Source organism: Serratia fonticola (genome assembly GCF_001006005.1).
Taxonomy (GTDB): Bacteria; Pseudomonadota; Gammaproteobacteria; order Enterobacterales; family Enterobacteriaceae; genus Chania; species Chania fonticola.
The window spans coordinates 1,093,586-1,208,928 of sequence record NZ_CP011254.1 but is presented as its reverse complement, the minus strand read 5'-3'; the positions used below and the strand labels follow the sequence as shown (position 1 = coordinate 1,208,928).

112 protein-coding genes and 2 pseudogenes (2 of these 114 running past the window's edge) are annotated in these 115,343 nt (G+C 54.2%); 56 read left to right on the top strand and 58 right to left on the bottom strand.

What is annotated here, in order from left to right; all coding sequences use genetic code 11:
* Positions 1-839, bottom strand: partial view of a LysR family transcriptional regulator gene (locus WN53_RS05300; protein ID WP_024483958.1) — the 5' portion only. 46 nt of this gene lie to the left of the window's left edge; 839 of the gene's 885 nt are visible here — the first part of the coding sequence; the start codon lies at positions 837-839; its stop codon lies off the left edge, out of view.
* A 134-nt stretch (positions 840-973) separates the two neighbouring features.
* On the opposite strand from WN53_RS05300, the gene WN53_RS05295 reads away from it, so the two are divergent.
* A complete protein-coding gene (locus WN53_RS05295) occupies positions 974-1,396 on the top strand; it encodes a CidA/LrgA family protein (RefSeq protein WP_024483957.1) in 423 nt (140 codons plus the stop codon).
* Positions 1,389-2,078, top strand: a complete 690-nt coding sequence (locus WN53_RS05290) for an LrgB family protein (RefSeq protein ID WP_024483956.1) — start codon at positions 1,389-1,391, stop codon at positions 2,076-2,078. The genes WN53_RS05295 and WN53_RS05290 overlap by 8 nt, the downstream gene beginning before the upstream one ends.
* 31 nt (positions 2,079-2,109) lie before the next feature.
* Here WN53_RS05290 and WN53_RS05285 read toward each other — a convergent pair whose 3' ends face one another.
* Positions 2,110-2,799 carry a CTP synthase C-terminal region-related (seleno)protein gene (locus WN53_RS05285; RefSeq protein ID WP_024483955.1) on the bottom strand — a complete coding sequence of 230 codons (690 nt, stop codon included), beginning with the start codon at positions 2,797-2,799 and terminating at the stop codon, positions 2,110-2,112.
* 228 nt (positions 2,800-3,027) lie between these two features.
* Positions 3,028-3,948, bottom strand: a complete 921-nt coding sequence (lpxP, locus tag WN53_RS05280; RefSeq protein ID WP_024483954.1) for a kdo(2)-lipid IV(A) palmitoleoyltransferase — start codon at positions 3,946-3,948, stop codon at positions 3,028-3,030.
* A gap of 355 nt (positions 3,949-4,303) precedes the next feature.
* Between lpxP and WN53_RS05275 the strand changes: the two genes are divergently transcribed.
* Complete coding sequence (locus WN53_RS05275) at positions 4,304-7,621, top strand: autotransporter outer membrane beta-barrel domain-containing protein (RefSeq protein WP_037411681.1); 3,318 nt, start codon at positions 4,304-4,306, stop codon at positions 7,619-7,621.
* A gap of 79 nt (positions 7,622-7,700) precedes the next feature.
* Here the strand turns inward: WN53_RS05275 and fis are convergent, their stop codons facing one another.
* The 3 genes from fis to WN53_RS05260 all read right to left on the bottom strand — a co-directional run bounded on the left by fis (position 7,701) and on the right by WN53_RS05260 (position 10,074).
* A complete protein-coding gene (gene fis, locus WN53_RS05270; RefSeq protein ID WP_000462905.1) occupies positions 7,701-7,997 on the bottom strand; it encodes a DNA-binding transcriptional regulator Fis in 297 nt (98 codons plus the stop codon).
* 21 nt (positions 7,998-8,018) lie between these two features.
* Positions 8,019-8,984 carry a tRNA dihydrouridine synthase DusB gene (gene dusB, locus WN53_RS05265; RefSeq protein WP_037411678.1) on the bottom strand — a complete coding sequence of 322 codons (966 nt, stop codon included), beginning with the start codon at positions 8,982-8,984 and terminating at the stop codon, positions 8,019-8,021.
* Between the two features lie 355 nt (positions 8,985-9,339).
* Positions 9,340-10,074 carry a carbonic anhydrase gene (locus tag WN53_RS05260; protein WP_024483951.1) on the bottom strand — a complete coding sequence of 245 codons (735 nt, stop codon included), beginning with the start codon at positions 10,072-10,074 and terminating at the stop codon, positions 9,340-9,342.
* A gap of 107 nt (positions 10,075-10,181) precedes the next feature.
* On the opposite strand from WN53_RS05260, the gene WN53_RS05255 reads away from it, so the two are divergent.
* Complete coding sequence (locus WN53_RS05255) at positions 10,182-11,312, top strand: RNA-guided endonuclease InsQ/TnpB family protein (RefSeq protein WP_046808430.1); 1,131 nt, start codon at positions 10,182-10,184, stop codon at positions 11,310-11,312.
* Positions 11,313-11,555: 243 nt separating this feature from the next.
* Here WN53_RS05255 and prmA read toward each other — a convergent pair whose 3' ends face one another.
* From prmA to WN53_RS05230, 5 genes are all read right to left on the bottom strand, one after another.
* A complete protein-coding gene (gene prmA, locus WN53_RS05250) occupies positions 11,556-12,437 on the bottom strand; it encodes a 50S ribosomal protein L11 methyltransferase (protein ID WP_021180783.1) in 882 nt (293 codons plus the stop codon).
* A gap of 10 nt (positions 12,438-12,447) precedes the next feature.
* The gene (panF, locus tag WN53_RS05245) at positions 12,448-13,893 is read right to left on the bottom strand and encodes a sodium/pantothenate symporter (RefSeq protein ID WP_024486309.1); all 1,446 of its coding nucleotides are present in this window, start codon (positions 13,891-13,893) and stop codon (positions 12,448-12,450) included.
* Positions 13,883-14,125 carry a YhdT family protein gene (locus WN53_RS05240; RefSeq protein ID WP_024486310.1) on the bottom strand — a complete coding sequence of 81 codons (243 nt, stop codon included), beginning with the start codon at positions 14,123-14,125 and terminating at the stop codon, positions 13,883-13,885. The genes panF and WN53_RS05240 overlap by 11 nt, the downstream gene beginning before the upstream one ends.
* Before the next feature lie 131 nt (positions 14,126-14,256).
* Positions 14,257-15,216, bottom strand: a complete 960-nt coding sequence (locus WN53_RS05235) for a sugar kinase (RefSeq protein ID WP_024486311.1) — start codon at positions 15,214-15,216, stop codon at positions 14,257-14,259.
* 10 nt (positions 15,217-15,226) lie between these two features.
* The gene (locus WN53_RS05230) at positions 15,227-16,057 is read right to left on the bottom strand and encodes a DeoR/GlpR family DNA-binding transcription regulator (protein ID WP_024486312.1); all 831 of its coding nucleotides are present in this window, start codon (positions 16,055-16,057) and stop codon (positions 15,227-15,229) included.
* Between the two features lie 402 nt (positions 16,058-16,459).
* Between WN53_RS05230 and WN53_RS05225 the strand changes: the two genes are divergently transcribed.
* From WN53_RS05225 to gatZ, 6 genes are all read left to right on the top strand, one after another.
* Positions 16,460-17,314: a tagatose bisphosphate family class II aldolase gene (locus tag WN53_RS05225; RefSeq protein ID WP_024486313.1), complete on the top strand. Its 855-nt coding sequence runs from the start codon at positions 16,460-16,462 to the stop codon at positions 17,312-17,314.
* A gap of 68 nt (positions 17,315-17,382) precedes the next feature.
* Positions 17,383-18,273 (top strand): substrate-binding domain-containing protein, encoded by an 891-nt coding sequence (locus WN53_RS05220; protein ID WP_024486314.1) that lies wholly within the window; start codon positions 17,383-17,385, stop codon positions 18,271-18,273.
* Between the two features lie 221 nt (positions 18,274-18,494).
* Positions 18,495-19,988, top strand: coding sequence for a sugar ABC transporter ATP-binding protein (locus WN53_RS05215; RefSeq protein WP_024486315.1), 1,494 nt, complete (start codon positions 18,495-18,497; stop codon positions 19,986-19,988).
* On the top strand, positions 19,988-20,977 hold the full coding sequence (locus WN53_RS05210; RefSeq protein WP_024486316.1) for an ABC transporter permease: 990 nt from the start codon (positions 19,988-19,990) through the stop codon (positions 20,975-20,977). Before WN53_RS05215 ends, WN53_RS05210 begins: the two co-directional genes overlap by 1 nt.
* A 34-nt stretch (positions 20,978-21,011) precedes the next feature.
* Entirely contained in the window at positions 21,012-21,971 is a 960-nt protein-coding gene (locus tag WN53_RS05205; protein WP_024486317.1) for a tagatose kinase, read from the top strand.
* 86 nt (positions 21,972-22,057) lie between these two features.
* On the top strand, positions 22,058-23,383 hold the full coding sequence (gene gatZ / locus WN53_RS05200; protein WP_046808025.1) for a tagatose-bisphosphate aldolase subunit GatZ: 1,326 nt from the start codon (positions 22,058-22,060) through the stop codon (positions 23,381-23,383).
* A 304-nt stretch (positions 23,384-23,687) separates the two neighbouring features.
* Here the strand turns inward: gatZ and accC are convergent, their stop codons facing one another.
* The 6 genes from accC to acuI all read right to left on the bottom strand — a co-directional run bounded on the left by accC (position 23,688) and on the right by acuI (position 29,001).
* A complete protein-coding gene (accC, locus tag WN53_RS05195) occupies positions 23,688-25,037 on the bottom strand; it encodes an acetyl-CoA carboxylase biotin carboxylase subunit (protein ID WP_024483779.1) in 1,350 nt (449 codons plus the stop codon).
* A gap of 11 nt (positions 25,038-25,048) precedes the next feature.
* Positions 25,049-25,513 carry an acetyl-CoA carboxylase biotin carboxyl carrier protein gene (gene accB / locus WN53_RS05190; protein ID WP_024483778.1) on the bottom strand — a complete coding sequence of 155 codons (465 nt, stop codon included), beginning with the start codon at positions 25,511-25,513 and terminating at the stop codon, positions 25,049-25,051.
* 32 nt (positions 25,514-25,545) lie between these two features.
* Complete coding sequence (aroQ, locus tag WN53_RS05185) at positions 25,546-25,998, bottom strand: type II 3-dehydroquinate dehydratase (protein WP_024483777.1); 453 nt, start codon at positions 25,996-25,998, stop codon at positions 25,546-25,548.
* 276 nt (positions 25,999-26,274) lie between these two features.
* Positions 26,275-26,883 carry a protein-methionine-sulfoxide reductase heme-binding subunit MsrQ gene (msrQ, locus tag WN53_RS05180; RefSeq protein WP_024483776.1) on the bottom strand — a complete coding sequence of 203 codons (609 nt, stop codon included), beginning with the start codon at positions 26,881-26,883 and terminating at the stop codon, positions 26,275-26,277.
* Positions 26,884-27,885: a protein-methionine-sulfoxide reductase catalytic subunit MsrP gene (gene msrP / locus WN53_RS05175; RefSeq protein ID WP_021180768.1), complete on the bottom strand. Its 1,002-nt coding sequence runs from the start codon at positions 27,883-27,885 to the stop codon at positions 26,884-26,886. It abuts the gene before it with no gap.
* A 135-nt stretch (positions 27,886-28,020) separates the two neighbouring features.
* Positions 28,021-29,001, bottom strand: a complete 981-nt coding sequence (gene acuI, locus WN53_RS05170; RefSeq protein ID WP_024483775.1) for an acrylyl-CoA reductase (NADPH) — start codon at positions 28,999-29,001, stop codon at positions 28,021-28,023.
* 295 nt (positions 29,002-29,296) lie between these two features.
* On the opposite strand from acuI, the gene csrD reads away from it, so the two are divergent.
* The 9 genes from csrD to tldD all read left to right on the top strand — a co-directional run bounded on the left by csrD (position 29,297) and on the right by tldD (position 42,651).
* Positions 29,297-31,228: an RNase E specificity factor CsrD gene (gene csrD / locus WN53_RS05165; protein ID WP_024483774.1), complete on the top strand. Its 1,932-nt coding sequence runs from the start codon at positions 29,297-29,299 to the stop codon at positions 31,226-31,228.
* Positions 31,229-31,550: 322 nt separating this feature from the next.
* The gene (gene mreB, locus WN53_RS05160) at positions 31,551-32,594 is read left to right on the top strand and encodes a rod shape-determining protein MreB (protein ID WP_021180765.1); all 1,044 of its coding nucleotides are present in this window, start codon (positions 31,551-31,553) and stop codon (positions 32,592-32,594) included.
* A 96-nt stretch (positions 32,595-32,690) separates the two neighbouring features.
* Positions 32,691-33,683: a rod shape-determining protein MreC gene (gene mreC / locus WN53_RS05155; RefSeq protein WP_024483773.1), complete on the top strand. Its 993-nt coding sequence runs from the start codon at positions 32,691-32,693 to the stop codon at positions 33,681-33,683.
* Positions 33,680-34,168, top strand: coding sequence for a rod shape-determining protein MreD (gene mreD, locus WN53_RS05150; protein WP_024483772.1), 489 nt, complete (start codon positions 33,680-33,682; stop codon positions 34,166-34,168). Before mreC ends, mreD begins: the two co-directional genes overlap by 4 nt.
* A 10-nt stretch (positions 34,169-34,178) precedes the next feature.
* Entirely contained in the window at positions 34,179-34,763 is a 585-nt protein-coding gene (locus tag WN53_RS05145; protein ID WP_024483771.1) for a Maf family protein, read from the top strand.
* Positions 34,764-34,848: 85 nt separating this feature from the next.
* Positions 34,849-36,318 carry a ribonuclease G gene (rng, locus tag WN53_RS05140; RefSeq protein ID WP_021180761.1) on the top strand — a complete coding sequence of 490 codons (1,470 nt, stop codon included), beginning with the start codon at positions 34,849-34,851 and terminating at the stop codon, positions 36,316-36,318.
* A 213-nt stretch (positions 36,319-36,531) separates the two neighbouring features.
* Positions 36,532-40,344 (top strand): AsmA2 domain-containing protein YhdP, encoded by a 3,813-nt coding sequence (gene yhdP / locus WN53_RS05135; RefSeq protein ID WP_024483770.1) that lies wholly within the window; start codon positions 36,532-36,534, stop codon positions 40,342-40,344.
* The gene (nit1, locus tag WN53_RS05130; protein WP_024483769.1) at positions 40,341-41,198 is read left to right on the top strand and encodes a deaminated glutathione amidase; all 858 of its coding nucleotides are present in this window, start codon (positions 40,341-40,343) and stop codon (positions 41,196-41,198) included. Before yhdP ends, nit1 begins: the two co-directional genes overlap by 4 nt.
* Positions 41,199-41,205: 7 nt before the next feature.
* On the top strand, positions 41,206-42,651 hold the full coding sequence (gene tldD, locus WN53_RS05125) for a metalloprotease TldD (protein WP_024483768.1): 1,446 nt from the start codon (positions 41,206-41,208) through the stop codon (positions 42,649-42,651).
* Between the two features lie 514 nt (positions 42,652-43,165).
* Here tldD and WN53_RS05120 read toward each other — a convergent pair.
* The 3 genes and pseudogenes from WN53_RS05120 to WN53_RS05110 all read right to left on the bottom strand — a co-directional run.
* Positions 43,166-43,561 (bottom strand): hypothetical protein, encoded by a 396-nt coding sequence (locus WN53_RS05120; protein WP_024483767.1) that lies wholly within the window; start codon positions 43,559-43,561, stop codon positions 43,166-43,168.
* A gap of 84 nt (positions 43,562-43,645) precedes the next feature.
* Positions 43,646-44,557, bottom strand: a complete 912-nt coding sequence (locus WN53_RS05115; protein ID WP_024483766.1) for a toll/interleukin-1 receptor domain-containing protein — start codon at positions 44,555-44,557, stop codon at positions 43,646-43,648.
* Between the two features lie 650 nt (positions 44,558-45,207).
* Positions 45,208-45,689: pseudogene (locus tag WN53_RS05110) on the bottom strand (nucleoside hydrolase); the annotation flags it as partial.
* Positions 45,690-45,731: 42 nt separating this feature from the next.
* Between WN53_RS05110 and WN53_RS05105 the strand changes: the two are divergent.
* Positions 45,732-46,253: pseudogene (locus WN53_RS05105) on the top strand (metallopeptidase TldD-related protein); the annotation flags it as partial.
* Positions 46,254-46,337: 84 nt separating this feature from the next.
* Here the strand turns inward: WN53_RS05105 and WN53_RS05100 are convergent.
* From WN53_RS05100 to WN53_RS05060, 8 genes are all read right to left on the bottom strand, one after another.
* A complete protein-coding gene (locus tag WN53_RS05100) occupies positions 46,338-46,796 on the bottom strand; it encodes a GNAT family N-acetyltransferase (protein ID WP_024483763.1) in 459 nt (152 codons plus the stop codon).
* A gap of 233 nt (positions 46,797-47,029) precedes the next feature.
* Positions 47,030-48,190: a CdaR family transcriptional regulator gene (locus WN53_RS05095; protein WP_024483762.1), complete on the bottom strand. Its 1,161-nt coding sequence runs from the start codon at positions 48,188-48,190 to the stop codon at positions 47,030-47,032.
* Between the two features lie 208 nt (positions 48,191-48,398).
* Complete coding sequence (locus WN53_RS05090) at positions 48,399-49,583, bottom strand: thiolase family protein (protein WP_024483761.1); 1,185 nt, start codon at positions 49,581-49,583, stop codon at positions 48,399-48,401.
* 10 nt (positions 49,584-49,593) lie between these two features.
* On the bottom strand, positions 49,594-50,331 hold the full coding sequence (gene fabG, locus WN53_RS05085; protein WP_024483760.1) for a 3-oxoacyl-ACP reductase FabG: 738 nt from the start codon (positions 50,329-50,331) through the stop codon (positions 49,594-49,596).
* A 77-nt stretch (positions 50,332-50,408) separates the two neighbouring features.
* Positions 50,409-51,986: an acyl CoA:acetate/3-ketoacid CoA transferase gene (locus tag WN53_RS05080; RefSeq protein ID WP_046808024.1), complete on the bottom strand. Its 1,578-nt coding sequence runs from the start codon at positions 51,984-51,986 to the stop codon at positions 50,409-50,411.
* A 52-nt stretch (positions 51,987-52,038) separates the two neighbouring features.
* A complete protein-coding gene (locus tag WN53_RS05075; RefSeq protein WP_024483759.1) occupies positions 52,039-53,394 on the bottom strand; it encodes an MFS transporter in 1,356 nt (451 codons plus the stop codon).
* 142 nt (positions 53,395-53,536) lie between these two features.
* Positions 53,537-55,078, bottom strand: a complete 1,542-nt coding sequence (locus tag WN53_RS05070) for a class I adenylate-forming enzyme family protein (RefSeq protein ID WP_024483758.1) — start codon at positions 55,076-55,078, stop codon at positions 53,537-53,539.
* A gap of 627 nt (positions 55,079-55,705) precedes the next feature.
* The gene (locus WN53_RS05060; protein WP_024483756.1) at positions 55,706-56,080 is read right to left on the bottom strand and encodes a winged helix-turn-helix transcriptional regulator; all 375 of its coding nucleotides are present in this window, start codon (positions 56,078-56,080) and stop codon (positions 55,706-55,708) included.
* Positions 56,081-56,209: 129 nt separating this feature from the next.
* Here WN53_RS05060 and WN53_RS05055 point away from each other — a divergent pair, with 129 nt between their 5' ends.
* Positions 56,210-57,199 carry an NADPH:quinone reductase gene (locus WN53_RS05055; RefSeq protein ID WP_024483755.1) on the top strand — a complete coding sequence of 330 codons (990 nt, stop codon included), beginning with the start codon at positions 56,210-56,212 and terminating at the stop codon, positions 57,197-57,199.
* A 154-nt stretch (positions 57,200-57,353) separates the two neighbouring features.
* On the opposite strand, the gene WN53_RS05050 is transcribed toward WN53_RS05055, so the two are convergent.
* The 14 genes from WN53_RS05050 to WN53_RS04985 all read right to left on the bottom strand — a co-directional run bounded on the left by WN53_RS05050 (position 57,354) and on the right by WN53_RS04985 (position 69,044).
* A complete protein-coding gene (locus tag WN53_RS05050) occupies positions 57,354-58,313 on the bottom strand; it encodes a YbgA family protein (protein WP_024483754.1) in 960 nt (319 codons plus the stop codon).
* Positions 58,314-58,325: 12 nt separating this feature from the next.
* Positions 58,326-58,856, bottom strand: a complete 531-nt coding sequence (locus WN53_RS05045; protein WP_024483753.1) for a DUF3833 domain-containing protein — start codon at positions 58,854-58,856, stop codon at positions 58,326-58,328.
* A complete protein-coding gene (locus WN53_RS05040) occupies positions 58,853-59,380 on the bottom strand; it encodes a hypothetical protein (RefSeq protein ID WP_024483752.1) in 528 nt (175 codons plus the stop codon). Before WN53_RS05040 ends, WN53_RS05045 begins: the two co-directional genes overlap by 4 nt.
* Entirely contained in the window at positions 59,377-59,862 is a 486-nt protein-coding gene (locus WN53_RS05035) for a DUF2878 domain-containing protein (RefSeq protein ID WP_024483751.1), read from the bottom strand. Before WN53_RS05035 ends, WN53_RS05040 begins: the two co-directional genes overlap by 4 nt.
* On the bottom strand, positions 59,859-61,079 hold the full coding sequence (locus WN53_RS05030) for an SAM-dependent methyltransferase (RefSeq protein ID WP_024483750.1): 1,221 nt from the start codon (positions 61,077-61,079) through the stop codon (positions 59,859-59,861). Before WN53_RS05030 ends, WN53_RS05035 begins: the two co-directional genes overlap by 4 nt.
* 5 nt (positions 61,080-61,084) lie before the next feature.
* Entirely contained in the window at positions 61,085-61,798 is a 714-nt protein-coding gene (locus WN53_RS05025; RefSeq protein ID WP_037411561.1) for a DUF1365 domain-containing protein, read from the bottom strand.
* A 1-nt stretch (position 61,799) separates the two neighbouring features.
* On the bottom strand, positions 61,800-63,059 hold the full coding sequence (locus WN53_RS05020) for an NAD(P)/FAD-dependent oxidoreductase (protein WP_024483749.1): 1,260 nt from the start codon (positions 63,057-63,059) through the stop codon (positions 61,800-61,802).
* Complete coding sequence (locus WN53_RS05015; protein WP_024483748.1) at positions 63,056-63,775, bottom strand: SDR family NAD(P)-dependent oxidoreductase; 720 nt, start codon at positions 63,773-63,775, stop codon at positions 63,056-63,058. Before WN53_RS05015 ends, WN53_RS05020 begins: the two co-directional genes overlap by 4 nt.
* Positions 63,772-64,206 (bottom strand): nuclear transport factor 2 family protein, encoded by a 435-nt coding sequence (locus tag WN53_RS05010; protein ID WP_024483747.1) that lies wholly within the window; start codon positions 64,204-64,206, stop codon positions 63,772-63,774. Before WN53_RS05010 ends, WN53_RS05015 begins: the two co-directional genes overlap by 4 nt.
* 168 nt (positions 64,207-64,374) lie before the next feature.
* The gene (gene uraH / locus WN53_RS05005; protein ID WP_024483746.1) at positions 64,375-64,785 is read right to left on the bottom strand and encodes a hydroxyisourate hydrolase; all 411 of its coding nucleotides are present in this window, start codon (positions 64,783-64,785) and stop codon (positions 64,375-64,377) included.
* Positions 64,786-64,881: 96 nt separating this feature from the next.
* The gene (locus WN53_RS05000; RefSeq protein WP_024483745.1) at positions 64,882-65,610 is read right to left on the bottom strand and encodes a MerR family transcriptional regulator; all 729 of its coding nucleotides are present in this window, start codon (positions 65,608-65,610) and stop codon (positions 64,882-64,884) included.
* A gap of 102 nt (positions 65,611-65,712) precedes the next feature.
* On the bottom strand, positions 65,713-66,657 hold the full coding sequence (gene uriH / locus WN53_RS04995; protein WP_024483744.1) for a uridine-preferring nucleoside hydrolase UriH: 945 nt from the start codon (positions 66,655-66,657) through the stop codon (positions 65,713-65,715).
* 130 nt (positions 66,658-66,787) lie between these two features.
* Complete coding sequence (locus WN53_RS04990; protein ID WP_024483743.1) at positions 66,788-68,131, bottom strand: APC family permease; 1,344 nt, start codon at positions 68,129-68,131, stop codon at positions 66,788-66,790.
* A 10-nt stretch (positions 68,132-68,141) separates the two neighbouring features.
* Complete coding sequence (locus WN53_RS04985; protein ID WP_024483742.1) at positions 68,142-69,044, bottom strand: acetamidase/formamidase family protein; 903 nt, start codon at positions 69,042-69,044, stop codon at positions 68,142-68,144.
* Between the two features lie 13 nt (positions 69,045-69,057).
* Between WN53_RS04985 and WN53_RS04980 the strand changes: the two genes are divergently transcribed.
* The gene (locus WN53_RS04980; RefSeq protein ID WP_152526577.1) at positions 69,058-69,318 is read left to right on the top strand and encodes a hypothetical protein; all 261 of its coding nucleotides are present in this window, start codon (positions 69,058-69,060) and stop codon (positions 69,316-69,318) included.
* A 134-nt stretch (positions 69,319-69,452) separates the two neighbouring features.
* Here WN53_RS04980 and aaeR read toward each other — a convergent pair whose 3' ends face one another.
* Positions 69,453-70,364, bottom strand: coding sequence for an HTH-type transcriptional activator AaeR (aaeR, locus tag WN53_RS04975; protein ID WP_024483740.1), 912 nt, complete (start codon positions 70,362-70,364; stop codon positions 69,453-69,455).
* A gap of 326 nt (positions 70,365-70,690) precedes the next feature.
* On the opposite strand from aaeR, the gene aaeX reads away from it, so the two are divergent.
* The 5 genes from aaeX to WN53_RS04950 all read left to right on the top strand — a co-directional run bounded on the left by aaeX (position 70,691) and on the right by WN53_RS04950 (position 74,773).
* The gene (gene aaeX / locus WN53_RS04970) at positions 70,691-70,894 is read left to right on the top strand and encodes a p-hydroxybenzoic acid efflux pump operon protein AaeX (protein ID WP_021180732.1); all 204 of its coding nucleotides are present in this window, start codon (positions 70,691-70,693) and stop codon (positions 70,892-70,894) included.
* Positions 70,895-70,901: 7 nt separating this feature from the next.
* Positions 70,902-71,837 (top strand): p-hydroxybenzoic acid efflux pump subunit AaeA, encoded by a 936-nt coding sequence (gene aaeA, locus WN53_RS04965; RefSeq protein ID WP_024483739.1) that lies wholly within the window; start codon positions 70,902-70,904, stop codon positions 71,835-71,837.
* The gene (aaeB, locus tag WN53_RS04960; RefSeq protein ID WP_024483738.1) at positions 71,837-73,813 is read left to right on the top strand and encodes a p-hydroxybenzoic acid efflux pump subunit AaeB; all 1,977 of its coding nucleotides are present in this window, start codon (positions 71,837-71,839) and stop codon (positions 73,811-73,813) included. Before aaeA ends, aaeB begins: the two co-directional genes overlap by 1 nt.
* Positions 73,814-74,019: 206 nt before the next feature.
* Positions 74,020-74,469: a ribonuclease gene (locus tag WN53_RS04955; protein ID WP_024483737.1), complete on the top strand. Its 450-nt coding sequence runs from the start codon at positions 74,020-74,022 to the stop codon at positions 74,467-74,469.
* A 4-nt stretch (positions 74,470-74,473) separates the two neighbouring features.
* Positions 74,474-74,773, top strand: coding sequence for a barstar family protein (locus tag WN53_RS04950; RefSeq protein WP_021180728.1), 300 nt, complete (start codon positions 74,474-74,476; stop codon positions 74,771-74,773).
* Positions 74,774-74,806: 33 nt separating this feature from the next.
* Here WN53_RS04950 and yjgA read toward each other — a convergent pair whose 3' ends face one another.
* On the bottom strand, positions 74,807-75,355 hold the full coding sequence (yjgA, locus tag WN53_RS04945) for a ribosome biogenesis factor YjgA (RefSeq protein ID WP_021180727.1): 549 nt from the start codon (positions 75,353-75,355) through the stop codon (positions 74,807-74,809).
* A gap of 201 nt (positions 75,356-75,556) precedes the next feature.
* Here yjgA and pmbA point away from each other — a divergent pair, with 201 nt between their 5' ends.
* Together pmbA and cybC are read left to right on the top strand one after the other, a co-directional pair.
* A complete protein-coding gene (gene pmbA / locus WN53_RS04940; protein ID WP_024483736.1) occupies positions 75,557-76,897 on the top strand; it encodes a metalloprotease PmbA in 1,341 nt (446 codons plus the stop codon).
* Positions 76,898-77,185: 288 nt separating this feature from the next.
* Positions 77,186-77,572: a cytochrome b562 gene (gene cybC, locus WN53_RS04935; protein WP_024483735.1), complete on the top strand. Its 387-nt coding sequence runs from the start codon at positions 77,186-77,188 to the stop codon at positions 77,570-77,572.
* Positions 77,573-77,615: 43 nt separating this feature from the next.
* Here cybC and WN53_RS04930 read toward each other — a convergent pair whose 3' ends face one another.
* On the bottom strand, positions 77,616-78,380 hold the full coding sequence (locus tag WN53_RS04930; RefSeq protein ID WP_024483734.1) for an AraC family transcriptional regulator: 765 nt from the start codon (positions 78,378-78,380) through the stop codon (positions 77,616-77,618).
* A gap of 117 nt (positions 78,381-78,497) precedes the next feature.
* Between WN53_RS04930 and WN53_RS04925 the strand changes: the two genes are divergently transcribed.
* A complete protein-coding gene (locus WN53_RS04925; RefSeq protein WP_024483733.1) occupies positions 78,498-79,286 on the top strand; it encodes a sulfite exporter TauE/SafE family protein in 789 nt (262 codons plus the stop codon).
* A gap of 42 nt (positions 79,287-79,328) precedes the next feature.
* On the opposite strand, the gene rnk is transcribed toward WN53_RS04925, so the two are convergent.
* Positions 79,329-79,739: a nucleoside diphosphate kinase regulator gene (gene rnk, locus WN53_RS04920; RefSeq protein WP_021180723.1), complete on the bottom strand. Its 411-nt coding sequence runs from the start codon at positions 79,737-79,739 to the stop codon at positions 79,329-79,331.
* A gap of 421 nt (positions 79,740-80,160) precedes the next feature.
* Between rnk and WN53_RS04915 the strand changes: the two genes are divergently transcribed.
* The 10 genes from WN53_RS04915 (at position 80,161) to WN53_RS04870 (ending at position 89,204) form a co-directional block, all read left to right on the top strand.
* On the top strand, positions 80,161-80,508 hold the full coding sequence (locus tag WN53_RS04915) for a glycine dehydrogenase (RefSeq protein ID WP_024483732.1): 348 nt from the start codon (positions 80,161-80,163) through the stop codon (positions 80,506-80,508).
* 37 nt (positions 80,509-80,545) lie between these two features.
* On the top strand, positions 80,546-80,911 hold the full coding sequence (locus WN53_RS04910) for a glycine-rich SFCGS family protein (RefSeq protein ID WP_021180720.1): 366 nt from the start codon (positions 80,546-80,548) through the stop codon (positions 80,909-80,911).
* Complete coding sequence (locus tag WN53_RS04905; RefSeq protein WP_024483731.1) at positions 80,911-81,207, top strand: DUF4312 family protein; 297 nt, start codon at positions 80,911-80,913, stop codon at positions 81,205-81,207. Before WN53_RS04910 ends, WN53_RS04905 begins: the two co-directional genes overlap by 1 nt.
* An 86-nt stretch (positions 81,208-81,293) precedes the next feature.
* Positions 81,294-82,070 (top strand): DUF4311 domain-containing protein, encoded by a 777-nt coding sequence (locus WN53_RS04900; protein WP_021180718.1) that lies wholly within the window; start codon positions 81,294-81,296, stop codon positions 82,068-82,070.
* Positions 82,071-82,081: 11 nt separating this feature from the next.
* A complete protein-coding gene (locus tag WN53_RS04895; protein WP_024483730.1) occupies positions 82,082-82,732 on the top strand; it encodes a DUF4310 family protein in 651 nt (216 codons plus the stop codon).
* 54 nt (positions 82,733-82,786) lie between these two features.
* Entirely contained in the window at positions 82,787-83,926 is a 1,140-nt protein-coding gene (locus WN53_RS04890) for an amidohydrolase/deacetylase family metallohydrolase (protein ID WP_024483729.1), read from the top strand.
* Positions 83,910-85,028 (top strand): DgaE family pyridoxal phosphate-dependent ammonia lyase, encoded by a 1,119-nt coding sequence (locus WN53_RS04885; RefSeq protein ID WP_024483728.1) that lies wholly within the window; start codon positions 83,910-83,912, stop codon positions 85,026-85,028. The genes WN53_RS04890 and WN53_RS04885 overlap by 17 nt, the downstream gene beginning before the upstream one ends.
* Positions 85,025-85,765: a 2-dehydro-3-deoxy-phosphogluconate aldolase gene (dagF, locus tag WN53_RS04880; protein ID WP_024483727.1), complete on the top strand. Its 741-nt coding sequence runs from the start codon at positions 85,025-85,027 to the stop codon at positions 85,763-85,765. Before WN53_RS04885 ends, dagF begins: the two co-directional genes overlap by 4 nt.
* 240 nt (positions 85,766-86,005) lie before the next feature.
* Complete coding sequence (locus WN53_RS04875) at positions 86,006-87,235, top strand: lactonase family protein (RefSeq protein ID WP_024483726.1); 1,230 nt, start codon at positions 86,006-86,008, stop codon at positions 87,233-87,235.
* A gap of 52 nt (positions 87,236-87,287) precedes the next feature.
* The gene (locus WN53_RS04870) at positions 87,288-89,204 is read left to right on the top strand and encodes a BglG family transcription antiterminator (protein ID WP_037411558.1); all 1,917 of its coding nucleotides are present in this window, start codon (positions 87,288-87,290) and stop codon (positions 89,202-89,204) included.
* A 280-nt stretch (positions 89,205-89,484) separates the two neighbouring features.
* Here the strand turns inward: WN53_RS04870 and WN53_RS04865 are convergent, their stop codons facing one another.
* The gene (locus WN53_RS04865) at positions 89,485-90,618 is read right to left on the bottom strand and encodes an iron-containing alcohol dehydrogenase (RefSeq protein WP_024483724.1); all 1,134 of its coding nucleotides are present in this window, start codon (positions 90,616-90,618) and stop codon (positions 89,485-89,487) included.
* A 285-nt stretch (positions 90,619-90,903) separates the two neighbouring features.
* On the opposite strand from WN53_RS04865, the gene WN53_RS04860 reads away from it, so the two are divergent.
* From WN53_RS04860 to WN53_RS04845, 4 genes are all read left to right on the top strand, one after another.
* Positions 90,904-91,671: a helix-turn-helix transcriptional regulator gene (locus WN53_RS04860; RefSeq protein WP_024483723.1), complete on the top strand. Its 768-nt coding sequence runs from the start codon at positions 90,904-90,906 to the stop codon at positions 91,669-91,671.
* 99 nt (positions 91,672-91,770) lie between these two features.
* Complete coding sequence (locus WN53_RS04855; protein WP_021806964.1) at positions 91,771-93,072, top strand: NAD(P)/FAD-dependent oxidoreductase; 1,302 nt, start codon at positions 91,771-91,773, stop codon at positions 93,070-93,072.
* Positions 93,073-93,101: 29 nt separating this feature from the next.
* Positions 93,102-93,467, top strand: a complete 366-nt coding sequence (locus WN53_RS04850; protein WP_021806963.1) for a cupin domain-containing protein — start codon at positions 93,102-93,104, stop codon at positions 93,465-93,467.
* Between the two features lie 20 nt (positions 93,468-93,487).
* A complete protein-coding gene (locus WN53_RS04845) occupies positions 93,488-94,981 on the top strand; it encodes an aldehyde dehydrogenase family protein (protein WP_024483722.1) in 1,494 nt (497 codons plus the stop codon).
* 145 nt (positions 94,982-95,126) lie between these two features.
* Here WN53_RS04845 and npr read toward each other — a convergent pair whose 3' ends face one another.
* The 11 genes from npr to WN53_RS04790 all read right to left on the bottom strand — a co-directional run bounded on the left by npr (position 95,127) and on the right by WN53_RS04790 (position 103,227).
* Complete coding sequence (npr, locus tag WN53_RS04840; RefSeq protein WP_024483721.1) at positions 95,127-95,399, bottom strand: PTS phosphocarrier protein NPr; 273 nt, start codon at positions 95,397-95,399, stop codon at positions 95,127-95,129.
* A complete protein-coding gene (gene rapZ, locus WN53_RS04835; protein WP_021180704.1) occupies positions 95,396-96,253 on the bottom strand; it encodes an RNase adapter RapZ in 858 nt (285 codons plus the stop codon). Before rapZ ends, npr begins: the two co-directional genes overlap by 4 nt.
* Before the next feature lie 129 nt (positions 96,254-96,382).
* Positions 96,383-96,844: a PTS IIA-like nitrogen regulatory protein PtsN gene (ptsN, locus tag WN53_RS04830; RefSeq protein WP_024483720.1), complete on the bottom strand. Its 462-nt coding sequence runs from the start codon at positions 96,842-96,844 to the stop codon at positions 96,383-96,385.
* Between the two features lie 218 nt (positions 96,845-97,062).
* Positions 97,063-97,350, bottom strand: a complete 288-nt coding sequence (gene hpf, locus WN53_RS04825; RefSeq protein ID WP_024483719.1) for a ribosome hibernation promoting factor — start codon at positions 97,348-97,350, stop codon at positions 97,063-97,065.
* A gap of 23 nt (positions 97,351-97,373) precedes the next feature.
* The gene (rpoN, locus tag WN53_RS04820; protein ID WP_024483718.1) at positions 97,374-98,810 is read right to left on the bottom strand and encodes an RNA polymerase factor sigma-54; all 1,437 of its coding nucleotides are present in this window, start codon (positions 98,808-98,810) and stop codon (positions 97,374-97,376) included.
* Positions 98,811-98,860: 50 nt separating this feature from the next.
* Positions 98,861-99,586 carry an LPS export ABC transporter ATP-binding protein gene (gene lptB, locus WN53_RS04815; protein ID WP_021806959.1) on the bottom strand — a complete coding sequence of 242 codons (726 nt, stop codon included), beginning with the start codon at positions 99,584-99,586 and terminating at the stop codon, positions 98,861-98,863.
* Between the two features lie 6 nt (positions 99,587-99,592).
* Entirely contained in the window at positions 99,593-100,132 is a 540-nt protein-coding gene (gene lptA / locus WN53_RS04810; protein ID WP_024483715.1) for a lipopolysaccharide ABC transporter substrate-binding protein LptA, read from the bottom strand.
* Positions 100,101-100,679 (bottom strand): LPS export ABC transporter periplasmic protein LptC, encoded by a 579-nt coding sequence (gene lptC, locus WN53_RS04805; protein WP_024483714.1) that lies wholly within the window; start codon positions 100,677-100,679, stop codon positions 100,101-100,103. The genes lptA and lptC overlap by 32 nt, the downstream gene beginning before the upstream one ends.
* Positions 100,676-101,230, bottom strand: a complete 555-nt coding sequence (gene kdsC / locus WN53_RS04800) for a 3-deoxy-manno-octulosonate-8-phosphatase KdsC (protein WP_024483713.1) — start codon at positions 101,228-101,230, stop codon at positions 100,676-100,678. The genes lptC and kdsC overlap by 4 nt, the downstream gene beginning before the upstream one ends.
* 17 nt (positions 101,231-101,247) lie before the next feature.
* Entirely contained in the window at positions 101,248-102,234 is a 987-nt protein-coding gene (kdsD, locus tag WN53_RS04795; RefSeq protein WP_024483712.1) for an arabinose-5-phosphate isomerase KdsD, read from the bottom strand.
* A 15-nt stretch (positions 102,235-102,249) separates the two neighbouring features.
* Positions 102,250-103,227, bottom strand: a complete 978-nt coding sequence (locus WN53_RS04790; RefSeq protein ID WP_021806956.1) for a calcium/sodium antiporter — start codon at positions 103,225-103,227, stop codon at positions 102,250-102,252.
* A 375-nt stretch (positions 103,228-103,602) separates the two neighbouring features.
* Here WN53_RS04790 and mlaF point away from each other — a divergent pair, with 375 nt between their 5' ends.
* The 12 genes from mlaF to WN53_RS26765 form a co-directional block, all read left to right on the top strand.
* Positions 103,603-104,418, top strand: a complete 816-nt coding sequence (gene mlaF, locus WN53_RS04785; protein WP_024483711.1) for a phospholipid ABC transporter ATP-binding protein MlaF — start codon at positions 103,603-103,605, stop codon at positions 104,416-104,418.
* Positions 104,419-104,422: 4 nt separating this feature from the next.
* Positions 104,423-105,205, top strand: coding sequence for a lipid asymmetry maintenance ABC transporter permease subunit MlaE (mlaE, locus tag WN53_RS04780; RefSeq protein WP_021180693.1), 783 nt, complete (start codon positions 104,423-104,425; stop codon positions 105,203-105,205).
* 4 nt (positions 105,206-105,209) lie between these two features.
* Positions 105,210-105,758, top strand: coding sequence for an outer membrane lipid asymmetry maintenance protein MlaD (mlaD, locus tag WN53_RS04775; RefSeq protein ID WP_024483710.1), 549 nt, complete (start codon positions 105,210-105,212; stop codon positions 105,756-105,758).
* 14 nt (positions 105,759-105,772) lie between these two features.
* A complete protein-coding gene (mlaC, locus tag WN53_RS04770) occupies positions 105,773-106,402 on the top strand; it encodes a phospholipid-binding protein MlaC (protein WP_046808023.1) in 630 nt (209 codons plus the stop codon).
* Entirely contained in the window at positions 106,402-106,704 is a 303-nt protein-coding gene (mlaB, locus tag WN53_RS04765) for a lipid asymmetry maintenance protein MlaB (protein WP_024483708.1), read from the top strand. Before mlaC ends, mlaB begins: the two co-directional genes overlap by 1 nt.
* Before the next feature lie 155 nt (positions 106,705-106,859).
* Positions 106,860-107,114, top strand: a complete 255-nt coding sequence (gene ibaG, locus WN53_RS04760; protein ID WP_024483707.1) for a BolA family iron metabolism protein IbaG — start codon at positions 106,860-106,862, stop codon at positions 107,112-107,114.
* Between the two features lie 53 nt (positions 107,115-107,167).
* Positions 107,168-108,427: a UDP-N-acetylglucosamine 1-carboxyvinyltransferase gene (gene murA / locus WN53_RS04755; protein WP_021180688.1), complete on the top strand. Its 1,260-nt coding sequence runs from the start codon at positions 107,168-107,170 to the stop codon at positions 108,425-108,427.
* Between the two features lie 345 nt (positions 108,428-108,772).
* The gene (locus WN53_RS04750) at positions 108,773-109,489 is read left to right on the top strand and encodes a DUF4123 domain-containing protein (RefSeq protein ID WP_024483706.1); all 717 of its coding nucleotides are present in this window, start codon (positions 108,773-108,775) and stop codon (positions 109,487-109,489) included.
* A gap of 21 nt (positions 109,490-109,510) precedes the next feature.
* Positions 109,511-110,608 carry a hypothetical protein gene (locus WN53_RS04745; RefSeq protein WP_024483705.1) on the top strand — a complete coding sequence of 366 codons (1,098 nt, stop codon included), beginning with the start codon at positions 109,511-109,513 and terminating at the stop codon, positions 110,606-110,608.
* A gap of 12 nt (positions 110,609-110,620) precedes the next feature.
* Entirely contained in the window at positions 110,621-114,691 is a 4,071-nt protein-coding gene (locus WN53_RS04740) for an RHS repeat-associated core domain-containing protein (RefSeq protein WP_024483704.1), read from the top strand.
* Positions 114,692-114,694: 3 nt separating this feature from the next.
* Positions 114,695-115,039 carry a hypothetical protein gene (locus WN53_RS04735; protein WP_024483703.1) on the top strand — a complete coding sequence of 115 codons (345 nt, stop codon included), beginning with the start codon at positions 114,695-114,697 and terminating at the stop codon, positions 115,037-115,039.
* A gap of 62 nt (positions 115,040-115,101) precedes the next feature.
* A protein-coding gene (locus WN53_RS26765; protein WP_024483702.1) for a tetratricopeptide repeat protein crosses the window boundary here: on the top strand, positions 115,102-115,343 show its beginning. It continues 982 nt past the right edge of the window; 242 of the gene's 1,224 nt are visible here — the first part of the coding sequence; the start codon lies at positions 115,102-115,104; its stop codon lies beyond the right edge, outside the window.

The following is a 115,343-nucleotide window of genomic DNA, read 5'->3' as shown; positions in this document are numbered from 1 at the left end:
GCGCTGTGGGAAAGGTAACTGCCCTGGCGCCAGATCAGCCCCACTTGCCACTCCATTCGTGGCTCCAGCGGCAGCCAGATCAGGTTTTCTTTATCCAGCCATTGGCAGACTGGCTCCGGTAAGGTGGCAATTCCCACACCGGCCTGCACCATCGCCGCCAGAAAATCCCACTGGCCGCTGCGTACGGCAATCTTGGGTTCGAAGCCCGCCTGCTGAAAAGCGGCCATCAGCATTTTATACAGCGTGAAGTCTTCGTTATAAATCAGGATTGGCCACTCGGCCAACTCATTGATCGCGATGCTGGTGCGGTTGAGCCAGTGTGCCGTCTTTGGCACAACTACGCACATCGGGTGGCTTAGCAGGGGCAAAAAGGTCAATGGCTGGTCAGAGACTGCGGGCAGTATCGTCATCGCCAAGTCCAACTCTCCGGTTAACACCGCCTGTTCAACCGAAAGGCCGCCCAGTTCGGAGATCTTCAATTCGATACCCGGATAGGTCTGGCGGAACTGACGGATCAAACCGGCAATCTGCCTGCCGACCATGGGGGGAATACCCAGCCGCAGCACACCCTTTTTCACCGAGCTGATGTCATCCAGTTCGGCCTCTAACTGACGGAACTCATCCAGGATCGCCAAGCCGCGCTGATAGACCGCTTGTCCGCTGTCGGTGAGATGCAGCTTGCGCCCTTCGCGTACCAGCAGTGTGCACTCCAACTCATCTTCCAGATGGCGCAACATTTTGCTGATGGTGGGTTGGGTAACAAACAGCTTCTCGGCCGCGCGGGTGAAACTTTGCTGGCGGACAACTTCCACAAAATAACGCAGGGTGCGGACATCCACTTTGGGCTCTCCTGAAGGCGGTGCCGCCGGGAAACTATTCCCTTATGGCATGATGTTGATGATTTTAATTCATTTCAGGCAGGGTTTCCCGGCTGCGTATACTGTAAGCCTTGATTTTTTCTGAGGTTGCTTTCATGTCTCTGGCTTTACGCCGTGCTGCGCCTGCTTTCCTGGTCCGCCTACAGGTGCCGATCCAAGTGGTGCTGTATGCCTTGTTATTCCTGCTTGCCGATCGGCTGGTGCAACAGTTTCATCTGCCTTTACCCGCCAACATCGTGGGCATGTTGATGATGTTGGCGCTGATCCTGCTGCGCATTTTGCCGCTTAACTGGGTAAAAGCGGGGTCGCGTTGGCTACTGGCCGAAATGCTGCTGTTTTTTGTGCCAGCGGTGGTGGCGGTGGTGAACTATGCCCAACTGTTGATGGTGGAGGGCTGGAAGATTTTTCTGGTGATTGCCATTAGCACCATGCTGACGCTGGGAGCGACCGGGCTGGTGGTGGATCGCGTTTATCGTTTCGAGATCTGGCTGCAACGGCGGAAAATGCGTAATGAATGACGTGATCCTCAGCATCACCTGCTTGGTGGTGACACTCGTCCTCTATTTTGCCAATAAATGGCTCTACCGCCGCCGCCGTAGCCTGCTGTTGATGCCGTTGGTGCTGACGCCGATGGTATTGGTGCTGTTGCTGGTGGTGACACATATCTCGTATCAGAGCTATATCGGTGAAACGCACTGGCTGCTGTGGCTGCTTGGCCCGGCAACTATCGCCTTTGCCGTGCCGGTCTATGAAAACCTGCATATTATTCGCCGCCATTGGCTTTCTCTCAGCGTCGGGGTGCTTACCGCGGTGGTGGTAGCCGTTTACAGCTCGGTGTGGCTGGCCCGTTGGTTGACGTTACCGGATGAGGTGCAGCGCAGCCTGGCGGTGCGTTCCATCACTACGCCGTTCGCGCTGGAAGCGGCGAAACAGATGGGCGGCCAACCCGATTTGGTGGCGCTGTTTGTGGTGATCACCGGCGTGTTTGGCATGGCGGTAGGCGATATGCTGTTCCTGCGCCTCTCGGTGCGCAGCGGTCTGGCGAAAGGGGCGGGGTTTGGTGCCTCTTCCCACGGTGCCGGTACCGCCAGAGCCTATGAAATAGGCCAGCAGGAAGGCGTAGTGTCTAGCCTGGTGATGATGTTGGCGGGGATTATCACGGTGATCGGGGCGCCCTTGATCGGGCGCTTGATGTGGTAATCAGGGGGCTGGGGCTAGCCCCCGGCAAGGCTTAACGAGCGGCCTGGATCAGAGCCACAATCAGTGGGGAAAGCTCCCCACGTAACGCCGCACGTTCTGACTGGAATAGGGTAGCGGCATAAAAACGGTGCCCTGGCAGTTCCACCGAGCGCACATCGCCTTCAATGTCATGCCCACTAATGATCAGCGGGTGTTGCTCCAAATCCGCCACAAATTCAGGGTTAACTCCGAAGTTACAGTGATAGCCTTCGTGAGTCTCCAGCTTGCCATAGGCGCGGGCGATCAGCGTGTTTGGCTGAAAAAGGATGGTGCCGGTTTTCTCAACCAGTGAACAGCTCAGCGGTGCGATCACCAAGCGGCCCCCGCTATCGGTCTCCGCGTGACCAGCATCGTGCCAACCCATCACATTGCGCGCATATTCCACCACCGCATATTGAAACCCACCGCAAGACCCTAGAAAAGGGATGTTCTGCTCGCGAGCATGGCGGATCGTCATAAATACGCCGTCATCGTTGCGATAGGGGCTGCCAGGGACCACCCAGATAGCATCGTAACCCTGTAGGGCAGAGACATCGGTCAGGGTTTCTGTGGGGAGCCATTGGGATTGGATATCAATATCGAGGTGTGAGGCGGTAAGTTGGAGAGCTGTGGGGATGGCTTGGTGGGCAACGGCTTCGCTGCGGTAATCACCAATCAGAGCAAGACGAACCTGCGTTTTCATCGTTTCTTTTCCTGAGCGGGTAAAAAAGGATGTTACAGCAGGGTGAAAAACGGGTCTTTGACTTTTTCAAAGGAGAGCACAAAATGCGCGAGGGATTGATAGGGGGCTACAGATGGGTTGCCGTACCTGATTTCGGCTCCGTACGGCTCCCTCTCCCTGTGGGAGAGGGTTGGGGTGAGGGGGGATTGCCGATCTCGACTGATCAACATCACCTTCCAGAAAGCGAATTTAATACAGTGAAGGCGAACCTGTCGGGCGCGTTTTGAAGCGGCGGTGCAGCCACAGATATTGCTCTGGAGCGCGCATGATCTCTTTTTCTACCACTTTATTCATGTAGGCGGCGGCGGCCACTTCATCGTCGATTGGGTAGTCTTCTAACGCCGGTTGGATCAGCAGATCGTAGCCACAGCCTTTCGGGCGGCGGATGAGCACGACCGGTACCAGCGCCGGTTTGGCCATGCGGGCCAGCATAAATGTCCCACTGGTGGTGGCGGCCTGATCGACGGCAAACAGCGGGGCAAACACGCTGCCACGTGGGCCGTAATCCTGATCGGGAGCGAACCATACGGCTTCGCCGCGCTTCAGGGCTTGCACCATGCCGCGCAGATCTTTGCGATCCAGCATGGCTTTGTTGGAGCGCATGCGGCCTTTGGTCTGCGCCCATTCCATCGCCTTGTTATTGTGTGGGCGATACATGGCCATCATCGGCTGACACAGGCCCATCGCCCGGCCGCCCAATTCCAGCGACATGAAATGCACCCCAATCACCAGCACGCCACGGCCATTTTGCTGGGCCTGTTTCAGGTGGTTGATGCCGCTCACGTTGAACCAGCGCTTCACGCGTTTATCTGACCAGAACCAGGCCATGCCGGTTTCCAGCAGACCCATGCCGAGGGATTCGAAATTACCAATGATTTGACGTTCGCGCTGTGCTTCGTCCATCTCCGGGAAGCACAGTTCAAGATTGCGGCGGGTGATCGACACGCGGCGTTTCAGGAAGCGCATAGAGGTGCGGCCCATCCAGCCACCGAGCTTGTGCAGCACGGGATAGGGTAGTTGAACCAGCAGGAACAGGACCGCCAGGCCAAACCAGGTCAGCCAGTAGCGAGGGTGCAGTAACGCACGTTTAAAAGTTTGTGGACGCTTCATATCAACTCTGTATGCGAAATGGGGGTAGAAACCTGTAGCGCATAAAGAAGCGACTCAATAGCGATACCATACTCTGACACCCAGTCATAACGATCGTTTAGCCGCTGACTAAACTTTTACATTCGAAGGGCGGTTCGCATTGCTATTAGCCTTCGGAAGGACGGCTGCTCGCCAGCGAAGGGGGCTCTCGTATTCACGATTATACCACACAAAACGTGGGTGTGAGAGTGGGTGGGTGATACGTCCACAAAGAGGGCTATTGGGGTATTTCTTGTTAGTTATGTTGATTCTTTGTTTAAACGAGGTATGTCCTTCTATACTTGAAGGAAATTTTTCCTTTCATTTGTACACAAGGATGGTTGATTTGAAAAAGCTATTCATCACGGTGGCGTTAACCAGTTTTTTCCCCAGTTACAATAGTTACGCTGCAGACAGTTACCTGGTCTATAACACAAATAATATCGCTGTCTTCCAAGTCCGCTTTTTTGATGTGGGTGATGGCCCTTTTATACCGAATTCACCGCAGCCAGCTGAGTCGACCTGGGATCTGAATCAACAGCAGAAAGAAAAAATACTGGATGCCATGCGGTACTGGGCTGAAGTCATTACCCCCAGACCCGATCAACTGCCTGCCATCATCAACGTAGGCACTTTTGATGATGTGAACGCTGCAGGCTCCAGCGAATCGGTCACCGATGGTGTAATCAGCATTACCCAATTGCAGGGGGCTTTGAACGGTATTGATACCGGCGAGTTAACCTTCGGTTCTCATGGCCAATTTATCATGGGAAAAATGGATTTTGATCATATTCCCTATGTCCCAGCGCAATTACCTCGCTCCGGAAAAACGGATCTGGTCAGTGTTGCCGTTCATGAACTGGCTCATGGGCTGGGTATTTCTAATATGGCCACCGATTGGGCTGGGGAAGGGACATTTACCCCAGCTTTTGACACCGATATGCCTTTCGGCTCCTGGACTGCGCATCTGCGTGATGACAATGGAAATCCGGCACGCCCCGGTCAGGTCATACTTTGCGAGGGGTGCAATAACTCATGGGATCCGCAAGGCTTTGATGTGCGCCACGATAAGGGCTATTTCACGGGCAAACACGTGGATGAAGTGCTGGCGGGAGCCATGCCCGGCGTTCCGGTAAGAATGTTGGCTGACGATGGCTCGGTTGACGATAACTATATGAGCCATATCGAGCTGAAAAACAGCATGATGAGCCATCAGGATTACCGCAACTACACCACGTTTATGGAAGCCGAGTTGGCGCTATTGCAGGACATGGATTATCAGATCGAACGGCGTAATTTCTTCGGCTTTTCGCTCTACGGTGATGGGCAGACGCTGGTTAATCGACATGGTTACTTTTTACGTAACAAGCAGGGCGATGGCTACATCGTGGGGCAGTATAATACCGCGACATTGGGCGTTGGCTTGCATGTTTACGGCAGCAATAACCACATCTTCCAGCAAGCGGATCTGTTAACGCAGGGCGCCGGTGGGGCAGGTATTCGTATCGATGGGCAAAACAACACGCTGAACGTTGAGCCAGGCACTCGCGTATACGCCGACGGGGCCAATGGCCGCGGCGTGATGTTTGCTTATGGCAAGAACCATAATCTAATTCAGCGTGGCGATGTTCAAGCGCTAGGCGCTAATGGCGTTGCTCTCAGTTTTGATTTTGGCAATAACCTGCTGGGCAACGATGTGGATTACCGGGGATCCTGGATACATTATGTTGGTGGGCAGGCTGCAACATTATTGCCGGAACTACAGGGGGCGCTGGTCAATAATGTGGATATTAGCGGCCGGGTTGCCGCTAAAGGTGCGGCGATTTATATCTCGCCAAACGCGCTGGTCAACCATATTAATCTATTAAATGGTGCCCAGTTGGAAGGGAATATCTACTCGGATTATAACCAGTTGGATGAGCATGGCCAGCAGCGCCTGACCCAGTTTACCTTTGGGCGCCTGGCCAATTTGCAAGGGCAGGCCACCGATCAGGCAGACCCCAATTTCCGGTTCAACTATCGGGGAAATATTGAAGGTATCGACAATCTGGCGCTGAGCACTCGCGGGGGGATCACTTCGCTTAATGGCCACCACCAGATTTACAGCATGTCTATCGCACCAGGCTCCACGCTGGCTGGCAACAGCGATTATACCTTGAACCCGGCGGGCCGCTTTGTGAATGACGGTATCCTCTCGCCAGGTAATTCGTTGGGGCAAATCGAGGTCACCGGCCTTTATCAACAGGGCGAGAATGGGCAGCTGTTGTTGGAGGTCGATGGCCGTGGTGGACACGATACCTTGGTGGTCAATGGCCATGCTGAATTCAACGGTCAACTGACGTTCGCACCGCAGCCAGACTGGTATGCAACAGACTGGCGGCTGGATTCGGGCGAGATGCTGAAAGCTACCTCGCATAGCGGAGAATTCCGCACGGTGAACGGTTTACTCAGTTCGCCTACGCTGGCCTTGCAGGCAACGCCGCAGGGTGAGGATCGTTGGCAACTCGCGATGCTGCGTGCTGACAACGCCTACAGCCAGTATGCGCAGGACAACAATGCGCGGCAGGTCGGCCAGGCGCTGGACCACATTGTGTCGGTTGCAGGTGCAGACATCCAGCCGCTGTACCGTACGCTGGACTTTTCTGCTGCCGACGGTGGGAGCATCAGCAGTGCTTTGCCGCAGCTCTCCCCTGCAGCGTACAGTGCGATGTTCGCCAGCTCTCTCAATCGTGAACAGCAGATTACGCGGATTGTCAGCGGATCTCATCCCACTACGCCAGAGCAGCAGGTTGCAGGCGAATGGCATAGTTTTGCCATACCCTTTGGTGGCGGTTTCTGGCAGCAGCGCCAGGGTAGTCAGGTTGGCTATGATGCCAGCAGCTACGGCATAGTCTTTGGTGCAGACAAGCGCAGCGAACAGAATAGCGACTGGGTTTATGGCTTCCATGGTGCGGTCAGTGGACAATCGGTAACGGTCAAATCACCGGAGAACGCCAGCGGTAAAACCACGGCTTTCGATCTGGGTATCCAGGCTCGTTATGCCGCCGATCGGCAAGCGGGGGTGTATTTATTCGGCAATGGCCGGTTTGGCATAGAAGATAGCCGTTTGGATCGCAGCATCAGCGTCGAGACTTATCAAGCGAGCCAACATGCCAGTTGGACCGGATTGGCGGGTTCTGTTGCTGCTGGTGGCGGCTACCGTTGGGCGCTGAATGACCAATGGAGCGCTGGCCCGGTGGCCGCACTGAATTACACTACCCTGCATCGCCCAAGCGTGACGGAAACGGGCAACGACAGTAGCCGCCTGGCGCTAGGTTCGAGCACTTTTGATTCTCTGCGCTCCAGCATTGGGGTCAACAGCAGTTGGGATCTTCCGCTCTCTTCGGGCGCTGCTATTGCTGCCGATCTGCAACTGACCTGGGATCATGAGTTGCTGGATAGCGACGTATCGCAAGAAGCCTCTTTCGCCAACTACCGCGCGGCGAGCTTCAGCAACAAGAGTCAGGTGACTGGGCGTGACTCCATGGGGGTGAAAGCCGGGGTTCGTTACCAAATCAATAGGGATGTGGAGCTGGGCTTGGGGGTAGAGAGCGAGCTGTTCCGTTCTGGCTATGACTCGGTAGCGGGCAACCTTTCGGCCACCTGGCGTTTCTGACAGGCCGGTATGATAAAAGAAAAAGGCGCTTATCAAATGAGATAAAAGCGCCTTTTTTCAACAGCTTGACTGACTAGTATCAGTTCATGCCGTATTTTTTCAATTTCTTACGCAGTGTACCGCGGTTGATCCCCATCATCAGGGCAGCACGGGTCTGGTTGCCACGGGTGTACTGCATCACCATGTCCAACAGTGGCTGTTCAACTTCAGCCAGTACCAGCTCATACAGATCGTTAACGTCTTGACCGTTCAGTTGAGCAAAATAGTTCTTCAGTGCTTGCTTAACCGAGTCACGCAGAGGCTTTTGAGTCACTTGGTCCTGTGAGTTCACGGTTGAAACGGTCAGTACGTCAGAATTTACGCGTTGTTCGAACATAGTTCTGTCAGCTCTTTTTTGTTACGCAAGATTTTCGAAATATGCCTCCAACGCCTCCAGCTGTTCGCTGGCATCCTCTATGGCGTTGAATGTGCGCCGAAACTGGTCATTAGGGGCATGCTCCTGTAAGTACCAAGAGACGTGCTTTCGAGCAATCCGGAATCCCTTGCCTTGGCCGTAAAAGCCGTGCAATTCCCGAATATGCCCTATTAACAAGCGCTTCACTTCGCCAAGTGGCATCGGTGGCAGCAGCTCCCCAGTGTCCAGATAATGCTGGATTTCCCGGAAGATCCAGGGTCTCCCCTGAGCAGCACGGCCTATCATCAGGGCATCAGCCCCAGTGTAGTCGAGCACTGCTCTGGCTTTATGCGGGTCAGTAATGTCGCCATTCGCGATAATCGGAATGGAGACATTCTGCTTAACTGCCCGAATGCTGTCGTACTCCGCGTTGCCGTTGAACAGGCAGGCACGGGTTCGGCCATGAATCGTCAGGGCCTGTATACCACAATCTTCGGCCAGTTGGGCAATTTCTACACAGTTACGGTTCTCTGGTTCCCAGCCGGTTCGGATCTTAAGTGTTACCGGCACATCCACCGCGTTAACCACCGCGAGGAGGATCTGTCTAACCAGATCCGGGTACTGCAGTAACGCAGACCCTGCAAGCTTCCGGTTCACTTTCTTGGCTGGGCACCCCATATTGATGTCGATGATCTGTGCACCGCTGGCCACATTAATGCGCGCCGCGGCGGCCATATCATCAGGATCACATCCGGCTATTTGCACGGAACGGATCCCTGGTTCATCGCTATGTACCATACGCAGACGTGACTTATCCGTGCGCCACACCTCCGGGTTGGAGGAGAGCATTTCGGATACAGCCATCCCAGCACCCATTGCATGACATAAGGTTCTGAATGGGCGATCTGTGATGCCGGCCATCGGGGCCGCAATCAGGCAATTTGTTAACTGGTGGTGTCCAATGCGCATAGACAAAGACTGACCATACTGTGTCCGCAAGGGCGCGTATATTACGCATTTTTTCATTCAGATGAAAGGCCAAACTTTGACCAATCGACAGTTATTGGGCAATAAAAGTGCGTTTATGCACCCTTGATGAAAATATTATGGTTATTTAACAATGCTTTGTATGATTGTGCTTAATTTGCGTACGCTAAAATATTCCATTAACGGCAGGATTTTATCTTTACGCGCCGGTAATAACAGATCGTAACATCAGGTTATTTGTAACATTCTCAGCTTAATACTTTGACAAATCGGCAAGAATGGTGCTGGGAATTACCACCACCCCAGTGAGGGCAGCGGTAGATGTCGCAGGCAGAAATCAATCGACGATGACGCGGCCGTTGAGCGGCTGTACCGGACGATTGTTGTTATGGTGCACTACCGAGTGGAATTGACTGATTTGTTCGGCAGAAGCGCTTACAGGCTGATCTAGCACCAACCAACTGACCCCTTCAGAGCAGGGTGGCGTCGTCAGTGAACCGCTGAAGCGGTAGAAGTTAAACTGTTTCGGCAGCAGCGCTTTGATATCCAGCGGCTTGTTCAGCACGGCGGTCTGATCGACGGCGGCAGGCATTTGTTGCCAGGCCTGTGCCAGTTGCGGATTGGCTTTACCTGGTTGGAACATCAGGGCCAGCACCGCCAGGGCACCGTCTTTGTCCTTGTAGACAAAGTGCGCTTCCAGTGGGAACTGCTTGCCGTCGATCTCATTTTCGCTCGGGGCGTGGAAATGGAACTGTTGCAGCGTGAAGGTGTCGTTATCCAACCGCAGGGTGTTACCTTCGCTGACGTTGACTTGAATGGTGTGCCCGTTGTTGACGATTTGCTGTTTGCCCGGCTGGAAAGCCAGCTCAAGCTTGCCGTGCTGGGTTTTCAGTGCGCCTTGGATGTTGACCGGGGACTGGTTTTTACCGGTTTCACACAGTGAAAAATCGGGTGAAAGCTTACCCCAATGTGCCGGGTCTTCCTGGCCTTCATAGCCCCAATGAGCATGTTCTGCGGCACCGATCGAGAAGCTGGCGGCCAACAGGGCGGCAAGCAACATTTTTCCTTTCATCAGATTGCCTCCGGGAAACCTGGGCCTTTAGGCCGGGGAGGAAAGGAGGCAGTTTTCAAGCTAACTTCTTTTTGTCTTTTCACTATAACTCCTGTAATTTTGTACATATGAAACGCGCCTACAAATATCGGTTTTATCCAACACAGGATCAGATTGAGTTTTTAGCTCACACCTTCGGCTGTGTGCGTTTTGTCTACAATTCAGTTCTCCGCTGGCGAACGGATGCGTACCGCGAACGACAGGAGAAGATCGGCTACATTCAGGCCAATGCCCGACTAACCGCCCTAAAAAAAGAGCCTGAATTGACCTGGCTGAATGATGTTTCCTGCGTCCCGTTACAGCAGACTCTTCGCCACCAACAGACCGCCTTTTCTAACTTCTTTGCGGGGCGTGCCAAGTACCCAACATTCAAAAGCAAACACCACAAACAATCTGCTGAATTTACGGCGAGTGCCTTTAAATACCGTAACGGCACGCTGTACATGGCTAAAAGCACAACGCCACTCCATGTTCGCTGGAGTCGTGAACTTCCCTCGACACCTTCAACCGTCACCATTTCCAAAGACGCATCAGGTCGATATTTCGTGTCCTGCTTGTGCGAATTTGAATCAAAATCACTGCCTGTTACTGCAAAAATGACGGGTATTGATATGGGTTTAAAAGATTTGTTCGTCACAGATAGCGGATTTAAAACCGGCAATCCCCGCCACACGGCGAAGTACGCGAAACGTTTAGCGTTGTTACAGCGCCGATTGAGCAAGAAGAAAAAAGGTTCAAGGAACCGAGCTAAAGCAAGATTAAAAGTCGCAAAGCTCCACGCTAAAATGGCTGATTGCCGAATGGACAGCCTGCATAAGTTGTCCCGCAAACTGATAAACGAGAACCAAGTTGTTTGCGTTGAATCCCTGAAAGTGAAAAACATGCTCCGTAATCCCAAACTATCGAAAGCGATATCCGATGCCGGATGGGGTGAATTTGTGCGGCAGCTACAGTACAAGGCGAAAGGGTCTGGGCGTTCTGTCGTTGCCATAGATCAGTTTTTCCCGTCCTCAAAACGCTGTAGCTGTTGCGGCTTCACCATGGAAAAAATGCCTCTTGATGTTCGTCACTGGCACTGCCCTGAGTGCGGAGCTGACCATGATCGAGATATCAACGCGGCGCGTAATATCAAAGCTGCCGGGCTGGCAGTGTTAGCCCACGGAGAGCCTGTAAATCCTGAATCGCAGCACGCGGCTTAGGTTCGGCTCTGTGAAGTGGGAGTCCTCGCCCTTTAGGGCGGGGAGCAGTCAATTCCTGATCCTTGTCCAATGAAAATACCAATTATCCTGGGTGGGCGGCTCATATGCTGCGGGCCGCCTTCACTCCGAGCAGGAGAATACTCCCAGCAAGTGCCGGGATAAACTGGCGGATTCTTAGGAAAAGAAAAAACCACCGGAACTGATTAAATTTCCGATGGTTTTTGGCAAGCGGGGAAAATGTAATTAGTTGCGTTGGCCGGTAATGCGGCACCACTCTTCGCGCTCGGCCACCGGGTCGAGGTTGAACTTATCCTGGTAGGCTTCGGCTACGCTGGCGGCTTGAGTCGCCAGTACGCCTGACAGGCCCAGATAGCCGCCGGATTTTGGCAGGTCGCTGATTAACGGTGCCAGTTCACGCAGCGGGCCAGCGAGAATGTTCGCCACCACCACATCGGCCAACAGATCGGCCGGTTGGTCTTTTGGCAGATACAGCTCCAGACGCTCTGAAACGCCGTTACGCTGTGCGTTATCGCGGCTGGCCTGAATGGCCTGGGGATCGATGTCGATGCCAATGGCGCGGGCGGCACCGAGTTTTAATGCGGCAATCGCCAGGATGCCGGAGCCACAGCCGAAGTCGATGACGGTTTTACCGGCCAGATCCAATCCATCCAGCCATTGCAGGCAAAGCGCGGTGGTCGGGTGTGTGCCGGTGCCAAACGCCAGGCCAGGGTCGAGCATGACGTTCACCGCGTCCGGATCGGGCACGTCACGCCAGCTTGGGCAAATCCACAGGCGCTCGCCAAAACGCATCGGGTGGAAGTTATCCATCCACTCACGTTCCCAGTCTTTATCTTCCAACTGCTCGATTTTGTGGCGGAAACCGTTGCCCAGCAACGGGTGCTGTTCCAGTATGGCGACCACTTCGGCCATATCGGTTTCGGCATCATACAGGCCGATCACATCGGTATCGCCCCACAGCAGGGTTTCGCCCGGCAGCGGTTCAAACACCGGGTTGTCGTGGGTGTCCTGAAAGGTGACCGACACCGCGCCGCTTTCAACCAACGCATCGCTCAGGTCTTCTGCCTGGCTGCCGGTGGTGTTCAGTTTTAGTTGGATCCAAGGCATAACAATTCTCTCAAGAGGGTAAGGACGACGCCAACTGGCGCTTTTCGCCGTAGACGTTACCGAGATAAAACGCCAACAGGCTGAGTAACAGCGAAGGCACAATAGGGTGCAATCCGGCCAGTTGCAGGCCGAAGCTGGCTAATAGCGTATAGCATAACGCACCGGTGACCATTGAGCTAAGGGCACCCTGCGCGTTGGCGCGTTCCCAGTACAGGCCCAACACCAACGGCCACAGGAATACGGCCTCCAGCCCGCCGAACGCCAGCAGGTTCAGCCAGATGATCATTTCTGGCGGACGCCAGGCGGCCAGCAGCACCAGCAATCCGAGGATCAACGTAGTCAGGCTGGAGAAGCGTTTGATCATCTTCTCATTGTTCATCTGCAGCGGACGTACGCCCAGATAGAGGTCTTTGATGATGGTGGCAGAGGATTGCAGCAGCTGCGCATTGATGGTCGACATGATCGCCGCCATCGGGGCGGCCAGGAAGATCCCTGCGGCGTAAGGGGGCAGCACGGTGATCATCAACGTTGGGATCACCTGATCGGGGATCTTCAGATCCGGCAGCACCGCACGGCCCAGGGCACCAGCCAGATGCATACCAAACATCAGAATAGCCACCACGATGGTGCCGAGGATAATGCCACGGTGCACGGCTTTGCTGTCTTTATACGAGATACAGCGCACGGCGGTGTGCGGCAGGCCAATCACGCCAAAGCACACCAGGATCCAGAACGAAGCCATAAACGGCAGGCTGAGGATCTGATCGCCGCCTTGTGGTGAAACCAACGCCGGATCGATCTGTTGCAGCTTATCAACCGCGCTGTGCAAGCCGCCCGCCGCGTGGATCACCGCAACCAGCAGTAATATCGTGCCTATCAGCATCACCAGCCCCTGCATGGCATCGTTCAGCACGCTGGCACGGAAGCCGCCAAACGCGGTGTACAGCGCAATGCTGATACCAAATATCAGCAGGCCGGTGTCGTAAGGAATGCCAGCCGCAGTCTCGAGCAGGCGTGCGCCACCGATAAACTGGACCGTCATCGCCCCAAGGAAGGCGACCAACAGACTTAGACTGGCTAGCCACACCAGCAAACGGCTCTTATAGCGGGCGAACAGCATGTCGTTAAGGGTGATGGCATTGTAGCGCCGCGCCAGAATGGCAAACTTTTTCCCCAGCACGCCAAGTGAAAGCCACACGGCGGGCAGTTGGATCATCGCCAGCAGCACCCAGCCGAGGCCGTACTTATAGGCGGCACCAGGCCCACCAATAAACGAGCTGGCGCTGATATAGGTGGCGGTCAGCGTCATGGCCAGCACAAAGCCGCCCATCGAACGGTTACCGAGGAAATATTCACTCAGGAAGTTACCGCTTTGGCGACGGGTATAGGCATACACCGAAAGGCCAAACACCAGCAACAGATAGGCAATCAGCGGCAGAATGACCTCAGTTTGCATCGCTATCCTCCAGGGGGATATCGCGGAAGATGCCGCGTACCATCAGCCAGCACAGGCCAATAAACAGCAGCGGTACCAGCAGGCAGGCCATTTCGAACCAGTGTGGCAGCCCGGTGATCCCGGCGTTGCTGTCTGGCAGATAGGCCGCCAGCGACCAGGCCAGCAGGTAAAGCAGCGTCAGGCCCAGTGCCCAGCGTGCTTCGCGGTTAGCTTGAACAAAGCGTTGTTCCATCCGTGCCTCCAAGGGGTTTACGGTTATGGATTGGCAAAGGAGGGGATTTTACGACAAGGGACGGTTTTGCCAAGCCGTTATGTTGGCAATCGGCATAAAAAACCGGCCAAAGGCTGGCCGGTTGATGGGCTTTACGCCTGTTGTGCAATAAAATGCTCGATCTGCGCCAGGCTGGATAACCCTTCCATCGGCCCCTTATGGGAAACCGCCAGGGCACCGCTGGCATTGGCATACTGCAACGCTTTTTCTGCGCTAAAGCCGGACAGGAACAGGCTGACAAAGGTCGCGCCAAAGCAGTCGCCCGCTCCGGTCGGATCGACCATCTTGCTGCTATAGCCTGGCGTGTGTAGCTCCTGCGTCTGGCCGTTCTGTTGCTGGTAATGGCTGGCCCCTTTCTGGCCACGCTTGATCACGATATGGCTCACGCCGCTGGCCAACAGTTCCTGCACGATATCCGCTTCCTGCTGGTTTTTGCTGCTGGCAAAGTGGTGTACTTCTCCCTCGCTCGGCAGGAAGATATCGGTATATTCGAGGATGTAATCGAAGGCCTGGCTCATCTCCGGGATATTGAGCATCTCTTTGCGAATATTGGGATCGAACGACACCGTCCCCTTATTGGCCTTGACGATCTGGATCGCCCGGCGCATGGCATCGATGATGCGGAATGAGAACAGCGAAGAACCCATGATGTGGAAATGTTGGCACTGGTTCAGCAAGCCCAGATCGATATGGTCGGCGGTAAAGAAGCCGCAGGCGCTGTTGGGGATATTGAAGATAAAATCGCGTTCCAGCGGATTGCGATAGCTGACAAACGCCGTACCGGTCGGGGCCTTGTCGATCACGCTGATGCCGTCGGTGATCACGCCTTCCAGACGCAGGCGTTCGATATTCAGGCGGCCAAAATCATCATTGCCCACGCAGCCAAACAGCGTGGAGCCAAAGCCAAGCCGCGCCACTTGAGCGGCATAAATAGCCGGTGCCCCGCTGGGGAACGGCCCAAGAAACTCGCCTGGCTGAGTGAATCCCTGATTATAATTTTTTGAAAGGAATTCAACCTGTAACTCACCCATCGTGCAGATGCTAACTGACATAAGTGCCCCTTTATTCCCCGATCGTTTCCCGGTTGGCCCAGGTAAAACATTCGTTATTGGTGTAGCGGATGCTGAAGTCGGATTCGAATAATTGCTGCTGATAATGTTCATTCACACCACGGTTGGTCACCAGATTATCTACTTGGCTGAGGTGGCCGATAGTCCCGATCGCACTGGCCTGAATGGGCAAGTGGGTAATGATGGCGGTTTTGTTCTGTGCCTTGTCCAGGCAGCGTTGATAATGGGACGCCAACAGCGGTTGATCGATATTGAGGATGCCGGAGCTGTCCGTAATGCTGGCCTCAAGAATGCAGTGGTTGATGGTGAACTGTTGGATCACGCTATCCAGCGCTTTACCGCTCAGCGCGGTATGCGAGCGGATCAACTCCCCACCCGCGACGATAATCTCACCGTCCAAAAACTGATCGGCCAGGATCGCATGCTGTAGGTCGTTGACGATCAGCCGCAGCTTTTTCAGCCCGCTCAGGAACGGGATGACCTTGCGGCAGATATCGCCGTGGCCGAGAAATAGCGTATCGCGATCGGCAATCATCCTGGCGCAGTGGCGGGCGATTTCCAACTGATTAGCCAACGTGAGCGGGGCCACTGCGAGCCCTGGCTCGATCGGTGCCGCCAGCGGCTGTGTTGGGGTTGCAATGGCTCCGCCAAAGGATCGCTTGAGGTAGCCTTGCTGTTCCAGATAGCTGAGATCGCCACGGATCGTCACGCCGGAAACCCCCAACTGGGCAGAAAGATCTTCGACCTTGATCTCCCCCTGCTGGCCGACGATTTCAGCAATTTTCAATCTGCGTTTCAGCAGGTTAGATGACTTTCTGGGCACATTCGCCCCCATCGTTAAACGGTAATAAGGGCTACTATATCCTTCATACTTTCTAATTGAAAGTAATACCCACGCAGGCTTTCGTTATTTTGAAAGTCTGCGATGGGTGAAAGAACAAGCATATATTTTTACTATTATTCATATTGTTAGATGTTATTTTCGGGTGGATGTATACCCGTGGCATGGCGATCTTAAGCGCGCTAACACCGGAACATGTCTTATGTTTCGTAATCAATATCTAGTTAAGTTACGTTTTGAAAGTTATTTGATAATCTTCGATCCCTGTCACGCTTTTTTGCGCGTTTTATCTCTATATTCGGTTTCACTTAGAAAGTTTGTCCGAATAAGTTTTCATTTTGTAACCACCGACTGCGGTATCAGGTGCGGGATCGAGGAGAATCGATGTACATCATTTCAAGCAAAAACATGCTGCAGAAAGCGCAGCAGCAAGGGTACGCGGTGCCGGCATTCAACATCCACAACCTGGAAACCTTGCAGGTGGTGGTCGAAACCGCTGCACAGTATCGTTCGCCGGTGATCCTGGCGGGAACGACCGGCACTTACCGTTACGGCGGGCTGGAAAACATCATCATGATCGTCAAGGCGCTGGCGCACGAGTATCAGATCCCGCTGGCGCTGCATTTGGATCATCACGAAGATCCCGCCGATATCTACCATAAGATCAACGCCGGGATCCGTTCCGTAATGATCGACGGCTCTCACTTTCCTTTTGAAGAAAACGTGGCGCTGGTCAAACAAATCGTAGAGTACAGCCACCGCTACGACGCTAGCGTTGAAGCAGAGTTAGGCCGCCTGGGGGGCCAGGAAGACGACCTGATCGTAGAGGGGAAAGACGCTATCTACACCTCTCCTGAGGCGGCGGTGGAGTTTGTTGCCCGTACCGGGATTGATTCGCTGGCGGTGGCTATCGGTACCGCGCATGGCCTGTACCAGTCCGAACCCAAGCTGGATTTTGCCCGCCTGGAACAGATCCGCGATCGCGTTGAAGTGCCGCTGGTGTTGCACGGGGCTTCCGGCCTGAGCGATAGCGATATCCGCCGCTGTATCAGTTTAGGCATCTGTAAGGTCAACGTGGCTACCGAGCTGAAAATCGCTTTCTCGGATGCTTTGAAAGCGTATTTCCACCAGCATCCTGATGCCAATGACCAGCGCCATTATATGCAGCCAGCGAAAAGCGCCATGCAACGGGTGGTGGAAAAAGTGATTGGCGTATGTGGTTGTGAAGGTCAGCTGTAAATATTAATAAGTTCCCTACAAAACAGTAAGAAAAAACAAGCAGCAATAATAAAAACTGAGGATAGATCATGCATAAATTAAAGGTATTAGGCTCTGTGCTGGCCATCGGTCTGGCCGTATTTTCGCAGGCAACGTTAGCCAAGGAATATAAAATTGGCGCATCGCTGCTGACGCAACAGCATCCTTTCTATATTGATCTGGCCGACGCAATGAAAGCGGAAGCCAAGAAAGACGACGTGGTGCTGAATATTTCAATTGCCAATCAGGACCTGAATAAACAACTCTCAGACGTAGAAGACTTTATTACCAAGAAGGTCGACGCCATTATTATTTCCCCGGTGGATTCCAAAGGCGTACAGGCGGCGATTATCAAAGCGGAGAAAGCCGGTATTCCGGTGATTACCGTTGATGTGGCCGCCGAGGGCGTGCCGGTGGTTACTCACGTGGCTACCGACAACTACGCCGGTGGTGTCGAAGCGGGCAAGCTGATGGGCAAACTGCTCAACGGTAAAGGTAAGGTAGCGATTATCGATTACCCGGCGCTGCAATCGGTAGTGGCACGTGTGGACGGCTTCAAGAAAGGGCTGGCCGATACGCCTGACGTGAAGATTGTGGCGATCCAAACCGGTATCACCCGGGCGGAAGCGTTAACCGTGGCGCAGAATATGATGCAGGCGCACCCAGATCTGAACGGCCTGTTTGGTTTTGGTGATGATGCCGCGCTGGCTGCGGTGATCGCCGCCAAATCCGCGCGTAACGACAATATCAAGATCATCGGTTTCGACGGGATGAAAGAGGCTCGCGACGCCGTCGATAGCGACAAGACCTTCGTGGCAGTTATCCGCCAATACCCAGACCAAATGGGAGCCAAGGCTATAGATGCTGCCGTCGACCATCTGAATGGCAAGCCAGTTGCCAAGTTGATTCCAGTTGCGCCTGGCGTTTATACCGGTAAATAACACTGCTCGTTAACCCAAGCCTCAGTAGCTAACCATTACTCCTCACTCCAACCCTCTCCCATAGGGAGAGGGAGCTGGCTGAAGTATGTAGTTAGCCCATACAACTTCGGAAAGTGAGGGAGTAATAAGAAAGGCAGGGTATTACGCGGAGAAATCAACGAACTCGATCGGTCCCCTCTCCCTGTGGGAGAGGATTAGGGGTCACGTGGGTGGAGGAAATAATGACGGATACGGTGCTGGCGGTAACGGAAATAGCCAAAAGTTTCGGCCATGTTAACGCATTAAAAAATGTCAGTCTGAAAATACGCAAAGGTAAAGTCCATACGCTACTGGGCGAAAATGGTGCCGGTAAATCCACGCTAATGAAAATCCTGGCAGGAATTTATCCACCGACCAAAGGGGAAATAATTCTCAAAGGGCAAAACGTTACTATTAACAACCCCCAGCATTCCAGAAAGTTGGGTATCGCGATTATTTTTCAGGAGCTGAGCCTGAGCAATAATATGAGCGTAGCAGAGAATATCTACGCCAATAATGAGCCAACCCGTTTTGGTTTTATTAACGATGGCCAGATGGTGAATGATTGCCAACGCCTGCTGGCGGACTTGGCCATTCCGCTCGATCCGCAGCAAATTGTCGGCACCATGTCGATGGCCCAGCGCCAATTGGTAGAGATTGCCAAGGCGCTGAGCTACCCGGCAGATGTCGTGATCATGGATGAACCAACGTCGTCCCTGAGCGATAACGAGGCTGACATTCTGTTTGGCATTATCGACAAGCTGAAACAGCGCGGCTGCGCGGTGATTTATATCTCGCACCGCATGGATGAGATCATGCGGGTATCTGACGATATCTCGGTGCTGCGCGACGGCGAGTTCATCGCCACACATGATAAACACCAGACCGACATTCACCGGCTGATTGCCCAGATGGTTGGCCGCGAAATGACCAATATCTACCCGCCACGCATCGGCGAACCTCCTTCAGCGGAGCAGGTGCCGGTGCTGGAAGTCAGGCAATTTTCGCAAGACAAACTGTTTCACGATATCCATTTCTCGCTGCGTGCAGGCGAAGTACTGGGCTTTTTTGGGCTGGTGGGATCGGGGCGTTCAGACGTGATGAAGGCCATTTTTGGCCTGACCGGTTACCAGGGTGAAATTCTTATCGATGAGGCGGTCGTCACTATCCGCAATCCAAAGCAGGCGATAGCGCATGGCATCGCCTTCGTGACGGAAAACCGCAAGGAGGAGGGGTTGGTGCTGATGCATGACGTAAGCATGAACACCCATCACGTGGCCTTTCAGTATGCGGGCTCCAGCCTGATCAACCATAAGCATGAAGAGGCGAAAACTCAGCAGGCAATCCGGCGGATGAACATCAAGGTCAGTTCGCCACACCAGCTGGTTAGCACCCTGAGCGGGGGCAATCAGCAAAAGATCGTGCTGTCGAAATGGTTGGAAAAGGTGCCACGGATCTTAATCCTCGACGAGCCAACGCGCGGCGTGGACGTAGGCGCCAAGTTCGAGATTTATAACGTTATACGCCAGCTTGCTGCGCAGGGCACCGCCATTATCTTGATCTCTTCCGAACTGCCGGAAGTGATGGCGCTCAGCGATCGGCTGGTGGTGATGCGCGCCAAGCAGATCGCCGACGTTTTTGCCACCGATGGACTCACGCAAACCCAGGTCATGACCGCAGCAACAGGAGTGAAATAATGAGCGATAAAGTGCTGGCCGCCGAGGGCCATTCGGCGTTCAACGGGCCAGGGAAACTGGCAAAAGCCGCCAAACAGTACGGCGGCATACTGGCGGGCCTGGTGGCCTTGGTGATCCTGTTCAGCGTGATCAACGACAGCTTCCTGAGCGTGAATAATATTACCAATATTATTTTGCAGGTCTCGATCATTGCCATTACCGCCTATGGCATGACGTATGTGCTGCTGCTGGGGGATATCGATCTTTCGGTGGGGTCAACCATTGCACTGGTGGGGACCTTTGCTGCGCTTGGCCTGTCGTTTGGCATCCCGTTTATTCTGGTGATCCCGCTGTCGATTATGGCCGCGCTGGTGCTGGGCCTGGTTAACGGTAGCCTGACTGCGCTGGCCGGTATCCCGTCGTTTATCGTAACCGTCGCGACGATGGGCATCTTCCGGGGTATCGCCTATATCGTCACCGACGGCACGCCGATCATGATTAAAAGCGAGGCGTTTCTGGCGCTGGGCAACGGCGAGTTTCTCTATATCCCGATCCCCATCTGGATCCTGTTGGTGTTGCTGATCGTCAACCACTTCATCCTGTCGAAAACCACCTTTGGCCGCAAGATTTATATCACCGGCGGCAATAAAGAGGCCGCGATCTATTCGGGGATTAACGTTTCCGCGCTGAAAATAAAGGTCTTTATGATCACCGCCATGATGGCGGGCATCAGCGGCATGATCCTGGCCTCGCGCCTGTATTCCGGCCAGCCTAACGCCGCGCTGAGCTATGAGCTGGATGCTATCGCTGCCGCAGTGTTGGGCGGCACCAGCCTGAATGGCGGTTACGGCACGGTGATTGGCACCATGATCGGCGCGCTGACCATCGGGGTCATCAACAACGGTATGAATTTAATGAACGTGCCTTATTTCTATCAAATGGTGGTGAAGGGACTGGTGATCCTTATCGCGGTGTATGTCGACGTCAGAAACAAGAAGAAACGTGGCTAACGATCACAGGCAGATTTGAATAAGGAACGGGACAATGAGAAAAATTTATACCATCGGCGAGATCCTGGTTGAGATCATGGCCGATAAAGTTGGCCAATCTTTTACCCATCCAGGCTTATGGAATGGTCCTTTCCCCAGCGGTGCCCCGGCGATTTTTATCGATCAGGTGACCAAGCTGGGCGGTCAGTGCGGCATTATCAGCTGCGTGGGTAATGACGGTTTCGGCACGCTGAATATCGAGCGCTTAAAGGCTGACGGAGTAGATACGCGTGGCATCCGCGTACTACCGCATGAGACGACCGGCAGTGCCTTCGTCACTTACCACTCCAACGGCGATCGCGATTTTATTTTCAATATCAAGAACGCAGCCTGCGGGAAATTATCGGCCGAGCATGTAAACGCCGAACTGCTGCAGGACTGCCAGCACTTCCACATCATGGGTTCATCGCTGTTTTCCTTCCATATGGTGGACGCGGTGAAGAAGGCGGCGGGGATTGTCAAAGCGAACGGCGGCACCTTGTCTTTCGATCCGAATATCCGCAAGGAAATGCTCAATATCCCCGAGATGCGTGATGCGCTGCATTACGTGCTGGAGCTGACCGATATCTATATGCCGAGCGAAGGCGAAGTCATGCTGCTGTCCTCCCAAACCACATTGGATGAAGCGATTGCCCGCTACCTGAAGGACGGCATTAAAGAAGTGGTGGTGAAACGCGGCAGTAACGGTGCGAGCTATTATTCCGCGGATGAAACCCTGCATATCGACAGCTATGCCGTAGACGAGGTTGATCCGACCGGGGCGGGTGACTGCTTTGGCGGCGCTTACATTGCTTGCCGGTTACAGGGGCACAGCGTTTCCCAGGCGCTGCGCTATGCCAATGCCTGCGGTGCGCTGGCGGTGACTCGGCGTGGGCCAATGGAGGGGACCTCCACCTTTGCTGAAATTGACGCGTTCTTGCAGCAGCAACGGGCCGTGCCGGTCGGCGCGCTGTAAATAACATTCCAACGTCTTGAATATTCAGTTCAGGACATTGCTTTACCCTGTGACTTGAAAGGTGACGGGTAAATGAGGCCATAAGTATGAAATCTATTATCCAGCAGCATAAAAGCGGCAAGCATATTGGTATCTGTTCGGTTTGCTCGGCACATCCGTTGGTGATCGAAGCCACGTTGCGTTTTGACTTGGCTAGCCAGCGTAAGGTATTGATTGAAGCCACCTCCAACCAGGTGAACCAATTTGGCGGCTACACCGGAATGAAACCGGCGGATTTCCGCGAGTTTGTGTATGCCGTTGCCGCCAAGGTTGGCTTCCCGCAGTCACGGTTGATATTGGGGGGCGACCACCTTGGGCCGAACTGCTGGCAGGATGAACCCGCTGAGCAGGCGATGGAGAAAGCCGAACGCCTGATTGCCGATTACGTTCAGGCCGGGTTCAGTAAAATTCATCTGGATGCTTCCATGTCCTGCGCGGACGATCCGGTTCCTTTGCCACCAACGGTGGTGGCCGAGCGTGCGGCACGGCTATGTGCGGTGGCGGAAGCGGCAGCCACCCCAGAGCAGCGGCAGGCGCTGAGCTACGTGATAGGTACGGAAGTGCCGGTTCCAGGCGGGGAAAGCCACGCTATCGCTCAGGTACACGTCACGCGACCACAGGATGCCGCCGAGACCATCGAGACGCATCGGCAGGCATTTGCTCGCTTAGGTTTGGAGCAGGCCATGGAGCGGGTGGTGGGGCTGGTGGTTCAACCGGGAGTCGAGTTCGACCATTCCACGGTGATCCACTATCAGCCGGAGCAGGCGCGCCAGCTTTCCGCCATGATTGAATCAACGCCGTTGGTGTTTGAGGCCCACTCTACGGATTATCAAACCCCGAAAGCGTTCCGCCAGTTGGTGCGCGATCACTTTGCGATCCTGAAAGTCGGCCCGGCGCTGACCTTTGCCCTGCGTGAGGCGATCTTCAGCCTGGCGCTGATCGAGAAGGAGCTGATCGCCGCAGAACAGCAGAGCCACGTGCTGGCGGTGATCGACAGCGTGATGCAGGATGAGCCCAAGTATTGGAAGAAGTATTACGATCCGCGCCATTCGAAGGCGATGATCGATCTGCACTACAGCCTGTCCGATCGGATCCGCTATTACTGGCCTGAAGCGCGCATCAGCGCGGCCATCGACAAGCTGGTGGCAAACCTGAGCGGAGTAACCATTCCGTTGGGTATGCTGAGCCAGTATTTCCCGCTGCAATTCCCGCGCCTGATGGCTGGCGAGTGTGCCGGTGACCCACATAGCCTGATTATCGACAAGATCCAGGAGGTCTTGCGGGCGTATGCCTATGGGTGCGATACCCCTCACCCCAACCCTCTCCCACAGGGAGAGGGAGCTGTTAGCCCCTGCACATTTGGCAGTAATTGAGTCATCTCAGCAAATTTTATCGCAGGTGTGTCACTGAGTTTTCAGACTCACTCGATCGGTTCCATCTCCCACAGGGAGAGGGAGCTGTCCGGAGCTCTTGATTGGCCCGTGCTGTTTCGGAATCAAGGTGAGTCAGCCGGTGCTAATGATGAATCACTACACTTTCAGCTTAACTCGATCGGTCCCCTCGCCCTTTGGGAGAGGGTTAGGGTGAGGGGCAAAATCCCTCTCTCCATTAAATAAAAAAACACCGCAGAAGTTCTCATGCGGTGTTTTTTATTGGCCCAATATCGTTAACCGATAATCAGGTTTCCTGCAGACCCAGCTTCTTCTCCAGATAGTGGATGTTGGTGCCACCATGCTGGAAGTTTTCGTCGGTCATGATCTTCTGCTGCAGTTCAATGTTGGTTTTGATGCCATCAATGATCAGCTCAGCCAGGGCGTTCTTCATGCGGGCAATCGCCACGTCACGGTTTTCACCGTAGGTGATCAGTTTGCCAATCATGGAGTCATAGTACGGCGGGACGGTATAGCCAGCGTAGATATGAGATTCCCAACGCACGCCGAAACCACCAGGAGCGTGGAAGCGGGTGATCTTGCCTGGGCTTGGCAGGAAGGTGTTCGGGTCTTCGGCGTTGATACGGCATTCCACCGCATGGCCTTGCACCTTCACTTCGTCCTGTTTGATCGACAGCGGCTGACCGGCAGCGATACGCAGCTGCTCTTTGATCAGATCCACACCGGTGATCATTTCGGTAACCGGGTGTTCCACCTGGATACGGGTGTTCATTTCAATGAAATAGAACTCGCCGTTTTCATACAGGAACTCAAAGGTACCCGCACCGCGGTAGCCGATTTCCACACAGGCTTTTGAACAGCGTTCACCGATGTAGCGGCGCAGCTCTGGGGTGATCCCCGGTGCTGGTGCCTCTTCGACCACTTTCTGGTGGCGGCGCTGCATGGAGCAGTCACGTTCAGCCAGATAGATAGCATTGCCCTGGCCGTCTGCCAACACCTGAATTTCGATGTGGCGTGGGTTTTCCAGGTACTTCTCCATATACACCATGTCGTTGTTGAAAGCCGCTTTGGCTTCCGCTTTGGTCATGGAGATGGATTGCTCGAGATCTTTGTCGCCGCGCACAACGCGCATGCCGCGACCGCCGCCGCCGCCGGAAGCCTTGATGATCACCGGATAACCGATGCGCTTGGCGAAGGCACGGTTTTTGTCCATGTCATCGGTCAGCGGGCCGTCGGAGCCTGGTACGCAAGGTACGCCGGCTTTTTTCATCGCGCTGATGGCAGAAACCTTGTCACCCATCAGGCGAATGGTTTCGGCACGTGGGCCGATGAAGATAAAGCCAGAGCGCTCTACCTGCTCGGCAAAGTCGGCGTTCTCGGACAAGAAGCCATAACCCGGGTGGATCGCCACGGCGCCGGTAATTTCGGCGGCGGAGATGATGGCCGGGATGTTCAGATAGCTTTTAACTGACGGTGCAGGGCCGATACAAACGGTCTCATCCGCCAGCAGAACGTGTTTCAGATCGCGGTCGGCACTTGAGTGAACGGCAACGGTTTTGATGCCCAGTTCTTTACAAGCGCGCAGGATACGTAGCGCGATCTCGCCACGGTTGGCGATAACAATTTTATCTAGCATGGTGCGCCTCGTTATTCGATGACGACCAGTGGCTCGTCAAATTCAACCGGTTGGCCGTTTTCTACCAGGATCGCTTTAACCACACCGGATTTGTCCGCTTCAATCTGGTTCATCATTTTCATGGCTTCAACGATGCACAGAGTATCACCGGCGTTCACTTTCTGGCCCACTTCCACGAAGGCTTTCGCGTCCGGGCTTGGGGTGCGGTAGAAGGTCCCTACCATTGGTGAACGAACGATATGGCCACTCATGGCCGCTGGTGCTGCTGGGGTTTCTGCGGCAGCAGGGGCAACGGCGTTGGCCAGAGCAGGTTGCTGCTGCTGGGCTGGCATTGCGTACTGTTGCATCATTGGGTAAGCCTGCACCGGTGCGGCACGGCTGATGCGAACCGACTCTTCGCCTTCAGAGATTTCCAGTTCAGAAATGCCTGATTCTTCAACCAGTTCGATCAGTTTCTTGATTTTACGAATATCCATGAGTGTGATTCCGTACTCTTTTTGTGTAGCAATTAGTGGGTTTTTGACAAACGGCGAACCGCTGCCTGTAAAGCAAATGTGTAGCCATCCGCGCCGAGGCCACAGATCACGCCTACCGCGATATCAGACAGGTAGGAGTGATGACGGAAAGGCTCACGAGCGTACACGTTGGACAGGTGGATCTCGATAAACGGGATCTGTACTGCCAACAGTGCATCGCGCAACGCCACGCTGGTGTGCGTGAACGCGGCAGCGTTAATCAGGATAAAATCCGTATTGCCGCGTGCCTGATGAATGCGATCGATGAGCGCATGCTCGGCGTTGGACTGCAGATGACTCAGGGTGATATCTAGCGCGAGCGCCTGGTTTTCCAATCCGTTAACAATCTCTGCCAGCGTAGCGCTGCCGTACTTTTCCGGCTCACGCGTCCCCAGCAGATTGAGATTGGGGCCGTTCAGAAGCAAAATGTGAAACTTATCCGCCATTGTGCTGGTATCTCCGGCAATAAAACCATCATCGTAGAAAATAACCCGATGTCACCGATTTGTCACCTGTTACGCGCAGATTTTGCTGCAGCGACAGGTTCAAGGTCGGGCATTATAACGATATCGTGGCAATTCGCAGCTAAATACTGGTCTTATCAGCGAAGATATTCAACCCTAAATCAGCAAACACCAAGTGCCGCTATTGGATTATGAGGGGTAGAACACAGAAAAGTTCCGCGCCCCTCCAGGGGATTTTTATCGCCAATCTTGCCGGATTTAGCGCGGTTTACGCCACCATGAGCGGAATTTCTTGTAACGCAGAGCTAACAACAGCAGCGCCAGCGACGCGTAAATAAAAGGCTGCGGTGACAACGTTTTTACCGACCAAAGGTAGTGGATCGGTGCCAGGATAGCCACCAGATAGACGAAGTTATGCAGCTTCTGCCAGCTGGCCCCCAATTTACGCTGTGCCCATAGCGTTGAGGTGGCCGCCAGAGCCAACAAAATCAACCAGCAGAGGATACCTAGCGTCAGATAGGGGCGAGTTACCAGTTCGCGCCCCAGCAGGCCAATGTTGCTCAGCCCCAGTTCCAGCGTCGAGTAGCTTACCAGATGCAAGGTTCCCCAGGCAAAACACCACAAACCCAGCAGGCGTCGGCAACGGATCAGTAACGGCTGGCGCGCGTAGCGGGCCAATGGAGTGACGAGCAGGGTGGCCAGCAGCAACTTCAGCGTCATCCTGCCGGTAAAATGCTGGATATCCTTGGCCGGATCGGCGCTGAACCAGCCCTGATCGACAGACAACACCAGCCACAGAAAGGGCAGAAATGCCGCCAGGTAGATGGCTACTTTTAGCCAGGTGATCTGCTTGGGGGTTAAGCGCACTCAGAAGTTCTCCCGTAAATCGAGGCCGCGATATAGCGAAGCCACCTGGTCGGCATAACCGTTGAACAGCAGCGTGGGCTGACGTTTCACATCCAGAATGCCGCCGGAACCGATAAAACGTTCGGTGGCCTGCGACCAGCGCGGATGATCGACATGGGGATTCACGTTGGCGTAAAAACCATATTCGTTGGGAGCGGACAGATTCCAGGTGGTTGGCGGTTGTTCGCGGGTCAGGGTGATCTGCACGATAGACTTGATGCCTTTGAAGCCGTACTTCCATGGAGTGATCAGGCGCACCGGAGCACCGTTTTGCGGTGGCAGCATCTTGCCATACACGCCCACGGTCAACAGAGCCAGTGGATGCATGGCTTCATCAAGGCGCAAACCTTCGACATAGGGATACTTGAGGCCACCGCCAATAAAGCGATCTTTCTGGCCGGGCATCTGCTCTGGATCGTACAGCGTTTGAAAAGCCACGTAGCGCGCGTTGCTGTTGGGCTCGGCCAGCTTAAGCAGTTTGCCCAGCTCAAAGCCGATCCACGGCACCACCATCGACCAGGCTTCGACGCAGCGCATGCGATAAATGCGTTGTTCCAGCGGGAATCGCTTGAGTAAATCGTCGATATCCAGCGTGATGGGCTTGCCGACTTCACCGTCGATTTTCACCTTCCAGTCCGTCGTTTTCAGTGAGCCTGCGTTGGCCGCGGGATCGGCCTTATCCAGGCCAAATTCGTAGAAATTATTGTACCCCATGACTTTTTCTTCCGGCGTCAGCTCCAGCTTGGCTTGCCAGGCTTCTGGCTTGCTGAAGTCTAGCGGTTTGCCTGCTGGAGCCGGGGGCCGATCGTTACCTTTGAACCAGGAAAGCAAGTCGGCCTGTGCCTGGATGGGCAAAGCCAGCGAGGCTGCCGTGATCCCTAGCGCCTGGAGCACCTTGCGCCGCTGATAGAACACGCTTTCCGGCGTGACATCGGCTTCGGTCAGTTTTCGCTGTTGTTTCATTTTTTTTCTCCGCAAGTGATGGTGTAAGCATGGCGTGAAAGCCAACTTTCTGCGAGAGGGGGGATGTAAAGAGAGGTAAACAGAAGGTAATTTCTTGTGGGGAAAAAGCAGGCGCCGGATGCGGCGCCCCACAGATTATGAACGGATTTTTACCAGGGTGCGGCCAGTGATCTGATTGTTCATTAGCGCGGTAGCCGCGGCGGGCACGTCTTCCAGCTGAATTTCCTGCGTTGCTTGCTCATAGAAGCTCTCTGGCAGAATACCGGCCAGACGTTCCCAGGCGGTTTGGCGACGATGCAGCGGCGTGAGCACAGAATCAACGCCTTGCAGACGCACGTTACGCAAGATAAACGGCATCACGGTAGTCGGCAACTGGTAGCCTCCCGCCAGGCCGCAGGCGGCAACGGTGCCGTTGTAATTCATCTGCGCCAGCACGCGAGCCAGCAATTTGTCGCCGACGGTGTCAATGGCGCCGGCCCACAGCTGTTTCTCCAGCGGGCGCGGTGTTTCAATATATTCGCTACGGGGTAGCACGGTTTTGGCACCGAGGGATTTCAGATAGTCGGTATTGCTGTCGCGCCCGCTGATGGCGGTGACGCTATAGCCCAGAGCGGACAGTAGGGCGACCGCTGTGCTCCCGACGCCGCCGCTGGCTCCGGTGACCAGAACGTCGCCGTCCTCCGGTTTCACTCCGCCTTCTTCCAGTGCCATCACGCACAGCATGGCGGTAAAACCAGCGGTGCCGAGGATCATCGCTTTACGTTCACATAGCCCTTGTGGCAGTGGTACCAGCCATTCGCCGCTAACGCGGGCCTGTTCGCCCAACCCGCCCCAGTGATTTTCGCCAACGCCCCAGCCGGTGAGCACTACGCTCTGGCCTGGTTTAAAACGCGGATCTTTGCTGCTGTGTACCAGGCCTGCAAAATCGATACCAGGCACCATTGGGAAGTGGCGAATGATTTTCCCCGTGCCGGTGATCGCCAGGGCATCTTTATAGTTGAGACTGGACCAATTGACGTCGACCGTCACATCCCCTTCTGGCAACTGCTCACTATCAATATTCTTGACTTGTGCCAGGGTTTTTTCGCCATCTTGTTCCAATAATAATACGCGCATGCATCGTTCCCCGCTTTTTCATATATTATATGAATGTATAGTTCAGTATTGTCTGACTATATGCATAATAAAAAAGCCTGTCCTGATAAAGGACAAAAAAAGAGTGTTTAATGGTTTTCTTCGTCGGCTAGGCTTGATAGCTTTGTAAGCGCTAACCTGATGCCTGGCAAAGAAATTGAAGTCGCTTCATGATTTTTAATATCAGGGTATTGCGTTGTTTTCAATCGAGCAGGAACGGGGCCTTGGCACATCAAAAGGTGGCTCTTCATTTTATCATCGCGCAGAAGGCACAGGGATGAGATTTACAACCAAACTCTCTGCTCTAATCACCCTGCTCGTCGCATTGGCTATGTTCTTGATGCTGATGGGGTGTTCATACAGTTTCTTTTACGTGACCCAGGAGCGCCTAGAGCGCCGTTTTGAAGCCCTGGCCACTTCCATCGATCAGGCAATGCTGCTTCAACCTCTGCAGGCTCAGGATAACTGGCTGCCCTTGGTGATGCGGCCGCTAGGCATCGTTGCGATTCATGTCGATACCGAAACCAGCAACCTTTTCTCCTACAGCCTGCCGACCATCAAAGCCCCTTGGGCATCGCTGGCTGGCTACCGCCAAACCTCGTTAACCATGATGCATCACCCCGGCACCCGGGTAAATGTCACCTACCTCGATCCGTTCGCCAGCGACGTGCGTTCCTTGCAGTCCACAGCGGCGGTCACGCTGTCAATCGTCATCATGGTGGTGATCCTGCTGTTCAGCTTACGCTGGCTGCGTGAACAGGCGGTAGGTGAAGATCGCCTGGAGCGCCGAGCGCGGCGCATTCTCAACGGCGAGCGTGAACAGGTGCTGAAGGGAGACGTTCGCGAATGGCCCGCCAGCGTCAGCGGTGCGTTGGATCGCCTGCTGGCCGATTTGGCCGAAGCACGTGAGGAGCGTAGCCGGGTAGATACCCTGATCCGTGCTTTTGCCGCTCAGGATGCCAAAACCGGCCTCAATAACCGGCTGTTCTTTGATAATCAGCTCACTACTCAGCTGGAAGATGTCGGGTCACACGGCATCGTCATGATGGTGCGCCTGCCAGATTTCGATACCCTGCGTGAAATTCACGGCAATGCAGCGGTGCAGGAGCTGATGTATTCGTTGGTCAACCTGCTGTCCACTTTTGTCATGCGCTATCCTGCCGCCTTACTGGCCCGTTACTTCCACAGTGATTTTACCGTTCTGCTGCCACACCGCACGCTGAAAGAAGCGGACGGCATCGCGGCGCAGCTGGTCAACGCGATCGACTCCTTGCCCTCAACGGCGCTGATTGACCGTGAGGCGTTCTTGCATATTGGTATTGTGGCCTACCGCAGCGGGCAGACCACGGAAGAAATCATCGATTACGCCGAACAGGCGACCCGCCACGCCGTACTGCAAGGCGAAAACGGCTGGTACGTCTATGATAGCGATGTGCCAGAGAAAGGGCGCGGCAGCGTTAAATGGCGCACGCTGCTTGAACAGGTGCTGGCCCGCGGCGGCCCTCGCTTATATCAAAAACCGGCGGTGACGGTGGAAGGTGATGTGCATCACCGCGAAATCATGAGCCGGATTTATGATGGCGCACAGGAACTGTTGCCTGCCGAGTATATGCCGCTGGTCAATCAGCTTGGCTTGGCGGAAAGCTATGACCGCCAGCAGATGAATCGGATTATTCCTTTATTGGCACTGTGGCCGGAAGAGACGCTGGCGTTTCCACTATGCGTTGATTCATTATTGCAGCGCAGTTTTCAACGTTGGCTGCGCGATACCCTGTTACAGTGTGAAAAAAGTCACCGCAGGCGAATTCTGATTGAACTTGCAGAGGCAGATGTGTGTCAACATATCGACCGTTTGCGTCCGGTGCTGCGATTGCTGACCGGATTGGGCTGTCGTCTGGCGGTTTCTCAGGCCGGGTTGACGGTGGTGAGTACCTCTTATATCAAGTCGTTACCGGTGGAGATCGTCAAGCTTCACCCTGGGTTGGTACGGAGTATTGACCGGCGGGATGAGAATCAGCTGTTCGTTCAGAGCCTCACCGGTGCCTGCGAAGGCACTCAAGCGAAGGTTTTTGCCGCCAGCGTGCGTACGCGCAACGAATGGCAGACGCTGAAAGACCGCGGGATCCTAGGTGGGCAGGGGGACTTTTTCGCTTCTCCAGAGCCGATCGATATAGCTCGCAAAAAATATTCGCGTCGATATCGTGTTTAACCTGATGACCGGGCAAAAATTAACGTAGAATGGCCCGTCTTTTCCTGTGGGCGTCAGTAGGTGCTTACCACCGGTGACAATCAGGAAAAATGTTAGATTTTATGAGCTGTGTTACTGCCGTTTGGTACGTTGATTTGGTGGCTAGCTGAGCCTTTGTTGAGGGATATCAGGCCCCATTCGCTTTCCGTGCATTCGGTCACAAATAACGCAGACTAATTTTCACCGAAGTAGGACGTTTTTGCGCCTTGTCGCTGCTTCGTGTGGTTGGTAAAGTAGGCGGATTTTATTTTCCGCCCCCAGCTTGCAGGATTATCCTTTCGTTATGTTTAAGAAATTTCGTGGCATGTTTTCTAATGACTTGTCCATCGACTTGGGTACCGCCAATACCCTGATTTATGTTAAAGGACAAGGCATTGTACTGAATGAACCGTCGGTGGTTGCCATTCGTCAGGATCGTGCCGGCTCACCCAAGAGCGTTGCGGCCGTAGGTCATGACGCCAAGCAGATGCTGGGGCGTACGCCTGGCAATATCGCGGCTATTCGCCCAATGAAAGACGGCGTGATCGCCGACTTCTTTGTCACCGAAAAAATGCTGCAGCATTTCATCAAGCAGGTTCACAGCAACAGCTTTATGCGCCCTAGCCCGCGCGTACTGGTTTGCGTACCTGTTGGTGCCACCCAGGTTGAACGCCGTGCAATCCGTGAGTCCGCTCAGGGTGCAGGCGCGCGTGAAGTCTTCCTGATTGAAGAGCCTATGGCTGCGGCGATCGGTGCGGGTCTGCCAGTATCGGAAGCCACTGGCTCCATGGTGGTTGATATCGGTGGTGGTACCACTGAAGTGGCGGTGATCTCGCTTAACGGCGTGGTGTACTCCTCTTCCGTGCGTATCGGCGGCGACCGCTTTGACGAAGCCATCATTAATTACGTGCGCCGTAACTACGGTTCACTGATCGGTGAAGCTACTGCAGAACGTATCAAGCACGGCATCGGCTCGGCCTATCCGGATGACGAAGTGCGTGAAATTGAAGTGCGTGGCCGTAACCTGGCTGAAGGTGTGCCGCGTGGCTTCACCATGAACTCCAATGAAATTCTCGAAGCTTTGCAGGAACCTCTGACCGGCATCGTCAGCGCGGTCATGGTTGCGCTGGAACAGTGCCCGCCGGAACTGGCTTCCGACATCTCCGAACGCGGTATGGTGCTGACCGGTGGTGGCGCATTGCTGCGTAACCTGGATCGCCTGCTGATGGAAGAGACCGGTATCCCGGTCGTGGTGGCTGAAGATCCTCTCACCTGTGTGGCTCGCGGTGGTGGCAAGGCGTTGGAAATGATCGACATGCATGGCGGCGATTTGTTCAGCGAAGAATAGTGAGCAGCCCCAGAATGGAGGGATCGTAGCGGATGACGGCATTAACCTGGCATCTGGTGCGTTCCTCTTTCTGTTGTCGAGGAACGTGCATAATTTATGAAGCCGATTTTTAGCAGGGGGCCTTCCCTGCAACTACGACTTTTCCTGGCAGTGATCGTGGCGATTGCACTGATCGTTGCCGACAGCCGGCTCGGTACGTTCGTTAAAATACGAAACTACATGGACACCGCCGTCAGCCCTTTTTACTTCTTGGCTAACGGGCCGCGTAAAGTTTTGGACAGCGTATCGGAAACGCTGGCTACCCGCCAACAGCTAGAGCTGGAAAACCGTGCTCTGCGGCAGGAACTGTTACTCAAAAACAGCGATAATCTTCTTCTTGGCCAATTCAAACAGGAAAATGCCCGTTTGCGTGAGCTGCTGGGCTCGCCGTTGCGCCAGGACGAACACAAAATGGTCACTCAGGTGATCTCCACCGGTTCAGACCCCTATAGCGATCAAGTAGTGATTGATAAAGGGTCGGACAACGGGGTTTATGAAGGCCAGCCGGTTATCAGTGATAAAGGCGTGGTCGGGCAGGTGGTGGCGGTGGCTAAAATGACCAGCCGCGTCCTGCTGATCTGTGATGCTTCCCATGCGTTGCCGATCCAGGTATTGCGCAATGATATCCGGGTGATTGCCGCAGGCAGTGGCTGTACGGATGACCTGCAGCTGGAACATTTGCCGGGCAATACCGATATCCGCGTCGGGGATGTGCTGGTCACCTCCGGTTTGGGTGGCCGCTTCCCAGAAGGGTATCCGGTAGCTGTGGTGTCCTCGGTAAAAGTGGATAACCAACGCGCCTATACCGTGATCCAGGCGCGGCCAACCGCTGGTCTGCAACGCTTGCGCTATCTGTTGTTACTATGGGGCGCCGATCGCAACGGCACCATGCCGCTGCCGCCGGAAGAAGTCCATCGCGTTGCCAATGAACGCCTGATGCAGATGATGCCGCAGGTATTGCCACCGGCTGATGCCATGGGCCCACCGGCTCCGCTGCCCGCTCCCGCTACCGGTACCGTTCAGCCGCCAGCGGTGGGGGCAACCCGATGAATCGCTATCGCAGCAATGGGCGCTGGATTATCTGGCTATCATTCCTGGTGGCATTAGTGCTGCAAATCATGCCGTGGCCGGAGCAAATCTACATGTTTCGGCCATCCTGGCTGCTGCTGATCCTTACTTACTGGGTGATGGCGTTACCCCATCGGGTTAACGTCGGCACCGGCTTTATCCTGGGGCTGATCATGGATCTGATCCTGGGTTCCACGCTCGGCGTACGTGCGCTGGCCATGGGTATCATCGCCTATCTCGTCGCGTTCAAATTCCAATTATTCCGCAATATGGCACTGTGGCAGCAAGCGCTGATCGTTGTGCTGCTATCATTGGCCATGGACGTGGTGGTGTTCTGGGCGGAGTTTTTAGTGATCAACGTCTCTTTCCGCCCCGAGGTGTTCTGGAGTAGTGTGGTCAACGGCGTGCTTTGGCCGTGGTTATTCCTGCTGATGCGTAAGATCCGCCGTCAGTTTGCCGTACAATGAGGTTATAACGATGTTTTCGCTCTATCTTGCTTCCGGTTCCCCCCGTCGTCATGAACTGCTGACTCTGCTCGGCGTACCGTTCGAAGTCATTCTGACGCATACTGAAGAGCAGCGGCAGGAAGGGGAGGCGGCGGAAAATTACGTTCGCCGTCTGGCGCAGGATAAGGCCAGGGCGGGTGTATCCCTGGCGCAACAGGATTGGCCCGTGCTGGGGGCAGATACTATCGTGGTGTTGAACGGCCAGGTGTTGGAAAAACCGCGGGATGAAGAGCATGCGGCGCAGATGCTGGCAGCCTTGTCCGGGAAACAGCATCAGGTGATGACTGCCGTGGCGATCGCCGATAAACAGGGCGTTTTATGCCAGCTGGTGGTCACCGACGTGACCTTCCGCAACCTGTCACCACAGGATATCTGCGACTATATCGCCACGGGCGAACCGATGGATAAAGCGGGCGCTTACGGAATTCAAGGCAAGGGTGGTTGTTTCGTCAGAACGATAACCGGAAGTTATCATGCGGTGATGGGGTTGCCGCTGGTCGAAACACATGAGCTGCTCAGTCATTTTGTCGCATTACGAGAGGTAAGAACCGGTTGATGCCACCACTAGATTTCCCGTCGCCGCGATAGCGTGAGCACAGGAAAGATAAGGGCAGGCGCTACACCGGCTCTGAGGAGAAAGCATGACAGCTGAGCTACTGGTAAATATTACGCCGTCGGAAACGCGGGTTGCCTATATTGACGGCGGCATTCTGCAAGAGATCCATATTGAGCGCGAAGCCAAGCGTGGCATCGTGGGCAATATCTACAAAGGGCGTGTCAGCCGCGTGTTACCCGGCATGCAGGCGGCCTTTGTCGATATTGGCCTGGATAAAGCGGCCTTCCTGCACGCCTCCGATATCATGCCGCACACCGAGTGTGTTGCCGGTGATGAACAAAAGAATTTCTCCGTGCGTGATATCGCCGAACTGGTACGCCAGGGGCAGGACCTGATGGTTCAGGTGGTAAAAGATCCGCTTGGCACCAAGGGCGCACGCCTCACTACCGATATCACTCTACCTTCGCGCTACCTGGTCTTTATGCCGGGCGCTGCTCACGTGGGGGTTTCCCAACGCATTGAAAGCGAAGCCGAACGCGAGCGTCTTAAGCGCGCCGTGGCGGGATATTGCGACGATCTGGGCGGTTTTATCATCCGCACCGCGGCGGAAGGGATCGGCGAAGAAGAGCTGGCGCAGGATGCCGCCTTCCTCAAGCGCTTGTGGACCAAGGTCATGGAGCGCAAAAAGCGTAACCAGACCAAGTACAAACTGTATGGCGAACTGGCGTTAGCGCACCGTATCCTGCGCGACTTTGCCGGGGCGGCGTTGGATCGTATCCGCGTCGATTCACGCCTGACGCATGACCAACTGGTGGAATTTACCGGCGAGTACATCCCGGATATCACCAATAAGCTGGAGCTGTATACCGGCAGCCAGCCGATCTTCGATCTGTACGACGTCGAGAACGAGATCCAGCGCGCGCTGGAGCGCAAGGTTGAATTGAAGTCCGGCGGTTACCTGATCATCGATCAAACCGAAGCCATGACCACCGTGGATATCAACACCGGGGCCTTTGTTGGCCACCGCAATCTTGACGAGACCATCTTCAATACCAACATCGAAGCGACGCAGGCCATTGCCCGCCAGCTGCGGCTGCGCAACCTGGGCGGCATCATCATCATTGATTTCATCGATATGAACAATGATGAACACCGCCGCCGGGTATTGCACTCGTTGGAGCTGGCGCTGAGTAAAGATCGGGTAAAAACCACGATCAACGGTTTCTCTCAGCTAGGCTTAGTGGAGATGACGCGTAAACGCACGCGTGAAAGTATTGAGCATGTGCTGTGTAACGACTGCCCGACCTGCCAAGGGCGCGGAACGGTGAAAACGGTGGAAACCGTCTGCTATGAGATTATGCGTGAGATCGTGCGCGTGCATCATGCTTATGATTCCGATCGTTTCCTGGTCTATGCATCTGCGGCCGTGGGTGAAGCGCTGAAAAGTGAAGAGTCACACGCGCTGGCGGAAGTGGAAATCTTCGTTGGCAAACAGGTCAAGGTGCAGATCGAACCGTTATACAGCCAGGAACAGTTTGACGTTGTGATGATGTAATACCCCTCACCTCAACCCTCTCCCATGGGGAGAGGGAGCTGGTACGGTGTCGTGGTTAAGTATGGTGTTCTTGATGTGGCTTAATAATCTGTGATGGTCAGGTAAATTTCTGCAACTGATAACGAACTCTATCGGTCCCCTCTCCCTGTGGGAGAGGGTTAGGGTGAGGGGCACAAGCGTTAGGTTATATATTTGGTCATTAAGGAGAAATGCGTGAGGCGACTGCCCGGGATCCTGTTAGCCACAGGCGCCATTTTGATAGTTGTTGTGGCGTTGCTGATCAGCGGGTTGCGTCTGGTGCTGCCTGAGCTTAACCACTATCGCCCGCAATTGCTGGAGAAGGTGCAGGCGATCGCCGGGGTGCCCGTCGAAGCCGACTATGTCCAGGGCAGTTGGGAAACCTTTGGCCCAACGCTGGAAGCCCGCAACATCCGTTTGGCCTTGCCAAAAAGCACGATCCAGATCGAGCGGGTCACGCTGGCGCTGGACGTGTGGCAATCCCTGCTGCATTGGCGCTGGCAGTTCCGCGATCTCACCTTCTATCAACTGCAGCTCGATCTTAACACGACGCTCGGGGGTGAAGGCAGTAATGGAAATGGCCTTACCCCAAACGGGGTCAGCGATCTGTTCCTGTATCAATTGGATCACTTTGATCTGCGCAACAGCCGCCTCTCGTTCCTTACCCCATCAGGCTCGCGTGCTGAATTCCACATCCCGCAAATGACCTGGCTCAACAGCCAAAACCGCCACCGCGCAGAAGGTCAAATCAGCCTGACCAGTCTGAATGGCCAGCATGGTGCGGTCCAGCTACGTCTGGATCTGCGGGATGAGCAGGGGTTGCTCAACACCGGCACCATTTATATGCAGGCCGATGAGATCGACATGAAGCCCTGGTTCAGCCGCTGGCTGCAAACCAATACCGGTCTCGAAAGCGCCGATTTCAGCCTGGCCGCCTGGCTCAATATCAAGAATGGTGCAATCTACAGCGGTAATGTCCTGCTTAATAAAGGCACCGCCAGTTGGTCAGCGGGTGGCGATCAACACCGGCTGGACGTCGATAATCTGGCGCTGGCACTGAGCCGTGAGGGCAACGGCTGGCAGGTGCATGTGCCAGCCCTGAACCTGAAAACCGATGGCCAAGCCTGGGCACCGGGAACCCTTACTGCGCTGTGGTTGCCGGAAAATACCCAATTTATCGGGCCAAACCAGAGTGAAGAACTCCGTATCCGTGCCACCGGCATCCAGTTGGAACGGTTGGAAGCGTTGCTGCCTACCTTCTCGTTCCTCAGCCCGGAAGTGCTGGAGCACTGGAAAGACTTACAACCTAGCGGCATGCTCAGGGCGCTGGCGCTGGATATCCCACTGCAACAGCCGGAAAAAACCCGTTTTCAGGCGTGGTGGCAGGATCTGAGCTGGCAACACTGGAAACTGTTGCCGGGCGTCGATCACTTTTCCGGCGCGTTAACCGGGGGCGTGGAAAACGGCCGTCTGACGCTGGGGCTGAACAACAGCACGCTGCCTTATGGCGATATGTTCCGGGCACCGTTGGAGATCGGCCGTGCGAGCGGGGCGTTGACCTGGCAAAACAACGCTCAAGGCTGGCAATTGGCAAGTCAAAGTCTGGATGTACAGGCCAAATCCCTGTGGATTAACGGTGATTTCCGCTATCAGCAACCGGCCAACGGCGAGCCTTGGCTGGATATTCTGGCTGGCATCCGTTTGTATGATGCCGGCGATGCCTGGCGTTATTTCCCTGAACCGCTGATGGGTAAACATTTGGTGGATTACCTCAGCGAAGCGATCCAGGGTGGGCAGGTTGATAATGCTTCCCTGATTTATGCGGGCGATCCACAGCACTTCCCATATGAGAAGAACGAAGGGCAGTTTCAGGTGTTTGTCCCACTACGCCATGCTACCTTCCAGTTCCAGCCGGAATGGCCAGCGCTGGACGATCTGGCGATCGACCTCGACTTTGCCAACAATGGCCTGTGGATGAATGCGCCGCAAACCAAACTGGGCAATGCGACGGGCAGAAACATTAGCGCCGTCATTCCGGACTATAGCAAACAACGCCTGTTGATTGATGCCGACGTTGCGGGGACCGGGCAAGCTATCCACGACTATTTCATGCAGACCCCACTGGATGACTCTGTCGGGGCGGCATTAGATGAGCTGCAGGTGGGTGGCAATGTAAGTGGGCGCTTACATCTGAATATTCCGTTGGACGGTGAGCTGGTTAACGCCAGCGGTGAAGTGACGCTGAATAACAACTCGCTGTTGGTCAAGCCGCTGGAGAGCCAGCTAGAGAGAGTGAGCGGCAAGTTCCGTTTCGACAACGGCAACCTGCAGAGCGATACCCTGACGGCCAACTGGTTTGGGCAGCCGCTGACGGTCAACTTCGATACGCTGGAAGGCAAACAGGATTATAAGGTTAACGTTGGGCTGAAAGGCGATTGGCAACCGGCCAAGGTTGAAGGCCTGCCGCCAGAGTTTGCCAAAAAGCTGGCAGGCAGCGCGGCCTGGCAGGGTAAAGTGGCGATCAACCTGCCGCATAAAGGCGAGCTGAACTATGAGATTGGTGTGAATGCCGATCTGAAAAAAGTAAGCAGTCACTTACCTTCTCCCCTGAATAAAGCCGCAGGGGAAGCGTTACCGGTTAGCGTAAAAGTGAATGGCGGCCTGCAAGGATTTATGCTCAATGGCAGTGCGGGCAAGCAAAACCACTTCAACAGCGAATGGCTGCTGGCCAAACAGCAGGTGACGCTGGCACGTGCCGCCTGGCAAACCGGTGGTTCCACTACCCCAACGTTACCCAAAGATAAATCCCTGGTGCTCAATCTGCCCGCGCTGGATGGCGAGCAATGGCTGGGGCTATTGGCACCGGCGATGAAGCAAAGCAGCGGTGCAGGCAAGGTGGGCAACTTTGTGTTCCCAACCAGCGTAACGCTCGAAACCCCACAGCTGACGCTGGGCGGACAGGCGTGGCATAACCTTCAGCTGGCGGTCGTGCAGCAGTTGGCGGGAACGACCGTCACTGCCAAGGGTAAAGAGATTGATGGTAGTCTGTCGATGCCGGATAAGGGCGTGTGGCGCGCGGATCTCGGCTATCTTTACTACAACCCGCAGTTTGCCAGCGGCGATGGCAGTGCTGGCGGTACCAACCCGTTGGACTCGAAGGAGCGGATCTCTTTCCAGGATTGGCCTTCGCTGATGTTGCGTTGTAAATCCTGCTGGATGATGGGGCAGAATCTTGGCACGGTGGAGGCCGATCTCAAACGTGAGGGGGACTCGCTGGTGCTAAGCCATGGCTTGGTGGACACCGGCTATGGCCGTATGAGCGCCACCGGCCTGTGGAAACAGAACGCTCAGGAAGAGCGCAGTGCATTAAAGGGCAAACTGCTGGGCAGCAAAATCGATCGTACCGCCAGTTTCTTCGGCGTGATCATTCCATTAAAAGACGCACCCTACGATATCGATTTTGATCTGCACTGGCATGGGCAGCCATGGAAACCGCAGATCAACACGCTCAATGGCACGATGAAGGTCGATCTGGGCAAAGGCGAGATTGATAACGTCGGCGGTGGCCGAGCTGGGCAGTTGTTACGCCTGGTCAGCTTTGATGCCCTGCTGCGTAAATTACAGTTCGACTTCCGTGATACTTTCGGTAATGGATTTTACTTTGACTCCATACGCGGCACTATCTGGGCGAAAGATGGCATAATGCATACAGATAACTTTTTGGTGGATGGGCTGGCGGCGGATATCGCCATGAGCGGCCAGATCGACCTGGTGAAACGCCAGATTGATATGCAGGCCGTGATAGCGCCAGAGATCTCGGCGACGGTTGGCGTGGCGACCGCGTTTGTGATCAACCCGATTGTGGGGGCGGCGGTGTTTGCAGCCTCGAAAGTGCTGGGGCCGTTGTGGAGCAAGATCTCGTTTATCCGCTATGACATTACCGGTAGCCTGGACCACCCAAGTATTCATGAGGTGTTGCGTAAGCCAAAAGAGGATAAATCGCCATGAAAAATGCTAACGTTGCGTTATTACAGTTGTGTAGCGGTGAGCAGATACGGGACAACCTGGCCCAGATTGAGCAGCAGATCAAGCAGCTCAATCCCGGGATAAAACTGGTGATGACTCCGGAGAACGCCTTACTGTTTGCCAACTCGGCCGCCTACCGTGAACATGCGGAAACGGAAGGTCACGGGCCGCTGCAGCAGGCGGTGCGTGATATGGCTCGCCGTTATGGAGTATGGTTGCTGGTTGGCTCTATGCCATTGATCAGCCGCGAAGATCCGACACGCATCACCACCAGCAGCCTGCTGTTTGACGATCAGGGCGAAATCCGTGGCCGTTACGACAAACTGCACATGTTCGACGTGGATATCAATGATATCCATGCCCATTACCGCGAGTCGGATACCTATCAGCATGGCCAGCAATTAACGGTGGTTGATACGCCGGTTGGCCGCTTGGGCATGACGATATGCTACGACCTGCGCTTCCCTGGCCTGTATCAGGCGCTGCGCGCGCAAGGTGCGGAACTGATCTCGGTGCCCGCCGCATTTACCCGCGTGACCGGTGAGGCACACTGGGAGATTTTGCTGCGTGCCCGCGCTATCGAGAACCAGTGTGTGATCCTGGCTCCTGCGCAGGTAGGCCGTCACGGGGCCACCCGCCGCACCTGGGGACATTCCATGGTGGTAGACAGCTGGGGCAATGTGCTGGCAGAAAACCCCGACGCGGTCTCCGCGCTGAAAGTGCGCGTGGATACCGGCAAGTTGCATACCATCCGCAAACAGATGCCGGTGATGCAGCACAACCGATTCCAGCCGACGCTGATTGCGCCGGTTGAAAACTCCTCCAATAAAGAGTGAAAAAATTATGAGCCTGTCGTTTGTCAGTGAGCAGTTACTCGCTGTGAATAAGCTGAGTCATCAAGACCTGTTCTCCGTATTGGGTCAACTGGCCGAACGCCGCCTCGATTACGCCGACCTCTATTTTCAGTCCAGCTACCACGAAGCCTGGGTGATTGAGGACGGCATCATTAAAGATGGCTCGTACAATATCGACCAGGGCGTTGGCGTGCGCGCGGTCAGCGGTGAAAAGACCGGCTTTGCCTATGCGGACCAAATCACCCTGAACGCCCTGAACCAAAGTGCACAGGCTGCTCGCAGCATTGTGCGTGACAGCGGCAATGGCAAAGTCCATACGCTGGGCGAGATCGGCTATCAGGCGCTGTATCCTTTGCTCGATCCGCTGCAAAGCCTGCCGCGGGAAGAGAAGATCGCGCTGTTGCACCGGGTAGACAAGGTCGCGCGTGCTGAAGACAAGCGCGTGCAGGAAGTAACGGCAAGCATCACCGGCGTGTATGAGCGGATATTGGTTGCGGCAACGGATGGCACTCTGGCGGCAGACGTTCGCCCGCTGGTGCGCTTCTCCGTCAGCGTGCTGGTGGAAGAAGACGGCAAGCGTGAGCGCGGAGCCAGCGGTGGTGGTGGCCGTTTTGGCTATGACTACTTCCTGGAAGTGGTGGATGGTGAAGTACGTGCCGATGCTTTTGCCAAAGAAGCGGTGCGTATGGCGCTGGTCAACCTATCTGCCGTGGCGGCTCCTGCGGGCACTATGCCTGTGGTACTAGGCGCGGGCTGGCCTGGGGTGCTGCTGCATGAAGCGGTCGGTCACGGGCTGGAAGGCGACTTCAACCGCCGTGGCACTTCAGTATTCAGTGGCCAGATGGGGCAGTTAGTAGCTTCTGAGCTGTGCACCGTGGTGGATGATGGCACCTTGCAAGGCCGCCGTGGTTCACTGGCGATCGATGACGAAGGTGTGCCTGGCCAATACAACGTGCTGATTGAGAACGGCATCCTGAAAGGCTATATGCAAGATAAGCTCAACGCACGGTTGATGGGCGTTGCGCCTACCGGTAATGGCCGCCGCGAGTCTTATGCTCACCTGCCAATGCCGCGTATGACCAACACCTACATGCTGGCGGGCAAGTCGACGCCAGAAGATATTATCGCCAGCGTAGAATATGGCCTGTATGCGCCGAACTTTGGTGGTGGTCAGGTGGATATCACCTCCGGGAAATTTGTCTTCTCTACCTCTGAAGCCTATCTGATCGAAAATGGCCGCGTCACCAAGCCGGTGAAGGGCGCCACGTTGATCGGTTCAGGTATTGAGGCGATGCAGCAGATTTCGATGGTGGGCAACGATCTGGCGCTGGATAAGGGCGTAGGCGTGTGCGGTAAAGAAGGGCAGAGCCTGCCTGTAGGGGTTGGCCAACCTACGCTGAAGCTGGATTCACTCACCGTGGGTGGCACGGCGTAATAAGCGCGGTTTTATGTATCAAGCCCTGACCCTCGCGGGTTGGGGCCAAAGCGAGTTCTTAATCTGTTCTCCATTTTGCTTAGGGATAACCTCAGACTCCGTGAGCACCTTGATCTTTTGGTTGGCGGAAAAGTTCTGCTGTTGTCTCTCTAATGCCAGTGTATATGGCGATGAAAATCGTGGTAATGATAGAGAACACGTAACTCGATCTGTTTGATTACAAAGGTCACATGTTGTTCGGTTGACGAAAGCAAATATTGTCGCCAAGTTTTGGCCTTGATGCCCCCACTTCTTGGGAGGTCTGTGTATCAAAGGTATCTGAGAGACGGCTTATATATTCATCAACTTTAGCTGATGTAATCGTCGTTACTCAATATGACAGTATTCTGCAGTAAAGTTCCGCTAAAATCGGCACGCCTGTATATTTATGAAGGAAGTTTAATATATTATATCAACAGCATAAAAAGCAGAGTGATGAAGGAACTAGACTTTTTTCTGCTGTTGATATATTTATTTATTTTCTCTCACGTATTAAGGTTGCAAGATAATTGATAGTATTTATTTGCCTTTTTTCAAATGCGCTCTGTTGCTCACCATTCTTTAAAGCGAGCATTACGGGCATACCAATGCCTACCAAGCCAATTAGAAACATGGCTCCATCGACACCATCATTTATAAAACTCCATAAAGACAGTGCTAGGCCAAAAAATAACGCGATACCCAATAGGCGAAATGATATTTTGTCAATTCTTGAACGCTCCTCTTTGGCCAGTTTTTGGTGAAGTTTAAGCGAGTGATTCAGTTGCTCTACGTTCATTTGTTCGAAAGGAATATATTCACTCTGAGAACCCTCATTTACTGTAAAGTCACCATTTACAATAAAATCACCTTCAGGTCGAATATCTCTCATATGCATCCTCATTCTTTAAAGCATAATACCGTCTCTATGAAAGTATAGATGTGCTAACGAGTACAACTTCTGTAGCACACCTAGTTAGACTTCTGTGCCCAATATTACTTCTGCAAGTTGCCCCGCTATCTCTTCGATGCTTTGTAAAGACGTATTCAACGCAACCTTGTCAGCAAGTGCTGGGCTAAAACTAATTACTTCATTCTTTGTGATTTTATGCCAGACTGGTAATATCATTTTATGACCGTTCATTTCCCTCGCAACCATCGAGTCAAGTTCATATTGCGGCCAGTTCTTCGAACAAAATGCGGATGATAGAATTACTGTTCCAAATTTGGAATTTACTAAGCCTTGATCGATACTTTTTCTTAGGCTATCTCCGACTTTCAAAGTGAACTCGTCATACCATACTTTAACTCCAATGCTTTCTAGTGTTTCAGCTAGTGGGCGAACAAATTCTTCTTTATCTTCTGAAGCGTGAGAAATAAATAAGTCATATTTCACAGTATTTCCATGTGAAATATTCTGAGGGGTTACCAATGCGTTCACCGAAGTAACCATGTTGGCTGTCTGACTTATTTCGGTTCGTAACCTGCGTTGGTAGTCAATTTGCTCTCTTTGTTGTTTTTTTTCTATCTCTGCAAGTTTTTTTCTTTCTCTTTCGTCGGCTATGGTTTGTTTTTTACGCTCCTTTTCCTCCTCCTTAAGAAGATCTTGCTTGACTTTTAACAACTGTCCCTCTTTCCCTGATAGCGTTTTATACAAATCCGCTTTTTTTACTTGTATCTTGGCTATTTCACCTTGCTTTCTTTGAACTTCAGCGCTCTTACTTTTCAGTGTGTTAAGGCTAGTACTTTTGGTAATGCTTCTTTCAATTTGTCCGATTCGACTATTGCAGTCAGATTCTTTTTTTGTCTCCAAACTTATTTTGTGGTGGATATCTGCAATTTCCTTTTGTAATCTGCTAATTGAACTTGAAATAGTTGATATTGACATATTTACTCCATTGCCGTTTGAAAATAGCATGATAGTCTAATAAAAGCACTGTGCCTACAAGTTGTACAGATTTTAACATAATTAGTACCAATGCAAACTTTACCAGTTGTTCGTCAAACATTTCTGTGACTAAAACGACAAAAAATAAGGTGAGTTTGAGTTTTTACATAGCCCACTTCTAGCACTAGGCACACTGTCCAATATGATTGGAGCCAGTGCAACTACTTTAGCATATCTATAGTTCTCATCTCTATAGAGTCAGCTGTCTTCCATATCCTAGGGTGTTTTTGGCATGAGCTTAATTCCCTTCATCTCTGCTCTAACTTTGACCTTTTATCCGTTGCAAAAAACCATCATTACCCCAAGCGTTCAGTCAAATATTACGTAATTCCTGCAGTTTAGTTCTCGTAATTTTTCCCCTACAAGCGTAGCGGATCATGTAGAACCTTACTTCGTGTCTAGGACTTACCAGATACAACGAAATGTTCAATAAGCTCTCGTAATTTCTATTCAAAAAGACGTTCATATTACGGGTTATATAAAATATTTGTTTTAATTATACTTGGCTACAATAAAATTCACTTGGGTAATGTTTTACTGGTACCAAATCGGCCTGCATCAACCTGTCGAGGGGCATCGATTCAATGGAATTATCGGGGATCACGCCCAGCGATATCCCCGATAATTCCAGCCATCCCCCACTTCTCAACTTCCCCAATCCCCTCCAAAGCATCCACAAATAGATCCCAAAAGGCAGTTTCATCAAGCTTCAGCGCCACCCGAGTATAGCAATCTGCAGGGGACGGGAAGCGGAAGTCCGTGATCGTCATCCCCAATATCAGAGCACCAGTCAGCTCAATATCAATCGGCACCTTCCGCACCGTCATTACGTTAGGATTGATCACATAGGTGATCGTACAAGGATCGTGTATCTGTGGAGAAGTGAACCCCTGCGCCTGTTTATATATGTTGTCGAAGAGCTCGGGCAGTTCGAGCACAAACTTGATTTGCCCGCGGCCAATGGCGGTGATGCGGGGGCGTGGCCAGCGTTTGATGCGTTAGATCCATTTCAACCTAACGGCCAGAACTCGTTGAATACGATATGTGCGGCTTCCGGAGTGATTTTGATATTAATGGTGGTGAGCAGCCAGTGGCAAAAGGTACGCCGGTGATATTGGCGATCGATGACGAAGGTGTGCCTGGTCAATACAACGTGCTGATTGAGAACGGCATTCTGAAAGGCTATATGCAAGATAAGCTCAACGCACGGCTGATGGGCGTTGCGCCTACCGGTAATGGCCGCCGCGAGTCTTATGCTCACCTGCCAATGCCGCGTATGACCAACACCTACATGCTGGCGGGCAAGTCGACGCCAGAAGATATTATCGCCAGCGTAGAATATGGCCTGTATGCGCCGAACTTTGGCGGTGGTCAGGTGGATATCACCTCCGGGAAATTTGTCTTCTCTACCTCTGAAGCCTATCTGATCGAAAATGGCCGCGTCACCAAGCCGGTGAAGGGCGCCACGTTGATCGGTTCAGGTATTGAGGCGATGCAGCAGATTTCGATGGTGGGCAACGATCTGGCGCTGGATAAGGGCGTAGGCGTGTGCGGTAAAGAAGGGCAGAGCCTGCCTGTAGGGGTTGGCCAACCTACGCTGAAGCTGGATTCACTCACCGTGGGTGGCACGGCGTAATAAGCGCGGTTTAATGTATCAAGCCCTGACCCTCGCGGGTTGGGGCCAAAGCTAATTTGTGAAACCGGATAAGACCAGCCTGGATTACGCCTCCGTATACTCCATATCCTGATGGGGTATGCCATCCTCAAGGTATTCGCCGGATAACGTTTTGAAACCGAATCCTTCATAGAATTTGACCAGGTGAGACTGTGCTGAGAGCTTTATCGCCTTGCCCGGTTCGTAACCGTGGATTAAGGACATCGTTTTTTCCATCAGCCTGACACCCAACTTCTGACCCCTGACGGAATCATCAACAATCACTCGCGTGATTTTGGCCGCATCCGGAGAATCATCCACATGCAGCACTCTCGCGTAGGCGACAAGCTTACCGTCGCTGTATCCGGCAACGTGAAGGCTGCTATTAAGCAGATCCTGTCCATCAATATCCTGAAACGGGCACGTCTGCTCTACGACAAACACCGCCATGCGCAGCGCCAGAATATCATGCAACTGCTGCGCGCTGAGGCTGCTGCCCTTCAATGCCTTCCAGCTTATTTCCATCTTTAATCCTTACTTTGTTTCTTAACCATTCAATTACGGTCCTGCTGGCATTAACGCGTCCGGCTGATGACGGCCAGAATGGTACAGGTGATAACAGCTAGTCATTCAGTCATCATCATATCATTCCCTAACTTGATGAATACAATGAATTTTACTGTGCAATTATCCGGGTGAATAATGATGTTTTCTGACAAAGAGGGTGAGTCTGGACCGTAGCAACCTCTCTAGACACATCATTGGGGATCGTTGGTGCCAGCCGCCGCATTAGACAGCAACGTCCCCTGATGATAGTAAAGTGAAATCATCAGTTGGCTAAGCTCCTTGAAGTTAAACGGATCCAATGAGGTCGCTTCTTTGATCTGATTAAGCCGGTAGGTGAGCGTATTGCGATGCACCCCAAGTTCCCGCGCCGCGTTTGCCAGTTCGGCATTGTGCGCAATATAGGTACTCAAGGTATTGAGCAGCATTTGACCGGTGCCTAGCATCAGTAATTTATCGATTCTCTGTTTGAAATAAAGGGTGAATGAGCTGCTTCTGGCTTCATTCAACAATCCGCTGAAGGCAAACTGCTGGCCGTTAATGACTCGCGATAGTGGTAACGACTCACGAGCATGTTCTATCATCTCTTTGATCATAAATACCGATTGGCGGAAAATTCCGGCAGAGCCAGACTCTATCCCAATGCCAATAGTGTAATGGCTCAGCTGAGTTTCCATAAATGCGTTAATAGCTTTAACTGTGGCATCGGTTTGGTCGATAGCGGTGATAATTAACAGGATCTCATCATTGCTGAGCAATATTACCCGCTGGGATTTTAAAATATGTGAGAGTTTATTGAGGATGTGATCGATGGTTTGTCCCAATAAATGCCCTCCGGTTTCAATATTGATCAATACCGGCAACAGGGGTTGAGACAGGTCGATCTCTTGCTGTACCAACTGGTGAAGTATTTCCTTTCCTTTCTCTGTGTCGCCCACTTCCAGATACTGTTTTAGCAGCAGATCCCTGATACGGTATTGCCAGTTCATTTCCCGGATAGCTAAAGACTGTTTGATCAACAGCTCCGCCGCCAGGATGGCCAGCTCGGCGTAACGCGCAATCGCGGCGGGATTTCCACTGATACCTATCACCATAACCACCTGATCATCCACGATAATCGGATGATTGATACCGGGTTGCACATTTTTGTACCGGGCGGCCTGCTGAGCATTTTCTATCGTCATCCGCTGGCGGCTCTTTATCACCTCAAATGCCACTTCATGCCGCTCACCGATCCTATGTGCTTCGCCCGAAGCGATAATTACGCCCTGATGGTCAATAACATTAACGTTATAATGGATAATACTCATCGCTCGTTTCACAATGGTATTCGCCAGCTCTAAGGTGATCAGCATACTCATACCTTTATGATATAAAACCTCTATTATAGTGAGGGGGGTTAAATATAATATTGAATGTTTCTTGCCAATTTCACGGTAACCTTATTCACCCATCAACAGCGCTACGTAGTAAACTTAAAACAATTCAGGCAACTCAATGTGTAAGCCGATGTTTGCCATCCGACCCTCTCTTGGGCAGAGGGCCGGAAATATCTATAAGAGACTACCTTTCCCGCTCAAACAGCATAGAGATCCCTTGGCCTCCACCGATACACATAGTGGCTAAGCCGGTATTGACGCCACGGCGCTCCATCTCATACATCAGTTTTACGGCGATGATGGCACCACTGGCCCCAACAGGGTGCCCCAGCGCAATGGCTCCCCCGTTGACGTTCACTTTCGCCGGATCCAACTCAAGATCGTTAATCACCGCCAATGATTGGGCGGCAAAGGCCTCATTTAGCTCAATAAGATCGATATCATGCACCGACATGTTCAACTTTTGCATCAGTTTACGAGTTGCCGGAGCCGGGCCAAAGCCCATGATTTCTGCCTCGCAACCTGCCACTGCCCAGCCTCGGATCACCATCCTGATTGGTAGCCCCAGTTTTTCAGCGTTGGATCGGGTGGTGACAACCAGCGCGGCGGCTCCATCATTAATACCTGATGACGTTGCTGCCGTGACCGTGCCGTCTTTTTTAAACGCCGGTTTCAGCTGCGCATACTTTTCTTTCGGCGTATCCCTTGGGTGCTCATCGGTGGCAAACAGGCGGCTGTTCTTGCCTTCACGGACCTCCAGCGGCAGGATTTGCGAGGTAAAATGCCCCTCTTTGATGGCTGCCAAGGCTTTTTGCTGACTGCACCAGGCAAACTCGTCCATTGCCTCACGGCTGATGTGAAAACGTTCCGCGACGAACTCGGCGGTCATACCGTTGTGATAAGGGCCTTCTGGCCAGGTTAAAATAGAGACGATGCCGTCTTCCAGCTCTCCATGCCCAAGGCGATAACCGTAACGAGCCTTGCGAATATAGTGGGGCAGTTGAGTCATATTCTCTGTCCCACAGGCGACGGTGATCTCGGCGTTACCGGTTTGCAGTTCCAGCATGCAATCGACAATCGCTTGCAGACCCGAACCACACTGGCGGTTTACCGAATAGGATGTTGTTTCGTTTGGTAAGCCCGCGCGCAGTTGGCAAATGCGGGCGATAAAGCCACTCTCCGCGATTTGCCCGACGTTACCTACCACCACCTCATCAATTTGTGCAGGTTGCAGCCCGGCACGGGCCACGGCCTCACGGATCACCGCAGCGCCCAAATCATGCTGGTGTGTATCTTTAAAGCTACCGCCCATGGTGCCGATCGCCGTGCGTACGCCGCTGACGACGACAATATCATTTGCATTTTTCATTCGATTCTCCTTACAGCACCATGCCGCCGCCGACGTTGATCACTTCGCCATTGATATAGCGCGCCTCGTCGGACGCCAGGAAGGCGACGCAATGGCCGACATCAACCGGATCGCCAGCATATCCAGCAGGGATTTTGCCGATCATGATGTCCCATACTTTTTCCGGCACCCCGCGGGTCATATCGGTTTCGATAAATCCTGGGCAGATGGCGTTAACGGTCACCCCTTTTCTTGCCAGCTCCCGGCAGGCCGTTTTGGTCAGGCCGATCACTCCAGCTTTTGAAGCGGCATAGTTGGCTTGCCCCACATTGCCCAACCAACTGGCCGACGAGATGTTGATGATGCGCCCGCTGGCACGCTCACGCATGCGTACGGCGGCTTCCTGCATACAGTGGAAGGTCCCTTTCAGGTTGATATCCATCACCAGATCCCAATTCTCTTCCGTTAGCTTGTGCAACATGGCATCACGGTTAATCCCGGCGTTATTGACCAGAATATCTATCGGCCCTAGCTGCTGCTCCGCCGTAATAAATAACTGATTAACTTCTTCGCGGTTGGCAATATTACAGGCGATGAAAATGGCTTTATGGCCCGCGCTCACCAATTCGGCGGCGGTTTTATTACCGCCTTCCTGGTCGACATCACAAATGACTATAGCGGCCCCTTTTTCAGCCAATACCTGGGCAATGCCTCGCCCAAGTCCACGGCTGGCCCCGGTGACGATAGCCACTTTATTCGTTAAACACATAGGGTACTCCTTATCGTTTTAATTCCTGACCACGCTGAATTAGCGCAGAGATAATAAATATGTTACGCCGCCTATTTTTACTGCCTGGCCAGCATTTCCTTCAGGCCAAAAGGGGCATCGCAAAATAGTGCCTCGTCCATCTGTTTTAATGAGGGGGAAATAAGCGGTATAAACTCCATTTGTTGCAGGATGTCCCGCTCAAGATCGACGCCGGGGGCGATTTCTATCAGCATCGGGCCCTGCGCCGTCAGTTCAAACACCGCTCGTTCCGTCACCAAATGCATTTTTTGTTTTTTCTGGCGGGCTATTTCGCCGTTATAGGAAATCTGGTTAATCGACCGCACCAGTTTTTTAACCGAGCCTTCCTGCAGGATGGTTAATTGCCCTTGCTGGAATGCCACCTCCAGCCCCTTGGCGGTAAAGGTGGAGCAAAACACCACGTGGTGTGCATTTTGGGTAATATCGATAAACCCTCCAGCCCCGGTACAGCGGTCCCCCATACGGGTGGCGTTGATATGCCCGTTAGCGTCCATCTCGCCGGCCCCCATATAGGTAATATCCACTCCGGCTCCGTTGTAATACAGCATCTGCTCCTGATGGTTAATCATAGCGGTCAGGTTTTTGCCGATGCCAAAATCAACCCCACCGGCCTGTACGCCGCCGTAGATACCTGATTCAACGGTGATGGTGACCGCTTCGCTCACCCCCTCTTCATGGATGATGGTGCCAATAACATCGTTGGGAATACCGGTGCCCAGATTGATCACGCAGTCTGGGGATAGGAATTGGCAAGCGCGGCGGCCAATCACCTTGCGGATGTTGAGCGGCAGCGTTTCCACTTCGCTGGCAGGGGCCACCAGGTTGCCGCAATAGGCCGGATCATAGAACCAGGATGAGGTCTGACGGTGGTCTTGTTCAGGGTCTTCACACACCACAATGGCATCAATAAAATTCCCCGGTACCACGATCTGTTTCGGGTGCAGACTCCCTTTTTCCGCCAGGTTTTTTACCTGGGCTATCACCTTGCCGCCAAAGCGTTTCGCCGCCAGCACCGCCTGCAGGATCTCCAGCTTCATGGCCTCTTCCTCACAGGTGAGGTTGCCAGCGGTATCCGCCGTAGTGCCACGAATGATCACCGTATCCAGCGGGAGTGCCGGATAGAAAAGATATTCCTCCTCGCGCAGGCTGACCACCTCCACCAAATCTGGCAAGGAGCGGGTCAACGCATTCATTTTGCCGCCTTCGAGGCGGGGATCGATAAAGGTACCCAGCCCCACTTTGGACAAATACCCGGCCTGACCGGCCGCCATGGCCGTATACAGATGGACAATCTGCCCCTGCGGTAAACAGAAGGCTTCCACCTCGTTGGCGGCAATCTTTTCCATCCACTTGGGTGCCAGCCCCCAGTGCGAACCAATAATGCGTTTTACCATCCCTGGCGGAGTAAAATGCTGATTGCCGCGCTCGCGATTTGACTGCCCCGCAGAGTGTAGATAGGTCAGCCCGTGCGGTGCCCCTGTTTCAATAAAGCGCTTTTCCAGAGCCTTCAAGATAGACTCTGCGGCCCCAATCAATGTCATGCCGATGGTGCATAGGGTCGAGCCGTTATTCACTAACTCAGCGGCTTGCTGAGCCGAAATGACTTTATTTCTCATCATTGTTACCTTACTTCTGTGCGGCGGTGCACCATGGCACCGCGTTTAGGCTTTATTTCTCAATCACGCTATTCATTGCTGCCGGGGGGCATTGATTGGCTGGTTTATCTTTGCTGCCTGCGGGTTGTTTCACCCGCGCAGCTCCGATGATGGCAAGGGTCTGCAACACGATGGCAAACCACAGGCCTGCGCTTGGTGACCCCGTTCTATCCTCGAGGAGACCGAACACATAAGGCCCGAAGAACCCACCGGTAATGCCAAGGCAAGCCAGTAATCCCAGCCCGCCAGCGAGCATAGGGCCGCTCATCAGCGTGGCCGGGTAGGTAAAGATGATGGATTGCACGACGAAGAACATCGAAGCACCGATACAGAAGCCGATCAGCCCTAATACTGGGCCACCCAGCACGCCAATCAGGAAACCGATGGCCATCGACATAAAGCCGGACACCAGCATGATGCGTGAGCGGGAGGCGGTATTGGCATATTTAGGCAGGAAGAAACCGCCCAAGGCTGCCGCGATCCACGGAATGGCGGTTAACAGGCCGAGCATCAGGGTGCTCATCTTGCCGTAGCTGTTGATAATGCTTGGCAGGAAATAGGTCAGGCTGTAGACCGAAATCTGATGGGTGAAATAAATCGCCACGATCAGCATGAAGGTCTTATTGGTAAACGCCGTTTTAAAGGAAAACTTCTGGTTCTTATCCACCCCGACCGGTTGCTCTGCGGCCAGCTTGTTTTCAATATACTCAATGTCGGTTTGGGTCAGCCATTTGGCATCGCGTGGTTTATTGGGGAGTACGGCATACACATAAAACGCCAGCAGCACCGCCGGGATCCCTTCCACGATAAACATCCATTGCCAACCGTGCAGTCCACCCAGGCCATCCAGCATCAGCAATGCGCCGCCCAATGGCGCCCCGATAATATTGGCGATACAGACACCGAGCAGGAACATGCCGACGGCTCTGGCGCGATCTTCACGGCCAAACCAGTAGGTAAGGTACAGGATGATACCGGGGTACAACCCCGCTTCAGCCGCCCCAAGCAACAGGCGCATAACATAGAACGAGGTGGGGCCGGTGACGAAGGCCATACCTGCGGAAATCACCCCCCAGGTGAACATGATGCGGGTGATCCAGAAGCGGGCCCCGACCCGTGCCATGATCAGGTTGCTGGGGATCTCCATGGTGGAATAGGTCAGAAAGAACAGACCGGCTCCCAACCCGTAAGCGGTAGCGGAAAGCCCAAGATCGATGGACATCGAGGCGCGGGCAATGCCGATATTGGTTCTATCGATAAAGCTGATGATATAAACAATGATCAGTAATGGCATCAGGTGTTTATATATTTTTGCATTCGTTATTGCCGCCTGGCTTTTCGATGCAATATCTAACGGCCGATTTGACATGATAAGGCTCCTCCTCGTAATGAGGCGATTAAACAGGGTAGAGCTGTTCTGTATTATTATTAGAGGTACAGGTGCTCTATTGTTTTAATGGTTGCGCTTCACGTTTCCTGACGTTGGCGCGTTTATTGGAAACCGCTTGTTTTCATACTGGCGGTGTCAATTTTTGTCGTAAAGCTAATTTATCTATTTTGCCATTGGCATTTTTCGGTAATTCTGCCGCAAAGACGATCTTTGAGGGTATTTTAAATTTGGCGATTTTATTGGAGAGCCAATGAGTAATATTATCGCTCACCAAGGGCTTATTCCGGTGAGCCACAATAAAGGCGACGGCTTCTTCCCCGTAGATTTCGCTGCTGCTGGGAACGATGGCAATTTCCTTGACGCCAGGGTAATTCGAGATCAGGTTTTCCACTTCAATGCAGTATATTTTTTCACCGCCGCGGTTGATCATGTCCTTGCTGCGATCTTTGATATACAGATAGTTATCCTGATCGAGGCAGGCGATATCGCCAGTGTAGAACCAGCCGTCGTGGAAGAACTGCTGATTGGCCGCCGGGTTCTTCCAGTACTGGCTCATCACCACCGGCCCTTTCAGCCATAGATGACCAATCTCACCGGCAGCAAGCACCTGGTGATTATCGTCGCGAATTTGGCAACTCAGGCCGGGGATGGGCAAGCCAGAACTGCCTATCTTATCGCTGCTGCGCACATCGACCGGGAAAATGCTGGCCGGTGAAGAGGTTTCTGTCAGCCCATAGATCGGCCTGATTTCCGTAGTGGGGAATAACTGCGCGAGTCTTTCGATAATGCCCACGTTCAAATGCCCGGCACCGCAAGCGATCATCCGCAAGCTGGCGTAGCTCGCCGCCTGTGGGTACTTTTCCGCTTCCTGCAACAGTAGGATAAACACCGTTGGTGAACCATGCAGGAAGGTAATGTTATGGCTGCTGACGGTTTTTAAAATCTCTTCTGCATTGAATCTTTGCTGCAAATGTAACGTACCGCCAAGGTGAATAAACAGGCAGAGCAGAGCCGATAGGCCGGTAATATGGCAGATAGGGATCGGCAGGATGGCGCTGTCTTGTTCGGTTAACTTGAGAGCCTGTTGGTAAGCCGTGACAGCCGCAATAAAGTTACCGTGAGTGAGCGCTGCTCCTTTCGGGGAGCCAGTGGTGCCGGAAGTATAAATAATCGCGGCAATGTCCTCCGCTACGATGGCGGCAGGCTCTACGGGGTGGATCACCTTTTGGTCATCTGCATTACTGAGCATCAGTTGCCAATCGGCCAGCGACACCACATGGCTTTGTTTCACGGGGTCCAGCGTCGCCATCCACGGCTGACTGTTGGGATCGTAAAAAACCGCCTTGGCATTAACACTGGACAGGATGATATGGCTGTCTTGCGATTTTAACTTGGTGCTTAACGGCACCACGATAATCCCCAGCGCCATGGCCGCATAAAACAGCGAGCAGAATTCAGGCCGGTTACCCAGGGCCAAGACGATCACATCGCCTTTGACGAGGTTAAAACTTTCTTTCAGGCAGGCGGAAGATAAATTAACGTTATGATTTAACTGATTATAACTGTATTTATGGCCTTCAAAGAACAGGGCGGTATGCTCAGCCCGGCGGTTTACGCTCTGCTGTAAGCTCTGATAGAGGTGTGTGATTTTTGCCTGCTGCATAGGTTGCCCCTTCACCGACATTTACTGATGGTGGTGAGTATAAGGAAAGGCAACGATGCAAGAATGCGCAAAATTTCACATCTTTCTCCGGCAAACAGGGCTGACGCTTTGTATAAAATGCCAACCCGGGGAGGGCAAAAAAATCGATGTTATGACGTGCTGGTTAGCAAATGTTATCGAAAATGATAAAAATTATGATGAAAAAGGTGAGTTACGGGTTTTGCTTTTATGCAGATGCATAAAAACAGGGGGCGGATGACGCTCGGGCTAATCAGATACGTCGCCACGTCAGCCAGAGTTACGGGCGAAAGAGGAAGGGCAGAGTCGGTTAGCGGGCGTTGGCCAACCGACATTGAAGCTGGATTCACTTACCGTGGGTGGCACGGCGTAATAAGCGCGGTTTACTGTATCAAGCCCTGACCCTTGGTGGGTTGGGGCCAAAGCTAATAGCCTAATGTGATCGTCAACTAAGAGCGAAAAGCGGAAATTGGCCTCACAGTGTATTCAGCTGTTGAAGTAACCACTTTACCGATGAGACATTCACAATTGGATGTATAGCGAGTGGTACACATCGCACCTCTGGCCAGGACTCACGCCCAATGATGCCAATGGAGCGTAGACTTCCGCTTAACTTGCAGAGCTATCCAGATTTACGTCCCTCGTTTCTAGCTGAACACATTGAATCCCATTACGTTCCACATATGAATCCCCCCAATTTTTCATTGCATGTAGAACGGGCTCCAGAGTTTTGCCGTATTGAGTCAAAGAATACTCTACCCGTGGCGGTACTTCGGCGAAGACCTCCCTGTTTATGATGCCATGCGATTCCAGTTCCCGAAGCTGTAGCGTCAGCGAACGCTGAGATACATTCCCTGCGAGCCGACGGAGCTCACCAAACCGTTTAGTACCTGACATTAAATGGAAAATAATCAGAGGTTTCCATTTTCCTCCAGCCACGGCAATGGTCACTTCTACCGGGCAGTTAAACGGTTTTGATTTCATGCCAATCCCATTAGTGTAAAAAATACACCTATATATAAAAAATGTGCCTACTTGTGATTTTATACTATTGGGCTGATTATCACATAGCCCTTTGGTGAAATATTTAATGGGATTTATGGAGATAATGGAATGAAAGCAGCATTTTATGAAAAGTGCGGTGCAGCACATGATGTTTTGCTAATAAGCGAGTTTCCCGATCCGATCCCTGGACCAGGTGAGGTGCGCGTCCGCATTGCCTTCTCCGGACTCAATCCGACTGACATCAAATCTCGTACTGGCTTTGCGGGATCAAAACAGAAATTTCCTCGAATTATTCCGCATCAGGATGGTTCCGGCGTGATTGATATGGTCGGATCTGGAGTTACGGCAGAGCGCATTGGACAGAAAGTGTGGGTTTATGAGGCACAATCAGGGCGTGCTTTTGGAACCGCTGCACAATATGTTGTTATCCCTTCACAAAATGCCGTTGTCTTACCGGACAATGTTTCTTTTGAAACAGGTGCATGCCTCGGTATTCCTGCGATGACAGCGCACCGCTGTTTGTTTGCCGATGGAGATTTACGTGGAAAATGGGTACTTATTCAGGGCGGTGCAGGGGCTGTAGGAACAGCAGCCATTCTTCTGAGTAAATGGGCTGGGGCAAGAGTTATAACTACTGTGAGTCGTCCGGAGCAAGAAGATGTCGTTCGTAAACTTGGCGCCGATATTATTGTTAACCGGCGTACCGAAGATGTGGCTGAGCGAGTCAAGCAAGCAACCGGTGGGTTCGGTGTTGATCGAATTGTCGATGTCGACTTAGTGAGTAACCTCAATACAGATGTGACTTGCCTGAAAAAATCCGGTGTCATTAGTGCCTACGCCACTGAAGAGCCATCGGCTCAGCTGCATATTCCTTTTTTGGAAACAATGTTTGAAGGTTTTGTCTTTCGTTTTGTATTTGTCTATACCATGCCGGAAGAAGCACGAAACGAAGCCATCCGTGATATCACAGCCTGTCTGAGAATGGAGGAATACACTCCTGAGATCGCGCTAACGCTTCCTCTTGCTGATATTGCTGTTGGTCATGAGGCTATGGAACAGGGTAAGGCTATCGGCAAAATATTAATCAGCCTGGAATAGCGCTTCTTGAATCATTTTAATGTCCGCTCCAGGCATGGAGCAGACTATCAAAACTAGATTAGCGTTAGTGGGGGGAACCTGGTTAGATCCCCCCTAAGCCTGCTCATATCTATGGCCGAAAAACTCGAGCAGTTCGGCCACAAATCATACGTACTTAATTAACCGCCAGCCGCAAAGCCAAATTATGCGGATAGGGGTCAAAGTATTTTTGCGTCAGCAGGTAGGTGTCTGGGTATTCGCCCAGGTAATGCTTCAGCAGTGTTAGCGGTGCGAGTATAGGTAGCAGCCCCTCGCGATAGTGGAGGATCACGTTATTCAGCTCGCCGCGCTGACGCGGGTTCAGCTGGTTACGAAAATACCCCTGAATATGCATCAGCACGTTGGTGTGGTTCTTGCGCGAGGCGGGCTTTCTCAAGATCGTCATCAGTTTTTCTCGATAAGCCACGAAGAATGCATCCAGGTCTTCCCACTCGTGTAACGAGGCGACAAACGGTCCAATTTCTCGGTAGCCTGCTTGGTGGTGCGCCAGCAGCTGGAGTTTGTACCGGCTGTGGAAGTCCAGCAGCGCATGGCGGGTCAGGCCGTTGGCCTTCAGGGTGTTCAACTCGTGCAGGGCGAAGATGCGCTCGACAAAGTTTTCCCGTAGCACCGGGTCGTGCAGGCGGCCATCTTCTTCGACCGGTAACCACGGGTATTTCTCCAGCAGCGCCCTGGTAAAGACGCCCACGCCCTCTTTACGCCCGCGATTGCCTTTTTCATCGTACAACCGTACGCGTTCCATACCGCAGCTCGGCGATTTTGCGCAGACGATAAAGCCCGATAGTTCGTCCAGATGTGAGAGATAAGAATCCGTGAATTCGGCCATTTTCTCCGTCATATCGTCGTGTGGTGCTTGGCTGAAGTGCAGCCGGAAATCCCCTTCGGTGGTCTGAACCAGGCGCAGTGCCGGACGGGGAGAGGGCAGACCGATGGCCATCTCCGGGCAGATGGGTTTGAAGGTCACCCACTGCGCCAGCCCGTCCATGACAAAGCTCATGCGTTTATGTCCGCCGTCAAACCGTACGGTCGAGCCGGTTAAACATCCACTGATCCCAATGATGGGTTGCTTATTCATGTCGCGATCCTCTTACTGTTCTTTTCGGGTGAAGAAAAGCGTCACCTGACCGACGGTGATACCGAATTTCTTCATCTCTGTTTTATTAAAAAGATGCGTGTCATCCTGCAGGTACATCCAGTCATCAAAGTGAAGCAGCCAGGTACTGCCATTGGCTTTCACGTTCATGCTGTAACGCCAGTTAAAGGCGTTGCCTTCCGCCACGCCACTGGCCACACCTTCAATATCGCCTGCGGTGCCTTCGTAGCGATTGGTACCGACGCGCCGGATATGCCACACCCGTTGCTGTTTCTCGCCATCGTCATAGACAAAGTGTTCATTTAGCGTCAGCGTGTCGCCGATGACGTTGCCAGTGATTTCCACGTGGAAGCGGCGCAGCTGTTTTCCGCTGCGGTCCTGTACCATGCCCCATGCCTCGGTTTTCCCCTGGAAGTAGTGGAAGATATCGAGCGGCGGTTGTTGATGCCGGTAGTCGCTGATGTCTGTGCTGCAACCCACCAGAAGCATCATCAGCGCCAGACCAAGTGTCAGAATGCGTTTCATTTTTCACCTCCGATCAACTGCCGACGTAGTTCGGGATATTGCGTACGTGGATCGAGCCAGATGGCCAGAAAGTTTGTACTGAAGGCTGCAGACTGGCTGGGGCCGAGCGGGGTAAAGCTTTTTTCTGCCGCCGAGGCGCGATACCAGAACTGCCCCTGCTTACCCTTGATAACAAAGGTAAGCTGCGAGCCCGGCGTGACATCCGGCCAGAGTGACTGGAGCATGCGCAGCCAGGCTTCGCTCTGTGGTTCGCGCTCCAGGATCCCCTGCGCCTGCCACTGGTCACGAGTGGCTTCGACCAACTGGTCGCGATCGATGTCGCGTTTGTAGGTAATCATCAACGCCTGATCCTGCTCTGGCCCGTGATACCTACCATCCGGCGTGCTCAGTTGGGAGGTATAAACGGTAAACGGCCCCCATGTCAGGCTGGCATCACCCACTTTGCGCCAGCTTAACCAGTCGGCGGCATGGGCGACGGGCGAGATGGCCGCCAACCACAGCAGCATCAGTAAAGAGGTTCTCATTGTCGCCTCCTGGTCAGAATATGGAACAACAGCATCAGAACCAGCCAACCCAGTGCCATCCAACTGACGACGATCAAGGTCGGCTCCCGGAAAGTCATGGCACCCAGACGTTCGCCAATCACATACGCTACGGGACCGCCAACGGTTGCCAACAGAGCCAGGATCCACCCCGGCAGCGTGGTCGTGAGGGTCAAGTGGGTCCAGACGGTAGCGAACATCAGCCACAGCGCCATCATCCACAGGGGCAACAGCGCGTCACTGTTAAAGCCGATCAGCCCCATCAGCACCCAGAGGGCATCCAGACCGCAGCCCGCCGCGGCCAGCAGCAGGGCGTAAACACGGTGTGCAGGCGACAGCATCAGACAGGCCAGGATCGCCAGGGCGAGCCACAGAAACAGTCCTCGCTCGCGAAACAGCACTACCAGCGTCCAGTAGAGATCGAACGCGAGAGCCATCAGCACGACCTGCACAGAGCGGTTCATACACGCTCTGCGGTCAGTTGCACCACGCTGATGGTGCGTGCGTTAAAACCGGCTTCGCAGTAGCCAAAGTAGTACAGCCACATACGGCGGAACCTTTCATCGAAACCGAGCTTTTCAATGTCCTGCCAGGCGTGCAGAAAACGCTGCCGCCAGTGTGTCAGCGTGCGGGCATAGTCTGGCCCCATATCGAACAGATTACGGACGACAAAATCGGTGTGACGCGTCATCAGTTCACTCATTGCCGTGATGCTCGGTAGGAACCCGCCGGGGAAGATGTAACGCTGGATAAAATCGACGCTTTTGCTGTAGTCGTGGTAGCGCTGATCCTGAATGGTGATGGCCTGAATCGCCATTTTGCCACCCGGGCGCAGGCGCGCCTGACAGGTGCGGAAGAAATCCGGCAGGTAGCGTTTACCCACGGCTTCAATCATCTCAACCGATACCAGTTTGTCGAATTGTCCGGTCAGGTCGCGGTAGTCGCACAGCAGAACCTGAACTCTGTCCTGCAATCCCGCGCGGGCAATCCGCTCTGTAGCCCAGATGTACTGCTCCCGCGACAGCGTCGTGGTAGTGACGCGGCAGCCGTAGTGACGGGCGGCGTATTCCGCCATTGCCCCCCAGCCAGTGCCGATTTCCAGCAGGTGATCGCCTGCGGTCAGCGCCAGTTGTTCGCACAGGCGTTCCATTTTTGCCTGCTGGGCTTGGGAGAGAGCCTGGTCGTCGGCAGTGAACAGCGCGCTGGAGTAGAGCAGATCTTCATCGAGAAAGTGCGCATAGAATTCGTTACCCAGATCGTAATGGGCGGAGATGTTTTCCCGCGCCTGTTTGCGGTAATTACGCCGCGTCCAGTGGCGAAGCCGCTCCATGGGATTGCCCAGCAGGCGAAAACCACTTTCCAGCCTTCCCAGCACCTTGCCGTTGAGGGCCAGGATCTGCAAAAGCGGGGTTAACTGATGCGTCTCCCACTCACCCTCCATCCAGGATTCGGCCGCGGCGAGGCTGCCGCCGGTGAGCAGACGCCAGTAAACACCCGGCGCGAGGATCTGCACTTCAGCACGCAGCGCGGAAGATTCATCGCCAAAATGGAGGGTCTGCTGTCCTTCACGCACGGTGAGCGAGCCCTCGCGGATACCGCTCAGCAAACGAAAGAGTAGCCAGCGTGCGATACGGGCGTTACGAGGGATATCGGATTCAAGCGCAAAGGCAGGATCGGTCATGAGCGCTAACTCCTTCTAACGGGATGGTTGTACAACGGCACGCGTTTAAGCCACAGCCGTAACGCTTGCCAGTAAATCGCCAGGACGGTTTTCAGGGTCATCAGCGGTATGCGCAGCAATATCGATCTCAGGGTCGCGCGCGTTAGGTGCTCACGGCGAAGCGCGAGTGTGGCGTCGAACACCTTCGACTCCTGATGATTTTCGATATGCATATGCAGCGTTTTACCGGGGGCGTTGAAGCGCCAGTGATAGACCATATCCATCGGATTAAACGGGGAGACATGGAAGGCTTTCGGCTGCGGGCGAGCTGCCTGGCCATCCACCGCATAGTAATGGCGCTCGTTCCACGGGGTGTTGCGCACTTCGGCCAATATCCAGCGCAGGATGCCCGTATTGTCATAGCAGTAGTAGAGATTGATCGGATTAAAATGGAAGCCGAAATAACGAAGCTGGGTCAGGAGCATGACGCGGCCATCGGGACGTTCCCCGGTCAGGGTTTGCAGCCGGTCGAGGGCGTTCTCTTTAAGCGGTGTGCCGAGTGGGTAATCCGCATCATGGAAGGCGGCCGCGGCAAAGCGATTACGGCGGATCCCCGCCGACGGCAGCGCATCCAGCTCGTCCAGATCGATCCAGGCCATAAACACGTTATAGCGAAAATGGTGTGATTTCGGCTGGAAGCGACGATGGCGTAACACACCCTGGTAAAGGCAACTGTTCATCTTACAGGTCCTCCCCGGCAGCGATCCCTTTCACCACGTCCAGCGCGCTGCGTACCCCATCTTCGTGAAAACCGTTGTACCAGTAAGCTCCACAGAACCAGCTCCGTTGGTGGCCGTTAATCTCGCCGCGGCGCGACTGGGCACGCCAGCTTTTTGGGTTAAACATCGGGTGCTCGTAGACAAAGCGTTTCCAGACGTAGCGCTCGTCCACCGGTGTTTCCGGGTTCAGGGTGACGCAGAACAGAGGGCTACCCTCAGGTAACCCTTGTAAGATATTCATGTTGTAGGTGACGCAGGCGCTGGCCTGGTCCCGTTCGCTCAGGCGATAGTTCCAGCTTGCCCAGGCACGCTCGCGCACCGGCAGCCAGCGTGGATCGCTGTGCAAAACCACCTCGTTATGCTGCCAGCCAATATCGCCCAGAACCTCGCTTTCCGCAGGAGTAGGATCAGCAAGCATCGCCAGCGCCTGTGAGGAATGGCAGGCGAAGATAACCTGGTCGAACGTGTGGCTCGACTGCGCGAGTTGGATTTCAACGCCGCCGTTGTGGCGGGTGACCTGCTGTACCGGTGCGTTGAGGTGCAGGGTCAGGCGGTCACCCAACTGGGCCAAAATGGCGCGGACGTATTCGCGAGAACCACCGGGCACCACATACCACTGCGGACGGTGGGTAACGTCCAGCAGGCCGTGATGCTCAAAGAAGCGCAAAAACAGCGGAAGTGGGAAGCGGCGCATCTCCTGCAGCGACGAGGACCAGATGGCAGCCCCCATCGGCAGGATATAATGACGCGCGAAAAACGCGCTGAAGCCGTGCTGCTCGAGGAAAGTCTCCAGCGTGGCGTTTTCGTTAACGTCGCCCGCCAACGCCTGTTTTGCCAGGCGGTTGAAGCGCACGATATCTCGCAGCAGCCCCCAGAACGCCGGATTAACCAGGTTACGACGCTGTGCAAACAGCGAGGTGAGGGTGTGGCCGTTATACTCAAGCCCGCTTTGCGGATTATGTACGGAGAAGCTCATCTGCGTTTTTTGCCCGCTGATGCCCAGCTCGCTGAGCAGGCCCATAAAGCGCGGATAGGTACGGTCGTTGTAGACGATAAACCCAGTATCGATGGCATACTTCCCCTGCGGCGTGCTGACATCCACCGTGGCGGTATGCCCACCCACCGCGGGTTCCGCTTCGAAAAGCGTGACCTGATGATGTCCGGCCAGCCGCCAGGCACAGGTGAGCCCTGCGATACCGCTGCCGATAATGGCGATGTTCATGAGCGAACCATCCTGCGCAATAGCCTGCGCTGAAGGAAGTTAGGGAGCCCTGAAAGCAGCTTCATGACCAGGCTGAATCCGGTGGGAAAGGCGATGTGCTTTTTCCCTTTCGCCAGCCCGTGACGGATCGCCTTCACGGCATCGTCGACGCTCACCTGGCCGGGCATGGGAAAATCATTTTTACGGGTCAGCGGCGTATCTACAAAGCCCGGTGAGACAACCGTGACGGCAATGCCTTTGTGCTCCCAGTCAAGACGCAGGCTATTGGCAAACCAGGTGAGGGCGGCTTTTGACGCGCCATACGCCTCTGCTCGTGGGAACGGCAGCCAGTGCGCCATCGAACTGACCAGCGCCACGCGACTTCCTGGAAGAAGCTGCGTCTGAAGTGCGGCCAGACAGTTCACTGGCCCCTGGAAGTTGGTACTCATCACACGTTCCACCAGAGCGGCATCCACCACACCCTGTTCCAGGTATTCGCAGGTTCCCGCACAAAGAACGATCAGGTCGGCAGTGCAATCTGCAAGCGCCAGATGGCAGGCCTCCCTGTCCGTCATATCGAACACGCGTAACGTGATATTAGGGCTGTACTGTTGCAGTGCTTCCAGCCTGGCCCGGTCTCGCCCGCAGGCAATGACTTGGCAGCCGTCATCGGCCCAGGACTTAGCGAGCCCGGCACCAATGCCGGAGCTTGCGCCGGTGATGAGGACAGTCATCATGAGCGCATTCTCCTTTTAACACTTCGCACCGCCCAGCCAAGCAGGGGGAGATGTTCGTAAATCATCTCCCCGGCATCGTAGTAATCGCGCTGGCGAATAATCAGGTTGTCCTGCACATCGACGATTGAGCATCCTGCGAGGACGAGTGTTTCTCCCCCTGAAATACGCGGGTGAGACCAATGCATTGCCCAAGTTACGGCAAAACGATGGCCTTCGCAGAGGGGGTAATCGATGGTAAAGCTGCAATGCTTTACGTTGGCCAATAGATGAGTGAAGTAACGCTGGATCGCCAAAAGACCCTGATGTTCACCAAACGGGTCGCTCAGCCTGGCATCAGCATGATAGATCTCCGCCAACGCAGATGGCGGCTGGTTATCCAGCTTGCTGTAGTAATCAACAAACCGATTGATGATGGATGGCATAGAGCTCATGAGTCTCACCTGGAAGTGAACAACGTAGCGTTATTGCATAGTTAAAACTTACACAATTATTTTACTTTGTCCAACTTTGGCAAGGTGATAATTATTTTCTCATTAGCTTCAACGTATTAAGTTTGCATGCCCATGCTGTTAACTGTGCAACATGAGCATGCTTTAACTTCAACTTCCTTTGTAGGTAGAGTATCCATACTGGCTTAACAGCAGTGGGATGTGCAATTTTTCATTGGTCTTGGTGACGGTGAACATCACCGGGATCTCAGGGAAGAACGACGTTTGCTGCTGTTGGTGGAAATAGTCACCGGTTTTGAAGGTCACTTTGTAAATGCCCGGCAGCATATCCTGGTCCTGTGGATAGAGAGATTTAATACGCCCGTCTTCGTCCGTTTTACCGCTAGCCAGCGTGACCCAGCTGTTTTGCTGCTCTTTTTCAAGCGTGACGCTAACATTCGGCGAGGGAATACCAGTCTGTTGGTTCAGAATATGGACGCTCAGCGTGCCAGAGGGGGCACTGAATGCGGCAGGAGCCATTGCCAGAGAGGTTAACAGAATAAGGCCGGTAGCTTTTTTCATCATGATTTCCTGTAGGGATTAACAAACAGGAAAAAGGTAGCATCCCGGTGAAAAATAAATATTCAAACTTTTGTGATAATTAACGGAAGAACAACGTCAAAGTGTAATGACCTCAAGAGACATCACCTGTTGTTGCCACAGTTCAATCTGTTGTTTGCGGGCGGGGGTGAGTTTACCTGTCATGACAAGCAGCCATTTTCGTTCAGGAAACAGCTCCGGAGCCAGACTGGCAGGCGGAACAGGAAGGACATCAATGTGCTGTCCTTGACCCGTACGCCTGAGCGCTTCCAGCCAGATTTCGCACGGGTCTGACAGGTACCAGCCGGTGATCAGATAGTTATCCCCTGCCGCTTTTTTGTCCCTTTCGAGGCAAAATGAGGTGTAGGAAATGATAATGCCATCCAGGATCTCGCGCAGGGTCATCATCGCCGGAATATTGGCAGAGACTTTACTGCGCAGCGGACGCAGCACTTCCGTGACCAACTCCGGGCGAGGATATTCGCGGCCAGAGTCGTAAATCTGCTGGCGCAGCGATTCGATTTTTCCCTCTTTGAGCAACTGCAGCATTTTCTCTTGCAGAGTGTGCCAGTTGTTTGTCTGGCCTTCTGCAGGGCGAGCAAGCAGGGGTTTCACCTGGCTGATGGTTACCCCTTTTTTTACCCAGTCGAGAATTTTGAGCGCCTGCTGGACATCATCATCGCTGTACTGGCGATGCCCACCATCGGTGCGCATCGGTTTAAGCAGGCCGTAACGACGCTGCCAGGCGCGTAGTGTGGTTGCGTTTATTCCGCAAAGCCGGGCAAATTCGCCGATAGAGTAAGCCATGAGAGACATCCGATAACAAAGAACACTTTCAATATACTACGCATAATGCCAGCTTGAATGAAGTGTCGGACGTTTGCACGACACTTTACTCCCAACCGTGCCTCAAACCTCAACTTCACCAATTCTTTGCAACGCATCCACAATCAGATCCCAAAAGGCGGTTTCATCAAGCTTCACTGCCACCTGGGTATGGCAATCCGCCGGGGCCGGGAAGCGGAAGTCCGCGACCGTCATCCCCAGCGTCAGGGTACCGGTCAGCTCAATATCGATGGGCACCTTACGCACCGTCATCACGTTGGGGTTGATCACATAGGCGACCGCGCAGGGATCGTGTACCGGTGGCGAAGTGAAACCCTGCGCCTGCTTATACATATGGCCGAAGAACTCGAGCAGTTCGACGACAAATTTCGCAGGACCGGTGCCAATGGCGGCGATACGCGCGCTAACTTCTGGTGTGGCCAGCGCCTGATGCGTCAGATCCAGACCAACCATGGTTAACGGCCAGGGTTCGTTGAATACGATATGCGCGGCTTCCGGATCGATTTTGATATTGAATTCAGCCACTGCGCTCCAGTTACCCACGTGGTAACCGCCGCCCATCAGCACCACTTCCTTCACGCGTGTGGCAATGCGGGGTTCCTTGCGCACCGCCATGGCGATGTTGGTCAGGCCTGCGGTGGGCACCAGCGTTACGGTGCCTGGTGGGTGCGCCATGATGGTATCAATGATCAGATCGACGGCATGGATATCGGCCAGTTGCAGAGTGGGTTCCGGTAGGACTGGCCCATCGAGGCCCGATTCGCCGTGAATGTCGGGTGCGACTTCAATTTGCCGTACCAGGGGCCGCGAACAGCCAGCGGCAAAGGGTACGCCGGTGATGTTGGCAATGCGCGCCACGGCCAGCGCGTTCCGCGTGACCTTCTCCAGCGTCTGGTTGCCGACGACGGTGGTGACGGCCAGCAGTTCAATATCTGGGTTGCCCCATGCCAGCAACATCGCGATCGCATCGTCATGCCCCGGGTCGCAGTCCAGTATGATTTTCTTCATGATTTTTCCTGATGCACGTTTTTTTTCGAGCATAACCTAGAGGCGGGCAGAGGTGTATGACCAGCGGGCCGTTTTGTTAACGTCATCAAAGGATTGGATAAATCTGCCCCAGAAGGGGCAGATTGCTGGCTTAGTCCTCCAGCTTCAGCACCGGCTCTCTCTTCAGCACTACACGCAGCACAAAGTAATACACGATGCCGATCGCCAGCCAGCTAAGGCCGAGGATCTTGGCTTCGATATCCATCTCGTACAGCACAAAGGCGATGATCGACAGGCCGACCAGCGGGAACAGCAGGTGTTTTACCCAGGCCTTGGATTTCTGGCGGATGATGTAGTGGTTAATTACCGATAGGTGCAGGATCAAAAAGCCCATCAGCGCCCCGAAGTTGACCAACCGGCTCAGGTTGTCGATGCTGCCGTTGAAGTACAGCCCGGAACCGAGGGAAATCACCGCGACCAGCAGGGTGCTGACGTAAGGGGTTTTAAAGCGTGGATGCACCTTGGCCAGGATTTTCGGCAATTGGCGGTCACGCCCCATGGCGAACAGAATGCGGGAGATGGCGGCCTGCGCGACTAACGCATTGGCGATCCCCCAGGAGAGTGCTGTCGCCCAGATGGTGGCCTGCTTTAATCCGGAGCCGCCCGCCAGGTTGGCGGTATCGTAGAACGCGGTATCCAGGTTAGTGAAGTTTTGGCCTGCAGCCAGATCGGCGGCAATCCAGGTTTGCAGAATAAACAGCGACCCTACCAACAGCAGCGCATACAGCGAGGCTTTCCCCACGGCATCGGCCCCGCCTTTGCTCTCTTCGGACAGCGTTGAAATACCGTCAAAACCCAGGAACGACAGCACTGCAATCGACACCGCACCCATTACCAGCGGCAAGCTGAATTTCTCGGCGTTGTAGAGCGGGTTCAGCGTCAGACCACCGGCACCTTCGCCGGAATAGAGCGCCGTCAGGCCCATCACCACAAAGATGGTCAGGATCACGATCTCCGCCACCAGAATGTAGCGGTTGGCCTTGGCGGTAAACTGGATCCCCACCAGGTTGATCGCGCTGTTGATCACGATAAAGGTCACGATCCACGCCCAGGCGGGTACTTCTGGCAGGATCGGGCCGAGCGCTGCCGCGCTGACGATATACAGCAAGGACGGCACCAGGATGTAATCGAGCAGGATCAGCCAGCCAGCAAAGAAGCCGACGGTTTCATGGATGCCGCGCTGGGCATAGGCATAGACCGAGCCGGAAACCGGGAAAGCGCGGGACATTGACCAGTAGCTCATGGCGGTGAAGAACATCGCCACCATACCGATCAGATAGGCCAGCGCCACCATGCCCTGTGCGCCTTCCCACACATAGCCAAACACGCCAAATGGCGCAATCGGCACCATAAAGATCATGCCGTAAATCACCAGATCTTTCAGGGTGAGGGTGCGGTGCAGTTCCTGCTTATAACCAAATTGTTCTACAGACATGGCGCTATCCCTAATCCAGCTGGAGGTTTAACTGCTCGGCAACGCTGCGTGGCAGTGCGAAACGGCAGGTTTTCAGCGGATCAACCACCTGACAGATTTGCAGATCGCCGGTGATGCTCAGTAGATTGATGGCGTCGGCCAGCGAGACTTGGCTATAGTCCGCCACGAAGTGCGCCATATTGCGCGTTGCCAATTCGGCCGCCTCGTCCAGCGTTTTGGCGGATGCCAGGGTATATAGCGTATCGGCGGTGCTCATCATCGGGGTTGGCAGCGCGCGGTTTTTGACTACGCTCAGGTTCACCACCACTTCGCCGGGAATTTCCAGCCCGCATACCGAGACTTCACCATCGCCCATTGCGGCATGAAGATCGCCGAGCGCAAACAGCGCACCGGGAACGTTAACCGGCAGCCACAGCGTGCAGCCTTCGGTGATGATTTTGCAGTCCATGTTGCCGCCGTGGGCATCTGGTGTACCGCAGGAGACCGGCTCTTCGGCTGGGGCGACGCCAATCACGCCGATCATCGGCTTTAACGGCCAACGAACGCCGCCGGGCAGCAGTGCGAAGCCGTCTTCCAGCGGCACTGTGCGGATCTGAGGCTGTTGAATCTCATCGCCAATGACGCCCAGGCCCGGAGCGGTGACCATGACCGCCTGATGGCTGGTTGGAGTAATACGTTTAATCTCTACCCGTAATACATCGCCGGGATTCGCATCCTGCACGTAAACCGGCCCGGTAGCCGGATTGATGCGGCTCCAGTCCAGTTCGGTGAAGGCGGCCTGTTCGGAGGCGATTTGATCTTCGAAGCAGTCACAGGTTTCAAAACAAACGTCGCTACCGCTGGCAACGGTGGCCACAGGGGCGTTATCGCGCGACATGGCATATACCACGTGCGTACGTGAGATCTTTTCCATGGTGATTCCTATAATGAATAATGAAGCCTGGTTTTTATTATTTATGGCAATAATGATAATTGGGCGCACCCGCGCCAATTCATCAATAAATCACACCCGCAGGGGCGTAAGCAAGCACGCGAAAGCGCTAGCAGAATGGGCATTTGGGTTGAATTGGCAGGATATGCTTCAAACAATTATCGCGGTGGTTTATTACCCGCAGCTCTGGCGGAAATTTCCGCATAATCGATCGGTTAATCCGAATGAATACAGCAGAGTTCTCAGTAGAGAATAGGAATCAAATGAAGGTAAATACTTTCGATAATCAGCATTAATAAAATGAGTAACCGGTTTTATAGCAGTAAACGCTATATATCAGCTAGAGCAAACTGATTACCCTGGAGTGAACTCCAGGGATAAAGGGGAGCCTCAGCGATAGCCCTGATACACTTCCGCCACACGTTTAAAGTATTCCGTCAGGTAATTGATACACACCTGTACCTTGAGCGGCAGCTTGTCCTTCTCGGTGTACAGTGCGTAAACCGGGCGGGGTTCTGAATGGTAGCGCTTGAACAGGATCTCAATCTCGCCGCGTTTGATCTCTTCGATGACCCACATCAATGGCGCATAGGCAATCCCGGCCCCGGCCTTGAGCCAACGGATCATGGTTTGTGAATCGTTGGTCACGAAGCGCCCCTGCGGGGAAATACGCGTGCTGATGCCTTCGGGAGCCATCAGTTCAAACTCACTGTCTGGCCGTACGCTGTATTCCAACCAGGAAAAATTCACCATATCCGCTGGTTTTTGCGGTGTCCCGTGTTGAGTCAGGTAGCTTTTGGCGGCGCAGACCACCATCGGCATCGAGCCCAGGCGTTTGGAAAACAGGCTCGAGTCCTGCAGTTCGCCGGTGCGGATCACCACGTCCAGGCCGTCGGCAATCAGATCTGGGGCCGGAATGCCGGTGACCAGATTAACCGTCAAGCCAGGATATTCTTGCAGCATGTCGGCGGTCATGGTCGCCAGGACGTTTTGCGCCATAGTGGAGGAGCTGCCGATGCGCAGCGTACCGATGGGCGTATTGTTCAACGCATAGAGCTGCTCATGGACCTCGGCGGCTTCCTGCAACATGCGGCGGCAGCCTTGATAGTAGATTTTACCGGCTTCGGTCAGGCCGATACTGCGCGTGCTGCGGTTAAGCAGCTTCACCTGTAGATCATTTTCCAGTTTGGACACTGTCTGGCTGATGGATGAAACACTCATGTCGAGCTGGCGTGCCGCCGCGGTAAATGACCCACATTCAACGACTTTGGCAAACACGGACATCCGTTTTAGTCTTTCCATTGTTCACTCTGGCTTAAAAGTGATTTAGATCACAGATTATAGATGAGTTGATAGTAAGCAGGCTAATATAACGCGTCGGGTGTAAAGATCTTCTGAACGCTTGAGCGTGGTCAGCTATGCCGCGGTATACTGCCGTGGCCGCACGATCCCTCCGGTTATCCATACATTCCCTCTCGCGGAAGCCTGCTGTTAGCTTAACCCTTTTTCAGGTTTATGGCCTGGTCAACTACCAGATCTTAACGTTTGGCGTCCGTGCGCTAGAATGTAAATGGAATGTGAAATCAGCAGGGAAAACCCCGGTGTAGTAAACAATTAAGGAAAAAGTGATGAGTTTGCTTCCGGTTATGGTCATTTTTGGACTGTCGTTCCCACCGGTATTTTTTGAGCTGTTAGCGTCGTTGGCCCTGTTCTTCGTCATACGCCGCCTGTTGCAGCCGACCGGGATTTACGATTTTGTCTGGCATCCGGCGCTGTTCAATACCGCGCTGTATTGCTGTTTGTTTTATCTGATTTCGTGTCTTTTCGTTTGAGGCTGTTGTGAAAACTCTATCATTAAAAATACTCCGCATTGCCATCACCTTGCTGCTGGTCCTGCTGGCGGCCATCGCCGTGTTCAAGGCCTGGGCGTTTTACACCCAATCGCCGTGGACGCGTGATGCCAAATTCACCGCCGACGTGGTGGCGATTGCTCCTGACGTCAGCGGCTTGCTGACCGACGTGCCGATCACCGACAACCAACTGGTGAAACAGGGCCAGATCCTGATGGTGATCGACCAGCCACGTTACCAACAGGCACTGGCCGAAGCCAACGCCGATGTGGCCTATTATCAGACGCTGGCGGCCGAGAAGAAGCGTGAAGCGGGCCGCCGTGTACGCTTGGGGATCCAGGCGATGTCACAAGAAGAGATCGACCAATCCAATAACGTGCTGCAAACCGTGCAGCATCAGTTGGCCAAGGCGATCGCCGTGCGCGATCTGGCGCAGCTGGATCTGGAACGGACCACGGTGCGTGCGCCAGCAGACGGTTGGGTCACCAACCTGAACGTCCACGCGGGGGAATTTATCACCCGTGGTTCTACGGCGGTGGCGCTGGTGAAGAAAAACAGTTTCTATGTCATCGCCTATCTGGAAGAAACCAAGCTTGAAGGGCTGAACAAAGGCGATCGTGCCGAGATCACCCCGCTGGGTAGCAACCGCATTATGCACGGCACCGTCGATAGCCTGGCTGCGGCGGTGAACAACAGCAGCAGTACCCCAAACAGCAAGGGGCTGGCGTCGATCGACAGCAACCTGGAGTGGGTGCGTCTGGCACAGCGCGTACCGGTAAAAATCATCCTCGATGAGAAAGATCAGCAACACTCTTACCCGGCGGGCACCACTGCGACCGTGGTCATTACTGGCAAGAACGATCGTAGCATCGACAGCGGTTCGCCGTTTATCCGGCTGATGCATCGGTTGCGTGAGTTCGGCTAATGAACAGCCCAACCTTTCTGCGGCTGCGGTTTGCCTGCAAGCTCAGCTTTGCGATCGTCTTCGCCCTGTTTGTCGGTTTTCACCTTAATCTGGAAACCCCGCGCTGGTCGGTGCTGACGGCGGCCATTGTGGCTGCCGGCCCGGCCTTTGCCGCCGGGGGGGAACCTTTCTCTGGCGCGATCCGCTATCGTGGCTGGCTGCGTATCATCGGCACCTTTATCGGCTGTTTTGTCGGCTTGCTGATTATCGTCACCTGTGCGCGTGCACCGGTGGTGATGCTGATGCTGTGCTGCGTCTGGCTGGGAGTCTGTACCTGGATCTCCTCGTTGGTGAAGGTCGAGAACTCCTACGCCTGGGGGCTGGCGGGCTACACGGCGCTGATTATCATCGTCACCTCCGCAGCCACTACAAACACCACAACCTCACTGTTGGACGCGCCACAGTTCGCCGTAGAGCGCTGTAGCGAGATCGTGCTCGGTATTCTCAGTGCGGTACTGGCCGATCTGCTGTTTTCTCCGCGTTCGATCAAACAGGATATCGATCGTGCGGTGGATAAGCTGCTGGTGGGGCAGTACAAGCTGATGCAGATGTGTATTAGCGATGCCGGGAAAGAGGATATCGACCGTGCCTGGAGCGATCTGGTAAAAAGCACCACCGCCATCAATGGGATGCGTAGCAACCTGATGTTGGAGTCGTCACGTTGGCAGCGGGTCAACAGCCGCTTGCATGCGCTGCATACGCTTTCGCTGACGTTGATCACCCAGGCCTGTGAAACCTATCTGATTTTGCTCAATCATCCGGATGCGGTGAAGGAAAATATCCGCGAGCTGCTGATGGTTCCGGCGGAAACGGCGCAAGAAGTGCATAAACGCCTGAAGCTGGTGCGCCAGGTGTTGGCAACCAACCGTAGCGATGAACATCTGCAAACGGTCACCGGCTGGGTGGGCGCGGCGACGCGCTATCTGCTGGTGGCAAAAGGCGTGCATACCAACAGCGGTATCAACGCGGTAGAGAACGAGATACTGGCCGGGGAAGTGGTGGTGAAGCGGCCGTCGGCGGAAGGCCACCATGCGATGATCAACGGGCTGCGAGCCTGGGCGGCGACCTCAATAGGTTGCCTGTTCTGGCTGTGGACCGGCTGGACGTCCGGCAGCGGCTGTATGGTGATGATCGCCGTCGTGACCGCATTGGCGATGCGCACGCCAAATCCAAAAATGATGGCGCTCGACTTCTTGCTGGGCGTGCTGGTGGCATTGCCGCTCGGTGCGCTGTTTTATATGTTTATTCTGCCAGAGACCCAGCAAAGCATGTTCTTGCTGTGCCTGAGCCTGGGTATCATGTCCTTTGTCATCGGGATCGAAGTGCAGAAACGCCGTTTGGGATCGCTAGGCACCCTGGCGAGTACTATTAACATCATCGTGTTAAGCAACCCGATGAGTTTCCATGTCTCCTCGTTTATCGACAGCGCCATCGGCCAGATTATCGGCTGCTTTGTGGCGATGATCGTGCTGTTCCTGATCCGTGATACCTCACGTGAGCGCACCGGCCGCACGTTGATGAATCAGTTGGTCAGCAGCGCCGTTTCGGCGTTGACCACCAAGGCGGCGCGCCGTAAGGAAAACCATCTGCCCGCGCTCTATCAGCGCCTGAACCAGCTGCTGATGATGTTCCCGAACGACATAGCCAAATACCGGTTGGCACTCAACCTGATTATTGCCCACCAGCGGATGCAGATGACCGAGATCCCGGAGCGGGAAGAGCTTTCGGTGTTCCACAAGCAGATCCGCAGCACCGCCGACCACGTGGTCACCGCCAAGAACGATGTGAAGCGGGCTTACTACTACGATCGGTTACTCAAAGAGATGAATGAATATCAACAAAAGCTGGTGGATAACCTCGCTCCGCTTAGCGTCACCGGGCCGGTAAAACGCCTGGCCGATATGCTGCATCGCTACCGTCACGCGCTGATTGATTGATATCTTCACTTTCCCGCCAAAGGCTATACTGCATGGTTTACGTCCCCCGACTACGGGGGCTAAAATGTATGCAGGAAGGCCTCACAAACCATAATAATTCCGTATCAATTGCGGTTTTTGCTCGGGCGTCAGGCCTTTTGGATGCGAAATGGTTACATCTTGGTCATCTTTGATTCATTAATTTTTGCTATATATGCAGGGACGGTATGAATAAACGTACGCTTATTGCGATGTTGATTGCTTTGCTGGTGGCAGGGTTCAGTGCGCTGCAGGGGGATGGCGATCGGGCACTGACCAATGATTCGCCCCCAGCGGCAGAGAGCATTGAACAACTGACGCAGCAGCAGCGGGTGGTCAGCTATGTGCAACAGCACCAGCGTCTGCCTGACTACTACATCACCAAAAAACAGGCTCGTGAGCAGGGTTGGGATGCGCGTGACGGTAATCTATGCAAGGTATTGCCGGGCAAGGCCATTGGTGGCGACCGTTTTTCCAACCGTGAAGGGCAGTTACCGACCGCCAACAACCGGGTATGGCGCGAAGCGGATATCAACTACCAATGCGGCCGACGCGGTGCCGATCGGCTGTTGTATTCCAGTGACGGTCTGATTTATGTCACGCGCGACCATTATAAGAACTTCATGCGGATGGAGTGAGCCGATGGGAAAAATAGAGTTCGATTTTAACCAGATCGCGGACTTGCCAGCGTTCTATCGCCACTTTGCCGAGCGGTTTGCACTGGGTGAAGGATTTGGCGCCAACCTGGACGCGCTGTGGGACGTGGTGACCGGCGACATCAGCCTGCCGGTCGAGATTGAATTTCTCAATCTCAACGCCCGCAGCAAACGCCGCTTTGGTGCCATTATTCTGTTGTTTGAAGAAGCGGAGGAAGAGCTGGAGGGCAACCTGCGGTTCAATATCCGTGAAACGAGCAGCACAGCGACGCATCAGCGGGGATGAACGGGGTCCATCCCGCAGCGATGCCGCTGACGATCACTGTTGTGCCTCTGCCAGCTCTCGCAAGTACTGGAAGATTTGGCGGAATGATTTTGGCGGCTTGTTAGCGGCCTGCTCTTTCTGCGCGTTACGTATCAGGGCGCGCAACTGCTGGCGATCGGCCTGTGGATACAGATCCAGCACGGACGGGATCGCGTCATCACCTTCTGCTACCAGGCGATCGCGTAGCGCTTCCAGCTTGTGGAACAGCGAAACCTGTTGGTTATGGCGGTTCTTCAGCTTGTCGAGCGCGGTCTGGATCGGTTCGACATCACGAGCACGCAGCATTTTGCCGATCAGTTGGATCTGGCGGCGGCGGCCTTCTTTCTTGATCTTCTGCGCCAGTTCGATGGCGGCACGCAGATCTTCATCCAGCGGGATGCGTTCCAAGGCGTTTTTACCCAGTTCAACCAGTTCGGTTCCCAGGTCTTTCAGCGCTTCGGCATCACGTTTAATTTCACTTTTACTGACCCAGATAATCTCGTCATCGTCCTCGTTTTCGTTCTCCGGGACTTCGTCGAGCCAGTCTTCAGGCTGTTTGTTCATGGTAGGCTCCGTTAAAAAGAGGCTAATCCTAACAGGTTGCCGGCTTTATGCGAAATTCCACGCGGTTCCTGTTAGACTCAAAAGTACATCGGGCTGTGGCCAGCGGGCGCAGCCTGAAATTATTTTGGCGCGTTATTGCGCGCAAAACCATGCCGACACGGCACTTTTCTCAACGATTTTCTGATTAAGTATGGCCGATTGATGAAAGTAGTCACCCAAGTTGCAGAGCAGCGCAAAGCGCTGGAACAAGCCGTTTCACAGGCACTGGAGCTGGCACGAGCCGGTTCCGATGCGGCAGAAGTTGCCGTGAGCAAAACCACCGGTATCAGCGTCAGCACCCGCTTCGGCGAAGTGGAGAACGTCGAATTCAACAGCGACGGCGCGTTAGGCATTACCGTCTATTATCAAAACCGTAAAGGCAGTGCCTCTTCCACCGATCTTAATCCGGATGCCATTGCCCGCACCGTGCAGGCGGCGCTGGATATCGCTCGTTACACTTCACCAGATCCCCACGCTGGCCCGGCGGAAAAAGATCTGCTGGCGTTTGACGCGCCGGATCTGGACCTGTTCCACCCCACCGAGCTGGATGCCGAACGCGGTATCGAGCTGGCTGCCCGGGCCGAGCAGGCTTCGCTGGCGGCCGACAAGCGGATTACCAATACCGAAGGCGGCAGCTTCAACAGCCATTACGGTATCAAGGTCTTCGGCAACAGCCACGGCATGCTGCAAAGCTATTGCTCCAGCCGTCACTCGCTCTCCAGCTGTGTGATCGCCGAACATGATGGCGATATGGAGCGGGATTACGCTTACACCATTGGCCGGGCGATGGGCGATATGGCCAGCCCTGAGTGGGTTGGCCAGGAATGTGCCCGCCGCACGCTGGCACGTCTTTCCCCACGTAAGCTGTCAACCATGAAAGCGCCGGTGCTGTTCGCCTCAGAAGTGGCTACCGGTCTGTTTGGCCACCTGGTTGGTGCTATCAGCGGCAGCAGCGTTTATCGCAAATCCACCTTCCTGCTGGATTCGTTGGGTAAACAGATCCTGCCGGAATGGATGACCATTGAAGAACATCCGCACTTGCTGAAAGGGTTGGCCTCTACGCCGTTCGACAGCGAAGGCGTACGCACCCAGCGCCGGGACATCGTCAAAGATGGCGTGCTGGAAACCTGGCTGCTGACCAGCTACGCCGCGCGTAAACTGGGGCTGCATAGCACCGGCCACGCGGGCGGGATCCATAACTGGCGCATTGCCGGTCAGGGCGATGACTTTGCCGGCATGCTCAAACAGTTGGGCACCGGTCTGGTGGTCACCGAACTGATGGGGCAGGGCGTCAGCGGGATTACCGGCGATTACTCACGTGGGGCTTCTGGCTTCTGGGTAGAAAACGGTGAGATCCAGTATCCAGTCAGCGAGATCACCATTGCTGGCAATCTGAAGGATATGCTGCGCAATATCGTCAGCATCGGCAGCGATATCGAACTGCGCAGCAATATCCAGTGCGGTTCCGTGCTGCTGCCGGAAATGAAGATCGCAGGGCAGTAATAGCCCTCACCCCAACCCTCTCCCACAGGGAGAGGGAGCTGCTTCAGCGTTGTGGTCAGGTGTGGGACGGTTTCCCCAAGATTGGGTAACTGGCTCTGAGTGGTGTGCAGGGGCTAATTTGTAGCACGTTCCAGTCCCCTCTCCCTTCGGGAGAGGGTTAGGGTGAGGGGTCTCTCGGCTCCTCCCAACTCCCCGCTTCAACCTTCCTTACAAATATCAGGTATCGGTTTTGCCGTTCTGTGCCTATGTTAATTACGAGTTAAATAAAACAATAACGGGAAGGTGAGCATGAAGAAGACATTGAAAGTATTGGCAGCACTGACGCTGCTGGGAGCCAGTTCATGGGCGATGGCAGCCGAACTGGCCGATGACATGGATACCCTGGCCGCCAATTACAAAATTGTATTGAAAACCGACTCCACCGATACCTTTAAGCAGAGCCTGCAGAATATGCGCGCTGCCGCCATGGATGCCCAGAAAGGCACACCGCCGAAGTTGGAAAGCAAAGCGCCAGACAGCCCGGAGATGAAGGAGTTTCGTCAAGGGCTGGCGACGCTGATCGGGCAGATCGATCAGTCAATGGCACTGGCGAATCAGGGCAAGCTGGAGGACGCGCGCAAAGTGGCTGAGGGCTTCAAGCAAACCCGTGATGCCAATCATAAGAAATTCCGCTAAACGTCAGAACATCCTCGGTGACCGCCGATGGCGGTCATTGCTATCACCCCAGATAAGAAGATGGCGCCAGCCCTAGCACCCGACGGAACATCGCCGAAAAGGCCGCACTGCTCTCATAGCCCAATTCGATTGCTACCTGGGTAACGCTGTTGCCCGCCGCCAGGCGTGCCAGTGCCAATACCACACAGGCTCGTTGACGCCACTGCGAAAATGACATCCCGGTCTGCTTGCGGAAGAAACGGCTAAAGGTGCGCAGGCTCATATACAGGCTGGCGGCCCAAAGCCCTGGTGGTGCGTGGGCGTCTGGCTGGCGTAAAAAGGCCTGGCACAGAGCGCTGAGCCGGGGATCTTCCGGCAGGGGAATATGCAGCGGCAATGCCTGCATCTGGGCAATCTCATGCAGCAGCAGCGCCACCAAGGCTCCATCTCGCCCTTCCTGCTGATACATCAGCGGCATATCAACGGCGGCCATCAGCAACTGACGCATCAGCGGGGTTACGCTCACCACTTGGCAGGCCTCGGCGATGGGCGCGATCAGCGCGTCCGGCTCGATATACAGGCTGCGAGTGCTCACTCCCATCATCCTGACTTCATGTGCGACCTGCGGCGGGATCCATACGGCGCGCTGCGGTGGCACCACCCAATTTCCCTGCCGGGTAAATACCTGCATTACACCCGTAGCCCCATACAGCAACTGCGCGCGGCGATGGCTATGCAAGGGCAACAGATAGTCCGGCGGATAGTCGGTGCCAATCGCTATCACCGCGCTTGGCGTGTGATCGAGGGAATCAATAGAGGTATTGCGCATAGCCTGCCTTATCATTTTGGCCGAAACGCAATGATAGTTGACCGATGATAGCATGCAAGCCATAACGTGGCCGCCTATCCTGCTGGCTGACTAACGACATTGAGGAGTTGCAGGGGGATGGCTGATATTTTACTGGTGCTGTTTACCGGCTTTTTAACCGGCATGACCACCATTCTGTTTGGTTTTGGCGGTGGTTTTGTGGTGGTGCCCTTCGTCTATCATGTGGTTTCCGCCTCCGGTGATCATGCCGATCAGGCGATGCATATTGCCGTGGCCACCTCGGCGGCGGTCATGATTTTAAACGCCAGCTATGCCAGCGTTACCCAGTGGCGCAGCGGCAATATTTTGCGTGAAACCATCACTCCGCTGATCTTTTATATCGGTGCGGGGGCGGTAATCGGTGCCTTTGCCGCGATGCAGCTTGCAGACACCACCATTCGCGGGCTGTTTATTCTCTATATGGTGGTGACCATTGCCGACTGTCTGCTGCGCAAAGGATTCTTGACCAAACCCGCCAAGACGGCGTTATCCAGGACGACGGTGTGGGGCGGTGGGCCATTAATTGGCGTGATTGCCGCTATGCTGGGGGTGGGGGGCAGCGTGATGACCGTTCCACTGTTACGCCGTCAGGGTTACGACATGAAGCACTGCGTCAGTGCGGCCAATCCGCTATCGATCCCGGTCGCGGTGGTGGCGACAGTCTTGTATAGCTATCTCGGTATGGGGAAGGTGAGCGGGCCGCACTATTTCGGCTATGTGAACCTGTTGATTTTAGGGTTACTGCTGGTGGCGGGTATCGCGGGAATCGTGTTTGCCAAACGGGTGTTGCCCCGCGTAGACGACAGGCTACACGCCAGAATTTACGTGTTGCTGCTGGTGGTAGTGCTGATTGCGATTTGCCTGTAAAGGCGCAAACAGGGCGGCTGAATGGCCGCCCGGATACCTGACTTAGCGGTGATACTCGCCCGCAGCCTCAGGTTGATACAGCAATTCCAACACTTCAATGCGGGCTTCTTCGCCGTTTGGCAACTGCCAATTGATCTGTTTACCCACGTGCATTCCCAGCAGTGCTGCACCCAGAGGTGCCATCACCGACAGCTGTTCAGCGCTGTCTTTGAGAGAGGCAGGGTAAACCAGCGTGCGCACATGTTCTTCTGAAGTATGCAGATCGCGAAAACGTACGCGGCTGTTCATGGTGACGACGTGTGCAGGGATCTGCGATGCCGGCACAATGTCAGCGCGATCCAGTTCAGCGTTCAGCGCGGCGGCGACGTCAGTATTGGCAAAGGCTGGCTGTGCCAGTAGCGCATCCAGGCGTTCCGCATCCAGCTCATTAATGGTAATGGTTGGTTTGGTCATTCCACTCTCCAGTCCAATCAAAGGGCGCCCTTTCTGCGCCATAAATTCGGAAAACAACACAAAAGCAACACCCCCGCACCTTTGGGAGCGGGGGTGTGAAAAATGTCGGTTTGTCCTACTGATAGTAGGCTGTTAGGGCCGGAAAAGAAAGAGATCTCGATCACGAAGTTTTTTACGCCATGACGCCAACTGGCAACTCTGCGTTGCAAACTCTTTTTGCAATCTCATTTACTTAGCGTAAAAACCCCCGATTTTGCGAAATGGATCCCCTGGCGTCACTTAATTTCCAGTTCGAACTGGAAAAAAACGCGCTACACAAGCAATGCCCCAAGAGTTAGGGTAAAGACATCAAAGAAAGCGGGTAAAGGTAAAGCGCTTTACCGTTAACGGATAAATAGCTGGATCCAGAGGTGACTGCAAAGTGAATGACGGAACTGCTTCGGTAAGTAACAGGGAACAGACTGACATCAGTGAGGCCGCAACGATTACCACTCAACTGTTGGCCGATATTACCGCCATGTTGGGTGAAGAGAATATTTACACCAATGCGGTGCAACAACAAATGTTGGAATCCCATATCCGTGCAATGGTGTTGCGCTCAATAACGGGTGAACCCTTGCCGGAAGTTGATAAATCACTGTTTGATGAAATTTCTGCCGGATCGATGCAACTGGCAGAGCGAGTGGTAAATAAGTTTGCCACGCTACCGATTGAAGAGGCGTATCTGCTTTCGGTTCATTTTGAAGTGGCTAAAGATAACGACCAATAACGTTTGATTAATTAAAATTATTCAGGAGAAAAACCCCATGGGACAAATTACCGTAGTGATTGGCGATCGACTGGGTAAAGGCCAGAAAGTGGGCCAAGGCGTTGAAAATGCAGGTGCCAAGGTGATTGTGATCCCTGGCATGGCGGCGGATATGAAACTGGGTGACGTGATGAAAGCAGAGAATGCGCAACTGGGCATTTCCTTCTGCGGCAGCGGCGGCGCTGGGGCGATCACCGCACAAACCAAATATGGTTATAAATCCAGATATGGTATGCGTTCAATCGAAGAAGGCGTGACGGCAATTAACGAAGGCTGCAACGTATTAGGCTTTGGCTTTATGGATAAAGAAGAGTTAGGCCAGCGGCTAGTGGAAGCGTATGTCAAAAAATACGGCAATCCGTAATGAAAGAAACTTATACCACCTCGGTTAACGTGGAGGGCAAAGGCGATAGTAAAGCTAAAGCCTTTGCCGGTGCATTAGCTAATGTACAGGGCGTGATTTTAAAATCCACCAATAATGTTCTGCTGCGCATCGAACCGCAGGATGTCAAAATATTAAAGGCGGAAGAGAGAACCACCAAAGAAAAATTTCTTTTCTTCTTCCTGGCGCGTGAAAGAAAAAGCTATGCCGTTTCATTAGAAATAACCGTGAACGTGACGATCATCAATACCGAAAAGGTGGTCTTCACCCAGAAATAAAAACGTTATATCCGTCGTGTTTCAAGCTATAGCCGCTATGGCTGCGTCTTGGGATCCACTGGGCATGACATAAGAAGGATATTCTGATGTTTTTAATCATCTTATTTAAGTCGATTATTATCGGCGGGCTGGTTGGCGTCGGTGTAGGGGCCGGTGCCGCACGTATGTTCCACGCACCGACGACGCAGGGTATGGGAGCATTCCGTACCTTGGGTGAGCTGAACTCCTGCGAAGGCGATCCGGCTTCTCATTTCTCATTTGGTCTGGGCTTCTTCTTCAACGCCTGGGCGTCTTCTGTGGCGGCGGGGGCCTTCACGCAGGACGTTGACCATCGCATCATTCCAAACTGGGGCGCGGCAGCCCTGATGATCAAAAACCGCAACGTTGCGGAAACCATGCACGATCCAAAAAAGATGGCTATCGCGTGTGGGATCATCGGCATTTTGGTCGTGGCCTTCCTTAACACCACCGCTTCGGCAGTGCCTGCGGCCTTGCAGGTTACGGCCATCAAAGTCTTGGTTCCCGCGGCCAACCTGCTGGTGAACACCGTCATGCCGGTGATTTTCTGGCTGGCGGCGATTGAAGCGGGCAAACGTTCTGGCTTCTGGGGCACCATCTTCGGTGGTTTGGCACAGCTGATTATGGGGAACGCCGTACCGGGTCTGGTGCTGGGTATCCTGATTGGTAAGGGCGTTGAAGAAAGCGGTTGGAACAAAGTCACCAAGATCATGATGGTGGCGATTGTGCTGCTGTTCGTGCTGAGCGGCTTCTTCCGCGGCTTTGATATGAAAGTTCTCGAATCCTTCAGCCTGGGCGTACCTGGCTGGCTGGATGCCATTCATAACACCCTGAGCGGAAAATAAGGAGCTGAATGATGGAAGCACAAGCAGACAAAGGCTTCTGGTATGCCGACTGGTCGTTCCCGATTTTTGTTGGCCTGCTCTCGTCCGGCGTGTTCGCCGGGACACACATGTATTACCTGTATGGCATCGGCGCGTTTAACGAAGTGGCTTTCGTTTCCATGCTGCGTGCCGGGATGGACACCGGGGTTTACGGTGCGGTGGCGGCGTTCGGTGCCAGCTTCCTGTTCGCCCGTATTATCGAAGGTTCTCTGGTAGGGATCCTGGATATTGGCGGGGCGATCCAGACCGGGGTTGGCCTGGGTGTTCCTGCACTGTTGCTGGGCGCGGGGATTGTTTTCCCGGTAGCTAACTTTGCCGCCTCGCTGGTCACTGGCCTGGTCATTGGCCTGGCGATTGGTTACCTGATTATCCTGGCGCGTAAATTTACCATCAATCAGAGCAACTCCACCTATGGGGCGGACGTGATGATGGGGGCGGGTAACTCTTCCGGGCGTTTCCTTGGGCCGTTGATCATCCTGTCTGCCATGGCCGCTTCGATCCCGATCGGTCTGGGATCCTTGCTGGGCGCGCTGTTGTTCTACATCTGGGGTAAGCCGATCACCGGCGGTGCGATCCTGGGGGCCATGATCTTGGGGGCATTCTTCCCGGTAGCCATTTCTTAATCAAGTCCCAAGCCCTGGGTCAATTGCCCAGGGTTTGGCAAGGAGTAGCGAAGCATGTATGACCTAATCATCCGGCGCGCCAGGCTGGTGGACGACACCCTGGCTGATGTGGCTATTGAGGCGGGTAAGATTGCCGTCGTCGGGCAGTTGGCGGCTGAGGCCAGTGCCCACAAACAACTGGATCTGGCGGGGAACTACCGCCTGAGCGCTGGCTGGATCGACTCTCACGTACACTGTTATCCCTCTTCACCGATTTATCATGACGACCCGGATCTGGTGGGCGTGAGCAGTGGCGTCACCTCGGTGGTGGATGCTGGCAGCACCGGCACCGACGATATCGATGAATTCTATGCCCTGACGCGCAGCGCCAAAACCAACGTCTTTGCCTTCCTCAATATCTCGCGCATCGGTCTGCTAAGGCAGAATGAACTGGCCGATATGGCGGATATCAATAAGCAGCAGGTCAAGCAGGCCATCGACGGCAAGCCGGGATTTATCATTGGTATCAAGGCGCGTATGAGCAGCAGCGTCGTGGGCCAGAACGGCACCAAACCGTTGGTATTGGCTAAAGAGATCCAACAGGAAAACCAGCAACTGCCGCTGATGGTGCATATTGGCAACAACCCGCCGGATCTGGACGAGATCGCCGATCTGCTGACCCAGGGCGATATCATTACCCATTGCTACAACGGCAAACCGAACCGCATTCTGACCCCGGCCGGTACGCTGCGCGAGTCGATCCAACGTGCGTTAAAACGTGGGGTGCTGCTTGATGTGGGCCACGGTTCGGCCAGCTTCAGCTTTGAGGTTGCCCGCCAGGCTATCGCGCTGGGGATCTTCCCGCACACCATCAGTTCCGATATCTACTGCCGCAACCGTCTGGCTGGCCCAGTGCACAGCCTGGCGACGGTGATGTCCAAATTCTTTACCGTTGGGCTTTCTCTGGCGCAGGTCATTGGCTGCGTAACGGAAAATGCCGCTGCGGCGTTGCGCCTGACCACCAAGGGGCAGCTGAAACCCGGCTTTGATGCCGACCTGACCATTTTTGATCTTCGCCAGGGGCCGCAGGTGTTTGCCGACTCCGAAGGGGAGTCCGTGAATGGCGAACAACTGTTGGTACCGCTGGCTGCCGTGGTGGCCGGAGAAGTCCTATTAACCGATCAAGGAAAAGCCGCTCATGTCTTCAGTCTATGAAAAATATAACTTAAAGCAGGTGATCAATACTTCCGGTCGCATGACCATTCTCGGCGTTTCTACGCCACGCCAGGAGGTGATTGACGCCGTGGATTACGGCCTGAATCATTACTTTGAAATCAAGGATCTGGTCAACAAGACCGGCGCCTATATTGCTGGCCTGCTGAATGTGGAAGACGCGGTGATTGTTTCCTGCGCCTCTGCCGGTATTGCCCAGTCGGTGGCGGCGGTGATCGTCAAGGACAACGCCAACCTGTTGGTCAACCTGCATTCCGCTACGGTGAACGAGCCGCGCGAGATCGTGTTGCCGCGTGGCCATAACGTCAACTTTGGTGCGCCGGTGGATACCATGGTCGCCCTTGGCGGCGGTAAGGTGGTGGAAGCAGGTTATGCCAACGAATGTTCCCCTGAACAGATTGAAGCCTGCATCACCCCGCAGACTGCCGCCATCCTGTACGTCAAGTCTCACCACTGCGTGCAGAAAAGCATTCTCTCCGTCGAACAGGCAGCCGTGGTGGCGCGTAAGCATAACCTGCCGCTGATCGTTGATGCCGCTGCCGAAGAAGATTTGATGTGTTACTACCAGATGGGGGCCGACCTGGTGATCTACAGCGGTGCCAAGGCCATCGAAGGGCCCACCAGCGGGCTGGTGATCGGCAAGAAGCAATACGTAGAGTGGGTGAAGCAGCAGTCAGGCGGTATTGGCCGGGCGATGAAAGTGGGCAAAGAGGGCATCCTCGGCCTGACGCAGGCTATTGAAAGCTACCTGACGTCGGAGAAAACCACTGGTGCGCAAATGGTAGAGCGCATGACGCCGTTTATCAGCCAACTGAATACCCTGAATGGCATCAGCGCCAAAACCGTCTGGGACAGCGCAGGGCGCGATATTGCCCGCGTTGAAATTACCTTTGATGAAGCGGTGTTGGGGATGTCGACTGTGGAAATCGTCCAGCGGCTGAAAACCGGTGATATCGCCATCTATTTCCGTGGCTACAAGGCCAACGAAGGCAAGATTGAGGTGGATGTCCGCAGCGTGAACGAGCAGCAGTTGATGACCGTCTTTACCTGTATTAAAAATCTGTTTACGGAGAACCAAGCATGAAGCTGAAGCCTAATTACTATAAAGACCGTGTTTGCCTCAACGTGCTGGCTGGCTCAAAAGCCAACGCGCAGGACATCTATAATGCGGCGCAGGGGCACGTGCTGGTGGGCGTTCTTTCCAAAAACTATCCAGACGTTGAGAGTGCCGTGGCGGATATGTCACGTTATGCACGCCTGATCGAGAACGCGCTTTCCGTGGGCCTGGGGGCTGGCGATCCCAAGCAGTCGAATATGGTCAGCCTGATCTCCGAGCAAGTCCAACCCCAGCATGTTAACCAGGTATTCACCGGCGTCGGTGCCAGCCGTGCATTGCTGAAGCAAAACCAAACTGTGGTGAACGGCCTGGTCTCTCCGACCGGCCGCGTGGGCTGGGTGAAGATTTCCACCGGGCCGCTGAGTGCTCTGGCAGCGGATGGCATCGTGCCGGTAGAGACCGCGATTGCGTTGTTGAAAGATATGGGCGGCAGCTCGATTAAGTATTTCCCGATGGGTGGCCTGAAGCATCAGGACGAATATGAGTACGTGGCGAAAGCCTGTGCCGAGCATGACTTTATGCTGGAACCGACCGGGGGTATCGATCTGGAAAACTTCGAACCGATCCTGGAGATTGCGTTGAAAGCCGGTGTTAAGCAGGTGATCCCGCATATCTACAGCTCCATCATTGATTCCACCAGTGGCGATACTCGCCCGCAAGATGTCAAAACTCTGCTGGAGATCACCAAGCGGCTGGTGGGGTAAATCCGTTGCCCCTCACCCCAACCCTCTCCCACAGGGAGAGGGAGCTGTCCGGAGCTGTTATCAGGTGCAGGAGTGAGTCTGTAGCTTGTTTAACTCTCTTGAGGGGGGCGGTGTTGTAGTTAGGTGTGGCGGTTGGATACTGGAGTTAAGTTGTGGCACGTACGGTCCCCTCTCCCTTCGGGAGAGGGTTAGGGTGAGGGGGCATCTTTTTGTCCCTATCTATCGGTCAAAAGGATAACTATGCGAAACTGGCAGGCTTCGAAATTACGAATCGCTCCGCTGTGGAGCGCGCTGTCCCTGGCGTTGTTGGCTATCGCCAGCCCGGCGTTACATGCTGAGGATGCAATGAAACCCACGTCGTCTCATTTTGCCTATATTGGTACCTATAACCCGAACGGTGAGGGGGTTTATCGCATGCAGGTGGATGCGAAAACCGGGGCACTGAGCGCCAAGACGCTGGTCAGCAGCCTACCTAATCCGGCCCAGTTGGTCACCGATGCCAAAGGAAAGACGTTGTACGTTGCCAGCGAAGTGGCAGATTTTAATGGCACCCAGCACGGGGGCATTGTCGCCTATCGCATCAACCCACAGGACGGTAGCCTGACGCCGCTTAATCAGGTGGATTCACAAGGCGCGGGGCCGGTTTACCTTTCTCTGACGCCGGATGGTCGTCATCTGCTGGTGGCCAACTATGTCAGCGGCAGCGTTGCGGCGTTCCCGGTGGACAGCGAAGGTAAATTGGGGCCAGCCAGTTCTGTGCAACAAGATGTTGGCCCTGCGGGAGCGGCCAAACCTGCCGCCGCAGTGGAAGGCAGCTTTGCCATCAGCGATCACAATGGCCCACATGCGCATATGATCGCCAGCGATCCGAGCGGCAAGTTTGTGTTCTCTACCGATCTGGGGCTGGATCGCATCTACCAATGGCGTTTCGATGCCGCCAGCGGCAAGCTGACGCCGAACGATCCGCCGTGGATCGCCGCCTCTTCCGCTGGAGCCGGCCCGCGCCACTTCATTTTCCACCCAAATGGTAAAATTGTCCTACTAATCAACGAGGAAGCATCTACACTTACCAGCTACCGCTTTGATAGCCAAAAGGGGACACTGAAACAATTACATGCAGTTTCAACTCTGCCTGCCGATTATAAGGGTACCAGCTTTGCCGCTGGCATTGCCTTGGCTGCGGATGGTAAAAATCTGTATGTCGCTAACCGTCTGCACAACAGCATTGCGCAGTTCAGCGTAAGCGACGAGGGCGAAATGAAGCCGGTGGCAGAGACCTGGACGCGAGGCGATTATCCGCGCACCATCACTTTGGATCCGAGTGGCCGTTATCTGTATGCCATGAATCAGCGTAGCGATAACGTAACCCGCTTTAGCGTAGACCAGCTCAGCGGCAAGCTCAGTTTTGTTGAAGGCTACACCCCGGTGGGCAGCCCTTCACAAATGGTGTTCTTGCCAGCTGCGAAGTAACCAGTTGCCCGCCTGACCCCCATCAGGCGGGCACGTTCATAACGGAAAGAGAATGGTGAGATTTCCCTACCCACGTTTGGCATCGCTGTTCGATGCTTTGCAGTCCGAAACCTTGCCGCAGGACGAGCTGGCAAAGCGTTTTGCCGTGTCTACCCGCACGGTACGCGCAGATATCACTGCGCTGAACGATATTCTGGAGAGTTATGGTGCGCAGTTTGTCCACAGCCGCGGGGCAGGATATCGCCTGCAGGTAGATGATCAGGCCCGGTTTAGCGCACTCCAGCATCGGGAACGTAAACAGCACGCCACGCCGCGCAGCGCGCAGGAGCGGGTGCATTATCTGTTGATTCGCTTTTTGACCTCAGCCTTCTCGATGAAGCTCGAAGATCTGGCCGATGAATGGTTTGTCAGCCGGGGTACGCTGCAAAACGACATGGCTGAGGTGAGGGAGCGCCTGGCGCATTATCAGTTAACCATCGAGACCAAGCCGCGCTACGGTATGAAGCTGTTTGGTGCGGAAATGGCGATCCGCTCCTGCCTGACCGATCTGCTGTTTCAACTGCATCTGGCGGATGCGGAAAACCCATTGCTGAACAATGACATCCTTCATCAGCCGCAGGTACTGACCTTTGCCGGGCTGCTGCACCCATTGCTGTCGCAATATGCCATTCGTCTGACCGACGAGGGTGAGCAATACCTGATCTTCTACTGTGCCGTGGCGCTGCGGCGCATCACGGACGGCTATCCGCTGCAGGATTTTGACGTGGAAGACGGTGATGATGCGGTGCGTAAAGCGTCAACCTGGCTGGCAGGTGAACTGAGCAAGGCCACGGGTAAAGAGATTGCGGCAGCGGAAGAGGCCTATTTACGGGTCAACATCGCTGCCAGAAGGGTGCAGGAAGTACAGCCGACCAAAATCAACGCCGATGATGAAGAGGCGCTGGTGGATTACATCCTGTCCTACATCAACTCGCACTATAACTACAACCTGCAGAACGACAAGCAGCTGCGGGCCGATCTACTCACCCATATCAAAACCATGATCACCCGGGTGAAATACCAGATCAATATCCCGAACCCGCTGTTGGCCAACATCAAGCAGCATTATCCGATGGCCTATGATGTGACGCTGGCGGCGGTTTCAAGCTGGGGAAAACACACGCCTTATACCCTGAGCGAGAACGAAATCGGCTACCTGGTACTGCATATTGGCGTCGGCCTGGAGCGGCACTACAACATTGGCTATGAGCGTCATCCGCAGGTGATGCTGGTGTGCGATACCGGTAACTCCACGGTGCGGATGATCCAGGCGCAGATTGCGCGCAAGTATCCGCAACTGGTGGTGACGCGCATCGTTTCGCTGCGTGATTACGAAATTCTCGCCAGTATCGACGAAGATTTTATCATTTCCAATGCGCGCATCAGCGAGAAGAACAAGCCGGTCGTGGTGATGTCGCCGTTCCCAACGGAGTATCAGCTAGAGCAGTTGGGCAAGCTGGTGCTGGTCGATCGCACCAAGCCGTACATGTTGGAAAAATTCTTTGATGCCAGCCACTTTATGATCGTCAACGAGCCGCTAACGCAGGAGCAGCTGTTTAGCAAAGTTTGCGCTCAGTTGGAGCAGGAAGGCTATGTGGGCAGTGATTTTTACCCTTCGGTCGTTGAGCGGGAGGCCATCGTATCTACCCTGCTGGGGGAGGGGATTGCTCTGCCGCACTCTCTGGGGCTGTTGGCGAAAAAGACCGTGGTGGTCACGCTACTGGCGCCACAAGGTATTCCATGGGGAGAAGGTGAGGTGGCACACGTCATTTTCTTGCTGGCGATCAGCAAAAGCGATTACGAGGAAGCGATGGCGATCTACGATCTGTTCGTCACCTTTGTGCGCGAACGTTCGATGACCCGCCTGCTGGGCAGTGACAATTTTGACAGTTTCAAGGCGGTAGCGTTGGACTGCCTGAGCCGCATTTAACGGCTTCCCCCTCTGAATGCAGAGGGGGAACGCCGCATTAATCGTTTTTCTTCTTGCCGAATATCTTCATCAGCGCGCCGACGATCAGCCCTAGGGCGATGCCGCCCAAAATCCAGTCAACCAAACTCATTGTTGTGCTCCTGCGATCCGCCAATTCTGATTATATTCAAAATGATGACAAAGTGGTAATACAGCCGAAGTGGTTGAAGTCTCACATGTTCAACCGTAGGGGCGCTGCATGCTGCGCCCGTTTAGCCGCATGCTGCGCCCGTTTAGCGCATCATTGCGTTTCAATCAAGAACGCCCCATCGATCATTAACCTCCGCTGCTCGGTAGTGTAGCTGAGCCAGGAATTCTTGCTGTTGGACTTCTCCAGTACGATGGCCAGTTCCGCCTTGCTAAGGGATAGCTCGTCCTGCCAGAACGGGGCGATGGCGTGGCGGGTGATAAAGTCGATCAAAAAGCGCGCCGGGCTGTCCTGCTCTTCAGGGAATAGCCGCAGGGCCAGTTCGGTCATTAATGCTCGTTGTTGCGGCTGCTCGCTTTTCCCCAGCAATTCAAGGAACGGCAACAGCAGGCGGCCGCAGATCTGGCCGTGGTGGTAATCACGCAATGCGCCAACCTCGCCCGCGATGCCGTGGATCACACCTAAGCCCGCCATACTCAACGTCAGGCCACCCAGATAGGAAGCCTGCATAATCGCTTCGCGGGCCTCATCGCTCTGTTTCAGCACCGGCCAGGCGCTGAGGAAGTGATGGATACCGCTCAACGACATCTCGCGCGACAGGCTGCTGGCGGTCTTGGAAAGGTAGGCTTCAAACAGATGGGTGAAGGCATCGATAGCGCAATAGGCCAGTACATGGTCTGGCGCTCCTTTCAGCAGGTCAGGATCGAGGATTGCCACCTGCGGCACAAAGTTGTTATGCCGCAATGAGGCTTTCACCTTGGTGACCTGAGTATCGGTGATCACTGCGTTTTGGGTTACCTCGCTGCCGGTGCCTGCGGTGGTGGGGATGGCGATCAACGGCAGCGTTGCGCCACTGATTTTGCTGTCACCCACTTTTTCCATATAACGCAGGGTGGGCAGTGGGTGTTCGATCAGGGCAGCGAACGCCTTGGCGGCATCCAGCACGCTACCTCCGCCGATGGCGACCACTCTTTGCACCTGGCCTCGCCAGCGTACCACCCATTGGTCGATTTCTTGCGGGGAGGCCTCATGGGCGACAATTTCTCTGCCCACCAGCAACGGCGTCAGCGCCGGGGCCAGTTCAGCATAGAGGGGACCGTTAAGGAACGATCGGCAGGTGAACAGCAGCGTGGTTTGCGACTCGGCCTGGAGCAGTGGGATCAGTTGCTGGATGCTGCCCTTGCCAAACCAGGCCTGCCGGTTGGCGATCATCAGACTAGTGGTCATGCTCTCTCCTTGGCGCATTTGGGCATCGAAACCACAGCATAATTCAGCCTGGCTGGGTGAACCAACGCTTTTCCGTCGCTTAACTCGAAATTGTTAAGATATTAACCAACTCGTATTGTGTGGTTAATCGTTGCAAGGGTCCAACTTGTGATTTGATTAACATGTAAACAGTAACACCCTTGCATTCTGGCCAATTGAATGCTTTTTATAGCCTGTTGGCCCAATATCGGTCGCTGATACGTTGGGCAATGTTGATTGTTAATTTATTAATGATTGCGGGGCGGAATGAATATTCAGGTCGAAAGATTATCGGCGGTGATCGACGCAGTAGCGACCCGCCAATTCTATGCCAGCCTGCTGGGTTATCTGGAGGGCTTCTTCGCCTTTGATAATGCCATCGTCTATGCCTTCGAATATGGTCAGGCACCGCGCTGCCTGATGAAAACCGAGAAAGAAAACAGCGATGCGGTAAACCAGATTTACCAGCAGGGTGCTTACCTTGAAGATCCTTTCTATCAGGCGCTGAACGGCGGCGGCCATGGCGATGTGTTTACGCTGCGGCAACTGGCTCCCTGTGGTTTTTACCAGACGGATTACTACCGTAACTTTTACCGTAAAACCGGCTGGCACGACGAGGCTGGCGTGTTGCTGCAACTGACGCCGGAACGCGGACTAGGCATATTTTTCGGCTCGGCCCGGCAAACGGTCGGCGTGCGTTATCCCCAGCTGGCTGACCTGCGTGGCGCGTTGACGCTGGTAAAAAGCGTGGCGCGGCTGCATGGGGAAGTAGTGGTCGCGGCTAATGTGCCTACTCCCTCCGCCCCGTTGGCAGATAGCGCAGCCCAGGCGCGCTATGCGTTAAGCCCACGTGAACGTGAGATCGTCGATCTGATCCTGAGCGGCAACGGATCGCAGCAGATCGCTGAACGGCTGTTTATCAGCCTGGGCACGGTAAAAAATCATCGCAAGAATATTTACGGCAAGCTGAATATTGGCTCTCAGGCCGAGTTGTTCAGCCTGTTCTTGAGTACCCCCCTGCGCCGTACGGCATAATGTTAAAAAAGTGTTGCGAATATCCCTAAAGGGACATAGCCGCCCACCCACGCTCTGCTGATAATCCAGGCTAAGGCAATGGGTAAAGGGAGTGCAGCAATGAATAATCAAATCGAATCGTTAACCTACTACGCGGCGACCAAGAAATACGATCTGCGCTTCCCCACGCTGGAAGAGGATCTGGATGTTGACGTGGTGATCATCGGCGGTGGCTTCTCCGGCATTAACACGGCGCTGGAACTGGCGGAAAAAGGCATCACCAATATCGCTATTCTGGAGGGCCGTCATCTGGGCTACGGCGGGACGGGCCGCAACGGTGGCCAGGTGATGGCCGGGATCGGCCACGATCTGGAGAAGATCAAACGCCACGTTGGCCCGGCAGGGTTAGAAACCATCTTCAAGATCAGCAACCTTGGTGCCGGGATTATCCGCGAGCGGATTAAAAAGTACGCCATCGACGCCGATTTCTGCTTTGGCTATGGCTACCTCGGCAGCAACGCCAGGCAGGAAAAGACCCTGCGTTCCTGGCTGAAAGAATTCAAAGCGGTCTCACCGGATGAAGAGATCGAGCTCTATACCGGCTCCGAAGTGAAACAGGTGGTGGGGTCTGATGCTTATACCTGTGCGTTGAAACACATGGGAGGTGGCCACGTTCATTCGCTCAACCTGCTGTTGGGGGAGGCGCAGGCGCTGAGTGGTTACGGGGTGAAAATCTTCGAAAACAGCAACGTGCTGAATGTGGAATACGGCCCGCGCATTACCGTGCGTACCGCCATGGGATCGGTACGCGCCAACAAGATGCTGTGGGCATGCAACGGCTTCCTCAACGGCATGGATCCCTTTATCTACAAAAAGACCATCAATACCTACGCCTTCCAGTTGGCGACAGAACCGCTGTCTGACGAGCTGATCCGCCAGATCAGCCCGATCCGCGGGGCTTACAGCGATATCCGGCCGGTGATCGACTATTACCGCGTCACCAACGAGAACCGCCTGTTGTTCGGTAGCGCCACCCGGCTGGTCGAATATATCCCTTCAGACCTGAAGGCCTGGAACCGCAACCTGATGCTGAAAGTGTTCCCGTATCTGAAGGACGTGAAGATCGACCTGGCCTGGGGCGGGCCGCTGTGTTGCAGCGCCAACCTGTTCCCGCAGATTGGCACTCTGCCGCAGCACGATAACGTGTTTTACGTGCAGGGCTATTCCGGCTTTGGGGTGACGCCGAGCCATATCGTTTGCAAGGTGTTGGCGGAAGGAATGAGTGAGGGATCCGATCGTTATGACCTGATGAGCTCGATCCCGCACGTGGATATTTTTGGCAAAGACAAGCTGCGCCGTGTGATGACCACCGCGGGCAAGGTTTGGCACCAGACTTCCGGCTACTGGAAGGGGCGTCGTTAATTCTGACCACTAATCTAAAAGGAAAAACCATGAAACCATTACTGCTTAAGCAAGCGCTACCAGAACTGCAACAGATTGGCAGCGTCAGCAACCTGGGGGCCACGGTGGTTGCCGGTGAACCCAACGTCGGCGTGGCGATGATTTTTGGCGCGCCAACGGACAACCTGAACTGCGGTGTCTTCAGCTGCACCCGTGGCACCTTCGTGATGGAATACCCGTTTGCGGAACATGCCACGGTGTGGGAAGGCACGGCAACGCTGACCAATGAGAACACCGGCGAGTCGGTAAAGTATCAGGCCGGGGATTCCTGGTTTGTTGAGAAGGGCACCCCGGTACGCTGGGAAATCACCTCGGATCGTTTTGTGAAGCACTATCTGGCGATTGTTGAAGGTTAACCCGCAAGGAGGGCGATACGATGACGGATATTACATTGTTGCCACAGGTCACGACCTTTCTGGACCGCCAGCAGGGCCATTACATTCATGGGCAACCCGTAGCCGGGGCAGGAGTAGAACGGTTTGCGGTGGTTAACCCGGCAACCGGGCTGGCTATCGCGCAGGTGAATGAAGGCGGCCAGGCTGAAGTCGATGCGGCAATGCAGGCGGCCTTTGACGCTTTCCACGGTAGTTGGGCACAGGTTTCGCCATTGGAGCGTGGTAACTGCCTGACGCGCCTGGCCGATCTGTTGCAAACCCATCGTGAGGAACTGGCGCAGCTGGAAAGCCTGTGTTCCGGCAAAACCATTCAGCTGTCTCGCGGGTTGGAAATCGATATGGCCTCGCAGTTCCTGCGCTACTTTGCCGGTTGGTCGAGCAAAATCAGCGGGGAAACGCTGAACGTTTCGTTGCCTTCCTTCCAGGGCGAGCAATACAGCGCATTTACCCGGCGCGAGCCGTTGGGTGTCGTGGTCGGCATCATTCCTTGGAACTTCTCGATCATGATCGCCATCTGGAAGCTGGCTGCGGCGCTCACTTGCGGCTGTACGGTGGTGCTCAAGCCAAGTGAATACACGCCACTAACCATGCTGCGGGTGGCCGAACTGGCAACGGAAGCGGGCATCCCGGCAGGTGCCCTCAACGTGATCAATGGTTCAGGCGCACGTCTTGGCCCTATGCTTATCGCCCATCCGCGTTGCGCCAAAGTGACCTTCACCGGCTCGGTGCCTACCGGGATCGCGGTGGGGAAAGCGGCGATGGAACAAGGGATTGTGCGTACCACGCTGGAACTGGGGGGTAAGAATGCCGCCGCGTTTCTGGCGGACGTCTCGGTCGACAAGATGGTCGACGGGATTATCGAGGCGGGCTACCTGAATCAGGGCCAGATCTGTGCCGCAGCAGAGCGTTTCTACCTGCCTGCCAGCCATATCGATGAGGTACTGGCAAAGCTGACGCAGCGCTTGGCGGCCATGAAGGTGGGCTCACCGCTGGATGAGAGCACGGAAGTGGGGCCGCTGGCCAACGAGGCACATTACCGCAAGGTACTGGCGCTGTTTGACAAGGCACGGGCTGATGGCAGCCACATCGTCTGCGGCGGTCAGGCGTTGGCAGGTCCTGGCTTCTTTGTTGCGCCGACGGCGATCCGCGCTAACGGGCCGCATGATGCGTTAATGCGTGAGGAGACCTTTGGCCCGGTAGGCACTTTCCTGGCCTATGAGGATGAAGAGCAGATGATCGCCATGATCAACGATTCGCCTTATGGCCTGGCCGCTAGCCTGTGGACTAACGATCTCAGCAAGGCGATGCGCATGATCCCGCGGATTGAAGTAGGTACCTTGTGGATCAACATGCACACCTTCCTCGATCCGGCGTTGCCGTTCGGTGGGGTCAAATCGTCGGGGATGGGTAGAGAGTTCGGCAGCGCGTTTATCGAGCATTATACCGAGTTGAAATCGGTGATGGTTCGATATTAATTAATCACCGCCTATACCCTATGAATTTCAAGTTGTAGCTAGGCGCCAAGCTCACTTATCCCCAGGAGCTTACTATTGTAAGTGACTGGGGTAAGTGAGTGCAGGTAACAACGCTACAGCTTGAAAGGCGACGGGTATACGGTGATTAGTCTTCGTCGAAGCCTGATTCAAACAGCTCAATCACCGCTGCCAGTGCCTGTACTTCCTGCGGCCCGGTAGCTTCAATTTCGATCTGGCGGCCCTGGGCGGAATCCAGCATCAGCAGCGCAATCACGCTGCTGGCTTCCGCTTCGGTGCCGCTGTCATTACGCAGCAGCACTTCGGCGTCAAAACTCTGCACCAGCTCAAACAGCTTCATTGCCGGCCGGGCGTGCATGCCCAGCTTGTTCTTGATCTCAACCGTCTGCTTGACCGTCATTGTTGTTTACGCTTTTCCAGTGTGCGGTGACGTGATTGCACATTTTTGCCGCGTGAACGGAAATAATCCGCCAACTGTTCAGCCACGTACACCGAACGGTGCTTACCGCCGGTACAGCCAATGGCGACGGTCAGATAGCTGCGGTTGTTGGTCTCCAGCATCGGCAGCCACTGTTCCAGATAGCTACGGGTCTGGTAGATGAAGTTGTGCACTTCGGTGTGGCGATCGAGGAACGAGGCCACGGGCTTATCCAGGCCGGTCATCGGGCGCAGTTTAGGGTCCCAGTGCGGGTTGGGCAGGAAACGGACGTCGAACACGTAATCGGCATCGATAGGAATGCCGTGCTTGAAGCCGAAGGATTCGAACACCATCGTCAGCTCGCGTTCGCGTTTGCCCAACAGACGGGTACGCAGCATTTCCGCCAACTCGTGCACCGACATTTCCGAGGTATCGATAATCAGATCGGCACGGGAACGCAGTGGCTCAAGCAGATCGCTTTCTTCATCGATCGCGCTTTCCAGCGACAGGTTCTTGGCAGAGAGAGGATGCAGGCGACGGGTGTCGCTGTAGCGGCGGATCAGGGTGTTGCGATCGGCATCAAGGAACAGCAGCTGCGGCGTGAAGCTCTCCGGCAGCTGGGTCATTGCATATTCAAACACTTCCGGCGATTCCGGCATGTTACGGACGTCGATGCTTACCGCAGCGGAGCTATTACGTTCGGCCAGCGTCTGGGCCAGCTGTGGCAACAACACCACGGGCAGGTTATCAACGCAGTAAAAACCCATGTCTTCCAACGCCCGCAAGGCGACGGATTTCCCCGAACCGGAACGGCCGCTGACAATCATCAGCACCATGTGGTAACTCCCCTGGCATCTCAATGGCGCTCATCGCCACCGTTAGGATCTATTATCCGGGCCACGGCCCGGATATATCGTAAGTAAAACAGTAGCGTTTTCATGGCGGAAAGTCACGCCAGCCGCTGGTTACTCGGTGATGATCTGATACAGCTCTTCGTCGCTCAGCGCTGCGCGCAGGCGGCGGCACACGGTTTTGTCGGCCAGCCGTTTGGCAACCAGCGACAGCGTATGCAAGTGAGTTTTACATTGATCGGCCGGTACCAGCAAGGCGAACAGCAGATCGACCGGTTGATTATCAATGGCATCAAAGGCGATAGGTTGCTCAAGGCGGATAAACACGCCAACGGCCCGCAAAGTGTCCTCTTCCAGTTTGCCGTGTGGGATCGCGATACCGTTGCCGATACCGGTACTGCCCATACGTTCCCGGGTGAGTACTGCGTCAAACACCACCTGCGAAGGTAGGTTAAGCTGCTTGGCCGCCAGCTCGCTGATAATTTCCAAAGCCCGTTTCTTGCTGGTGCAGTGTACCGAGCTTCTGGTGCACTCGATGTTTAACACCGAGCTTAATTGCATTATTTCGTTGTTCATCTCATCTTCACTTAAAACCGCGTCCTGTCGCTTTATTGCAAGCCTGCTTTACCATTGGAAAGTAGGCTTGCGCTGATAACCTTCATGAAACGGTTTTTCGCCTGTTTAACCCTGATGGCTTATCGGCGCATACCTATACAGGTGCTGCGCCGAGGGTTGCCGTGTAGCCAATGCGACTACGATGTGGGCTATTACGCATTGCATAACGGCCCAGAATGTCAGTGTTGCTTTAGTTTGTCTTTATGTTTGTTCAATTGACGCGCCAGTTTGTCGATCAGACAGTCAATTGCGGCATACATATCTTCTTTTTCCGAGGTGGCGTGCAACTCGCCCCCATTCACATGCACCGTTGCTTCCGCAATCTGCTGCACTTTTTCCACACTGAGTACGACATATACCTGGTTAATGCGGTCAAAATACTGCTCGAGTTTGGCAAACTTGGTGTTGACGAACTCACGCATTGGTTCGGTGATTTCGACGTGGTGTCCGGTAATGTTGAGCTGCATAATGTCTTCCTTCTCTATAGAGGTCAAACCAACTGTTTACGCTGGTTGGACGGCGGGATGGACAAAGACTCTCGGTACTTGGCAACGGTGCGCCGCGCCACCATGATCCCCTGATCGGAAAGCATCGTGGTCAGCTTGCTGTCGCTAAGCGGTTTGGCAGGGTTTTCCGCCGCGATCAATTTCTTCACTAACGCCCGGATCGCCGTAGAGGAGGCTTCGCCACCGCTGTCGGTATTCACATGGCTGGAGAAGAAATACTTCAATTCGAAAATACCACGCGGGCTGTGCAGGAACTTCTGCGTCGTCACGCGTGAGATTGTCGATTCATGCATTTCCACGGCCTGGGCGATATCCGCCAGCACCATGGGCTTCATAAATTCTGCACCCTGTTCAAAGAACGCCTCCTGCTGTTCGACAATACAGCGGGTCACCTTGAGCAGCGTGTCGTTCCGGCTTTCCAGGCTTTTGATCAGCCACTTCGCTTCCTGCAAATTGCTGCGGATATACTGGCCGTCGGCATCGTTGCGCACCGTGTTGCCCAGTGCCGCATATTGCTGATTGATTTTCAGCCGTGGGATGCTGTCTGCATTAAGCTCTACCACCCACTTATCCTGCACCTTGCGCACCAGCACGTCCGGGATCACATACTCGGATTCACCGGTATTGATCGACTGACCAGGGCGCGGATCGAGCGAGTGGATCAACACCATCGCTTCTTTCAGTGTATCTTCTTTTAAGCGAGTTGTTCGCATCAGGCTGCGAAAGTCGTGGTTGGCCAGCAAATCCAGATGCTCGCTGACGATCAGGCGGGCTTCCGCCAGATAGGGCGTGTCTTTGGCGTACTGGGAAAGCTGGATCAACAGGCAATCACGCAGATCGCGCGCCGCGACGCCGACCGGATCAAAACGCTGTACGCGCTTCAATACCGCTTCGACCTCGTCCATCGTCACATTATCGTCACCCATACTCTCCAGAATGTCTTCCAGCGGTACGGTGAGATAGCCGGTGTCATCGACGGCATCGACGATCGAAGTGGCGATGGCGGCATCGGTGTCAGAGAACGGCGTCAGATCCACTTGCCACATCAGGTAGTCCTGCAGCGTTTGCGTGGTTTCGCCCTGGTAGACCGGCAGTTCATCATCGCCATAGTCGGTACCGGTGCCGGAAGGGGTACCCGCGGTATAGATCTCATCCCAGGTAGCATCCAGAGGCAGCTCTTCGGGCATGTCCTTCTGTTCCAGCGCTTCGCGGGTGTCTAGCCCTTCGGTCTCGACGCTTTCTTTGGAGTCGATCTCTTCGTGCTGGTCTTCGGTCTGTTCAAGCAGCGGGTTGCTCTCTAGTGCCAGTTGGATCTCCTGCTGGAGCTCAAGCGTTGACAGCTGCAACAGGCGGATAGCCTGCTGAAGTTGGGGGGTCATGGCCAGTTGCTGGCTGAGCCTGAGTTGCAAACCTTGCTTCATAATCTTCTGCTACTTCCGTTAACGGCGGCCTGTTGGCCTGCCGCTGGAACCTACAGGCGGAACTCTTCGCCCAGATAAACGCGTTTCACCTGTTCATCGGCCAGGATGGCGTCCGGCGTGCCGTGGGCAATCAGCTTGCCCTGGCTGACGATATAGGCACGTTCGCACACGTCCAGCGTCTCACGCACGTTATGATCGGTGATCAGCACGCCAAGGCCGCTGTCGCGCAGGTGCTCGATAATTTTCTTGATATCGATAACGGAAATCGGGTCAACCCCGGCGAAAGGCTCATCCAGCAGGATAAATTTCGGGTTGGCGGCCAACGCACGGGCAATCTCCACGCGGCGGCGTTCACCACCGGAAAGCGATTGGCCCAGGTTGTCCCGCAGGTGGGAGATATGAAACTCTTCCAGCAGCTCGATGGCCCGATCGTTGCGCTGCTCACTGGTGAGATCGTTACGGATCTCCAGCACCGCCATCAGGTTGTCGTAAACACTCAGGCGGCGGAAAATCGACGCTTCCTGCGGCAGGTAGCCGATACCGCGGCGTGCGCGGGCGTGCAGCGGCAGGATGCTGATGTCTTCGTCATCGATCACGATGCGCCCGGCGTCGCGCTGAACGATGCCAACCACCATGTAGAAAGTGGTGGTCTTACCGGCACCGTTTGGCCCCAGTAGGCCGACGATCTCGCCAGATTTCACTTTCAGGCTCACGTCTTCAACGACTTTGCGGCCTTTGTAGGCTTTCGCCAGGTTTTCTGCGATGAGTGTTGCCATAAGTAATTAGTTACTCTTCTTTTGACCGTTTTTGTCTTGCAACTGTGATGGCACCAGAACCGTGGTCACGCGTTTGCCTTTATCGCTGAACGCCTGCATCTGCTGCTGTGGCACCAGATAGGTAATACGGTCGCCCTTCACGTTGCTATCGAGCTGTTCCAGGTAGGCGTTGCCGGTGAGGGTGATCAGCTGTGTCGCGACGTCGTAACGAACTTTCTGCGCATGGCCTTTCACCGGCTTGCCGTTGTCCTGCATCTGGTAGAAGGTTACCGGATTGCCGAACGCTTCAATATAGGTTTTGTTCTGATCGCCACCCGGGCGTGTGACCACGACCTTGTCGGCCTTGATCTCGATGGTGCCCTGCTTGATCACCACGTTGTCGGTAAAGGTGCTGACGTTGCTCTGCATATCCAGCGACTGTTTCAGCGAGTCGATACTTACCGGTTGGTCAGAGTCGGATTTCAACGCCAATGCGGGGGAGCTGGCGGTCAAAACGAGGCTGACGATCAACAGATTACGGAGTTGGCTTTTGGTTCTGAATTTCATAGTTGGTCTTGACCTTATCAATCAGCTCAGCGGTTTTGTTCCGCAGATTGCCACGCATTTTCATGCCGTTAGAGGTGAAATTTGTGCCGAACAGGGTTACTTCATCATCGGAAGAAACATCCTGGGTGACCAGATTAATCTGGGCATTGTCGGTTTTAATTTTTTCCAGCTGTGAGGTGGTTGTCAAACTGTTCACCTCCACGTGGCCGTACAGATACAGCATGCGGTTTTTGGTCAGCTTGGCGCGATCGGCGCGTATTGACCAGGTGGCCACGGCATGCTCATCAAACAGCGTCATCACCGGCTGGGTGAACCAGCTTAACTCATCGGCGGTGTAATATTTAACCTCTTCTGCCACCAGCTTGTAGCTTAGCTGCCCGGCCGGATTGTACACCACGGTCACGGTATGCTGGCTCTGATAGGTCGGGTCTTGGTTGTTGACCGGTACCGAGTTGCCGTCATCGCTGAAATCGGCCATGTTCCAGCCAATCAGCGCCAGCACGATCACGGTCAGCAAGATGGTGATCCAAAGTTTGGTTTTACTCATATTGACAGCCCTTTGGCGTCCTCCAGCTTGTTTTGCGCCAGCAGGATCAGGTCGCACAGCTCGCGCACCGCACCACGGCCACCGTTGATACGGGTGACATAATGGGCACGAGGTAACAATAATGGATGCGCATCGGCCACCGCGACGGCCAGACCGACTTCGGCCATGACCGGCCAGTCGATCAGATCGTCGCCGATGTAGGCGATTTCATCTGGCATCAGGGACAGTTTATCCAACAGTTCACGGAAGGCCAAAAGCTTATCGGACTGCCCTTGATACAGATGGGTGATATCCAACGTTTTTGCCCGGTCTTCCAGCAGTTTGGCCGAACGCCCGGTGATGATGGCCACCTCGATACCCGAGGTTTTCAGACAGCGGATGCCATAGCCGTCACGGACGTTGAAGGCTTTCAGCTCTTCACCGTTATTACCCATGTAGATCAGGCCGTCTGACAGCACGCCGTCGACATCACAAATCAACAGGCGGATTTTCCCGGCGCGGGCCATGACTTCTTCAGCTACCGGCCCGTAACAGGTTTCAACCAGACTCATGCAGTGGGTTCCTTTCATTAAACGACGCCAGCGCGCAGCATGTCATGCATATGTACCACACCCAGCAATTGGTCGCCATCGGCAACCAGCACGGCGGTGATATGGCGTTGCTGCATCAGATTGAGCGCATCGACCGCCAGCAGGTTCGGGCGCACCCGGATACCGCCCAGCGTCATGACGTCGGTGATGTTGGCATTATTCAGATCGATGCCCATATCGAACACCCGGCGTAAGTCACCGTCGGTAAAAATACCGGCGATTTTCATCAGATCGTCGCAGATCACCGTCATACCCAGGTTTTTACGGGTGATCTCCAGTAGCGCGTCGCGCAGCGAGGCTTCGGGGCTGACGTGCGGAATTTCATCGCCGCTGTGCATGATATCACTAACGCGCAGCAGCAGACGGCGGCCCAATGCTCCACCAGGGTGAGACAGGGCGAAATCTTCCGGGGTAAAGCCACGGGCCTTCAGCAGCGCTACGGCTAACGCATCGCCCATGACCAAGGTGGCGGTGGTGCTGGTGGTAGGAGCCAGACCCAGCGGGCAAGCCTCCTGCGGTACCTTGATGCACAGATGCACATCTGCCGCCTTGCCCATCGAGCTTTCCGGGTTGTTGGTCATGCAAATCAGTGGGATCTGCTGGCGTTTCAATACCGGGATCAGCGCCAGAATTTCGTTCGACTCACCGGAGTTGGAGATCGCCAGCACGATGTCCTGCGCCGATACCATGCCCAGATCGCCGTGGCTGGCTTCAGCAGGATGCACGAAGAACGCCGGGGTTCCGGTACTGGCCAGCGTGGCGGCAATTTTGCAGCCGATATGGCCGGATTTACCCATGCCCATGACCACGACTTTACCGCAGCATCCGGCGATAGCTTCACATGCCCGGGTAAAATCTGCATTGATGTACCGATCGAGCTGGGCCAGGCCATCACGCTCAATCTGAAGCACTTCTTTGCCGGCCTGCTGAAAGTCAAAGCCCGGTTGCAACTGGATAGATGACATACTCATTCTCAACGGTTAGCCGAACGTACTGAAAGGGTTAAAGAACAGCACTGCAAGATACGCAATAAAGCCACATAATAACAGAGCTCCCGCCAGATGACCGATACGATGTTTGCGGCCAATACACAGCGCGGCAAGCAGGATACCGGCCGCCAGCATGACCCAGTAATCGCGCTGGAAGGCGGCGGGATCGATACTGCCCGGTGATAGCAGGGCAGGGACGCCCAGTACGATCACCGTGTTAAAAATCGTCGAGCCGATGATATTCCCTACCGCCATATCATCTTCGCCTTTTAGTGCTCCGGCGATCGAGGTGGCCAATTCGGGCAGGCTGGTGCCGATGGCGATAATCGTCAGGCCAACCACCAGTTCACTCAGGCCAAAGTAGTGGGCAATCACTGAAGCGTTATCGATAATCATCCTTGATGACAGCGGCAGAATAATGAAGGCCAGCACTAGCCAGAGAATGGCTACCGTGTTGCTGCTGTCCTGCGGCAGTTCGGCGAGTTGTTCCACCGTCAGGCTATCGTTGCCTTCACGTTGCGCCAGCCTGGCGATTTTCAGCATCAGCAGAATAAAACCGGTGGCGGCCAACAGCAGCAGCACGCCATCGAACCGGCTCAGGGTGTTATCCATCAGCACGTAGCCGCACAGCAGGATAACCCCCAGCATCAGCGGCAGTTCACGCCGCAACACTTCGGAGCGAACCGACAGTGGATGGATCAGGGCCGCCACCCCCAGGATCAGTAAAATATTGGTGATGTTGGAGCCAATCACGTTACCCACCGCCAGGTTGGTCTGCCCATTGAGGGCGGCGGTGACCGACACGATCAATTCTGGCAACGAAGTGCCTATACCGACTATCGTCATGCCGATAATCAACGGGGGAACCCCCAGCGAACGGCTAATCACCGCCGCACCATAAACTAATCTATCCGCCCCATACACCAGTAAAAATAAACCAACGATCAACAGCACTATCGCGAGAAACATTCAGGGTCCTATATTGGGGTATTATCCCGGTTCGTTGGTTAAAGGCTATCATCGGCCAGCTTGCTTACGTTGCACACAACAACGAATTTTCCCGGTTAAAGATCGAACCATAAGACTGCGACTCATCCTGATGAACTGGCTTTGTAGGGGCGCCGCATGCTGCACCCCCAGAAACATTCTCAGTTTGTCATCAGTCAGACTTTATTTTTTTGCGTTATTTCCTAATTTTGACCGTCTGGAGCCTAAAAGTAAAACCTATGGCATCATTGGTAGCGAATTGGCAGTAAGCTTCGGTAAAAATGGGACGTATCGCCCCTATTGCTTTACCATCACGGATGATTTGGCAAAAAAATAGCCTGTACAGGATCAATAAACATGCACCAGAAGGCAGATAATCTGGTCGAAGTGCGCGGCATGAGCTTCTCTCGCGGCGATCGGCTGATATTCGAAGACATCAACCTGACGGTTCCCCGTGGCAAAGTGACGGCCATCATGGGGCCGTCCGGCATTGGTAAAACCACGCTGTTACGCCTGATTGGTGGCCAGTTGACCCCGGACAGCGGCGAGATCTGGTTTGATGGGGACAACATCCCGGCGCTGTCGCGCCATCAGTTGTATGAGTCACGCAAGAAGATGAGCATGCTGTTTCAGTCGGGAGCGCTGTTTACCGATCTGACGGTATTTGAGAACGTAGCTTACCCGCTGCGTGAGCACAGCCGCCTGCCGGAGCCGATCCTGCGCAGCACGGTGCTGATGAAGCTGGAAGCCGTAGGGCTACGTGGCGCGGCAGATCTGATGCCGAACGAACTTTCTGGCGGTATGGCGCGGCGAGCTGCCTTGGCGCGTGCTATCGCGTTGGATCCGACACTGATCATGTTCGACGAACCCTTCGTTGGCCAGGATCCGATCACCATGGGCGTGCTGGTCAAGCTGATCGATGAGCTGAATAACGCGCTCGGGATCACCTGCATCGTGGTATCCCATGATGTGCCAGAAGTCTTGAGTATCGCGGATTACGCCTATATTGTGGCGGATCACCATGTGATTGCCGAAGGCTCGGCAGCGCAATTACAGAACAATCCTGATGCACGAGTGCGTCAGTTTCTGGATGGTATTGCCGATGGGCCGGTACCATTCCGTTACCCGGCCGGTGATTATCAGACAGAGCTTTTAGGGGAAGGGAGTAAATAACCTCATGTTTTTAAAGGCGTTAGCGTCGTTAGGACGCCGTGGCATCAATACCAGCGCAGCCTTTGGACGCGCCGGGCTGATGCTGTTCCACGCGCTGATCGGGCGCCCGGAGCCGCGTAAACAATGGCCGCTGCTGCTCAAACAGCTACACAGCGTGGGCGTGCAGTCGCTGCTGATCATCATGGTTTCCGGCTTGTTTATCGGCATGGTGTTGGGGCTGCAAGGTTATATCGTCCTCACCACCTACAGTGCCGAGGCGAGCCTGGGCATGATGGTGGCGTTGTCATTGCTGCGTGAGCTGGGGCCGGTAGTGACCGCTCTGCTGTTCGCTGGCCGCGCCGGTTCAGCTCTGACGGCCGAAATTGGTCTGATGAAGGCCACCGAGCAGATCTCCAGCCTGGAAATGATGGCGATCGATCCGCTGCGGCGTATTGTTGCTCCACGTTTCTGGGCCGGTCTTATCAGCATGCCGCTGCTGACGATTATTTTCGTGGCCATCGGTATCTGGGGCGGTGCGATTGTCGGCGTGGACTGGAAAGGGATCGACAGCGGTTTCTTCTGGTCGGCGATGCAAGGGGCCGTTGAATGGCGTCAGGATTTACTTAACTGCCTGATCAAGAGCGTGGTGTTTGCCATTACCGTTAGCTGGATTGCGATCTTCAATGGTTATGATGCCGTACCGACCTCTGAAGGGATTAGTCAGGCAACGACAAGGACCGTGGTACATTCGTCACTGGCGGTGTTGGGATTGGATTTCGTGCTGACTGCACTGATGTTTGGGAATTGATTTGATGCAAACGAAGAAGAGTGAAATCTGGGTTGGGGCATTTATGCTGATTGCGCTGTGCGCCATCATCTTCCTCTGCCTCCAGGTGGCCAATATTAAATCGATCGGTAATGAACCGACTTACCGTATCTACGCCACCTTCGATAATATCGGTGGTTTGAAAGCGCGTTCACCAGTGAAGATTGGTGGGGTGATGATTGGCCGGGTTGCGGCTATCTCGCTCGACCCGAAGACCTACACACCACGCGTGGCGCTGGATATCCAGCAACAATACAACCAGATCCCGGACACCAGCTCGCTGGCGATCCGCACCTCTGGCCTGCTGGGTGAACAGTATCTGGCGCTGAACGTCGGTTTTGAAGATCCCGAGATGGGCACGACTATCCTTAAGGATGGTGGGACCATTCAGGACACCAAATCAGCCATGGTGCTGGAAGACTTGATCGGCCAGTTCCTCTACAAGAGCGGTGGTCAGGATAGCCCGAATTCACCGGATGGCACCGCTGCAGCTCCGGCACCGGATGCCGCTGCGCATTCCGCTACAACTCACTAATCGAGGAAACCTGCATGTTTAAACGTTTTTTAATGGTTGCCCTGCTGGTGGTTGCACCGCTAGCTAATGCGGTCGATCAGACTAACCCATACAGCCTGATGCAAGACGCTGCGCAGAAAACCTTCACCCGCCTGAAAAGCGAGCAGCCAAAGATCAAGCAGGATCCCAACTACCTACGCACCATCGTGCATGAAGAGCTGATGCCGTTCGTGCAGGTGAAATATGCTGGTGCGTTGGTGCTGGGCCGTTACTACAAAGACGCTACGCCAGCCCAGCGTGAAGCTTACTTCGCCGCCTTCCAGGCTTATCTGGAGCAGGCGTATGGTCAGGCGTTAGCCATGTACCAGGGCCAGACCTATCAGATCGAACCTGAACAGCCGCTAGGCAATGCCGATATCATCGCGATCCGCGTGACCATCATCGATAAAGGGGGTCGCCCACCGGTGCGTCTGGATTTCCAATGGCGTAAGAACAGCAAAACCGGTTACTGGCAGGCATATGACATGATTGCCGAAGGCGTCAGCATGATCACCACCAAGCAGAATGAGTGGGCATCGACTCTGCGCCTCAAAGGCGTTGACGGTTTGACCCAGCAGCTGCAAGCGGCCGCCAAACAGCCGATCACCCTGGATCAGAAAAACTGATGGCCGCAGCGCTGAGCTGGGAATCACAACAGCAAACGCTGGTGCTGAGCGGCGAGCTGGATCGTGAGACGTTATTGCCGCTGTGGCAGCAACGTGAGACGCTGTTGGCAGATAAAACCGTGATTGATGTGGCTCAACTGCAGCGCGTGGACTCTTCCGGTCTGGCCCTGCTGCTGCATTTACGTGAGCAACGGAGCCCGCAGGGAATCGAGATAAAAATTTCCGGCATCACCGATCGGTTGCAAACGCTGATCACGCTCTACAATTTGTCAGCAATAATGCCTGTCGAAACCGCTAGTTAGCCACATTTATGGCTGTTCGACCGGGAAAAATCAGTTAAAGGCCCCTGTTGCTCAGGGGCTTTTTCTTTGGTTTAAGAAAGCGGCGGATTCCACTAAGATAGACGCCAAGAAGTCGCCCCGGGTGACTATGATCCTTCGATGCAGAATTGGATACTATGGAAAATAGCGAAATTAAAGACGTGCTGATGAAGGCGTTGGCACTGGAAGAAGCGCATGTGACCGGCGATGGCAGCCATTTTCAGGTGATCGCCGTGGGTGAACTGTTCTCCACCATGAGCCGAGTCAAGAAACAGCAAGCCGTCTATGCGCCGCTGATGGAATACATCGCGGACAACCGCATTCATGCTTTGTCGATCAAGGCATATACCCCAGAAGAGTGGCAGCGGGATCGCAAACTCAACGGATTTTAAGGCTGTTTGCCCGGCGGGCAGGCAGCTCAGAACAGATAACAGAGAGTAGTTAAATGGATAAATTTCGTGTGCATGGCCGGACCCGTCTTAGCGGTGAAGTGACCATTTCCGGGGCGAAAAACGCCGCCCTGCCGATCCTGTTTGCCGCCTTGCTGGCGGAAGAGCCTGTCGAACTGCAAAACGTCCCGAAGCTGAAGGACATTGACACCACCATCAAACTGCTCAGCCAGTTGGGTACCAAGATCGAGCGTAATGGCTCGGTCTATGTTGATGCCAGCGGCGTGAACGAGTTTTGTGCTCCCTACGATCTGGTGAAAACCATGCGTGCCTCCATTTGGGCATTGGGGCCACTGGTAGCGCGCTTTGGCCGCGGCCAGGTCTCACTGCCAGGTGGTTGTGCCATTGGCGCACGTCCGGTTGACCTGCACATTACTGGCCTGGAGCAGCTGGGTGCGGAAATCAAACTGGAAGAGGGCTACGTCAAGGCCTCTGTGGAAGGACGTCTGAAGGGCGCACATATCGTGATGGATAAGGTCAGCGTAGGCGCGACCGTCACCATCATGAGTGCTGCAACTCTGGCAACTGGCACCACCATCATCGAGAACGCGGCACGTGAGCCGGAAATCGTCGATACCGCCAACTTCCTCAACACGCTGGGTGCCAAAATCAGCGGCGCGGGCACGGACAGGATCACCATCGAAGGCGTTGAGCGCCTGGGTGGCGGGGTTTACCGTGTGCTGCCAGACCGTATCGAAACCGGTACCTTCCTGGTTGCCGCTGCCGTTTCCGGTGGCAAGGTGCTGTGCCGTAATACCCGTCCAGATACGCTGGATGCGGTGTTGGCCAAACTGCGTGAAGCAGGGGCCGATATCGAAGTCGGTGAAGACTGGATCAGCCTGGACATGCATGGCAAACGCCCGAAAGCGGTAACCCTGCGTACGGCTCCACACCCTGGTTTCCCAACCGATATGCAGGCGCAGTTCAGCCTGTTGAACCTGGTAGCGGAAGGGACCGGCGTGATCACCGAGACGATCTTCGAAAACCGCTTTATGCACGTGCCTGAGCTGATCCGTATGGGCGCACACGCAGAAATCGAGAGCAACACCGTGATTTGCCACGGCGTAGAGCAGCTTTCTGGTGCACAGGTGATGGCGACCGATCTACGTGCCTCTGCTAGTCTGGTATTGGCGGGTTGTATTGCTGAAGGCGTAACGGTGGTGGATCGTATTTATCACATCGACCGGGGCTACGAGCGCATTGAAGACAAACTGCGTGCGCTGGGTGCCAATATCGAACGTGTGAAAGGCGAGTAATCGTAACAGCTAATAACCTATGCCCCCTGCTGGGGGGCGTAGGTACTTCAACATCTTAGTGCCTCTCCCCAATCTTTCCTTGATTGCCCGATCTAAACCATTAATCAGGTTTATGATTAAAGTTTTACTATAAAAAATTGTAATGTTTACAACGACATTTTTGCTATTAAGTGTCTGGAAACATTGATATCAACTCTTATCCTCATTACTCTACGCTCGCGGTAAATACTCCAGTCATGCTAATGCTATTCCCGCTAAAAGCGCCAGATTGGTCGTGTTTTACTCGGGAAAGATGCGGCATTGCTATGCCACACTCATTATTTGCGTCGTCAAGGAAGAACAGACTTGCAACAGACCTTAACGGGCTGGCTGAGGAACACGGCTGGCACGCCGTTATACGCCGTTCTGGCCAATACCAACGGTGCTGAAGGCATCAAAGCCTATTACCGCGAAGACGGCAGCCGCACGCCTTTCGGGCTATATGCCAACACGCAATACGCTAACTGGTTTGAAGTCATGCCGGTGCTGGTAGCGCTTGATGACGGCAGCCCGTTCCTGCGCTGGGTGGCAGAGACGCCGCTGCGCAACTGGGGCTGGCTGGCGCGTTCGCCGCTGCCGCAGTCCACCATTTCTGACCATCTGCGCGGCCTGACCCAGGTGAGCCTGCCTTCGGGTAAAGAGGTGTTTTTCCGTTATTGGGATGGCCGGTTTCTCCTCACCTACTTTGATTATTACGGCGACCACTGGGGCGAGATCCTGCCGGTCTTTTCCGCTTATTGGGTTAATGGCCGAGCTTTCACCTGCCCGGTAATACCTGATGCGCCGTTACAGGCTTTCCCTTGGTGGCGAGTCCCTCAAGGTGTAGTGGATGCACAGCTGGATAAGGACGTATTGCCTCTGGTGCTTAATATCTGCCAGATCCTGCGGCGGGACTACGCCGATATGGTTGCCCGCTGGCCTGGGGCGATACTGGAGAAAAAAATACGCCGCCTGCTTACCCCGCAGCGACGTCACGATCCCCAGATCTTGGCCGAGATCCTGCGTACCCTCGCACACGCTTAATTATCATGGAGAGCCAATATCATGAGTAACCTTCAGGAAGAGCTTCGCATTCATGAAGATCAGATGCGCAGATTGAAGGGGCTACCGCGGCTCCGACCACCGAAGCAGTCCTTAGCCGATAAAGATGAGGATGTTAAGAATATCCTGTCGGAGTTTAGGCTGGTGATGGCAAACTACAAGAAGGCCAATGCAGACTGGTGGTATGGCTCGCTGCTGAACATGAAACAGCAATTCATGCTTGGTGATATGGAGCGTGAGTCCGCTCCTCTGGAGGACAAAGCGGTAGATATCGCTATGAGTTGCAGCATTCAACCCAAGAGCATTACCGTCACCCACGGTTTTCGCTCCACCCGTTACGTTCCCATCTCCAATTCGAGCTTTATCGTGGTTAAACGCCCGGTCATCAAGCATCACATGGCAGCTCGGCCTATGGTTCTTCCTAGCAATTGGGCCAAACCAAAAGATATACAGGTTGGCATAGAGGGTAAGTTTGATGACCAGGGTATGGCCAAGGTGGAGCTACCTCCCTGCGAGGCGGGCTATCACTACCGCATGCTGATTAATACCGATATTAGCCAGGAAGACGTGGAAGCGTTGCATGACTCTTATCAAGAGGTGATTGATAGATACGCAACCTGGCTGAGTGAAAAATGGAACGGGCAGCAAAGAGCTGCTTGGGAGGTTTATATCGCGACGGGTCTCGATCTGACACAGGCAGCCAATGCCTTTCTCAAAGGGATGCTGTCGCAGATCAAGCTGTTGTATGACACGGTCCAAGAGATCTGGAAGTGGATCAACAACGTAGATAAATATGCCGCCAAACTGGCCAAGTTTATCAAAGAAGATGGCGTTAAGGAGCTCAAAGCCCTGGTAAAAGAGGGCGGTCAGGCATTGGAGAAAGGCCTGATGCTGCTCAGCGATGAAATCCTCGTTTTCATCCTGGCAGCTGTGCTTAAAAGCTATTTTCAGCTCCTCACTCCACAACAAATCGTTGATTTTGTCGCCGATGCGTTTGGCAGCCTGGTGACAATGATTGTGCTGTATCTGGTGCTACCTGGAGGCGTGGGTAAGCTGGTATTGGATGGATTGGATACTCTCAGCGTAGCCGTACAGGGATAAGGAACGTTACCGATGGCAAAGACACCTAAAATCACTCATCCTGCTAAAAATGCCCATGAGGTGCCAACAGGCAAAGGCATAATTTCCGATGTGAAAGAGATCATCGGTATGGCCAACGCACCTGAAGGGCACTCCGTGCTGGCAAAATCTCGGGCGGACGTTCCAATCAATCCCGAGGCGCAGGTTTCGGTGAGTCAGAAAGAACTGGGCCATATCGAAAATAATATTTCGGTGGGGGGTGGGCCAGTGCCGGTTAACAAAGTCGATATTGTTAGCTCCGCACCCAACCACAATGCGAGCGCGGTGACCCCCAATGGCAAGCCCTCTCAACCCGCCGAAGTGGCAGAGTTCCATGGCGATCCGGTGTCGTTGTTCTCCGGTGAGGAATTGCTGACCCTGACGGATTTCACTCTGCCCGGCGTTCTCCCCTTTGCCTGGCGGCGGCTCTATCGTACCAGCGCCGTAGAACAACGTGCTGGGATGGGGCCGGGCTGGACCCATAGCGCCAGCCCTTATCTATTCTTTTATCGTGATGGCCAGAGCCAGGAAGAGATCGTTTGGTTCTTCGACGATGAAAGCCGCGCCACCCGTTTCCTGCTGCCCACGCAGAAGGAAACGGTAGTCACCAACCGCGCAGGCGGCGGGGTGATTAGCTTGAAAATGGATGAGTTCGGCAACGAATACTGCGTCCAGTTTGCCGGGGGACAGGGCACCTACCATTTCCTACGCGACGGCGACATGGCTTGGTTGCGCTGCATTCGCGATCGCCACGACAACTCCGTTGACGTTAGTTACGACAGCGAAGGCCGTCTGGCTGCGATCGGGCACGACGATGCCCGGCTTTGTTTCAGCTATGACGACCCCGCGTACCCGAAAGGGATCAGCCAAGTGCTGTTGCAGGCACGCAATCCTGGCAGTACCAGCGCAGAGACTCACTGGCAACCCGGCGTGGTGGTGGCACACTACTGTTACAACGAACACCAGCAGCTGATTAGTGCCACCAACGCCGCTGGCGACACCGAGCATTACCGCTACCGCGACGATCATGTGATCCTCTGTCGTACACTGGCTGGCGGGGCTGAATTTCATTGGGAGTGGCAGGGGGAAGGTAAAGACGTTCGCTGCCTGCGTCAGTACGGCAACTTTGGTCAATTGGATACGCGTTACCATTGGGACGAGGCCAGCCACAGCGTCACGCTGACCCATCAGGATGGCAGCCAGCAACGTTACCGACACTCGGCACAGGCGCTACTGTTGCTGGAGAAAAACGCCGACGGCGCTGAAACCCACTATGAGTACAACGATGACGGTGCCTGCATTCGGGTCACCGATGCGCTGGGCTATCACACTGACTCGGTGTACGGTAATGACGGCTCGTTACAGTGTGTTATTACGCCGGATGGTCAAGTCACCAGCTATGACTGGCTGTTTGACCAGCTCTTTAGCCGGACGCAGGGTGTCGGTGACGAGGCGCAGATCTGGCGTTATACCTATTACCCTGATGGGGCATTAAAGAGCGAAACTGGCCCTGCGGGCACCACCACCCATTACAGCTACACGCCTCGTGGGCAAGTCAGCCAGATCCGCTTTCCTGATGGCAGCGAACAGCACCTGCAATGGGATACGTTGGGCCGTCTGCTCAGTGATACCTCGCCACAGGGCAGCCGCCAGTTACGCTATCAGGGGCTACAGACTCAGCCCAGTGAAGTGAAAGAGAACGACCAGATCACCCGCTACCAGTGGGATGAACTAGACCGGCTGATAAAAATCACCCATCCGGATGGTAGCACCCGGCAATATCAGTACAATGCCTATGGCAAAGTGACGCAACTCACCGATGAGGCCGGGCGCGTCACGCAATATCACTATGCAGCCCCCCTGCATCTGCTGACAGAGAAACGTCTGCCGGACGGCGGTAGCCTGCGTTATCGCTACGATAACGTACATCTGCAAGTCAGCGAGATTGAGAACCAACTGGGCGAAAAGTACCGGCTCGGTTACACCGGCAGTGGCCTGCTGAGTGAAGAGATCGGCTTCGACAACGTAAAAACCACCTATCACTATGACGCCTGTGGTCACCTAAGCGAAAAGCGCGAATACGGCAACGACCACCAAAGCCCGCCCTTCATCACGCAATACCAACGCGACCCGATAGGCCGCCTGACGCGTAAAATCCTGCCCGATGGCAAAGAGGAAGAATACCGTTACGACGAGGCAGGCCGTCTGAGCGAAGTGCTGGACGGTGAAAACCCGCTAGCCTGGCAATATGACGCCACTGGGCGTTTGGAGGCCGAACACCAGTCCTGGGCCACAATGCGTTACCGTTATGATGAAGACACGGGACGCCTGACCGGTATCAAACAGCCCAACGGGCAGTGGCAGGAGTTCCACTATCAGCACGGCAAACTGCAAGCCTCCAGCCTGGAAGGTCAACCGCTGACGGCGTACGGCTACGATCATCATCAGCGTCTGCAACAACTGCGCCAGGGCAATCGGCTGGTCAACAGCTTCCAGTATGACCCTCTGGGTCGATTGAGCCAGCACAGCCTGCGTGAGCCGGGCACAACACCGGAAGAGGATCGGCTCCACTGGCAACAGCAGTATGCCTATCAGGCGGATGGCGAACTGGCCAGCATTGAGGGTAATGATGCGCGGCAGTATCACTACAATGCTACCGGGGCGTTAACCTCGGTCAGCTACCTGAACCCGCAGTCGATTATTCCCCCAGCACGGCAACCTGTTCATCGTTTGCCACAGTTTCAACCCGCTGCCGCTGCAAAGGAACAGCACCATGCTAACCCGAACGAGAGCTTCCGTTGGGACCACCGTGGCAACCCTGTCAGCGATCTCCAACAGCATAGCGTACCGGGCAACCGGCTGGCGTTTTATGCCGATCGCCATTTTGAGTATGACCGTTTTGGTAACCTGACTGCGGAGCGGCGGGGTAAAGCACAGCGGTTGGTAACCCGCTATGAATATGATTGCCGCCATCGATTGATCCGTCATGAAACCCCAGACGGCAGCGTGAGCACCTATAGCTACGATGCCTTTAACCGTCGTCTGAGCAAAACCGTTAACGGCAAGCTGCTGGAGTTTGTCTGGCGTGGCAATCAACTGGTGGCAGAAACCGATGGTAAGGGCTATTGGCAGAGCTATCTGTATGAGCCGGGCAGCTATCGCCCAATGGCGCTGGTGGTAGGAGAACCTTCACGGGATCCAAAGGACAAGCCCCCAGCCATTTACTGGTATCAGAACGACCATCTGGGTACCCCTCACGAACTGACCGACTGGCATGGCAATTCGGTCTGGAAAGGCCGTTTCAGTGCTTTTGGGCAGATAAGGGAGGAATGGCAGGCAGAGGATGCGTCTGCGATTAATCAGCCACTGCGGTTCCAGGGGCAGTATGCGGATAAGGAGAGCGGGCTTTATTACAACCTGAACCGGTATTATGATCCGGGAGTTGGGCGATATCTGACGGCGGACCCGATTAAGCTGGCGGGTGGGTTGAATGCCTACCAATATGTTTACGGGAATCCAGCAAACTGGATAGATCCTACTGGTCTGACAGGAATGCCTAGAGCGCCGGGACAAATTTATAAAGATCCGGTAACGGGGGTAAATACTGTTCATATGGGTAATGGCCCGATAGGTCAATCAGATCTGGACAGGCTGGCTTTTGATACAGCAAAGGGGAAAAATATTTTTCATGAGGCGGAAGCTGCGATTGGGTTAGAAAAGGCTTACGGAGGAGTATTAGAGCGTATTCCCAGCACTGTTGATGCGAATGGTAAAACAATCCCTGATGCTGATTTTATTTTTGCAAGTGGGCCAATGCAAGGTAAAAAAATTGACTTTTTGTGGACGTTAGACAACCCAGGATCTGTTCAAAAAATGAACGAAATGTTTCAGAAACCTAAGTTCTTAAGGATGAATGAAGGGCAACTTTTAGGCCATCTGGAAAAGGCTGATATAGTTCCGTTGGATTATAGAAATCTTACACAAAATAATCAACAGATTGTAAATCAATGGATTTTAAAGTTGGAGTCAATCCAAAAGAGTCAAATTTTAATTATGAAGGATTAAACTATGAGTACCTTTTTTTATATAAGTGAAAGTCTAAATATTGGAATTCATTCAGGGGCATCCTATTGTATTCTAGAAGGGACAAGGAGTTTATTTGACTCTAACCATGAAGAATGTTTACGTGAAATATATGAAGGTTATGATGTTGGTATGGGGGGAGTAACTCTCGAAGAATTAGACGAGTGTTGTTACAACTATTTTTATCAAAAATGTAAAGCTGCTATGAATAGTTTCCCTGACAGCGAACATGCAGGTGGCATGGCACCCAATCTTATTGCTGGAATCATGGCTAAGTGGGGAGAGTTGCTAGAAATACTCCGAAAAGATCCACGTTACAAGGCTGGTTAAAAATTTCAGGGTGTAGAGGTTTTAAATCATCAAGTTCTGAAATTATAATTGTGAGGGATAACATGTTTTTGACTGTACGTCAGTTTTTTATTCTGGGGATTATCTTCCTATGGTGGTCTACCAGTGCTTTGGCAAGTTATGAAGAAGGGCGAAAAGCTTATGGCAATGGCAACTACGCTGAAGCATTAAAACAATTTCAGCCTTTGGCGCAACAAGGTGATGCGTATGCACAGCACAGTTTGGGCACTATGTATAGCAACGGTTATGGCGTAGCAAAAGACGATGTACAGGCGATAGAGTGGTA

Coding starts and splice junctions, on each gene's coding strand:
- WN53_RS05070 (WP_024483758.1), bottom strand. CDS start 55,078: ATGCAGCAGGCAAAAATCACACACCTCTATCAGAGCTTACAGCAGAGC.
- WN53_RS05100 (WP_024483763.1), bottom strand. CDS start 46,796: ATGGAAATAAGCTGGAAGGCATTGAAGGGCAGCAGCCTCAGCGCGCAG.
- WN53_RS05090 (WP_024483761.1), bottom strand. CDS start 49,583: ATGAAAAATGCAAATGATATTGTCGTCGTCAGCGGCGTACGCACGGCG.
- fabG (WP_024483760.1), bottom strand. CDS start 50,331: ATGTGTTTAACGAATAAAGTGGCTATCGTCACCGGGGCCAGCCGTGGA.
- ibaG (WP_024483707.1), top strand. CDS start 106,860: ATGGAAAATAGCGAAATTAAAGACGTGCTGATGAAGGCGTTGGCACTG.
- WN53_RS05235 (WP_024486311.1), bottom strand. CDS start 15,216: ATGTCAGTTAGCATCTGCACGATGGGTGAGTTACAGGTTGAATTCCTT.
- prmA (WP_021180783.1), bottom strand. CDS start 12,437: ATGCCTTGGATCCAACTAAAACTGAACACCACCGGCAGCCAGGCAGAA.
- mlaF (WP_024483711.1), top strand. CDS start 103,603: ATGCACCAGAAGGCAGATAATCTGGTCGAAGTGCGCGGCATGAGCTTC.
- WN53_RS04895 (WP_024483730.1), top strand. CDS start 82,082: ATGGAAGCACAAGCAGACAAAGGCTTCTGGTATGCCGACTGGTCGTTC.
- WN53_RS04910 (WP_021180720.1), top strand. CDS start 80,546: ATGGGACAAATTACCGTAGTGATTGGCGATCGACTGGGTAAAGGCCAG.
- WN53_RS05285 (WP_024483955.1), bottom strand. CDS start 2,799: ATGAAAACGCAGGTTCGTCTTGCTCTGATTGGTGATTACCGCAGCGAA.
- aaeX (WP_021180732.1), top strand. CDS start 70,691: ATGAGTTTGCTTCCGGTTATGGTCATTTTTGGACTGTCGTTCCCACCG.
- WN53_RS05205 (WP_024486317.1), top strand. CDS start 21,012: ATGAGAAAAATTTATACCATCGGCGAGATCCTGGTTGAGATCATGGCC.
- yjgA (WP_021180727.1), bottom strand. CDS start 75,355: ATGAACAAACAGCCTGAAGACTGGCTCGACGAAGTCCCGGAGAACGAA.
- WN53_RS05295 (WP_024483957.1), top strand. CDS start 974: ATGTCTCTGGCTTTACGCCGTGCTGCGCCTGCTTTCCTGGTCCGCCTA.
- WN53_RS05050 (WP_024483754.1), bottom strand. CDS start 58,313: ATGAATAAGCAACCCATCATTGGGATCAGTGGATGTTTAACCGGCTCG.
- WN53_RS04950 (WP_021180728.1), top strand. CDS start 74,474: ATGGGAAAAATAGAGTTCGATTTTAACCAGATCGCGGACTTGCCAGCG.
- mreD (WP_024483772.1), top strand. CDS start 33,680: ATGAATCGCTATCGCAGCAATGGGCGCTGGATTATCTGGCTATCATTC.
- WN53_RS05220 (WP_024486314.1), top strand. CDS start 17,383: ATGCATAAATTAAAGGTATTAGGCTCTGTGCTGGCCATCGGTCTGGCC.
- WN53_RS04865 (WP_024483724.1), bottom strand. CDS start 90,618: ATGACCACTAGTCTGATGATCGCCAACCGGCAGGCCTGGTTTGGCAAG.
- WN53_RS04790 (WP_021806956.1), bottom strand. CDS start 103,227: ATGTTTCTCGCGATAGTGCTGTTGATCGTTGGTTTATTTTTACTGGTG.
- WN53_RS05000 (WP_024483745.1), bottom strand. CDS start 65,610: ATGGCTTACTCTATCGGCGAATTTGCCCGGCTTTGCGGAATAAACGCA.
- WN53_RS05240 (WP_024486310.1), bottom strand. CDS start 14,125: ATGGAACAACGCTTTGTTCAAGCTAACCGCGAAGCACGCTGGGCACTG.
- rpoN (WP_024483718.1), bottom strand. CDS start 98,810: ATGAAGCAAGGTTTGCAACTCAGGCTCAGCCAGCAACTGGCCATGACC.
- tldD (WP_024483768.1), top strand. CDS start 41,206: ATGAGCCTGTCGTTTGTCAGTGAGCAGTTACTCGCTGTGAATAAGCTG.
- WN53_RS05215 (WP_024486315.1), top strand. CDS start 18,495: ATGACGGATACGGTGCTGGCGGTAACGGAAATAGCCAAAAGTTTCGGC.
- WN53_RS05075 (WP_024483759.1), bottom strand. CDS start 53,394: ATGTCAAATCGGCCGTTAGATATTGCATCGAAAAGCCAGGCGGCAATA.
- WN53_RS04870 (WP_037411558.1), top strand. CDS start 87,288: ATGGTGAGATTTCCCTACCCACGTTTGGCATCGCTGTTCGATGCTTTG.
- npr (WP_024483721.1), bottom strand. CDS start 95,399: ATGACGGTCAAGCAGACGGTTGAGATCAAGAACAAGCTGGGCATGCAC.
- aaeB (WP_024483738.1), top strand. CDS start 71,837: ATGAACAGCCCAACCTTTCTGCGGCTGCGGTTTGCCTGCAAGCTCAGC.
- mlaB (WP_024483708.1), top strand. CDS start 106,402: ATGGCCGCAGCGCTGAGCTGGGAATCACAACAGCAAACGCTGGTGCTG.
- WN53_RS04980 (WP_152526577.1), top strand. CDS start 69,058: ATGAATAATGAAGCCTGGTTTTTATTATTTATGGCAATAATGATAATT.
- ptsN (WP_024483720.1), bottom strand. CDS start 96,844: ATGAACAACGAAATAATGCAATTAAGCTCGGTGTTAAACATCGAGTGC.
- WN53_RS05030 (WP_024483750.1), bottom strand. CDS start 61,079: ATGACCGATCCTGCCTTTGCGCTTGAATCCGATATCCCTCGTAACGCC.
- lptB (WP_021806959.1), bottom strand. CDS start 99,586: ATGGCAACACTCATCGCAGAAAACCTGGCGAAAGCCTACAAAGGCCGC.
- WN53_RS04860 (WP_024483723.1), top strand. CDS start 90,904: ATGAATATTCAGGTCGAAAGATTATCGGCGGTGATCGACGCAGTAGCG.
- uraH (WP_024483746.1), bottom strand. CDS start 64,785: ATGAAAAAAGCTACCGGCCTTATTCTGTTAACCTCTCTGGCAATGGCT.
- fis (WP_000462905.1), bottom strand. CDS start 7,997: ATGTTCGAACAACGCGTAAATTCTGACGTACTGACCGTTTCAACCGTG.
- WN53_RS05025 (WP_037411561.1), bottom strand. CDS start 61,798: ATGAACAGTTGCCTTTACCAGGGTGTGTTACGCCATCGTCGCTTCCAG.
- rnk (WP_021180723.1), bottom strand. CDS start 79,739: ATGACCAAACCAACCATTACCATTAATGAGCTGGATGCGGAACGCCTG.
- aaeR (WP_024483740.1), bottom strand. CDS start 70,364: ATGGAAAGACTAAAACGGATGTCCGTGTTTGCCAAAGTCGTTGAATGT.
- dusB (WP_037411678.1), bottom strand. CDS start 8,984: ATGCGCATTGGACACCACCAGTTAACAAATTGCCTGATTGCGGCCCCG.
- msrP (WP_021180768.1), bottom strand. CDS start 27,885: ATGAAACAACAGCGAAAACTGACCGAAGCCGATGTCACGCCGGAAAGC.
- WN53_RS05095 (WP_024483762.1), bottom strand. CDS start 48,190: ATGCTGATCACCTTAGAGCTGGCGAATACCATTGTGAAACGAGCGATG.
- WN53_RS05055 (WP_024483755.1), top strand. CDS start 56,210: ATGAAAGCAGCATTTTATGAAAAGTGCGGTGCAGCACATGATGTTTTG.
- uriH (WP_024483744.1), bottom strand. CDS start 66,657: ATGAAGAAAATCATACTGGACTGCGACCCGGGGCATGACGATGCGATC.
- mlaE (WP_021180693.1), top strand. CDS start 104,423: ATGTTTTTAAAGGCGTTAGCGTCGTTAGGACGCCGTGGCATCAATACC.
- gatZ (WP_046808025.1), top strand. CDS start 22,058: ATGAAATCTATTATCCAGCAGCATAAAAGCGGCAAGCATATTGGTATC.
- WN53_RS04990 (WP_024483743.1), bottom strand. CDS start 68,131: ATGTCTGTAGAACAATTTGGTTATAAGCAGGAACTGCACCGCACCCTC.
- WN53_RS04955 (WP_024483737.1), top strand. CDS start 74,020: ATGAATAAACGTACGCTTATTGCGATGTTGATTGCTTTGCTGGTGGCA.
- accB (WP_024483778.1), bottom strand. CDS start 25,513: ATGGATATTCGTAAAATCAAGAAACTGATCGAACTGGTTGAAGAATCA.
- WN53_RS05040 (WP_024483752.1), bottom strand. CDS start 59,380: ATGAGAACCTCTTTACTGATGCTGCTGTGGTTGGCGGCCATCTCGCCC.
- WN53_RS04985 (WP_024483742.1), bottom strand. CDS start 69,044: ATGGAAAAGATCTCACGTACGCACGTGGTATATGCCATGTCGCGCGAT.
- WN53_RS04855 (WP_021806964.1), top strand. CDS start 91,771: ATGAATAATCAAATCGAATCGTTAACCTACTACGCGGCGACCAAGAAA.
- WN53_RS05045 (WP_024483753.1), bottom strand. CDS start 58,856: ATGAAACGCATTCTGACACTTGGTCTGGCGCTGATGATGCTTCTGGTG.
- WN53_RS04875 (WP_024483726.1), top strand. CDS start 86,006: ATGCGAAACTGGCAGGCTTCGAAATTACGAATCGCTCCGCTGTGGAGC.
- cybC (WP_024483735.1), top strand. CDS start 77,186: ATGAAGAAGACATTGAAAGTATTGGCAGCACTGACGCTGCTGGGAGCC.
- mlaD (WP_024483710.1), top strand. CDS start 105,210: ATGCAAACGAAGAAGAGTGAAATCTGGGTTGGGGCATTTATGCTGATT.
- murA (WP_021180688.1), top strand. CDS start 107,168: ATGGATAAATTTCGTGTGCATGGCCGGACCCGTCTTAGCGGTGAAGTG.
- lptA (WP_024483715.1), bottom strand. CDS start 100,132: ATGAAATTCAGAACCAAAAGCCAACTCCGTAATCTGTTGATCGTCAGC.
- WN53_RS05020 (WP_024483749.1), bottom strand. CDS start 63,059: ATGAACATCGCCATTATCGGCAGCGGTATCGCAGGGCTCACCTGTGCC.
- WN53_RS05035 (WP_024483751.1), bottom strand. CDS start 59,862: ATGAACCGCTCTGTGCAGGTCGTGCTGATGGCTCTCGCGTTCGATCTC.
- kdsD (WP_024483712.1), bottom strand. CDS start 102,234: ATGTCATCTATCCAGTTGCAACCGGGCTTTGACTTTCAGCAGGCCGGC.
- WN53_RS05255 (WP_046808430.1), top strand. CDS start 10,182: ATGAAACGCGCCTACAAATATCGGTTTTATCCAACACAGGATCAGATT.
- kdsC (WP_024483713.1), bottom strand. CDS start 101,230: ATGAGTCTGGTTGAAACCTGTTACGGGCCGGTAGCTGAAGAAGTCATG.
- csrD (WP_024483774.1), top strand. CDS start 29,297: ATGAGATTTACAACCAAACTCTCTGCTCTAATCACCCTGCTCGTCGCA.
- WN53_RS04850 (WP_021806963.1), top strand. CDS start 93,102: ATGAAACCATTACTGCTTAAGCAAGCGCTACCAGAACTGCAACAGATT.
- WN53_RS05080 (WP_046808024.1), bottom strand. CDS start 51,986: ATGAGAAATAAAGTCATTTCGGCTCAGCAAGCCGCTGAGTTAGTGAAT.
- dagF (WP_024483727.1), top strand. CDS start 85,025: ATGAAGCTGAAGCCTAATTACTATAAAGACCGTGTTTGCCTCAACGTG.
- rapZ (WP_021180704.1), bottom strand. CDS start 96,253: ATGGTGCTGATGATTGTCAGCGGCCGTTCCGGTTCGGGGAAATCCGTC.
- panF (WP_024486309.1), bottom strand. CDS start 13,893: ATGCAAACTGAGGTCATTCTGCCGCTGATTGCCTATCTGTTGCTGGTG.
- mreC (WP_024483773.1), top strand. CDS start 32,691: ATGAAGCCGATTTTTAGCAGGGGGCCTTCCCTGCAACTACGACTTTTC.
- WN53_RS04900 (WP_021180718.1), top strand. CDS start 81,294: ATGTTTTTAATCATCTTATTTAAGTCGATTATTATCGGCGGGCTGGTT.
- WN53_RS05225 (WP_024486313.1), top strand. CDS start 16,460: ATGTACATCATTTCAAGCAAAAACATGCTGCAGAAAGCGCAGCAGCAA.
- pmbA (WP_024483736.1), top strand. CDS start 75,557: ATGAAAGTAGTCACCCAAGTTGCAGAGCAGCGCAAAGCGCTGGAACAA.
- lpxP (WP_024483954.1), bottom strand. CDS start 3,948: ATGAAGCGTCCACAAACTTTTAAACGTGCGTTACTGCACCCTCGCTAC.
- WN53_RS05120 (WP_024483767.1), bottom strand. CDS start 43,561: ATGAGAGATATTCGACCTGAAGGTGATTTTATTGTAAATGGTGACTTT.
- WN53_RS05290 (WP_024483956.1), top strand. CDS start 1,389: ATGAATGACGTGATCCTCAGCATCACCTGCTTGGTGGTGACACTCGTC.
- rng (WP_021180761.1), top strand. CDS start 34,849: ATGACAGCTGAGCTACTGGTAAATATTACGCCGTCGGAAACGCGGGTT.
- WN53_RS05145 (WP_024483771.1), top strand. CDS start 34,179: ATGTTTTCGCTCTATCTTGCTTCCGGTTCCCCCCGTCGTCATGAACTG.
- mreB (WP_021180765.1), top strand. CDS start 31,551: ATGTTTAAGAAATTTCGTGGCATGTTTTCTAATGACTTGTCCATCGAC.
- WN53_RS05060 (WP_024483756.1), bottom strand. CDS start 56,080: ATGAAATCAAAACCGTTTAACTGCCCGGTAGAAGTGACCATTGCCGTG.
- mlaC (WP_046808023.1), top strand. CDS start 105,773: ATGTTTAAACGTTTTTTAATGGTTGCCCTGCTGGTGGTTGCACCGCTA.
- WN53_RS04885 (WP_024483728.1), top strand. CDS start 83,910: ATGTCTTCAGTCTATGAAAAATATAACTTAAAGCAGGTGATCAATACT.
- WN53_RS04905 (WP_024483731.1), top strand. CDS start 80,911: ATGAAAGAAACTTATACCACCTCGGTTAACGTGGAGGGCAAAGGCGAT.
- WN53_RS05275 (WP_037411681.1), top strand. CDS start 4,304: ATGGTTGATTTGAAAAAGCTATTCATCACGGTGGCGTTAACCAGTTTT.
- aroQ (WP_024483777.1), bottom strand. CDS start 25,998: ATGGCGGATAAGTTTCACATTTTGCTTCTGAACGGCCCCAATCTCAAT.
- WN53_RS04745 (WP_024483705.1), top strand. CDS start 109,511: ATGAGTAACCTTCAGGAAGAGCTTCGCATTCATGAAGATCAGATGCGC.
- nit1 (WP_024483769.1), top strand. CDS start 40,341: ATGAAAAATGCTAACGTTGCGTTATTACAGTTGTGTAGCGGTGAGCAG.
- acuI (WP_024483775.1), bottom strand. CDS start 29,001: ATGCGCGTATTATTATTGGAACAAGATGGCGAAAAAACCCTGGCACAA.
- WN53_RS05010 (WP_024483747.1), bottom strand. CDS start 64,206: ATGAGCTCTATGCCATCCATCATCAATCGGTTTGTTGATTACTACAGC.
- WN53_RS05015 (WP_024483748.1), bottom strand. CDS start 63,775: ATGATGACTGTCCTCATCACCGGCGCAAGCTCCGGCATTGGTGCCGGG.
- WN53_RS05210 (WP_024486316.1), top strand. CDS start 19,988: ATGAGCGATAAAGTGCTGGCCGCCGAGGGCCATTCGGCGTTCAACGGG.
- hpf (WP_024483719.1), bottom strand. CDS start 97,350: ATGCAGCTCAACATTACCGGACACCACGTCGAAATCACCGAACCAATG.
- accC (WP_024483779.1), bottom strand. CDS start 25,037: ATGCTAGATAAAATTGTTATCGCCAACCGTGGCGAGATCGCGCTACGT.
- lptC (WP_024483714.1), bottom strand. CDS start 100,679: ATGAGTAAAACCAAACTTTGGATCACCATCTTGCTGACCGTGATCGTG.
- WN53_RS05115 (WP_024483766.1), bottom strand. CDS start 44,557: ATGTCAATATCAACTATTTCAAGTTCAATTAGCAGATTACAAAAGGAA.
- WN53_RS04740 (WP_024483704.1), top strand. CDS start 110,621: ATGGCAAAGACACCTAAAATCACTCATCCTGCTAAAAATGCCCATGAG.
- WN53_RS04925 (WP_024483733.1), top strand. CDS start 78,498: ATGGCTGATATTTTACTGGTGCTGTTTACCGGCTTTTTAACCGGCATG.
- WN53_RS04890 (WP_024483729.1), top strand. CDS start 82,787: ATGTATGACCTAATCATCCGGCGCGCCAGGCTGGTGGACGACACCCTG.
- WN53_RS04845 (WP_024483722.1), top strand. CDS start 93,488: ATGACGGATATTACATTGTTGCCACAGGTCACGACCTTTCTGGACCGC.
- WN53_RS04930 (WP_024483734.1), bottom strand. CDS start 78,380: ATGCGCAATACCTCTATTGATTCCCTCGATCACACGCCAAGCGCGGTG.
- WN53_RS04735 (WP_024483703.1), top strand. CDS start 114,695: ATGAGTACCTTTTTTTATATAAGTGAAAGTCTAAATATTGGAATTCAT.
- WN53_RS05260 (WP_024483951.1), bottom strand. CDS start 10,074: ATGAAAGGAAAAATGTTGCTTGCCGCCCTGTTGGCCGCCAGCTTCTCG.